This is a genomic window from Microbacterium aquilitoris (genome assembly GCF_031932285.1).
GTDB classification, from domain to species: Bacteria; Actinomycetota; Actinomycetes; order Actinomycetales; family Microbacteriaceae; genus Microbacterium; species Microbacterium aquilitoris.
The window spans coordinates 394,126-505,674 of the sequence record NZ_JAUZVT010000002.1 but is presented as its reverse complement, the minus strand read 5'-3'; the positions used below and the strand labels follow the sequence as shown (position 1 = coordinate 505,674).

Below are 111,549 nucleotides of genomic sequence, written 5' to 3'. Positions count from 1 at the left end.
GCGCCGTCGCGTCGGCGACCAGCCCGTCGTCGACGAGGGCGTGGACGGCGGCATGAGCCGACTGCACCGTGATGCGGGATCTGCGGGCGAGTTCCGAGAAGGAGATCCCGGGCTCCGCGCCGATGTGACCGAGCAGGCCGAACTTGCGCGTCGAGATCCCGAGATCACGCAGTTCGGCCGCCAATTGGGCCTCCCACGAGGCAGAAACGGCGAGGAGCGCGATGACGGGACTGAAGCGCGGTGCATCCTCTGCGGGGGTATCTGCCACGGCAGAAGTCTATGAGTCACGCCGCGCCGCGGTCAGCATCCGCGCCACCGCGATTCGGTAGCGATTTTCCGGCCACGACGGAAGAGATGAACGAGTTCTCATCTGCGAAACATGTGAGATCCCGCGCGCCCGTATCATCAGCGGTATGCTCCGCGCGATCCATCTGCCGACGGCTGCGCTCGCCGCAGCCGCGATGGTGTTCGCCCTCGGCTCGCACGCCCCCTCCGCCGACGACGAGCGATCGGTCCCGCAGGTCCGCGCCGCCCTGGCGAGCTCCGCCCATCAGCTCACGCTCGACGACATCGCCACCCTCTCGCATGCGCAGTTGACGGCGGAGGTCGCCCACTCCCCCGCCGCCCAGCAGAGCATCCTCGACTCCACCACGCCGACCGTCGCCTCAGCCTGGTGGGGCGGCCTCACCCTCGCCACGCGGGCACAGCTCGTGCACGACGTCCCGGATCTCATCGGTGCGCTCGACGGGCTGCCCGCCGAGGTCCGTGTCGCCGCCAACCGTGTCGGAGCCCGGGAACGCCTGGGACGACTCGACGTCCTCCTGACCGGACTCGTGACGCACGAGGATTCGCCCTCCGCCGGCGACCTCGAAGCGCTGGAACGCGAACGTGCGTATCTCACGAAAGTCGCCCTCGGCCTCGTCCAGCTCTACTTGTACAACCCGGTCCGGGGCTCGATCGTCGAGATGGCGGGGGATCCGGCGGCGGCCACCGGCATCCTCTTCGTCGTGCCGGGGACCAATGCGTCGATCGCGACGTTCATGAACGACGACCCCGTCACGTCCTTCGCGAACTGGCAGGTCCGGCACGCCGATCCTTCGGCGCCGATCCTCGCCTTCACCGTCCTCGCGGCACCCATGCCGCAGATCTCGGTCGATCTCGCCTCGGGCCCGCAGAACAACACGATCGCCACCGCGGCGGGGGCGGACTACGCTCGCATCGTGAAGGGAATCGACGCCGCTTTGCCCGGACTTCCGACGCTGAGCTACGAGCACAGCGCCGGGTCCCAGGTCGGAAGCGCCGCCGAGATGGCCGGGGCACGATTCACCGCCCGGTTCCTCGCCGCGGGAGTCGGCGCCACAGACGGGTACACGACGGTGCCCGGAACGGCTTATTACGCCACGCAGGCCAAGGACGACATCAACCGCTACTACGCCGGATTCCAGATGGGCGACATCGGCTACGGCATCGGCCCCGAGGAGTTCCCCGGCATCACGATCGTCGACCCGGGATTCTCCGAGAAGCCGACCGGCACCGTCGCCGCGATGCTCGCCGAGGGCCTCACGCTTCACAACCGCCTCTTCAGCGGCGACGGGTCGGCGAACGGGACGGTGTTGAAGGACGTGCGACTGCTCCTCACCTCCCTCGCCGACGAGAGCAGCGGCTGATGCCCGCCCGGTCCGTCGCAGCAACGGTGCTGGTCGGAACCTTGGCCCTCAGCCTCACGGCATGCGCCCCCGCCGCGGGCCCGACCTTCGACGCGGTGCGCGCGCAGTCCGAGGAGGCGGTGACCGAGGTCGTGGCGGTGATGCCGACGGGGTCGACGTACACGGCGTCGGGCGACCCGACCTCAACGCCCTGCGGAACGGGCACGGCCACGGTCGACGGCCCCCGCGGGACCGCATTCGCGACGATCCAGGGGCAGGTGACGCTGCCGGGCGCCGCTGACGCGGCATCCGTCATCGCGGACCTGCCGACCGCACTCGGCGACGGCTGGGCCGTCGAGCCCGTCGGGATCGACGTCGATCTCGCCACCGTGCGCCTCAACCGCGCGGGATCGGGCGTGTCCGTCGACATCACCGAACGCGCTGCCGACGCGCCGGTGGCGCTCGACATCCTCGCCGTGTCCTCCTGCGGCCGCGTCGAGCGCTGAGGCGCTCACGCCCTGGAGGGCGTCAGAGCGCGGGGCAGGAGGATGCGCCCTGTGCGCAGGCCTTCAGTTCGCGGGCGAGCCAGGGGCCGAGGGTGCGCGAGTACGTCCCGCTCAGGTGAAGCCCGTCGAAGTACACCGACACTCCGCCCACGGCGGAGTAGCAGCGCTCGTCATCGCAGAACCGGTCCGTCGGATCGATCGTGAGGAGGTCCGGTACGCGCCCCGCGACCTCGTCGGTGACGCTGCGGGCGACGAGCGCCTTGCTGACGGGGTTGGAGCACTGGCCGTTCAGCTCGAGGCAGTCGGGGCCGTCGCGCCGGGTGGTGATCCCGTCGGTCAACGGGACGTCGCCGAGCCAGACGACTGTGGCGCCCGCTTCCCGAACCCGCGTGATCGCCTCGACGAAACCGTCGACGCTGCGAGCACCGTCGGCGTAGCCGGCGCGGAGGTCGGACATGACGACGAGGTCGACCTTCGGGGCGAGGGTCGAGACGACCCACTCGTTGCGCTCGGCGCAGCCCTTCTGTTCTTCCTGGGACGTCTTGCGGATCTCGTTCGGCGGCGGGGTGCCCAGCGTCGCCGGGCATCCGGAGCGCGACGCCACGATGACGTTCCACTTGAGGCGCTTTCCCGCGGCGTCGATCGCGTCGCTCCACGCCGACGCATGGGAGTTGCCCCACAGCAGCACCGTGCGGGCTCCGTTCGGATCGCCGTAGTGGCAGATGACCTCGCTGAACGGGCCGGTGTCGTCAGAGCAGCGCGGCTTGCGTGAGGCGATCGGCAGGTCGTTGTTGCCGGCGAGTGCTGCGGCCTCGTCGACCGGGGCGAAGGGATCCCCGCATGTGTTGTCGAGCGCGGCGGCGCCGAAGCATTCGTCGGCGGAGGCGATGGTCTGCTCGAACTCCGCGGCCGCGGCCTCGATCCGAGCCTGCCCGCTGGCGTCGAACCTGACGGCGCCGGCGACGATGATGAGGACCGCGACGGTTCCGAGCGCGAGGCTTCGAGGAGATGTCCGCAGCAGCCATCCACGTCGGAACGGCTGCTCGATGAAGCGGTAACTCGCTTCCGACACAACGAGGATGATGGCGAGCAGACCGAAGGCCTCGAGGATGCTCAGCTCGTGTCCGAGCGCGATCGGGACGATGATCAGCAGCGGCCAGTGCCATAGGTACACCGAGTAGGAGATGTCGCCGAGGTGCTGGATCGGTCGGGCGCTCACGGCGCGGTCGAACGAGAATCGTCCGTCCGGCCCCCCGAGCAGCACGAGGCAGGCGCCGACCGTCGGGATCATCGCGGCGATGCCCGGGTAGGGCATGTCCACATTCAGGACGAAGAACCCGACCCCGATCAGGGCGACACCGACCCACGGAGCGAAGCGGATGCCCCGCACGGCGATCAGGGCGACGAGACCGCCGGCGGCGAGCTGCCACATCCGGGTCGGCGTGACGAAGTACGCGGCGCCGGGATCGACGTTCGTGAAGATGAACGAGAAGGAGAGGCTCGCCACCAGGACGAGACCCATGACGATTCCCACGACGCCCCGGCGTCCCAGGCGGCCGATCGGACCGAAGCGCCGTGCGAACAGGGTGGCGAGCAGGAGCAGCACCGGCCAGACGAGGTAGAACTGCTCCTCGACCGACAGCGACCAGAAGTGCTGGACGGGGCTCGGCGCGGCGCCTTCCGCGCCGTAGTCGACCGCGTCACCGGCGAGGACCCAGTTCTCGATCGAGAGCGCCGACGCGAGCACGTGCCGGCCGATCTCGGGCCACTGGGAGGCGGGAACGATGAACCACGAGGCAACGAGCACGAAGCCGAGCACGAGGAGCGCGGCCGGCATGATCCGTCGGACGCGGGCGGCCCAGAACCTGGCGGCGAAGCGGAGGGGACGGTGGCGGTCGACGTCGCGCAGGATCTGCCCGGTGATCAGGAACCCCGAGACGACGAAGAACACGTCGACACCGGTGAAGCCACCGGGGAGGAGGGAGGGCCAGAAGTGGTAGACCACGACGGACGCGACCGCGATGGCGCGGAGGCCTTGGATGTCCGCCCGGACGCGGTGGCGCGGTGCTTCCGGCGACGATGCGGGCGGTGCGTTACGGGGCCCACCCGGGGCGTCGACGAGCTGAGTCACCACGCGAGTCTAAGCGGAATGCGCCGCCCGGCCTCATCGGCGGCCGGCGTCGGTGGCGGCCGCTCGGCGTCGCGCCATGAGCAGGACGCCGGCCACGAGGAGGATCATGGCGACCCCGGCCGAGGCGATGACGGCGGCGCGCGCTCCCCAGAGCGTCACCACGGCGGCCGCGCCGAGCAGCACCGCGATGCGCAGCAGGCTCTCGACGGCCGTGTCGAGACCCTCGACCCGCCCGAGGAACTGGTCGTCGATAGACGTCTGGAACAGGGTCGTGACCGCGATGTTGTACGGCGCGTTGACGAGGGCACTCAGGGCGACGCCGACGAGGAGCACCGTCACGTTCGGCGCGGCCCCCATCACGACCTGGGCGACGGCGAACAGTGCCAGGCAGACCACAAAGACCAGCGGCATCCGCGACCGCCGGACGACGAACCCGACCGTCAGCGCTGCGATGACCGCCACGATGCCGTTCCACGAGAGGACGAGACCCAGGACCTCGCTCGGTAGCCGTAGGTCGTCCGACACGAGGAAGATGAGCGCGTACGCGTTCGTCCCCGCAGTGATCGTCACACCGTACGAGGCGAGCAGCAGTCCCAGCGCGAAGCGGTGGCCGGCGAGGTAACGGGCGGCGGGTGGGATGCCGCGGACGGTCGACGCCAGCGCATCGACGCCGAGCCGGATGCGGGCCCGCCGCCGTGCGGGCGTCGACGACTCGGCATCCGTCGTCTTCGGGAGGATGCGCGCGAACAGTGCTGCGGTGACGAGGAAGGAGACGCCGTCCACGGCGAACGACGGCGCCGGCCCCCACATGGCGTACGCACCGGCGCCGAGGGCTGGTCCGACGCTCGCCAGCGCCCACGTCGTCGATTCGAGGATGCCGTTGGCTCGGGGAAGCATGTCTCGTTGCACGAGCCGCGGGACGAAGACGAACGCCGACGAGGCGAAGAAGACCCCGGCGATCGCGGCGGCCGCGACCAGGACCGTCGAGTGGATGCCGGGTCCCCCGGCCGCAGCGGCGGCAGCCAGCCCGAAGCTCAGGATGCCGCGCAGTGCGGTGGTGACGATGAAGACGGTGCGCAGATCGAACCGGTCGGCCACCGCGCCCGCAACGGGAGCGAGGAACAGGGCCGGGAGTACCGTCGCGAGCAGAAGCGTCAGTCGGGCGCCCTCCCGACCCGCCGTGAGCTCGAAATACCAGAGGTCGAGGGCGAGGACTCGGAACGAGTCGCCAATGTCGGAGAACGCGAACGCCGCCACGAAGCCGAAGAACGTCGCAGGCAGACCGAAGAGGCCGGCGCGCGAGCGGGTGGGGATCACAATGCCCCACCGTAGAGGCGACGACGCTGCGGGACGATCGACTCGCCTCCGATCCGATCCGACGTCCGCTCCGAAGGACGAGATGGCGAGGTGCTCACTGCGGCTTGGGGGCCGCATCTCGCGTTGATCGTGAAGCTCACTGAGGGGATGAGCGAGCACCGTGCGTCCCCGACGTCCGCGCTCGCCCCGAGCCGGCATCGGGGTCCCGGAACGCTCCGCACGCAACGGGCAGCGTGCGCCGTCGACCGGGACAGCGAAAGACCCCCGGCGATCGTTCGCGAGAACGGGTCGGGGGTCTTTCAGCGTCGGTGCAGGTCCCAGGGCCGCGACCGCGAGTCGATGCAAGGGATCCGAGACGACACCCCGTCGTACGCTCCCCCGCTCCCGGCGTGTCGCGAGGAACCCCTTGCATCCGTCACCGGGCGCGTGCACGAACGAAGACCCCCGGCATCCGCTCGTACGAGCAGTGCCGGGGGTCTTCGTCAGGGGCTCAGAAGTCCCAGTCGTCATCCTCGGTCGCCACAGCCTTGCCGATGACGTACGACGAACCCGACCCGCTGAAGAAGTCGTGGTTCTCGTCCGCGTTCGGCGAGAGCGCCGACAGGATCGCCGGGTTCACGTTGGTGACGCTGGCCGGGAACATGGCCTCGTAGCCGAGGTTCATGAGCGCCTTGTTCGCGTTGTAGTGCAGGAACTTCTTGACGTCCTCGGTCTGACCGATGCCGTCGTAGAGGTCCTGCGTGTAGTGCACCTCGTTGTCGTAGAGCTCGTAGAGCAGCGAGAACGTGTAGTCCTTGAGCTCGTCGCGCTCGGCCTGGCCGAGCGTCTCGAGTCCGCGCTGGAACTTGTAGCCGATGTAGTAGCCGTGCACGGCCTCGTCACGGATGATGAGGCGGATGATGTCGGCCGTGTTCGTCAGCTTGGCCTTCGACGACCAGTACAGCGGCAGGTAGAACCCCGAGTAGAAGAGGAACGACTCGAGCAGCGTCGAGGCGACCTTGCGCTTGAGGGGCTCATCGCCGCGGTAGTAGTCCATGACAATGCGAGCCTTCTTCTGAAGGTTCTCGTTCTCGGTGGACCAGCGGAACGCGTCGTCGATCTCAGGCGTCGAGGCGAGCGTCGAGAAGATCGACGAGTAGCTCTTCGCGTGCACCGACTCCATGAACGCGATGTTCGTGTAGACGGCCTCCTCGTGCGGGGTGATCGCATCGGGGATGAGCGAGACGGCGCCGACGGTGCCCTGGATGGTGTCCAGGAGCGTCAGACCGGTGAAGACGCGCATCGTCGTCTGGCGTTCTTCGGGGGTGAGCGTCGCCCACGACTGGATGTCGTTGGACAGCGGCACCTTCTCGGGGAGCCAGAAGTTGTTGACGAGGCGGTTCCACACCTCGAGGTCCTTGTCGTCCTGGATGCGGTTCCAGTTGATCGCCTGGACCGAGCCGAGGAGCTTGAGGGGTTCGGGGGTCATATCTTTTCCTCTATCGAATCTCGGACCGGATCAGAGCATGCACGAGACGCACTCGGCCATGTCGGTGCCCTCGAGCGCCATCTGACGCAGACGGATGTAGTAGATCGTCTTGATGCCCTTGCGCCAGGCGTAGATCTGAGCCCGGTTGATGTCGCGGGTGGTGGCGGTGTCCTTGAAGAACAGCGTCAGCGACAGGCCCTGGTCGACGTGCTGGGTGGCGGCGGCGTAGGTGTCGATGACCTTCTCGTAGCCGATCTCGTACGCGTCTTCGTAGTACTCGAGGTTCTCGTTCGTCATGAACGGAGCCGGGTAGTACACGCGGCCGATCTTGCCTTCCTTGCGGATCTCGATCTTCGACGCGATCGGGTGGATCGAGCTCGTCGAGTTGTTGATGTACGAGATCGAGCCGGTCGGCGGGACGGCCTGGAGGTTCTGGTTGTAGATGCCGTGCTTCTGGACGGATGCCTTCAGCTCGAGCCAGTCCTCCTGCGTCGGGATGTGGATGCCCTCGAAGAGCTCCTCGACGCGGGCGGTCGCCGGCTTCCACTCCTGCTCGGTGTACTTGTCGAAGAACTCACCGGAGGCGTACTTCGAGTCCCAGAAGCCGTCGAAGACCTTGCCGCGCTCGATAGCGATCTTGTTCGAGGCCTGCAGTGCGTGGAACAGCACGGTGTAGAAGTAGATGTTCGTGAAGTCGACACCCTCCTCCGAGCCGTAGTGGACGTGCTCGCGGGCGAGGTATCCGTGCAGGTTCATCTGGCCGAGGCCGATGGCGTGCGACTTGTCGTTGCCGTCCTCGATGGAACGGACCGAGCGGATGTGGCTCTGGTCGCTGACCGCGCTGAGGGCGCGGATGCTGGTCTCGACCGTGCCGGCGAGGTTGCGGCCGTCCATCGCCAGGGCGATGTTCATCGAGCCCAGGTTGCAGGAGATGTCCTTACCGATCTGGTCGTACGAGAGGTCCTCGTTGAACGTCGTCGGCGTGTTGACCTGGAGGATCTCCGAGCACAGGTTGGACATGTTGATCCGACCCTTGATCGGGTTGGCCTTGTTCACCGTGTCCTCGAACATGATGTACGGGTAGCCCGACTCGAACTGGATCTCGGCGAGGGTCTGGAAGAACTCGCGCGCCTTGATCTTCGTCTTCTTGATGCGCGCGTCGTCGACCATCTCGCGGTACTTCTCGGTGACGGAGATGTCGCCGAAGGGCACGCCGTAGACCTTCTCGACGTCGTACGGCGAGAACAGGTACATGTCCTCGTCGTTCTTGGCGAGCTCGAACGTGATGTCGGGGACGACGACACCCAGCGACAGCGTCTTGATGCGGATCTTCTCGTCCGCGTTCTCGCGCTTGGTATCGAGGAACTTCATGATGTCGGGGTGGTGGGCCGAGAGGTACACGGCGCCGGCGCCCTGACGCGCTCCGAGCTGGTTCGCGTAGCTGAAGCTGTCTTCGAGCAGCTTCATGACGGGGATGATGCCCGACGACTGGTTCTCGATCTGCTTGATCGGGGCGCCCGCCTCGCGGATGTTCGAGAGGAGCAGGGCGACGCCGCCGCCGCGCTTGGAGAGCTGGAGGGCGGAGTTGATGCCGCGGGCGATCGACTCCATGTTGTCCTCGATGCGCAGGAGGAAGCACGAGACGAGCTCGCCGCGCTGAGCCTTGCCGGCGTTGAGGAAGGTGGGTGTGGCGGGCTGGAAGCGGCCCGAGAGGATCTCGTCGACGAGCTTGTTCGCGAGGTCCTGGTCACCCGCGGCGAGCGCCAGGGCGGTCATGACGACGCGGTCCTCGAAGCGCTCGAGGTAGCGCTTGCCGTCGAAGGTCTTCAGCGTGTAGCTCGTGTAGTACTTGAACGCGCCGAGGAACGTGTCGAAGCGGAACTTCGCCGCGTACGCACGGTCGTGGATCTGCTGGATGAACTCGAACGGGTACGCCTCGATGACGGCGCCCTCGTAGTACTCCTTCTCGACGAGGTAGTCGAGCTTCTCCTTGAGGGAGTGGAAGAACACCGTGTTCTGGTTGACGTGCTGCAGGAAGTACTCCCGCGCGGCACGCTTGTCGGCGTCGAACTGGATCTTCCCGTCCTCGCCGTACAGGTTCAGCATCGCGTTCAGGGCGTGGTAATCCATGCCCTCGAAGCGAACCTCCGTCTTGAAGGCCTTGTCGGTCACTGCAGCTTCCACCAGTCTTCCAATCCGCCGCTCACGCGGTCGACGTCCTCAGGCGTGCCGAATACTTCGATGCGATACAAGTGCGGCACACGACACTTGCGGCTGATGATCTCTCCGGCGAGACAGAAGGACTCGCCGAAATTGCTGTTACCCGCGGAGATGACTCCGCGCAGCAGGCTCCGATTGGCCTCGTCGTTGAGGAAGCGGATGACCTGCTTGGGGACCGCGCCCTTCTCCTCCCCCTTGCCCTGGCCTCCCCCGTAGGTGGGGGTGACCAGGACGTACGGCTCGTCGATACGAAGCGGGCCGTCGGAAGAGTGGATCGGGATGCGGCGGGCCGGCATCCCGAGCTTCTCGATGAAACGGGCGGTGTTACCCGACACGCTCGAGAAGTAGACGAGCAGCGGCACGTTCGTCATGACGGCCGCGCTCATCGGTCAGACCAGGCGAGACGCGAGCTCGTCGATCTTGTCGGGACGGAAGCCCGACCAGTGGTCCTCGTCGGTGACGACGACCGGAGCCTGCAGGTACCCGAGCGACTTGACGTGCTCGAGGGCCGCCGGGTCCTCGGAGAGGTCGAGGACCTCGTAGTCGATGCCCTTGGAGTCCAGCGCGCGGTACGTCGCGTTGCACTGCACGCAGGACGGCTTCGTGTACACGGTGATCGCCATCAGTCGACCCTCTCTTTGCCTCTGGATCCCGCCGGTGCGGGGTCCGTGTGATTCGGTGAAATCTGTCTGCAGGTCGCGGGTGTGAGGTACCCGTCCGCCTGGTTCCGAGGGGTTGGGGCCCGCCGGGAGCTCAATACTACATATGGGTACGGACACCCGGAAGCACCACAAGGGGTAGTAGTTACATCCGTGTAGTTTTTCCGCATCTCTTCACAGATACAACACAGGTTGTCCACCGATTCATCCCCAATTCGGGAACCTCCGAGCGGAGACGAAAAGGCCAGGAATCCGGCCGAAACACCGCGGAGCTCGGCAGGTTGTCCACAGGTCGGACGATACGAGGGGCCTCCGACATCGGATGGGGAGCGAATCCGGCGCCCCGGCGTGTCGTCGGCGTGTCGCCGCGAGACCTGACCCCCACATCTGGGATGTCGGTCGCCGACGGTAGATTGGAGGGGTGGCGGGATACTCGGAGCTCCTGCGCGCACCGGGTGTCGCGCGCATCATCGCGGCACAGCTGACGGCTCGGTTCCCCAGTGGGATGACGAGTCTCGCGGTGCTCCTCCACGTCGAACAGTCGACCGGGTCCTACGGCTATGCGGGCATCGTCCTCGCCGCCGTCTCGATCGGCCAAGCGATCTCCGGTCCCGTCACCAGCCGGTGGATGGGCATCTGGGGCATGCGCCGCGTCCTCACCCTGACCGCGGCCGTCTGCGCGGCCGCCGTCCTCGCGCTCGCTGTCAATCCGTTCGGGATGCCGGGGTTCATCGTCTTCGGCTTCCTCGCCGGCATCGCCAATCCCCCGGTGCAGCCCGCCGTCCGGACGATCTACCCCAAGATCGTGACGTCGCGTCAGCTGACGCCGCTCTTCTCGCTCGATGCGAGCCTGCAGGAGATCATCTGGATCTTCGCTCCCGTGCTGATCACGATCGTCGCGACCCAGGCGGGCACCGTGCCGGCACTCTTCTTGATCGTCGTCATCCTCATCGGCGGATGCGCGTGGTTCATCGCCTCCCCCGAAGTCGGACGCGTCCGCATCCCCCGCAGCCGTCGTGGTTTCGGGCGCGTGCTCGGCAAGCCCGTCGTGCTGCTGTCGACCGTCACCGGCTTCCTGCTCATCGGGGCGTGCGCGGCCGTCGAGGCCGGCGTGGTCGCCTCGTTCGGACACGAGGGCCTCGAGGCGGGGATCGTCCTGGCGGTCTTCGCGGTCGGCAGTCTCGCGGGCGGCCTGGGCTTCGGCCACATCCCGATCGGACGCTGGGCAATGGCCCGCCGGCTCGCGATCGTCGCCGTCGGCGTCTCGCTCGTCATGATCAGCCTCAACGCCTGGTGGATGGGCGCCTCGCTCTTCGTCGCCGGCCTCGGCATCGCCCCGGCCCTCGCGGTCATGTTCGCGATCACGAGCGCGAGCGTGCGCTTCAGTGAGACGGCGGAGGCCTACGGGTGGATCGGCACCGGTCAGCTCATCGGCGCCGCCGCCGGTTCCGCGGTCGCCGGCTTCCTCATCGACGGCGTCGGCTCGGTCGGCGCGTTCATCGCGGCATCCGGGTTCGCCGTCGCCGGCGCGCTCGTCGCCGCCGTGTTCGTCCGCGGGTTCCCCGACCTGCGCGGCCGCGACGCGAGTCCGATCCCCGACACCGAGCCCGTCCCGCTCATCACCTGAGCGAGCGCGTCACGCGGCGCGGCGGAGCAGGAACAGGACGGCCTGCGCGTACGCGTCGGCGGGTTGCGGGTGCCGGAAGAGGTGGGGGGCGGCATCCACTTCGATCTCGACCTCGTGGATGTCAGGAAGGCGACGGAGCGAACGGAACGTGCCGCGGAGCATCTCGCGCAGCTGCGCCTCGGACGGCAGCCACAGGGCGTCCTCGAGGGCGACCGAATCGAGCGCCCACTCGGTCGTCCCGTTGAAGGCGAGCAGATCGCCGGTGGGGTAGCTGCGAGCCTCGACGGTCATGTCGCTGACGGTGTAGACGTCGGCCTCGAACTCGGGTTCGTCGAGCTGGAACCGGTCGCCGGAACGCGGACGCCAGATCAGGCCGCTCGCGCGCAGCTCGCGTGCCAGGTCGGTGGAGATCATCCCCCCATCCTGGCCCGGCGCTGACCGGTGGGGCCCGTCCTAGGCTGAGAGCATGCCGTCACCCGTCACTCTCCCCCGGCTGAGCTGGGGCAATCCTCGCAGCGACCGCCGGGCACTCCTCGTCCACGGCGTCGGTTCGAGCGGAGCGCTCATGTGGCGCTACGCCGTCGCCCTCGCCGACGCCGGCTGGCGTGTCGACGCGGTCGACCTGCGCGGCCACGGCACCGCTCCGCGCGGCTTGGACTACACGATCGCCGCGTACGCGACCGACCTTGTCCACACGCAGCCCGGCGAAGACGCGCCGTGGGACCTCGTCCTCGGCCACTCGCTCGGCGGCGCGGCTGCGACCGTGGCCACATCGACGGATCCCGCCTGGACCCGTCACCTCGTCCTCGTCGATCCCGCGATCCACCTCGCCGACGCCGATCGCGACGCCGTCCGCGCGAGCCAGGAGCAGGCCTTCGCCGACACCTCGGTCGACGCCGTCCGGGCCGCGCACCCCGAATGGCTCGAGCTCGACATCGAGTTAAAGGCGGTCGCCGCCCAGCAGGCGAGCCGGTTCGCCGTCGAGCAGACGGGGCTGCAGAACACGCCGTGGGACGTGCGGGAGGCGGCATCCCGTCTCGCCGTCCCCACCCACGTCATCGCGGGAGACCCGGCGGTCTACTCGATCTTCACGGGCGACCTTGCCGCCGCGGTGCTGCAGAACCCCGTCGTCTCGATGTCCGTCGTACCGGGCACGGGGCATTCGCCGCACCGCGACGCTCCGGATGCCGCGGCCGGAGCCCTGCTCGACGCGGTCCGGACGTGGGGGCTGCCGTCATGACGTTCGATCCCGCCGCTCACCTGCCGGACGATCTGCTCGAGCGCATCCGCTCCCGCGCCGCCGCCGTCGACGCCGAGAACCGCTTCCCGGACGAGGACCTCGCCGAGCTCCGCGACGCGGGGTATCTCGCGATCCTCGTGCCGACCGAGCTCGGCGGGGCCGGGCTCGGGCTCCGAGAGGCATCCGTCCTGCAGCAGCGCCTCGCGGGCGCCGCTCCCGCGACGGCGCTGGCGATCAACATGCACCTCGTCTGGACCGGCGTCGCGAAGGTCATGGCAAACCGCGGCGACGACGCCCTCCGCTTCGTGCAAGAGGGCGCCGCGGCGGGAGAGGTCTTCGCGTTCGGCATCAGCGAGGCCGGGAACGACCTCGTCCTGTTCGGCAGTGACACGGATGCCGCGCCCCGCCCCGACGGCTCGTACGCCTTCACGGGCACCAAGATCTTCACGTCGCTCGCGCCCGTGTGGACGCACCTGGGGCTCCACGGCCTCGACACGTCCGACCCCGAGGACCCGCGACTCGTGTTCGCGTTCGTCCCCCGGAGCGACGCGGTCGTGACCCGCGACGACTGGGACACCCTCGGGATGCGGGGTACCCAATCCCGGACGACCGAACTGCACGGCGCCGTCGCCCCGGCGGACCGGATCGTCCGCCGGCTGCCGGTCGGTCCGAGTCCCGATCCACTGGTCTTCGGGATCTTCAGCGCCTTCGAGATCCTGCTGGCCTCGGTCTACACGGGCATCGCCCGCCGCGCCCTCGACCTAGCCGTCCAGACGGCACGCACGCGCACCTCGAAGAAAACGGGCCGCACCTACAGCCAGGACCCCGACATCCGGTGGCGCGTCGCCGACATGGCGCTCGCCTACGACGCCCTGCCCGTGCAGGTCGAGTCGCTCGCCGCCGACGTCGACCACCTCGCCGACCACGGCGCGATGTGGTTCCCGAAGCTGTCCGCGATCAAGCACCGCGCCGCGACGACGGCGAAGCAGGTCGTCGATGAGGCGATGCTCGTCGCGGGCGGGTCCTCCTTCTTCACCCGCAACGAGGTGAGCAGGCTCTACCGCGACGTGCTCGCCGGGATGTTCCATCCTTCCGACCCGGAGTCGGTGCACAGTGCGCTGGCGAACGCCTGGCTGGGGCCGATCGAACCGTGAGCCGCCGCGGCGCCTGAGGGCCTCCGTGGCAGGATGGCCGAATGGCCCGCATCCCGTACGACTCGCTGAGCGCCGCTGACCAGCAGCGGTACCGCGGGCTCCGCACCATGAAGGCGGTGGCCCTCGGCGCCCTGCTGTTCATGGCGATCGTCTTCGTCATCGCGTTCATCCTCGAGAAGGACCTCTCGGGCTGGGGCTACGTGCGCGCGGCGGCCGAAGGCGGCATGGTCGGCGCTCTCGCGGACTGGTTCGCCGTGACGGCGCTGTTCCGACACCCGCTCGGCATCCCGATCCCCCACACCGCGATCATCCCGAAGCGCAAGGACGAGATCGGTCGCACCCTCGGCGAATTCGTCGAGACGAACTTCCTCGAGGGCGGCGTCGTCCGCCAGAAGCTCGAGTCGACGAACATCGCGCAGACCGCGGGCGCCTGGCTGCAGGATCCCGCTCACGCGAAGACGGTGGCGGCCGAGGCGTCGACGATGGCCTCGGGCATCCTCACCGCCCTCAGCGACGACGAGGTGCAGGACCTCATCAGCGATCTCGCTCACGAGCACCTCCTCTCGCCCTCGTGGGGTCCCTCGCTCGGCACGTGGCTGTCGCGGGTGGTGGATGCCGACGCCCACCGCGGCGCGGTCGACCTGGGCGTCGACAGCATCGCCCGGTGGCTCGACGCGAACCGCGAAGCCTTCGACGGGCTCGTCTCGCGCCGTCTGCCGTCGTGGGTGCCGTCGGTCGCGATGCGCCTCGTCGACGACACGGTCTACCACGAGGCCACGAAGTTCGTCGCGGCCGTGCAGCGCGACCCGGAGCACCCGGCGCGGAAGGCCCTCGACCAGTACCTCGAACGCCTCGCAGACAACCTGCAGCACGACCCCGAGACGATCGGCCGTCTCGAGGGTGCGAAGAGCGCCGTGTTCGACAGCCCGCGCGTGCGCGCTCTCGCCGCCGACGCCTGGAATACCGCGAAAGCGGGTCTGCTGCGCTCGCTCGCCGACGAGGAGAGCCCTCTCCGCCGCCGCGTCACCGCCGCCCTCGGCGACCTGGGCGACCGTCTCGCGACCGACACCGCGCTGCAGGAGCGCGTCGACAAGCGCATCGCGGATGCCGCCGTCTTCCTCGTCGACCGTTACCGCCACGACATCGCGTCGATCATCACCGATACGGTGGAGCGCTGGGACGCCGACGAGACGAGCCAGAAGATCGAGCTGCAAGTCGGCCGCGACCTGCAGTACATCCGCCTGAACGGCACGGTCGTGGGTACCCTCGCGGGCCTCGTGATCTTCACCGTCGCCCACCTGCTGCTCCCCTGACATGGCGCTCTCCGCAGACTCCCCCCTCTCCGCAGACCCGCTTTGGCCGCGCGCCGGGGATTGGCCCGCGCCGGACGGACGAGTGGATGCCGCGATCCTCGGCCTGCCGGCTTTCCGCACCTCGCTGTCGCCCACCGGGGCGCACGCGACGCCGGCCGCCGTCCGCGAAGCGCTCCGACGGTTCAGCCCGACGCTGCTCGGGCCTCCCCCGGTCGACCTGAACGAGGCGCTCCGGATCGCGGATGCCGGCGACGTCGACGATCCGGACGGTCCCGAGGGCGAGGATCGTGTGCGCGAGCGCGTCCGCGCACTGCGGGCCGACGCCGACCTCGTGATCGCGCTCGGCGGCGACAACTCGGTGACCTACGCGACCGCGCAGGGCGCGGGCGTCACGGGCCTCATCACCCTCGACGCGCACTTCGACCTCCGCGACGGCGTCTCGAACGGATCCCCCGTGCGCCGTCTCGTCGAGGACGGACTCGACCCCCGTCGGATCGTGCAGATCGGGATCGCCGACTTCGCCAATTCGGTCGCCTACGCGTCACGCGCCGCCGACCTCGGCATCACCGTCATCACCCTCGATGAGGTGCGCCGCCGCGGCGCCGAGGACGTCATGATCCAAGCCCTGGCCATCGCCGGGGCCGGAGGCGACGTGCACCTCGACATCGACGTGGACGTCTGCGACCGCTCCGTCGCGCCGGGGTGCCCGGCATCCGTCCCCGGCGGACTCGAGGCGTGGGAGCTCCGCGCCCTGGTCCGCGCGGCGGCCGGCGACCGGCGCATCGTGAGCGCCGATGTCGTCGAGGTCGACGCGACCGCGGATGCCTCGGACGGCCGCACCGTCAGACTCGCCGCACTCTGCGTCCTCGAACTGCTCGCCGGAAGGGCACTCGCATGATCACCCTCATCCTCATCCGTCACGCCAAGAGCGACTGGGGCACCGGTCAGGACGACCACGAGCGCCCGCTCAACGACCGCGGTCGGCGGGATGCGCCGGCGATGGCGCGTCGACTCGCGGCGACGGGTGTGCGGCCCGCGCGCATCCTGTCGTCGACGGCGGTCCGCGCCCGCACGACCGCTCAGGTCTTCGCCGACGCGCTCGGAGTCCCCGTCGAGACCGACGAGGGGCTTTACGGCGCGCCGGGTGCGAAGCTCCTCGCCGCCGCGGCCGCGAGTGGCGTCACCGACGTCGTGGTCGTCGCGCACGACCCCGGCATGACGGTGCTCGCCGAGCAGCTCTCGGACGGGGGCATCGGTGCCATGCCGACGTGCGCCGTCGCGACGTTCGTGTGGGACACCGACGACTGGGACGTCGCGACGGCGACCCCGCCGGCGCGCTGGAACATCGACACCCCGCGGGACGTCAGCGCGGACTGATCTCCTCGCCGCCGCGGTAGACGCGGTGCACGAGCGGTACGCCGGGGCGATAGGCCAGGTGCCGTCTGCTCGGTGCATCGAGCACGACCAGATCGGCGTGCGCACCCGGGCCGAGGTGTCCGACGTCGTCGCGCCGGAGGGCACGCGCTCCCCCGGCGGTCGCCGCCCACACCGCCTCGCCGACGGTCATTCCCATCTCGCGCACCGCGAGCGCGATCATGAGCGGCATCGAGCTCGTGAAGCTCGACCCGGGGTTGCAGTCGCTCGCGAGCGCGACGGTCACACCGGCGTCGATCAGCCGCCGTGCATCGGGATACGGCTGCCGCGTCGAGAACTCCACACCCGGCAGGAGAGTCGCGACGGTGTCCGACCCCGCGAGCGCCGCGATGTCGGCATCCGTCAGATGGGTGCAGTGATCGACGGATGCCGCGCCCAGCCGCACCGCCAGGTGCACACCCGGTCCCTCGCCCAGCTGATTGCCGTGCACGCGGATGCCGAGCCCCGCCTCCGCGCCGGCACGGAGGATCCGCTCGCTCTCGGCGTCGGTGAACGCGCCGCGCTCACAGAACACGTCGACCCAGCGCACGTGCGACCGGACGGCAGCGAGCATCCCGTCGCAGACGAGGTCGACGTACGCCTCGCGCTCGGCCCCCTCGGGGATGACATGCGCGCCGAGGTACGTGACCTCATCGGTGACCTCGGCAGCCAGCCGGGCGAGACGCTCCTCGCCGTCGACCGTCAGTGCGTAGCCGGTCTTCACCTCGAACGTGGTCGTGCCCTGCGCGTGCAGTTCGGCGACGAGGGCCGCCAGCCGAGCACGCAGCTCGTCGTCGGTCGCCGCCCGCGTCGCCGCCACGGTCCGCCGGATGCCGCCCGCGGCATACGGGGTGCCCGTCATCCGTGCCTCGAACTCGTCGGCCCGGTCGCCGGCGAACACGAGGTGCGTGTGGCTGTCGACGAATCCCGGGATGACGGCGCGACCGCCGAGATCGACGCGCGTGACCTCGATCTCCGATCGCGAGACAGCAGCGGCGGCCCGAGACAGCGGCGAAAGACCGCTGTCTCGGCCTGCGATTGCTGTCTCGGCGCCGGCGGCCGCACCCGACCACGCGACGCGCCCCCCATCGACGAGGAGGGCGGCGTCGGCGATCGTCGCGGTCGGGGCCGCGGCATCCGCGTTCGTCGTCAGTTCGGAGATGCCGATGAACAGCGTCGCCATGTCAGGCGTCCAGCATCGGGACGGTCAGGCCGCGTTCCCGGGCGACCTCCTTCGCCCGGTCGTACCCCGCGTCGACGTGGCGCATGACGCCGGTGCCGGGGTCGTTGACGAGGACGCGGGCGAGCTTCTCGGCGGCCAGCGGCGTGCCGTCGGCGACCGTGACCTGGCCGGCGTGGATCGAACGCCCGATGCCGACACCGCCCCCGTGGTGGATCGACACCCACGCGGCTCCCGACGCCGTGTTGAGGAGGGCGTTCAGCAGCGGCCAGTCGGCGATCGCGTCGGACCCGTCGGCCATTGCCTCGGTCTCGCGGTAGGGGCTGGCAACCGAGCCGGCGTCGAGGTGGTCGCGCCCGATGACGATCGGACCGGACAGCTCACCCGACGCGACCATCTCGTTGAACTTCAGGCCCGCGAGGTGGCGCTCCTTGTACCCGAGCCAGCAGATGCGGGCGGGTAGGCCCTCGAAATGGACCTTCTCGGCCGCCTTCTCGAGCCAGCGGTGCAGGGCGGCGTCCTCGGGGAAGAGCTCGGCGACGGCGCGGTCGGTCTTCGCGATGTCCTCGGGGTCGCCCGAGAGCGCGACCCACCGGAACGGCCCCTTACCCTCCGCGAACAGCGGCCGGATGTAGGCGGGCACGAACCCCGGGAAGGCGAACGCACGATCGTAGCCGCCGAGCTCGGCCTCGCGGCGGATCGAGTTGCCGTAGTCGAAGACCGCGGCCCCGGCATCCTGGAATCCGACCATCGCCTCGACGTGCCGCGCCATCGAGGCGCGGGACCGCTCGGTGAAGCCGTCCGGGTCGGCCGACGCCTCGGCCTTCCAGTCCTCGAACGCGACGCCCGACGGCAGGTAGGCGAGCGGGTCGTGCGCGCTCGTCTGGTCGGTGACGATGTCGATCGGGATGCCGCGGCGCAGCAGCTCGGGAAAGACGTCAGCCGCGTTCCCCACGACGCCGATCGAGCGCGCCTCGCGGGCGTCCTTCGCGGCCAGTGCACGGTCGATCGCGGCGTCGAGGTCGGCGGTCTGCTCGTCGAGGTAGCCGTGCTCGACCCGGCGGCGCAGGCGCGACTCGTCGACGTCGACGACGAGCACGGCTCCCCCGTTCATCGTGACGGCGAGCGGCTGCGCGCCGCCCATGCCGCCGGCGCCGCCCGTCAGGGTGAGCGTGCCCGCGAGCGAGTCCCGGCCGAGCGAGCGGGCGACGGCCGCGAACGTCTCGTACGTCCCCTGCAGGATGCCCTGCGTGCCGATGTAGATCCACGATCCGGCCGTCATCTGGCCGTACATCGTGAGGCCGAGGTGCTCGAGGCGGCGGAACTCGGGCCACGTCGCCCAGTCCCCGACGAGGTTCGAGTTCGCGATGAGCACGCGGGGCGCCCACTCGTGCGTGCGGAAGACGCCGACCGGCTTACCCGACTGCACGAGCAGGGTCTCATCGGGCTCGAGCTCGTCGAGGGTGCGGACGATCGCGTCGTACGCCTCCCACGAGCGTGCCGCCTTGCCCGTGCCGCCGTAGACGACGAGGTCCTCGGGGTGCTCGGCGACCTCGGGGTCGAGGTTGTTCATCAGCATCCGCTTCGCCGCTTCGGCGCCCCAGCTCTTCGCCGTTCTCTTGGCGCCTCGCTCCGCGCGGACCGTGCGAGTCGTGGTCGTGTCGGTCATGCCTGTTCTCCTTCGAACGGTGCGGCGCCCGAGCGGGAATCTGCGCTCGAGCGGACGGATCCGGGGTCGTTCGTCCTCGCGGGGGCGGATGCCCGCTCGGCGGACGGCCCGAACGCCGTGCGGGCGACCTCGCCCGAGACGACGAGCTGCGTCGCGGCCTCGAGGTCGGGCGCGACGAAGCGGTCCGGCCCGGGCCCTTCGACGACCGTGCGGACGAGGTCGCGGACCGACCCGGTGACCGGCGCGGGCTGCAGCGGGGCGCGCAGGTCGAGGGCGCGGCATCCGGTCACCACCTCGATGGCGAGCACGCGGGCGAGGCCGTCGATCGCGCGGCGCAGCTTGCGGGCGGCAGCCCACCCCATCGAGACGTGGTCCTCCTGCATCGCCGACGACGGGATCGAGTCGACGGAGGCCGGCACCGCGAGACGCTTGAGCTCCGAGACGATCCCCGCCGCGGCGTACTGGGCGATCATGAGGCCGCTGTCGACGCCGACCTCGTCGGCGAGGAACGGCGGCAGCCCGTTGCTGCGCGTACGGTCGAGCGCCCGGTCGGTGCGGCGCTCCGAGATCGAGGCGACGTCTGCGACGGCGATCGCGAGGAAGTCGAGGACGTACGCGACCGGCGCGCCGTGGAAGTTGCCGTTCGACTCGACGCGGCCGTCGGGCGTGACGACGGGGTTGTCGACCGCCGAGGCCAGCTCACGCTCGGCGACCATCCGGGCGTGGTCGAGGGTGTCGCGCGCGGCACCGTGCACCTGCGGCGAACACCGGAGCGAGTAGGCGTCCTGCACGCGGGTGCAGACAGCCGGATCGCGGTGACTCGCGACGATCGGCGAGTCGGCGAGCGCGTGGCGCAGGTTCGCGGCCGAGACCGCCTGCCCGGACTGGGGGCGCAGAGCCATGAGGTCGGCGGCGAAGACGGCATCGGTCCCGAGCTGACTCTCGACAGACAGGGCGGCGGCCAGGTCGGCGGTCGCCAGGAGGGTGTCGAGGTCGGCGAGGGCGAGCGACAGCATCCCGAGCATGCCGTCGGTGCCGTTGATGAGGGCGAGACCCTCCTTCTCCTCGAGGACGAGGGGATGGATGCCGCTGGCCGCCAAGGCGTCCGCGGCATCCATCCGCGCGCCGTCCGCCGTGCGGACCGGACCCTCGCCGAGCGCGGCGAGCGCGATGTGCGAGAGTGGGGCGAGGTCGCCGGAGCAGCCGAGCGAGCCGTATTCGTGCACGATCGGGGTTATGCCCGCGTTCAGCATCGCGGCGTACGTCTCGACGACCACCGGGCGGACGCCGGTGCGACCCGTCGCCAGGGTCTGCAGGCGCAGCAGATGGAGCGCCCGGACCACCTCGCGCTCGACCTCCGGCCCCGTGCCCGCCGCATGAGAGCGGATGAGGCTCGCCTGCAGCTGGCGGCGCCGGTCGGGCGCGATGAACGTCGTCGCGAGGGCGCCGAACCCGGTCGAGATGCCGTAGTGCGGCTGCGGGTCGTCGGCGAGCCGCTCGATGAGCGCGCGGGTCTCGGCGGTGCGGGCGAGCGCCGCGTCCGAGACGACGACGTGCGCGTCGTGCCGGGCGACGGCGACGACCTCCGCGGGGGTGAGCGGGGCGTCGCCGAGGGTGACAGTGGTGGGGACGGGCATGAGTCGATTCCAGCGCGCGGCGACCGTGCGCGGGAGGCGGTCGTGGCATCCTTTGTCTGTGATCCCAGACAAGCTGCAGGCGCCGGTCCCAGACAAGCCGAAGGTCCCCGCGGCGGACCAGACGCTCCGCATCCTGAGCTTCCTCGCGCATCAGCGCGGGCCCGTCGCGGCGCAGACGATCGCGACGCACCTCGAGTTGCCCCGATCGACGGTGTACCACCTGCTCGCGGCGATGGCGGCGCACGGGTTCGTCGTCCACCTCGACGGCGACCGCCGCTGGGGTCTCGGCACCGCTGCGTTCGAGCTCGCCGGCGGGTACGCCCGCCAGGAGCCCCTCGCCCGGCTCGGCCGTCCCATCGTCGCTCAGCTCGCCGACCGCGCGGGCGAGAGTGCGCACCTCGCCGTCATGACCGGGCGCGACGTGCTGTACATCGTCGAGGAGCGCGCGCCGCGACGGCCGACGCTCATCACCGACGTCGGCGTACGCCTGCCCGCGCACCTGACCGCGACGGGCCGCGCGATGCTCGCCGCCCTCCCCCGTGAGCAGGTCCGCGCATTGTTCCCCGACGCGGCATCCCTCTCCGTCCAGCGCACCGGCCGCGGACCGGGTCGGCCCGGCGAGCTGCGGGAACTCCTCCGGCAGGCCCGAGCCGACGGCTACGCGACCGAGGACGGCGAGGTCACGCTGGGATTCCGTTCCGTCGGTGTCGCCGTCCGCGACCACGCCGACTGGCCCGCCGCCGCCATCGCCATCACCTGGCCCGACGGTGCCGACGTCGACCCCGACCGTCTCGCCGCGCTCGCGACGGACGCGGCGGCCGACCTCTCCCGCCGCATCGGCCGGCGGTAGCCACCCTCAGCCCGGCACCAACCTCGGAGATTCCGCCGTTCGCGGCGCGAGGAGGCCGGTTCCCGCCCGCAGCGACCGAGAACTCCGCGGTTGTCGCCCGGAGCCTCCGGTAGCCGGGCGTGCGCCAGCACCACTCCGGCTCCCGGCGGCGGCACCGATCCGATACCGCCCCCGGCGTCGAACGGCGGAGATCCCCGGCGACGCGCCCGGTGGGACGTCGCCAACCACGGCGTGTCGCCCGGATGTCCGCGGCTCGCACGGCGTTGCGGACCCGCCAGGCTCCGAACCGCCTCAGCGGACCACGAGACGCGGTTGCACGAGCACGTGCCCCTCGCCTGCCCCCGCCGCGCGCCGCTCGATGCGGGTCCCGCCCGCCATCAGCAGGTCGAGGGCGCCGGCGGCGACGAGTTCGGGCAGCTGCTCGACGCTCGCGAGCCCCAGAGCCTCGACCGCGGGGGTGTTGTCGAAGCCGATGATCGAGAGGTCCGCGCGCTGCGCGGCGACGGCCGCGACATGGGCTCCGACGGCGAGGGTGTCGCTCGCGCACACGACGGCGTCGACCTCGGTCGTCGCGAGCAGCTCGCGGACCTGCTCGCGCGCGTCGGCGACCCGCTCCTCCGCTGACAGGCGCAGGTCGGGGCGGGCACCGGCATCCGTCATCGCCTCGCGCCACCCGCGCTCGCGGTCATCGCCCGTGGGCGAGCCCGCGGGCCAGCCGAGGAACGCGACCCGCGGGCCGACGGTGAGCGCGTGCTGGGTGGCGGCGCGCGTGCCCGATGCGCCGTCGACGTCGACCCACAGGTGCGCGGACTCCTCGGGCGACGCCGCATCCCACGGGCGTCCGAACGAGACGAAGGGCACGCCGCGCTCGGTGAGCCAGGCGAGTCGACGGTCGTCGTACCGGGTGCCCGTGACGACGACCGCCTCGACGTCGCCGGCGTGGACGAGGTCCGACATCCGCCGGATCTCCTCGTCCTGATCGGATGCCGCGTACACGAGCACGCGCAGGCCCCGGTCGCCGGCGCTCTCGGTGAGGGCGTGGACGAACCTGTCGAGCACGACGCCCGAGATCCCTCCGGCGTACGGATCGAGGTGGATGCCGATGGTCGCGCTCCGCTGCGTACGGAGCCGCCTCGCGGAGGCGTGCGGCGAATAGCCGAGGCGGGAGATCGCCTCCTGCACCCGCTCGCGGGTCGCGGCCTTCACGATGGCGGGCGTGTTCAGCACGTTGCTGACCGTCTGGCGCGAGACGCCGGCAGCGACAGCGACGTCCTCGATCGTTATCGACTTCTCACTCATCGACGCCCCCGCCCCCTTGACAGTGATGGGACCACCCTCTTACCTTGGGCATCATTCCACAATTTGATCGTTCAAAGTCGACCGAGATCAGCACGGTCGGAACGATCGCAGCACCGGGATCGAAGGAGATACGGACATGCGACACAGCAGACGACTCATGGCGCTCGGCGGGGTCGGCCTCGCCGCCACACTCGCCCTCGCAGGATGCGGCGGCTCGGGCTTCGACGACGGCCCCGCCGCCTCGGGTGGGGCGAACGGCACCGACGGCGGCGGCCTCACCTCGTCGGACGACGCCCTCACGATCATGATCGGCTCGTCGGGCGACGCCGAGACGGCCGCGGTCAAGGAGGCCGTCGCAGCGTGGTCGAAGGACTCGGGCGTCGACGCCGAGGTCATCGCCGCCACCGACTTGACCCAGCAGCTCTCGCAGGGCTTCGCCGGCGGCAACCCGCCGGACCTCTTCTACCTCGCGACCGAACTGCTCGCCGGCTACGCCGACAACGGCTCGGTCATCGCCTACGGCGACCAGCTCGAGAACAAGGGCGACTTCTACCCGTCGCTCGTGCAGAACTTCACCTACGACGACAAGTTCTTCTGCGCGCCGAAGGACTTCTCGACGCTCCAGCTGATCATCAACAAGAACCTGTGGGACAAGGCGGGCCTCACCGAGGCCGACATCCCGACCGACTGGGACTCGCTGGCCGCAGCGGCGAAGAAGCTGACCTCGGGCAACACGACCGGTCTCGTCTTCAGCGGCGAATACCAGCGGGTGGGCGCCTTCATGGCCGAAGCCGGCGGGCGCCTGGTGTCGGAGGACGGCACGACGGCCGTCGCCGACAGCCAGGAGAACGCCGACGCCCTCGCCTACGTGAAGGAGCACCTCGCCGACGGCACGTTCGCCTACGCCGCCGACGTGGGTGCCGGCTGGGGCGGAGAGGCGCTCGGCAAGCAGCTGGGCGCGATGACCATCGAGGGCAACTGGATCACCGGCGCCCTCGGCGACTACCCCGACGTCGACCCGCTCGTCGTCGAACTGCCCGCCGGCCCCGCCGGCAAGGGCACGCTGCAGTTCACGAACTGCTGGGGTATGGCCGCCGACAGCCCCAACCAGGAGGCAGCCCTCAGCCTGGTCGAATACCTGACGACCGCCGAGCAGCAGCTCGCCTTCTCGAAGGCGTTCGGCCCCATGCCGTCGGTGCAGTCGGCCGCCGAGCAGTGGACGACCGACAACCCCGACCTCGAGGCGTTCCTCTCGGGTGCGGACTACGCCCAGGGCGTGCCGACCAACGACGGTGTGTCCGACGTCTTCACCGACTTCAACGCGCAGCTGGCGACCCTCAAGGACGGCGACCCCGCCACGATCTTGAAGAGCGTCCAGTCCAACCTCGAGGCGATCGTCGGCTGACATGGCCTCGCCCGTCATCACAGAGCGGGCACCCGAGAAGACCCCTCGCCGCGACCACCGCTCACGCGGTCTGCGTCGCGGCGAGGGTGTCGCCGGGTGGCTGTTCGTCTCTCCCGTCGTCGTGATCCTCGGGGTGTTCCTCTTCCTCCCCGTCCTCATGGCGCTGTGGGTGAGCGTCTCGGACTGGGGCGGCCGTGGCAGCCCTCTCTCGCCGAGCGTCAACTTCGTGGGGCTCGACAACTACGGCGAGCTGACCTCGGGACAGGGGCTCCGCAGCCGCGACTTCGGCACCGCTCTGCGGAACAACGCCTGGTACGTCTTCCTCGTCGTCCCTCTCCAGACGGCGCTGTCGCTGTTCCTCGCGGTGCTCGTCAGCCGCCGGATGATGAAGGCGCGCGGCTTCTTCCGCACCGCCTTCTACTTCCCGTCGGTGACGAGCTCGGTCGCCATCACCGTGCTGTGGATCTTCCTCTTCAGCGCCGCGGGCCCCGTCAACGCGCTCATCGCCGCGGTCACCGGCGGCAAGGGACCGAACTGGTTCAACGACCCCCGCGGCATCGTGCACTTGCTCTTCGGCGTGTTCGGGGTGGATGCCGCGCCCGCCGCGATCTCTCAGCCGGGCTTCCTGGGGCTGTCTGGCTGGGACTGGATCGCGGGCCCCTCCGTCGCGATGAGCGCCTTCATCATCATGGCGGTGTTCACGACGAGCGGCACCTTCATGCTCCTGTTCATCGCGGCGCTGCAGAACGTCGGCTACGAGTTGACCGAGGCGGGCATGATGGACGGCGCGAGCGCGTGGCAGCGCTTCTGGCGGATCACGCTCCCCCAGCTGCGCCCGACGCTCTTCACGGTCATCACGCTCGGCCTCATCGGCTGCTGGCAGGTCTTCGACCAGATCTACACCGGCACCAAGGGCCAACCGGGCAAGACCACCATCACCCCCGCCTACCTGTCGTATACGTCGGCGTTCAGCAATCAGGACTGGGGCATCGGCGCGGCCATCGCCTTCATCCTGTTCCTCATCATCATCGCGTTCACGCTGCTCCAGCGGTGGCTCCTGCGGGAGCGCCCCGTCTCGAAGCGCCGCATCCGCGCCTACACGCCGAAGGGGGCACGGTCGTGACCGACAGCAGGACCCTCGCTCGCACGAAGACGCTCACCGACGAGCCGATCGACCGCGCGCCGCAGCGGAGGCGCCGGATCACCCCGGCATCCCGTCTCGGACAGATCGCGCTGTACGGGGTCCTCGCCCTGCTCGCCCTCGTCTACATCTATCCGTTCCTCGTGCAGGTGGCGACCTCCGTCAAGAGCGAGCAGGAGGCGGCATCCAACCCCATCTCGTTGATCCCGCAGACCTTCACGACGGCCGCCTACGAGCGGCTGTTCCTGAACAGCGACTTCCCGCTGTGGTTCGCCAACTCGGCGGTGGTCACGATCCTCGTCACGCTCGGACGCGTGTTCTTCGTCTCCCTCGCCGGGTACGCGCTCGCCCGACTGCGATTCCGCGGGCGTGGTCTGATCTTCGCGCTCGTCGTCGGCGTCATGGCGGTGCCGTCGGTGGTGCTCCTGATCCCGCGCTTCCTCGTGCTCAACCAGCTCGGGATGTACGACTCGTACGCCGGTATGGTCCTGCCGCTGCTCGTCGACGCGGCGGGCGTGTTCATCATGAAGAACTTCTTCGAGTCCATCCCTCCCTCGGTCGAGGAGCAGGCGCGCATCGACGGCGCGGGCACCTTCCGGGTGTTCTGGTCGGTCGTCCTGCCGATGGCGCGACCGGCGCTGATCACGATCGTGATCCTCTCGTTCCAGGGGTCATGGAACGAGCTGACCCATTTCATCGTCTCTGTTCAGGACCCGGGCCTGTTCACCCTGACGCGCGGCGTCGCGAGCCTGTCGTCCGGGCAGCTGAGTCAGGGCACGCAGTATCCGCTGAAGCTCGCCGCCGCGGCGCTCATGACGATCCCCGTCGCCGTGGTCTTCTTCATCTTCCAGAAGCGCATCATGAACACCTCAGAAGGAGCAGTCAAGGGATGACCGCAGGCCTCCAGCCCTTCCTGTCCGACGCCGTCGCCGTCCTCCGCGCGCCCACCCAGGTGTGGTCCCGCGAGGACGGTGAGATCGGCCCGCACTCGCTCGACACCGCGTCGATCGACGGCGTCTTCCACGGCGACACGCGCTTCATCCGCGCGACCCGCGTCCGCTACGGGACGGATGCCGCGACCCTCGCGCCCGAGTGGATCTCCCGCTCGGCGGCGTCGGCATCCGATGCGCGCTTCGAGGCGTTGCTGCGACGCCTCGACGACCGCACGCCGGACCCGAAGATCCGACTGACGCGGCGTCGCGTCGTCGCCGACGGGCGGATGAGAGAGGAGTTCACCCTCGTCTCTCATCTGGAGGAGGCGGTGGAGCTCGTGCTCGAGGTCGCAGTGACTCCGGACGCGACGCCGATGCAGGACGTTAAATCCGGCACCGACGGCGCAGCTCCGGTCGAACGGACCTTCTCGGGCGACGCCGTCGAGGTGAGTTCGGGCGACGCGTCGATGCGCCTGCAGGCGCCGGGCGCCGAGGTGACCGCAGCCGGCGACGACCTCATCCTCACGTGGCGCGTGACCTGCCCGTCGCGGTCGACCGCGATGGTGTCCTGGCACGTGGACCTCGACGACCCGTCGCTCGTCGTCCGGGGCACGACGCGGCAGGTCGACTGGGCGCTCGAGCCCGTCGACGGCGTCGATCCGCGGCTGTTCCGCTGGCTCCGGCAGGCGCTCGACGACCTGGACGCCCTGCGCCTGACTCTGCCCGGCAACGCCGACGAGTTCTTCGCCGCCGGCGCACCGTGGTTCTTCACCCTCTTCGGGCGCGATTCGCTGTGGACGGCACGCCTGTTCCTCTCCGTCGACCCGGGGATGGCGGCATCCACTCTGCGCGTGCTCGGACGGCTCCAGGGTTCCACCGCCGACCCGGCGACCGCGGAGGAGCCGGGCAAGATCGTCCACGAGCTGCGCGCCGGCACGCTCACGATGCCGGGCGAGGGCATCTCGCTGCCGCCGCTCTACTACGGCACGGTCGACGCGACCCCGCTGTGGATCACGTTGCTCGCCGAGGCGCACGAGGCCGGGATGCCGGAGGCCGAGGTGCGCGATCTCCTGCCGACGATGCACGACGCCCTCGACTGGGTGATCGCGTCGGCGAACGCGGACGGCTTCCTCGATTACGTCGACGAGACCGGCCACGGCCTGTCGAATCAGGGGTGGAAGGACTCGGGCGACTCGATCCAGTGGCGCGACGGGTCGCTCGCGGACGGCCCCATCGCTCTCTCGGAGGTGCAGGGCTACGCCTACGAGGCCGCGGTCCGCGCCGCGGATCTCCTGGACGCTCTCGAAGAGGACGGCGCCGAGCGTCTGCGGTCGTGGGCGGCGGACCTTCGCACGCGCTTCCGCGAGCGCTTCTGGGTCGAGACGCCGGAGGGCCGGTACCCGGCGATCGCTCTCGACCGCGACGGTCGGGCGGTCGACACCCTGACCTCGAACGCGGGCCACCTGCTGGGCACCGGCATCCTCGATCCCGACGAGGAACGCGCCGTCGCCGATCTGCTCGTCGGCCCCTCCATGGCGTCCGGCTTCGGCCTCCGCACGATGTCGACGGATGCCGGTGGCTACTGGCCGCTCAGCTATCACGGCGGCAGCGTCTGGGCACATGACACGGCGATCGTCGCGCGGGGCATGGCGCGGGCGGGCCTCACCGACCAGGCACGCGTGCTGGTCGACGGAATGCTCGCCGCCGCCGAGGCGTTCGCCTACCGCATGCCGGAACTCCACGCCGGCGACGCCGCGAGCGACGTCACCGTGCCGGCTCCCTACCCCGCAGCCTGTCGGCCGCAGGCGTGGTCGGCGGCAGCCGCCGTCGTCTGTCACGAGATCGCCACGCGGACCGGCTGACAGAACCCCGCCGGCGGGTGGAGACTGACTTCCGACTCGACCCCTCCCGGAGGATGCATGCCGCAGAAACTCGCCTCGATCGCGGACCACGTGGGCAGGATGGGCCGCACCCGGATGGGCGCGCTCCTGCTGCTGCTCGCGACCGTTGCCGCCGTCGTGTGGGCGAACATCTCCTCCGAGACCTACGCCGGATTCTGGGACACCCACCTGATGATCGGGCTGGGCGACATCCACCTCGACTTCACGCTGCACGCGCTCGTCAACGACGCGCTGATGGCGATCTTCTTCTTCACCGTCGGGCTCGAGGTGAGGCGGGAGTTCGCGATCGGCGAGCTGACCAGCTGGTCGCGCGCCGTCGTCCCCGTGATCGCCGCCGTCGCCGGACTCGCCCTGCCCGCCCTCCTGTTCGTCCTCATCGCCGGCCCGAGCGGGAACGCGGATGCCTGGGGTGTCGTCATCTCCACCGACACGGCCTTCCTCGTGGGCGCCCTCGCGCTCATCGGGCCGCGCGGGTCGGGACGCCTGCGGGTGTTCCTCCTCGCCCTCGCCGTCGTCGACGACATCGGGGCGCTCAGCATCATCGCCCTCGTCTACACCGAGACGTTCACACCGATGCCGCTCCTGATCGCCGCGGTCGGCCTCGTCGGCATCTACCTCGTCCGCTACCTGCGCGGCGGACGCGGACCGATCTACGCCACCCTTGCCGTCATCGTGTGGCTCGCATTCCTGGCCTCGGGCGTGCACCCCACCCTGGCCGGCGTCGCGATCGCGCTGCTCGTGCCGGTCTACCGGCCCGACCGCCGCGACGTCGAGCATGCGCTCGAGCTCGCGCGCACGTTCCGGCAGTCGCCGAGCACCGAGTACGCCCGGGCCGCGGCGAACAGCCTGCGCGAGTCGATCTCGATCAACGAACGCCTGCAGACCGCGTACGCGCCGTACGTCGCATACGTCATCCTGCCGCTGTTCGCCCTCGCGAACGCGGGCGTCTCGCTCAGCCCCGACATCCTGGCCGCCGCCGCGACCTCACCTCTCACGTGGGGCGTCGTGGTCGGTCTCGTCGTCGGAAAGCTCGCGGGCATCTGGGGGTCGACCGCCGTCCTCAAAGCCCTCAAGATCGGCGACTTCGGTCCGGGACTCTCCCTCGACCGCATCGGCGGTGGCGCGGCCCTCGCCGGCATCGGCTTCACGATCTCTCTCTTCATCATCGACCTGGCGATCGAGGACCCCGACGCGCAGAACCAGGCGCGGGTGGGGGTGCTCGCGGCATCCGTCATCGCCCTGGGGCTCGGCGCGCTCCTGTTCCGGATCGCCGACGCCCGGAGCCCCGAGGAGGAGGTCGGACAGACGCTCGTGCGTCCCGTCGACCCGCGCCGGGACCACATCTTCGGGTCCGCCGACGCTCCCTTCGAGATCGTCGAGTACGGCGACTTCCAGTGCGGGTTCTGCCTGAAGGCGTCCGGGTCGATCCAAGAAGTGATGGACGAGCTCGGACCGAACCTCCGCTACGTGTGGCGGCACGCCCCCCTCACGGTGCAGCACCCCAACGCCCTCGCCGGGGCGGAGGCATCGGAGGCGGCGGCGAAGCAAGGCAAGTTCTTCGAGTTCGAGCGGGGGCTGTTCGCCGACCAGGACAACCAGCTGCCGTCCGACATCGTGCGTCTGGCCGCGCGTCTCGGACTCGACGTGCCGAGGTTCGAGCGCGATCTCACCGCGCCCGACGTGGCGAGTCGCGTCCGCGACGACATGTTCGACGCCGAGGCGATGAACATCCATTCGGTGCCGACCTTCTTCGTCAACGGCCGCCGTCACACCGGCCCGTACGACGCGCAGTCGCTCATCCGGGCACTGCAATCGGAATCCGACGCACCGGTCTCGCCCGCGGGTCGATAGGTTGGGCGCCATGGCGCAAGAAAACGCTCCCATGATCATGGACGCGATGATGTCGCCCGACCTCTCCGACGTGCATTGGCGCCGACTGGTGTCGGCCGCCGTCCCGCAGGACGTCGAGGTCGGCGACTACGTCTTCCGCACCGGCGAGGCGGGCTACGACCTGATCTTCGTCGAGTCGGGAGAGGTCGAGATCGTCCGCGACGCGCTCCGCTGGATCGGCGAAGCGGTCATCACGACGGTCGGTCCCGGGCGGTTCGCCGGCGAGCTCGGCATCCTGAACGGTCAGAGCGCGTTCCTGTCGGCCCGGGTGACGAAAGCCGGCCGCGTGCACCGCCTCTCGCGTGCGGCACTCCGCGAGATCATGAGCGAGGACGACGAGCTCTGCGACCTCATCCTGCACGCGCTGTGGGCGCGGCGCGAGTCGCTCCGCACCGGCCCCGCCGCGATGACGCTGAAATTCGTCGGCACGACAACCTCGAACGACTTCCTGTCGCTCCGGCGCTTCGCCGAACGACTCGACCTCGTCCACAAGGCCGTGGCCCTCGCACCCAGCGACCTCGACACGCTCGACGTGCACGAGGTCGCCGCCGAAGACCTGCCGGTCGCCTACGTCCAGGGCGAGCCGATCCCCCGCGCCACCCCGGGGCTCGTCGCGGAACGCCTCGGTCTCAGCTACCGGGCCGAGTCCGATGAGATCGTCGACCTCGTCGTGGTCGGCGGCGGACCGGCCGGACTCGCGGCCGCCATCTACGGCGCCTCCGAGGGGCTGAGCACCGTGCTGCTCGACGCCGTCGCGCCGGGCGGGCAGGCGGCATCCACCTCGCGCATCGAGAACTTCCTCGGGTTCCCCTTCGGCGTGAGCGGCGGCGATCTCATCGGCCAGGCCGTCCTGCAGGCGCTGAAGTTCGGCGTCCGCGTGTACGCACCGTGCGAGGCGGTCGCGCTCGCACAGGTCGGCCCGGACCTGCTCGACGTCACTCTCTCCGACGACCGCGTCATCCGCGCGCGCAGCGCCATCGTCACCTCGGGGGCGGCCTACCGTCGTCTCGCCCTCGACCGGTGGGAGGACTTCGAGCGCTCCGGCGTCTACTACGCCGCGACCCCGCTCGAGCTCCGCCAGGTGCAGAACAAGCCGGTCGTCGTGGTCGGCGGCGCGAACTCCGCCGGGCAGGCCGCGCTCTACCTCGCGGCCCACGGCTCCCCCGTGCACCTCGTCATCCGCGGCACGGACCTCCGCACCCGGATGTCCAGCTACCTCGCCGACCGGCTCGCCGAGGATCCGCGCGTGCGGGTGCACACGGCATCCCAGGTCACCGCCCTCGACGGGAACGGCACCCTGGAGTCCGTCACGATCGACTCCGCCGGGGCCGTCGACGCGCGCGGGCTGTTCTGCTTCATCGGGGCGGACCCGGCGACGTCGTGGCTGCCCGCCATCGACCGCGACACCGACGGCTTCATCCGCACCGGCACCGACGTGGCCGTGCAGTCCATCGCGCAGTGGCGCGACCTCGGGCGCGAGCCGTTCCCGTTCGAGACGTCAGCGCCGCGCGTGTTCGCTGCGGGCGACGTGCGTCGCGGATCGATGAAGCGCGTCGCCGCGGCCGTCGGCGAAGGATCGAGCGCTGTCGCCTCGGTGCACCGCGCCCTGGCCTACTGACCCATCGAGAGGATGAGATGAGCTCCGACATCGACACCAACGTCGCCCCCTCGGGCGCGGGCTGCGCCGAGTGCGATCAGCAGGACGGGTTCTGGGTGCACCTGCGCCGCTGCGCGGCGTGCGGACACGTCGGATGCTGCGACACGTCACCCGGCCAGCACGCCACAGCGCACTTCCGCGAGACCGGGCACCGCCTCGTGCAGAGCTTCGAGCCCGGCGAGGACTGGTTCTGGGACTACGTCGACGAGACCATGTTCACCGGCCCCGAACTGGCCGAGCCCACCAGCCACCCCGCCGATCAGCCCGCTCCCGGCCCGCGCGGCCGGGTGCCCCTGAACTGGCGTGAGCTCATCCACACCTGAGCACGCGTCAGACGACCGAGACGACCCGTCCGCCGGTGAGCCGCACGAGCTCATCGAACGTCATCGGGAAGACGGTGTGCGGGGTGCCACCGGCCGCCCAGATCTCGGGGTAGCCGGCGAGGTCCTCGTCGACGAGCGTCTCGAGGGGAGCCGGATGGCCGGTGGGGGCGACCCCGCCGATGACCTGGCCCGTCGCCTCGCGCACCTGCTCCGGGGTCGCGCGGCTGATCTTGCCTCGCCCGATCCGTGCGGCGAGGGCTGCGGTGTCGATGCGGTGGGCACCGCTGGTCATCACCAGCAGCGGCCGCCCGTCGCACTGGAACACGAGGCTGTTCGCGATCGCGCCGACCTCGACGCCCAGGGCGTCGGCCGCGAGCACCGCGGTCGAGGCCGCGTCGGGCAGCACGACGATCTCGCCCGGGATGCCGGCTGCGCGCAGCGCGTCGTGGACGAGGCGGCTGCGTGCGCTGAGGTTCTCCGTCACCGGTCAGCCCCGCGCGAGGATCTCGCCGTGCGGCATGAGCAGCCAGCCGTCGGGAGCCGCGGCCCACTCGCGCCACCCCGCCGAGATCCGCTCGAGGTCGGCCCGGTCGGCGAGGCCCTGCTCGACGGCGTGTTCGGCGTACGAGGAGTGCAGGGCGCGATCGGCCCACGACCCGCCCCACCACGCGCGCTGCTCGTCGGTCTCGAACAGCCACGTCGACGCGCTCACGGCGACGTCGGTGAACCCCGCCTGGCGGGCCCACGCCTTGAGGCGCCGCCCCGCAGCCGGCTCGCCCCCATTGTTACGACCGATGCGCAGCAGCAGGTCGAGCCACTCGTCGAGCGCGGGGACGTGCGGGTGGATGATGATGCCCGCGTAGTCCACGTCGCGCGCTGCGACGAGGCCGCCCTGCCCGGCGAGGCGACGGAATTCGCGCAGGGCATCGACGGGCCGGCCGAGGTGCTGCAGGAGCTGGTGCGTGTGGACGATGTCGAAGGAGCCGTCCGGGGCGTCGACGGCGTAGGCGTCCGCCGTCTCGAAGCAGACGTTCGTGACGCCTTCGGCGGCGGCGTGGGCCTGCGCCTGTGCGACGACCTCCGCCGAGGAGTCGAGGCCGACGACCCGACCGGGATCGAGCCGGCGCGCGAGGTCGACCGTGATCGTGCCCGGGCCCGATCCGACGTCGAGGAGAGACGCGCCGGTGCGAAGATGCGGCAACAGGTACCCGACCGAATTCTCCGCCGTCCGCCAGCTGTGCGCCCGCAGGACGCTCTCGTGATGGCCGTGGGAATAGCGTTCGGTCTGCATAGGCCACAGCCTAGGCGGCGGCCGATATGCGAGGCAGAATGATGACGGATGCCGCAGATCGGCGGCATCCGCACCGCAGTGCCCACAAGGCCCGTCGACAAGGATCGCGATGACGCATTCTCTGCCCCTGCCCGATTTCACCCACGAGCGCGTGGAGGTGATCACGGGCCGGCGGAGCGGCCTCGTCGTCACCGTCGCCCTGCACTCGTCGACGCTCGGCCCCGCTCTCGGCGGTGCGCGCCTGTGGCGTTACCCGCACTGGTCCGACGCGATGGGCGACGCTCTGCGCCTGTCGGCGGCGATGACGCTGAAGAACGCGACGGCGGGATTGGATGCCGGGGGCGGCAAGTCCGTCATCGCCCTGAGCGAGGCGGACACCCTCGACGACGATCGGCGCCGGGCGGCGTTCCTGGACCTCGGCGACGCCGTCGAGTCGTTCGGCGGCCAGTACCGGACGGCGGAGGACGTGGGATCGACGACCGACGACATGCTCGTCGTCAGCGAGCGCACTGCGCACGTCGTGGGTCTCCCGGATTCGGTGGGCGGATCGGGGGAGCCCGCCGGCCCCACGAGCCGCGGTGTCTACGCGGCGCTCCGCGCGACCCTCGAGCGCGTCGCGGGTTCGCCCGATGTCGCCGGTCGCCGCATCACGATCTCGGGACTCGGCCAGGTCGGCAGCCGCCTCGCCGTCCGGCTGTCGGGTGAGGGCGCGATCCTCACCGTCACCGACGTGAACCCCGCGAAGATGTCGCTCGCCGCCGAGCTCGGCGCGACGTGGGTCGAGCCGGGCACCGAGCACCTCGTGCCCGCCGACGTGTTCGTGCCCGCCGGCATCGGCGGCGTCCTCACTGACGAGGTCATCGACGCCCTCGCGGCGACCGCGGTCTGCGGTCCCGCGAACAACCCGCTCGCCGAACGCTCCGGCGCCGTGCGACTCGCGGATCGCGGCATCCTGTACGCACCCGACTTCGTCGCGAACGCGGGCGGTGTCATCTACCTCGACGTCGAGGCGCGCACGCCCGGGCACCGCGAGGAAATCGCGACCCGCATCGACGGCATCGGCGACACGCTGCGGCGCCTCTTCGACGATGCCGCCGCCCGCGGGGTCACCCCGCTCGACGCGGCCGAGGCCTACGCGGCCGAGCGCCTGTCGACGGGAGCGCGCGTTCCCGCGAGCGTCTGACCCGCCGCCCGGGTCCGCGTCGCTACGGCGGGCGGCCCCGGGCAATGCCGGCCTTCCCGGCGTTACGGGGCCGTGACGTTATTACGAAAGCTCTTTACCTGCCCGGCGTCGACCTCCATACTGAGTGCACTTGTTCATCTGTACAACTCAGTGGAGGCCCCATGCCCGGCGTGATCGTCATCACGGGAGCGAGCTCGGGGATCGGTGCCGGCTTCGCCCGGCGCTACGCCGCGCGCGGCCACGACGTCGTCCTGGTCGCCCGCCGCGCCGAGCGCCTCGAATCCCTCGCCGAGGAGCTCCGCGGGCTGCACCGCGTCGAGGCGACCGTGCTCGCCGCCGACCTCGCCGACCCGGCCGCACCGGCCGCGATCGCCGCCGAACTCGCCGAGCGCGGCATCCGTCCCGCAGGTCTCGTCAACAGCGCGGGTTTCGGGACGGCATCCGCTTTCGTCGACGAGGATGCTGCGCGCGTCGCCGCCGAGGTGCAGGTCAACGTCGCAGCCCTCACCCTGCTGACCCGCGAACTGCTCCCGCAGCTGATCGAGGCACGCGGGGTGCTCGTGAACGTGTCGAGCAATGCCGGCCACCAGCCGCTGCCGGGACTCGCGGTGTACGCCGCCACGAAGGCCTACGTCACCTCGCTCACCGAGGCGATCTGGCAGGAGACGCGCGGTACCGGTCTGACCGTCCTCGCCCTCTGCCCCGGTCCGACCGAGACGGAGTTCTTCGCCGCAGCGGGGTCCGAGACGTTCAAGGTCGGCGCGACGAAGACCGTCGACGACGTCCTCGACGAAGCGTTCGACGCGCTGGACTCGTCCCGCCCCTCCCCCGTCCGCACCGTCGGCGCCGCCAATCGCGTGCAGGGCTGGGTGGCGCGCGTCTCGCCGCGGCGCCTCCGCCTGCACGTCGCCGCACGCGCGGTGGGAGGCTCCTGATGCGACGGATGCCTCCCGAAGAGCGCCGCGGCGAACTCATCGCCGCCGCCATCCGCGTCATCGCCCGGCAGGGCGTGGCTGCGGCGACGACCCGAGCCATCACCGCCGAGGCGGGCATGCCCCTCGGAGCCTTCACCTACATCTTCGGCACGCAGGACGAGCTGATGACGGCCGTCATCGACACCGTCATCGAACAGGAGCGCTTCGCCGCCGAGTCCCGCGCGATCGACCCGACGTCCCTGGCATCGGCGATCCGCTCAGGCCTCGAGGGCTACATCGACATGCTCGAGCACGACCCGGCCGACGAGATCGCCCTGCTCGAGCTGGCCCTCGTCGCCCGCCGGCGCGACCCGCAGGGGCAGATGCGCGCGCAGTGGCAGACGTACTTCCGGGCCGCCGAGCAGATGCTGACCTACGCGGCCGAGATCACCGGCAACCGGTGGACCGAGCCGGTCGCCGACCTCGCCCGCCACCTCGTCGTCGTCGTCGACGGGATCACGACGACGTGGCTGGCGGACGGTGATTCGGATGCCGCGCGTCGCACGGCATCGTTCGCCGCCGCCGCGTTCGCCGCGGCATCCGCCCCGCTCGGGGCACCGACCGAAGGGAGTCCCCGTGCTGACGGAGATCGATGAGCGCGTCCTCGCGGCCGTGAACCTGCGCGCCGTCCTCGGCGCTCTGCCGAAGCTGTCCGAGGTCGCGCCCGACGCGTCGCGCCTGCTCGCAGGGCTCGCGCAGCCTGTGCGTCTGACCGCTCGGGTGATCGGCGGCGAGTCCATGAGCCTCGTCTTCGCTCGGGACGGCATCCGCGCGGCGGAGGGCGACCGTGGCGGCATGACGCGAGCGACCCTCGTGTTCCGCTCCCCCGCGCACCTGAACGCCGTGCTCGACGGCACGGGGTCGCCGCTGCCGATCGCCGGGCCTGCCGGCATCCGCTTCCTCACGCAGGTGTTCACCCCGATCAGCGACCTGCTCGGCCGATACCTTCGCCCGAGCGACGCCGACCTCGCCGACCCGGCCTTCAGCGATGCGCACCGGGTGCTCCTCCTCGAGGTCGCCGTGGGAGCCATCGCGATCGTCGCGAACCGCGACCGCTCCGGCCGCTTCAGTGCAGGCCAGATGACCGACGGCGACCTCGACATCGCCGTCGGCGACGCGCTCCGCCACCGCCTGCGGGTGCAGGAGCACCGGCTGTCTCGCGTTCCGGTGACGGATGCCGCGCCCCGCGCCGTCTTCCGGTTCGCAGACCTGCAGACCGCCGGCGACGTCCTCGCGGGCCGGGAGAGCGCGCTCGCGTGCGTCGGTGACGGGCGCATCGCCATCCGCGGCTACATCCCCCTCGTCGACAACACGAGCCGCATCCTCGACCGCGTCGGCCACTACCTCGGAAAGTGAGCTCCCCGTGTACACCTTCGACAAGAGCCTCGCCGCCTTCCGCCGCGCGCAGCGGGTGATCCCCGGCGGCATCCCGGGGCACCTCGGTCCCACCGAGGGACTGCACCTTCCGAACGACGGCTTCCCGAAGTTCGCCGCCCGCGCCGAGGGCACCCGGTTCTGGGACCTCGACGGAAACGAGTTCATCGACTGGATGTGCGCCTACGGGCCGAACGTCCTCGGCTACAACGATCCCGACGTCGCCGCCGCCGCTCAGGCGCAGGCGAAGAAGGAGGACGTCGTCTCGCTGCCGTCGACCGTCATGATCGACTTCGCCGAGCAGCTGGTCGACCAGGTCGCCAGCGCGGACTGGGCGATGTTCGCCAAGAACGGCGGCGACACGACGACGCTCGCGATCATGACCGCCCGCGCCGCGACGCTGCGCAAGAAGGTGGTGTTCGTGAAGGGGTTCTACCACGGGGTCGCGCCGTGGACGCAGAAGCTCGACTACCCCGGCGTCCTCGAGGAGGACGTCGCGAACAACCTCTACGTGCCGTGGAACGACCTCGACGCGCTCCGGGCGCTGCTCTCCGAGAACCGCGGGCAGGTCGCCGCCCTCATCTCGACGCCGTACATGCACGGCAACTTCGTCGACAACCAGCTGCCCGCCGACGGGTACTGGCAGGCCGTGCGGAAGCTCTGCGACGAGCACGGCGTCGTCCTGATCATCGACGACGTGCGCGCAGGCTTCCGCCTCGACCTCGCCGGCAGCGACCACTACTTCGGCTTCGAGGCCGACCTGATCTGCTTCTGCAAGGCGCTCGCTAACGGCTACAACGTCTCGGCGCTCCTCGGCCGCGAGTCCTTGAAGGAGGCGGTGAGCTCGATCACCTACACGGGCAGCTACTGGATGAGCGCCGTGCCGTTCGCGGCCGGCATCGCGACGCAGAAGAAGCTCCGCGAGCTCGACGCCCCCGCGCTGTTCGAGCGCCTGGGCCGACGGCTGACCGACGGCCTCACCGAGGCGGCCTCCGACGCGGGTTACACGCTCGTGGCCTCGGGCGCACCCGCCCTCTTCTACCTGCGGGTGGCCGATCCGGCGGACTCGCTCATGCTGCATCAGGACTGGATCGCCGAGTGCGTGCGCCGCGGCGCGTACCTCACCTCGCACCACAATCACTTCCTCAACGCCGCGGTCACCGAGGCCGACGTCGACCGCACGATCGAGATCGCCGCCGACGCCTTCGCCGCCCTCCGGATGCGCCACCCCGCGGTGGTGTGAGGTGACCGCCACGACGGCACCATCCGCGACGACACCCCGCACCGTCGCCGCGACAGCCGCGGTGTACGGCCTGCAGGGTCTCGGATACTCCGTCATCGTGACGGCGCTCCCCGCCTTCCAGGAACGCACCGGGCTGGATGCCACGGGCATCGCCGCGATCCTGCTGGGAGTCTGCGTGACCGCGGCGCTCGGCTCGCTCGTCGCCGACGCGATCGCCCGGCGTGCCAGCAGCCGTCGGGGTGTCGTCGTGGGCCTGTCGCTGCAGGCGGTGGGACTGGTCGCGACGGCGTTCTCGCCGGGAACCGCGATGCTCGCGGCATCCGTGCTGCTCTACGGCCTGGGGCTGGGGCTGATCGACGCGTCCTCGAACATGCAGGGCGTCCTCGCCCAGCGCGGGCGCGCGACCCCGCTGCTCGGACGCTTCTTCGCGACGCTCACGGCAGGGTCGATCGTCGGGGCGCTCGGCATGGCGGGGATCCTCGCCGCCGGGGCGCCCGCGGTCGCCGCGCTGGTCGCCGCCGCGGTCCTGCAGATCGCGTTCGTCGCCTTCGGGGCGCGTCTGCTCAGCCGCGAGCGGGCGGCGCGGAGCGCGGAGTGGAGCGGACCCCGAGGTCCGAGGCTCGACGGACGCGCGATCACCGTCGTCGGACTCGTCATCCTCGCCGCGTACACGGTCGACTCGGCGGTGAGCTCGTGGGGCTCGATCCACCTCGAGTCGATCGGCGCCGCCGTCGCGCTCGCCCCCGTCGGCCTCGCGGCCTATCAGGGCGGCGTGCTCATCGCGAGGATGGTGACGGATGCCGTCGTCCGCCGCATCGGTCGCGCGCGTCTGCTCGCCGTCGGCCTCGTCCTCGGCGTCGCCGGTGCGGTCGTCGTGGCCGCGGTCCCCTCGCCCGTCGTCACGATCGTCGCCTTCGCGGTGAGCGGTCTCGCCGTCGGAGCGCTGGTCCCCATCGCGTTCGGGCTCGCCGGCTCCATCGATCCAGCGCGCAGCGACGAGGTCATCGCACGGGTCAACCTCTTCAACTACGCCGGCGCCGTCCTCGGGGCCGTCGGGGTCGGGGTGCTCACCGACGTCACCGGCTCGGGGATCGCATTCCTCCTGCCCGCACTCCTCCTCGTCGCGGCCGTCCCGGCGTGGCGTCGGACCGCCGGCTGAGCCGCTGGGGTGCCCGGCGCTTCACGCACCCCGCTCTTCAGGTACCCAGCGAGGCGCGGAGCGCGCGTTCGAGCTCGGCGAGCAGCACGGCCCGCTCCGGCTCGGGCGCGGCGAAGGCGTCGTGCAGCACGGCGTCGGCCGACGCGAACGCGACCCGGGCGACGGCCGCGCCGCGCTCGTCGTCCACTCCGTCGAGCACACCCGCTTCGCGCAGCAGCGTGTGGACGCGATCGGCCATCGCCCGCTTGTGGCGGCGACGCGCGGCATCGGCCTCGGCCGAGATCGCGACCGTACCGAGCGACCTGGCGGACTGCTCGTCCTGGTAGACGGCGACGACGGCACGGAGCACGCCACCGACGGGGTCCTCGCCGCGCGGGTCGCTGCGGAGACGCTCGATCGCGTCGTCGAGCAGGCGCTCGAGGCGGTCGTGGTACCGAGAGACGATGGCGGCGAGGATCGCCTCACGGTCGGGCAGGTACTGGTACAGCGCCCCCACGCTGACCCCGGCCTCGGCGGCGACGCGCGGCAGCGTGATGACGTCGACGCCCTCTCGCAGCACGATGTCCTCGGCGGCGGCGATCGCCTGCGCGAGCTTCTGGCGCGACCGCTGCTGCGTCGGGGTCCGGCGCAGGCCGAGGGCGGCCCAGTCCTGAGGGGTGTCGTCCGTGGTGTCCATGGAATCAAACTTGACTTTGGTTAGGGGTGGCGGCAACGTTAGCAGCATGACGATGAAGTCGCACCATCACGATCTCCGCGCGTCTGTGGCCGCGGCATCCCGCGCTCTCGCCGGTCACGGCCTGCTCATCGGCACCGCCGGCAACGTCAGCGCCCGGGCGGGCGACGTTGTCGCCGTCACGGCGACCGGCGTCGTCCTGGGTGAGGCGACCGCCGACGATGTGACCGTCGTCGATCTGGGCGGTGCCGTGGTCGAGGGAACGCTCGCCCCGACGTCCGAGCTCGCCCTCCATCTCGGGGTCCTGCGCTCCGCGCCGGCCGAGAAGGTGTCGGCGGTCGTCCACACGCACGCGCCCAACGCCACCGCACTCTCGCTCGTCCTGGACGAGCTGCCCGTCGTGCACTATCAGCAACTCGTCCTGGGAGGATCCCTCCGCGTCGCCCCGTTCCACGCGTTCGGGACGCCCGACCTGGCCGCCGCCGTCGGCGCGGCCCTCGACGGCCGTCTCGCAGCCCTCATGGCGAACCACGGCACGGTCGCGCTCGGCGCCGATCTGACGACCGCCGTCGAGCACGCGCTGCTGGTCGAGTGGCTCGCGGAGCTCTACCTGCGCGCCGCGAGCGTCGGCACGCCGCGGGCACTCGACCCCGCACAGCAGCAGGAGGTCGTCTCGCACGCGATGCGCCTCGGGTACGGAACGACGAAGCCGGTGTCGGCGTGACCGCGGTCGGCGAGCTCGTGGCGCATGGGCGTTCCGCAGACGTCCACTCCCTGACGACGGCAACCGTCGTGAAGGTCTTCCACGACGACTGGCCCGATGAGGCGATCGGCCGCGAGGTCGAGGACGCCACGGCCGCGTTCGACCTCGGCCTCACGCCCATCCGCTGCCGCGGCAGAGCGGATGCCGACGGCCGGCGCGCGGTCGTCTTCGACCGCATCGAGGGGGTCGCCCTGACCACCGTCGCCGAGAAGAACCCGCTGCGAATGGGGCGCGTCGCCCGCGCGCTGGCGCAGGAGCACGCGCGCATCCACCGGGTCGCGAGCGACCGCTTCCCCGACGTGCGCGACGTCGCGGCGGACCTCGTCGGCACTGCGCCCTTCGCCGGTCTCGCCGCGCGCGAGCGCGCAGAGCTCCTCGATCACCTCGCGTCGCTCCCCGGTGGCGAGAGCGTCCTGCACCTCGACTTCCACCCGATGAACGTGTTCCGGCACGGCGGCGGCATCGCGACGATCGACTGGCAGTCCACCGCCTGCGGTGATCCCGCGGCCGACGTCGCGATGACCCGGCTGCTGTTCACCGAGGCCGAGCTGTTCCCGGGGGCGACCAGGGCGCAGCTGCTCGTCTACGGGGCGGCGCGCGGGGCGATGGGACGCATGTATCTGAAGGAGTACCTCGACGTGACGGGAATGACGACGGCCCGCCTCGACCGGTGGGCGACGGCCGCGCGGGTGCTGCGGCTGGGGATGCTCGACATCCCGAGCGAGCGCGAGCGTCTGCTGCGCGGCATCCGGTCGGTGATCGCCCGATGACGACGACGGTCCGGCGTTCCCTGCCCGCCGAGGGTGAGGTCGTCGACGTCCTCGTCGTCGGCGGCGGCATCACCGGAGCGGCGATCGCCTACGAGGCCGCGAGTCGCGGGCTGTCGGTCGCGCTCGTCGAGAAGGGCGACTTCGGCGCCGCGACCTCGGCCGCGACGGGCAAGCTCATCCACGGCGGTCTCCGCTACCTGAAGAACCTCGAAGTGGGTCTCGTCCGTGAGTCCCTCGCCGAGCGGCGGACCCTGTCGCGCATCGCTCCGGGGCTCGTCTCCCCCATCGCGATGGTCCTCCCCGACCCGGGGCTCATCGAGCACGTCGGCCTCACGGCGTACGACGTGCTGTCGTTCGATCGCAACCGCGTGCCGGCGAGCCACCGCATCCCCCGTCATCGGAGCCTGAGCCGCGAAGAGCTGCGGCTGCGCGGGCTGGGGCATCTCGAGCACGGGATCCTCTTCCACGACGCGATGATGCTCTCGCCCGAACGGTTGACGTTCGCATTCGTGCGGTCCGCCGTCGCGCAGGGCGCAAGGGTCGCGAACCACGTGCGGGCCGATGGCCTGATCTCCGCGGCCGGACGCGTTCGCGGGGCCCGCGTGACCGACCTCGTGACCGGCACGGCACACGAGGTGCGGGCCCGCGTGACGGTGAACGCGAGCGGACCGTGGGCGTACGAAGTGCTCGCCGCCGAGGGCCTGCTGCAGCGCGCTGCCGGCCCCCGCCCCGAGGTGCGGTCGGAGGGCATCTACCTGATCACGAGGCCGATCACCGAGACGATGGTGCTGACCGTGTCGTCGGGCGGTCACTTCAGCTTCGCGCCGTGGCGCGGGCGGACGCTCATCGGTCCGACCGAGACGCCCTACACCGGTGATGTCTCGGACTGGCGGTTGACGCGGGAATCGATCGAACGTTTCCTCAGCGAGATCAACGCCGCAGGTCGCCTGCCGGTGGAACTGTCGATGTCGGACGTCGTCGCCGCGTACGGCGGCCTCCGGCCACTCACCGAGACGAGCGGGACCGACACCTACCGCGCCTCGCGTGCGTCAGAGCTCGTCGACCACGCCAAGGACGGCGTCCCCGGCATCGTCACCGCGACCGGCGGCAAGTACACGACGGCGCGCGCGTTCGCCGAGAAGGTCGTCCCCGCGCTCGCACGATCGATCGGCCGCGTCGCCGCGCCGAGCCGCACCGCCGACGTGCCGCTCGACGGCGCGGACCTCGCCGACACGGGGACGGCCGACCTGATCGACCGGCTGTACGGATCGGATGCCGGTGCCCTCCGGGCCGTGGCATCCGAGTCCGACGTCCTCTCACGCGAGGCGACGGATGATGGTGAACTGCTCGCCGGTGTCGCGTTCGCGGCCCGACACGAGGCCGCCGTGCACCTCACCGACATCCTGCTGAACCGCACCGGCATCGGCCGCCGCGGCGACCCCGGCGACGAGGTCCTGTCGGCGGCGGCGGATGTCGCGGGCACCGAGCTCGATTGGTCGCCGGAGCGCCGTGCGACCGAGCTTGACGCCGCGCGCGCCGCGGTCGCACTCCCCCGATAACGGCGAAAGACCCCCGCGAACGGGGGTCTTTCCGGTGGTGGACCTGAGGGGATTCGAACCCCTGACCTCTTCATTGCGAACGAAGCGCGCTACCAACTGCGCCACAGGCCCGGAAGCCTCAACATTACCACGACCGATCGGGCCGCTCGAACGCGAGGCGGGCTCCTACTGGCCCGATGCGCGGCGTGCGAGGAGGTCGCGCACGTGCGCTTCGATGCGCTCGTCATCAGCCGGTCCGGCGAAGGCGACCTCGGCGGCACGGGTGCGACGGGCGGTGTCGATCGACGGCGGCGCGGCCTGTGCCACCCGCTCGCGGAGAGCCTCTTCGACGGCTGCCTGGCGGAGCGCATCGCGGGCGTCCGAGGCGTCGAGCACGGCCGCTGCGCGCGACCCGGCCGACGCGGTGAGCGGACGCGGCAGCGTGCGCGGCGTCCATTCGACACGGTCCGACTCGAGCACGACGTCCTGGAGTGCGCTCGCCTCGCGGACGACCTCGATCTCGACCGAACGGGATGCCGCGCGTCTCGCGACCGTGTTCATCCGGCCGAGTACGAGCAGGCTCGAGAGGGCGACGGCTCCGCCCGCAACGAGCAGAGTCCAGCCGGCGCCGATGGCGCCGAGGTAGCCACCGAAACCGGTGACGCCGAGAGCCAGCACACCGACGACGGAAGCGGTGAGGCGCACCCGGCGACGCGTCCGCGCACGGCGGACGGCGGGAGTGGCGCGGGCGGCGGCGGCCTCGGCGATCGCGCGCTCGCGCGCGAGTGCGGCATCCGCTCGCGCCTTTTCGCGCCGGGCCGCGGCGTCGGCGGCAGCCTGACGCCGCTCGGCCTTGGCGAGTTCGCGGTCGACGGCGGCCTGCGCCTTCGCGGCGGCGAGTTCGGCGCGCGCGGCTTCGAGGCCGACGCTCTCCTTCTCGGCCTGCACGCGACGCGCGAGCTTCTGCTGGGCGAGGGCGGTGCGCGCGTTCAGCTCGAGGCGGACCTCACCGGGGGTCTCGCTCGTCTCGGCGAGGACGCGCAACGCCTGGTTGAGCCGGACCGCGTTCCGCTCGGCGGCCTGGTATTGATGACGGCTGTGCCACGACGGCAGAAGGTACAACAGCCACAAGAGGACAGCGACGAGGACGATCACCCCGCCACCCATCACCTGCTCACCCATGTCGCTCACCGTATGTTCCCGAAGCGGTGCGGCCCGGCATCCGCTGGGCGTGTCTGAACCTTTGGTTGAGGGTTAACGGTCGGAGGGCGGGATGGATGCCGCATCCGCCGGCGCCCGCCCGGCCAGCCACCGGTTCAGGACGCCCTCGCGGACCTCTTCACGGACGAGCGCGAACGCGTAATGGTCGCGCCAGTCGCCGTCGATGTGGATGTACCGACGACGCAGTCCCTCGTACCGGAAACCGAGCTTCTCGACGACTCGGAGGCTCTTCGTGTTCTCGGGTCGGATGCAGATCTCCATGCGGTGGAGGCGCAGATCCTCGAAACACACGTCGGTGGCGAGGGCGACCGACGTCGGGGTGATCCCCCGGCCGGCGAAGCGCTCGCTCACCCAGTAGCCGATGGTGGCCGACGACAGCGAACCGCGAGCGATCCCCCAGACGTTCAGCTGACCGGTCACCTCGCCGTCGTACTCCATGACGAACGGCACGCCCGAGCCGTCACGGTACTGCTGCAGCAGTCGCCGCACCCCGGATCGCATGTCGAGCGAGACCGGACCGTCGGGGCTCGTCGCCTCCCACTGCCGCAGCCACGACCTGTTCTGTTCGAGCTCGGTCTGCAGCGGCTTCGCATCGCGGGGACGCACGAGCCGGATCGAGATCGGACCGTGCGCGCGCACGACCGGGCCCTCCATGCCCATCAGCGACCCGCCGGGCTCAGAGGCCCGAGGCGAAGTCCTTCAGCCACGGGCGAAGCTCCGCCCCCAGGTCGTCGCGGTCGACGGCGAGCTGCACGATGGCCTTGATGTAATCGGCGCGGTCACCGGTGTCGTAGCGACGACCGCGGAAGACGACGCCGAGGACGCCCTCGGTCGAAGCGAGCTCCTGCAGCGCATCGGTCAGCTGGATCTCGCCGCCCTTGCCCGGCTCGGTGCGCTCGAGGATGTCGAAGACGCCGGGCGTCAGCACGTATCGGCCGATGATCGCGTAGTTGGAGGGAGCATCCTCCTTCTTCGGCTTCTCGACGAGGCCCGTGACCTTGACCACGTCGGTCTCACCGGTTTCCTCGACGGCTGCCGCGCCGTACATGTGGATCTGGTCGGGCGAGACCTCCATCAGCGCGATCACGGTCAGGCCGGTCTTCTTGTTCTGCTCGAGCATCTTCTCGAGCAGGACGTCGCGCGCGTCGATGAGGTCGTCACCCAGGAGCACGGCGAAAGTGCTGTCGCCGACGTGCGAGCGTGCCCGGAGGACGGCGTGCCCGAGCCCCTTCGGCTCGCCCTGGCGGACGAAGTGGATGTCTGCCATGTCGGACGAGTCCTGCACCCGCTTGAGCTTCTCGTGGTCGCCCTTCTTGGAGAGGTTGGACTCGAGCTCGGGGACCGAGTCGAAGTGGTTCGAGATGTTGTTCTTGTTGCGCCCGAGAATGATCAGGACATCGTCGATCCCTGCCGAGACGGCCTCTTCGACCACGTACTGGATCGCCGGCTTGTCGACGACGGGCAGCATCTCCTTGGGCATGGCTTTCGTGGCGGGCAGGAAGCGAGTCCCCAGGCCGGCGGCGGGGATGACGGCCTTGATGCGCTCAGCAGACATGCCCCTCACCCTACAGATGCCGCACGTCTCGCGGAGGACACGTCGGGGCGCGGGCGTGTCCCTTTAGAATCGGACCATGACCGGCCCGTTGGACACCGAGAAGCGCGCCCTGCGCGCCGAGCTCCGCGAACGCCGACAGCAGCGCTCCGCCGCCTCCCTCGAGGAGGCCGCAGCCGGGATCCGGGCCCAGCTCGACGCCCTCGTGACCGAGCACGGCGTCCGGTCCATGTCCTGCTTCCTCTCCACCCCGACCGAACCGGGCACGCGTGAGTTCATCGCCGCGGCGGTGGCGCGCGGCATCCGGGTCCTCCTTCCCGTCACCCGCGCGGACGGTCTGCTGGACTGGGCCGTCGCCGAAGAGGAGGGCGACACCGCCGAGGGCATGTTCGGGCTCCCCGAACCCGTCGGCGAACTCCTCAGCCCCGTCGCCGTCAACGACGTCGACCTGCTCGTCATCCCCGCGGCCGCCGTCGACACGACCGGGATGCGGCTCGGCTGGGGACGCGGCTACTTCGACAAGACCATCGGCTCGATGGAGAAGTGCCCGCCCGTCTACGCCGTCATCTTCGACTCGGAGCTCATCGACTCCGTCCCCCGCGAGGTGCACGACCAGCCCGTCTCGGGTGTCGTGACACCGACCCGCACCGTCCTCCTTCCCACCCGCTGATCCACCGAGGTCTCATGCCCACCTATGCCTATGCCTGCACGTCGTGCGGCCACCGCTTCGACGCCGTCCAGTCGTTCTCCGACGCCGCCCTCACCGAATGCCCCGAGTGCGGCGGCGCACTCCGCAAGCAGTACGGCTCGATCGGCGTCACCTTCAACGGCTCGGGCTTCTACCGCACGGACTCGCGTTCGTCGAGCGGGTCGAAGCCCTCTGGCGAGAGCTCGTCTTCTTCGACATCATCGACATCATCCGGAGCGTCCGCTTCGCCCGCCCCCGCGGGTTCGTAACACCCGGCCGCAAGCCGGCATCGGAAGGAGTAGCCGTGATCAAAGGCTTCAAAGACTTCATCATGCGCGGCAACGTCATCGACCTGGCAGTCGCTGTCGTCATCGGCGGTGCCTTCACGGCGCTCGTGACGGCGATCGTGACCAGCATCATCAATCCGCTCATCGCCCTCGTCTACAAGCCCGACGAGAAGACGGGAGCGATCGGCCCGACTTTCGTCGGTCTCCATGGCGATGAAGTGACCTTTCCTCTCGGCGGCCTGCTCACTGCTGTCATCAGCTTCTTCGCCGTCGCGCTTGTCGTGTACCTCGTGTTCGTCGTCCCAATGAACAAGTGGAAGGAACGCCAGGCCGCGAAGGCGGGCGTTGTCGAGGAGGCGGCGAAGCTCCCCACGGAAGCCGAGCTGCTGATCCAGATCCGCGACCTGCTCGAACAGCAGGGCAGTGCACCCGCGCCGGCGACCCGCCGGTCGGCCGAGCCGCCGTCGCCGTCGATCTGACGCGTCAGTAGTGCGGCGGGACGTCGTTCCGCAGGCGATCATCGTTCGGGCCGGATGCCGGGGGTTCCCCCGCGTCCGGCCCGTTCGTCGTCTCGGGGGTCGTGTCCGTCCCGGGCGCAGGCGTCAGCTTCGCGCGCCGGGAGCCCGCGACCCTCTCGACGCGCTGGCGCTCAGTCGACATCGATCGGCTGGGTCGAACCGGGGGCCGACGGCGTCTCGGGCTGCACGCCGATGACACCGGCGATGCGCAGAGCGACGGCGGCGGGGTCGTTGTAGACCTCGAAGGCGTGCACGCGAACGTAGTGCCACCCGAGGCGACGCAGTAGCTGGGGACGACGACGGAGTGTCTCGCGGAGGCTGTCGTGCGTGCTCTCGGGGTCGAGGTCTGCCACGACGGCCTTGCCCTTGTACTGGGCGACGAGAGGCAGCTGACCACCGCGGTAGTGCACGTCGACCGAGACCCCGAGGCTTCGCAGGTGCTGGGCGAGCGTCAGCGTGAGGGGGTCGGCGAGGTCCTCCAGGCGAGCGTCGCGGCCGCGCGCGGCGATGCGCCCGAGGATCGACATGAGCGTCGCGGCGCCGTGCGTGAGGCGTCCTTCGTCGAACGCGGAGGGACGGATCGACGAGACGATGACCATGGACCGGCGGGCGCGCGTCATCCCGACCGTCAGCAGCCGCTCACCGTCGGGGGTCGACAGGTCGCCGAAGTCGCTGAGGACACGCCCGTGCTTCGTGAGCCCGAAGCCGAGCGAGAAGATGACGCGGTCGCGGCTCTCGGCGACGGACTCCTCGAGGCCGAGCACGGCGAACGGTTCGGCCGTCTCGCGACCCACGAAGTCTGTGACGTCGGAGCGTCCCGCGAAGGCACTCGCGACGGCGGCGCGGATGCGATCGGCGTGGCGCGCCGACGCGGTCACCACCATGAGCGACTCGGCCGGGCGGTTGATCGCATGTTCGACGACGAGGGTCACGACGCGGGCGACCTCGGCATCCGGACTCTCCACCGCTCCCGTATCGGGATCCGGCGCGCCCGTGCCGCCCTCGACGTAGTCGACGCTCAGGCTGCCGCGGCCGAGGTACGAACCGGCCCACGGCAGCGAGCTGATAGCTCCCCCGTAGAAGGCGTCGTTGACGAGCTCGGCGAGATCCTCTCCACCCGCGCGGTAGCTGCGGGTGAGTGTCTCGACGGGGAGGAGCTCGCTCAGTCGGTCGAACACGCTCCGGTCGTCGAAGGGCACCTCGGGCTCCTCGAACTCCTCGCCGCGACCCGACCAGAGTCGGAACGGGGTCGGCTTCTGCGTGACCGGATCGCCGAAGACGACGATCTGGCGTGCGCGTCGCAGCGCGGGCGTCGCCTCGGCGAGGCAGAGAGCCGCGGCATCCGCGATGATGACGACGTCGAAGTCGGGATGGTCGGGCACGTGCGGCACTTCGTACGGCGAGGCGAGCCACACCGGAGCGAGCACCCGCATGAGGGTCGGGGCCGCCGCGACCAGCTCGTCCGCCGACGCGGTCCCGCCGCGCAGCGCCGCCTTCAGTGATGCGGCCTCGCGCGGTTCGTCGACGATCGCGATGCGCCAGCGCTTGGCGAGCTCCGACGACAGGAGCGGTCCGGACGACGACGCGTGGGCTTCGTCGACGAGACGGAAGTCGCGCTCGAGTCTGTCCAGCACCTGCGTGTTCGCGCCGAGGAGGGCGCGGTCCGACCGCAGCATCGCCTCGAGGGCGGAGCGCCACCAGGCGTACTCGAATTCGCTCGCGACCTCGGATTCGGGCACGTGACGCGTCGAGAGCTCCATGAGCAGCGGCTCGAGCCCCAGCTGGGCGAGTTCGCTCCGCAGGGCCGCACGTTCGACGAGGTTGTCGAAGACGTCGGATGCCGCGGCGAGCCCGGCGAGCGTCCGGAGCAGCTGCGGGACGGGCAGCGACGCGAGCCCCTCCGTCCGCCCGAGCGCGCGGTCGAGGTCGGCGAGATCGGCGTTCACGCGCTGCCAGGCGGAGGCGACGTCGTCGAGCCCGATCGGGATCTCGGGCGTCACGCCCGCGTCGACGAGCTGCTGCCACTGCGCACGCTGATTCTGAACCCGCATCAGCGCCTCGTGCATGTCGGTGACGTGCATGCCGGGACGCACGTACTCCTTCGACAGGCGACGCAGCCGGCGCCGGTTCGCGGGGGTCATCTGTGCCGAGTCGCGACGCGACGAGTGGGCGGCGATGAGGTCGGTGAGGGGCCGCTCGAAGACCGTGGGGCTGAAGCGGTCGAGAGACGCGCGGATGCCCTGCAGCAGCTGGACGTACGTGCCCATCTCGGCGATCGTCGTGAACGGCCGCATCCGGGTCTGCCCGATGAGTTCGTACCCGCGCTCCAGGAGCCCGGGCACCTCGGTCCGGTGCAGTCGACCGGCGAGGGCGTGCGCGGCGCGCGCCTCTTCCGTGGTCGAGAACGCGACCCCGTACCAGGGTGAGTCGTCGGGTCCGATGCGGAACTCGCCGAGCCGAGCGGATGCCGCGAGAGCCTCGGCCGCCTCGACGCGACGGGTGGCGAGCCGCTGGACGGTGGCGAGGTCGAAACGGGTCGTCGCGGAGGGCTGCGGCTCGTGCTCGCCGATGCGCGTCAGTTCACGGAGTGCTTCGAGCGGCGAGACGCCGACCGAGGCGTGACGCTGCGTCAGCGCGGCGCGGTAGTCGCGGAGGACCGAGCGCAGGCGCACGAGCGCGTCGTCGACTTCGGCGACCTTGGGCTGCTCGGCCTTCTCGTTGCGACCGATCGCGCGAACGAGGTCGCGGTGAAGACGCGTGGGTGAGACGGCGAGACCCTGCAGTCCGATACCGGTCAGGCGGTGCCGCACCCCGTCGAGGGTCGAGCGGCGCGCGCTGACGACGAGGACGCGCTTGCCCGAGCGGACGAGTTCGCCGACGGCGTTGATGACCGTCTGCGTACCGCCCGTGCCGGGGAGCGTGTGGACGGCGAGCGACTGCCCCTCCGTGATCCGAGCGAGGACTGCCTCCTGCTCGGCATCCGCGTCGAGGAGCAGCCGGTCGGCGGCGGGCGTGCGGTCGTCGAGACCGATCGACGTGGGCTGCGGCCGGACGAACGACAGGCGCTCGCGGTCGGCGGGGTGGCCGGCGAGTGCGTTGAGGACGGGATGATCGAGGTCGACGGCATCCCGTTCCATGTCGGAGGCGACGTCGGCGAAGGTCGAGACGATCAGTCGCGGCTGAACCGTGAAGGTGGGGACCTGCGCCGTGAGGGCGCGGAGGCGATCGATGACCGGCTGCGGCTGGAACACCCCGCCGTCGTACGCGAGGGCCGCCAGTGCGTCGCCGTCGAGGTCGACACCGAAGTGGAGGCGCGCGGCGGTGACGAGTTCGGGGTTCACGCGGAACAAGCCGTGGAGGCGCAGGTCGAAATCGGTGTGGTGCCGGCGGATCGTCAGGGGGCGCAGCAGCACGGGGGCCATGCAGCTCGTGCTGCCGATGCGCCACGACGCCATGCCGATGGCCAGGTGCACGGTGTCGAGCCCGCGCGCGGTGCGCAGCTCGACGTCCTTCGAGGTGATGCGTTCGGCGGCCAACCGCGCGGTGCGCAGGGCGACCTCGTCGCGGAACATGTTGGACAGGAGCGTCGGCCGCCCCGTGATGAACTGGGGCAGGCTGCCCGGGTGCGCCTTGGTGATGTCGATGCCGGCATCGCCGTCGTCGCGGTAGTGCAGCAGCGTCGACGCACCGCCGAGCTGCGCCGCTTCTTCGCGCAGACGCTTCCGCTCGGGCACCGCCGCGTGCATGACCAGCACCTCCGGGTCGGACAGCGTCACGTCCGCCGGGGTCACCGAGGGCATCTGCTCGGCCGTCTCGCCGCGCACAGCACCGCTCTCTGCTCGCCACACACGAGAAACACTAGGCGCGTCGCGCTGGGAAAGCGGGATCGACGGCCGAGTTTCGCGGATCAGCTGCCGTCTGTGCCCCGTTTCCTCCACATCCGGTTCGGGATGCCGCTCCTCCCCACCCGGCCGCTCCCCCGACGTGCGCCGGGTGACCCCGCGCCATGATGAGGGCATGACGAACGCAACCTACTCGGTGCACCCGACACCGATCGGCGAGGCCCTCCTGGTGACGACCGGCGAGGGCCTCGCCGCGCTGTCCGTCCTGGACGGCCCGGCCTACGTCGAGGTGGCCCGGCTCAGCTTGCTGCTGCATGCCGTGCCCACCGAGGACGACGGTCCGTCCGCCGCCGCCGCGGCCGAACTCGACGAGTACTTCGCGGGCGAGCGTCGGGAGTTCACCGTTCCGCTGGATTGGGGACTCACCGCGGGCTTCACCCGACGCGCGCTCGAGGCGATCGCCGAGGTGCCGTACGGCGAAACGGCGTCCTACGCCGAGGTGGCGATCTCGGCCGGGGCGCCGCGGGCGCATCGCGCGGTGGGGACCGCGTGCGCCCGCACCCCGTGGTCGATCGTGCTTCCCGCGCATCGGGTGATCCGCAGCGACGGGTCGATCGGCGAGTACGGGGGTCGGCCCGAGCACAAGCGGTTCCTCCTCGATCTCGAGGAGCGGGTCGCCTCGGGGACGGGCCGAGCATGACGGAGGCGGGCAGGGACGTGTAGGCCGTCCCTGCCCGCCTCGTCGCGGCATCCGCTCGGTTAGTGGTCGACCGCCTTCTCGGCGCCGTACCCGGTCAGCGAGCGGACTTCCATCTCGGCGGCTTTGGTGGCGTCCTCCGCCTTGCGCGAGGTCACCGACCCCAGCCAGCCGAGGAGGAAGCCCACCGGGATCGAGATGATGCCCGGATTGTTGAGCGGCCAGATCGCCGTGCCGACGTTCTTGAACACGCTCGTCTCGGTCCCCCAGAACACCGGCGACAGGACGATGAGCACGATCGCGGTGGCGAGACCGCCGTACATGCTCCACACCGCGCCGCGGGTGGTGAACTTGCGCCAGAACAGGGAGTACAGGATCGTCGGGAGGTTCGCCGAGGCGGCGACCGCGAAGGCCAGCGCCACGAGGAACGCGACGTTCTGGCCCTGCACACCGATGCCGCCGAGGATCGCGAGCACACCGATCACGATGACCGTGCGTCGGGCGACCTTCACCTCGCCGTCCGGGGGGACGTTCCCCTTCTTCACGACGTTCGCGTAGATGTCGTGGGCGAAGGATGCCGCCGCCGTGATCGTCAGTCCGGCCACGACCGCGAGGATCGTCGCGAAGGCGACCGCAGAGATGAAGCCCAGCAGGACCGGTCCGCCCAGAGCCGCCGCGAGCAGCGGGGCCGCGGAGTTGACGCCACCGGGTGCCGCCTTGATCGTCTCCGACCCGACGATCGCACCGGCGCCGTAGCCGAGGACCAGCGTCAGCAGGTAGAAGAGGCCGATCAGCCAGATCGCCCAGACGACGGAGCGACGAGCCTCCTTGGCGGTCGGCACCGTGTAGAAGCGCATCAGGACGTGCGGCAGGCCCGCGGTGCCGAGCACCAGGGCGATCGCGAGCGAGATGAAGTCCCACGGGTTCGCGCCGTACTGCAGGCCCGGACCGAGGATCGCCTCCTGCGGGTCGGTGGTCGACTTCTGGACGGCCGACTCGAGGAGCGTGTCGAGGCTGAACCCGTTGATCGCGAGCACCCAGATCGTCATGACGATGGCGCCGCCGATGAGCAGGAACGCCTTGACGATCTGCACCCAGGTCGTGCCCTTCATGCCGCCGATGAGGACGTAGACGATCATCAGGACGCCGACGACGGCGACGACGATCGACTGCCCGATCTGCTCGGTGATGCCGAGCAGCAGCGACACGAGTCCACCGGCACCGGCCATCTGCGCCAGCAGGTAGAAGAAGCAGACCGCGAGCGTCGTGATCGCGGCCGCGAGGCGCACGGGGCGCTGCTTCAGACGGAACGACAGCACGTCGGCCATCGTGAACTTTCCGGTGTTGCGCATGAGCTCGGCGACCAGCAGCAGCGCGACGAGCCACGCCACGAGGAAGCCGATGGAGTAGAGGAAGCCGTCGTAGCCGTTGATCGCGATGGCGCCGACGATGCCGAGGAAGGATGCCGCCGACAGGTAGTCACCGGCGATGGCGAAACCGTTCTGAGGGCCGGTGAACGAGCGACCGGCGGCGTAGTAGTCGGCCGCCGTCTTGTTGTTGCGGCTCGCCCGGATGACGATGAACAGCGTCACCGCGACGAACGCGCCGAAGATCGAGATGTTGAGGACGGGGTTGTTCTCCGCAGCGGTGGCGGGTGCGGCAGCGAGCAGGACGGAGGTCATCGCGCCTCCTGACGCTCGAGGTCGGAGCGGATCTCGGACGAGATCGGGTCGAGCGTGCGGTTCGCGAACGCGACGTAGCCCATCGTGATCGCGAACGTCGTGACGAACTGGCCGAGGCCCAGGAGCAGGCCGATGGTGATGTGGCCGAAGACCTCCTGCGCCATGAAGTCGGGCGCGAAGGACGAGAGCAGGACGTAGACGAAGTACCAGACGAGGAAGAGCAGGGCGAGCGGGAAGACGACGCTGCGATGCTTCTTCTTCAGTTCGACGAAACGCGGCGATCCTTCGATCGCGACGTAGTCGATGGCACTCCCTTCCACGCCTCCGTGGGGGGACTGGGACGACATGTGGCCTCCTTGCCTCATGGGGTGAGCGACAGTGCTCTCACGGGCCGTTCCTGGGAATCAGCCGCGTGGTAGGTTCGACCGTACGAAGGCGGCAGAGGTGCCGTCACCCCCGGAAGTAGGTACGCGTGGGATCGTCGGCAGAGAGCGACGCGGACACGCGGCTCGTCTCCCGAGCCGTGTCGGATCTGGCTCGTCAGACCCGGTTTCCCGTCGTCTTCGGCGGACTCGAGCGCGGTGGCGCCGTCCATGTCACCGCAATCGCCGGGACCCGCACGCGCAGCATCGAGGGTCTCGTCGTCGAAGCGGGCCGAGGCCTCGGCGGAGCGGCGATGCTCGAGAGGCGTCCGCGCCTGGCGCTCGACTACCGCACCGCTCGCACCATCACGCACGACTACGACCGCGCGATCCTCGGCGAGGGCATCTCCACTCTCCTCGCCGTCCCCGTCGTGGTGACAGGCCGTCCGCGCGGCATCGTCTACTGCGGTTCGTGGACCCCGGGGCCGGTCGGCGACCTCGTCAGTCGCCCCGCCTTCCGTGCCGCCGACATGCTGGCGACCGAACTCCGCGTGCGCGACGAGGTCGACCGCCGCGTGGCAGCCCTCCTCCCCGCCGAGCCGGCTCTCCCGGCAGCCGCGCAGGAGGACCTCCGCGAAAGCTATGCGGAGCTGCGGAGCATCGCGGCATCCGTCGGCGATCCCGACCTGCGCGAGCGGATCGCCGCCGTCGAGCGACGACTCGCCGGAATCGCCCGGCCCGCCGCGGCCGACGCTCCGCTCGACGTCGCCCTTTCGCCTCGCGAGCTCGACGTGCTCGCCTGCTGCGCCCTCGGCGCCACCAACGCCGAGATCGCCGCCTCACTGTCTCTGCGGGAGGGGACGGTCAAGTCGTACCTGCAGGCGGCGATGGCGAAGCTGGATGCCTCGACCCGCCACGCGGCCGTCGCCAAGGCGCGCCGGGCCGGCTTGCTGCCGTAGCCGCCACCGGCGCCACTATGCTCAGCGCATGGCCCGCAAAATCGTGCATCAGCTCGTCGACGACCTGGACGGCACCGTCCTCGAAGTCGGCGACGGCGAGACCGTCCTCTTCTCCGTCGACGGCACCGCCTACGAGATCGACCTCACCCACGACAACGCGAACGCGCTCCGCGAGACGCTGGCACCGTACATCGACGCTGCCCGGCGCGTGTCGAACCGCACGTCCGCCGGTCGCCCGGCCGGCTCGTCCGGCGGCGGCCGCGTGCAGAAGCGCTCCGGCCAGCGCGATTACGCGCCGATCCGCGAGTGGGCCGCGAAGAACGGCTACCAGGTGTCGGAGCGCGGCCGCGTTCCCGCGCAGGTGCTCGACGCGTACGACGCCGCGCACTGACGCTCCTCCGCTCCCCTGACTCACCCGAGGACGAGGGTCACGGCGATGATGAGCATGATCACGGCGATCCCGCCGTCGAGGATGCGCCACGCGCGTTCGGTGCGCAGTAGCGGCGCCAAGTAGCGCGCACCGTAGCCGAAGAGGACGAACCACAGCGTGCTGGCGGTGATGCCGCCGGCGAGGAAGAACCAGCGCGCTTCGCCGTGCGTCGCCGCGACGGACCCCAGGACGACGGTGGTCTCGACGAGCGCGTGCGGGTTCAGCCAGGTCACGGCCAGGATCGTCAGGAGCGTCGCCGTCCGGGTGGCCGTGCGCGGCCGGGTCAGGACGGTGCCGCCAGCCGCGGCATCCGTTGCCTGGTCGTCGGGGGCGGCGTCGAGGCTGCCTCCGCCGCGCCAGGCGCGACGTGCGCTGACGATCGCGAAGCCCGCGATGAAGACGGCTCCCGCCCACCGGGCCAGTGTCTCGAGCCACGGGTGAGCGGTCACGAGGGTCGCGACACCTGCGACGCCGAGCGTCTGGAGGATCGCGTCGCTGACGACGCAGACCAGGACGACGATGCCCACGTGTTCCCGGCGCAGCCCCTGTCGGAGGACGATCGCGTTCTGCGCGCCGATCGAGACGATCAGACCCAGACAGAGGCCCAGGGCGGACAGGAAGGCGGCGAGATCGGGAGACACGTCGTCCACGTTAGGGATCCGTGAGTGTGCAGTACAGCGAAAGATTCTTCAGGATCTGAAGCGTTCCTTCAGTAGAGTGACGGGCGTGGACATCCCGTTCGAGCACCTGCGCACCCTCGTGGCGGCCATCGACGCGGGCACGCTCGACCGCGCGGCGTCACGCCTCGGCATCACGCCGAGCGCCGTGAGTCAGCGCATCCGTGTCATCGAGCAGCGCGTCGGCCGGCCGGTGCTGCGCCGGACCAAGCCGATCGCCGCCACCGAGGCGGGCGAGCCACTGGTGCGCTTGGCGCGCCAGCTCGACCTTCTCGAGCACGACGCGCGGCGGGCGCTCGGCGACGACACCGACGCTCCTCTCGTGTCGCTCGCCGTCAATGCGGACTCGCTGATCACCTGGTTCCTGCCGGCCCTCGCCGCCGCCACCACGGTGAGGCCGGTCACGTTCGAACTGCACCGCGAGGACCAGGAACGGACCGCGCAGCTGCTGGCCGCCGGTACCGTCATGGCCGCCGTGACGTCGCAGCGGGAGCCCGTGGCCGGGTGCGTCGCCTCCCCGCTCGGACGGATGCGGTACACCGCCGTCGCGACGCAAGACTTCGCCGAACGATGGTTCCCGCGGGGGCTCGACCGCGCGGCGCTCGAGAGCGCTCCCCGGGTCGACTTCGACCGCCACGACACCCTGCAGAGTTCCTTCGCACATCGCCACGGCGCACGGCGGGAGCCGCCACGCCACGTCATCAGCGCGTCGGCCGAGTTCGCGCAGGCGATCGTCCTGGGACTCGGCTGGGGGATGCTGCTCCCCGGCCAGTTCGAGGCGGGGATCGCCGACGGATCCCTCGTCGTCCTCGCCGACGACACGATCGAGGTCCCGCTGTACTGGCAGCGGTGGAACCTGTCGTCCGAGCTTCTGGACACGGTGACGGATGCCGTGCGTCAGACGGCAGCCGACTCCCCCGTCCTCGCGTAGCGACCTCGCGGCATCCCGTCAATCCCCTCTGCACCGACCGCAGCCCGGGCGATGGTAGTCCCCTGGGACAAGTGTCGGCCGGGTGCGAGGGACGAGGTGCGGAAGATGTATGTGGATCCTGAAACGCTGCGCGCGCTACCGGCCCGTCGACCGGCGGATGCCGCGACCCGGGCCTCGCGGATCCAGTGGGATCTGATCGGCGACGCTCATTACGAAGTGCGGATCGGCGGCCAGGTGGCCGGCTTCATCGACGTCGTCGGCGCCGTGTACGTCGTGCTGTCCGGCGCCCGCTACGACCGCGCCGAAGAGGTCGTGCAGACCCTGGTCTGGTCGACCGCGACCGCCGCGCTCGATCAGCACCGCTCGCGCAGCTGATCATGTGGACGCCGCCTCAGCGGCCTTCTTCGCCCGGCGTGCAGCATCGCGCGCGGCAGTGCGTTCCTCGGTGAGCTGGGCCGCCTCTTCCTGAACGGCGTCGAGGTCGTTTGCCGTCCGGGCACGCTCGCGGTCGATCTCGGCGAGGCGCTCTTCGAGCGACGCGACCCGCGCCCGGGCGGCCGCCAGCCGATCCTCCGCGCGGGCGAGTTGTTTCTCCGTGGTCTCGGCGTGGCGGCGGGCCTCTGCCGCTGCTCGAGCGGCGTCGCGGGCGGCGCGTCGATCGGCGAGCTCGTCCCCTCCGCCCGGCTCAGCAGAGCCCGCGTCGAACGGACCCGACACCGCGTCGGTCAGATCGGGCCGGTCCATGCCGGTCGCCTCGATGGGACGCAGCAACCGCGCACTCGCGACGGCGGCCGCGGCATCCGGATCCCGCAGCGCTGCATCCAGGGTCTGCTCGACCGCGGCGCGGGCGGTGGCACCGACGTCCACGCCGTTGTCGGCCGCGAGGGCGAGGGCACGGTCGACGAGGTCGTGGAGGATGCCGCGGCGCCGCGTCGTGAGCTCGGCGAGCGCGCGTGCGTCGCCGGCATCCGCGGCGTCACGGAACGCCTCAGCGAGCTCGACGGCGGGCGCCAGCGCCTGCGGGTCTTCTGCGGCGAGGAGGTTGACCACCCACGCGGCGAGGACGGGCTTCCGCAGGCCACGGATGGCCGCGGCGAGATCTCGATCCTCGGCATCCTTCGCGGCGGCGGTCCGCTGCGCGACGAAAACACCGGCCGGGGCGACACTGAGCCGCGCGGCGACCTCGATCAGCCGGGTGTCGTGATCGGGACCGGTCATTCGCCCATCCTCCCGCATGCCCGACGCCTCGGATCGGCAGGATTCCTTCGACCTCCGGCATCCGTTCCCCTTCGGCGGCGATGTCGGCACTCGTATCGTCGGAGGATGCTCGAGATGCGACCCACCTGCGAATCGTGCGACCGCGCCCTGCCCGCGGCCGCCGAGGCCTTCATCTGCTCGTACGAGTGCACGTGGTGCGCGTCCTGTGTCGTCGGGTTCACGGATGCCGCGTGCCCGAACTGCGGCGGTGATCTCCAGCGCCGTCCCACTCGAGCGGTCCGCGCCTGATCAGTTCGCCCAGAAGGCGGCGGCTCCGAGAGCGAGGACGCAGACGACCAGCGGGGCGACAGCGCCGGCGCGCCGCCGTATCGCACCGACGACCGCCAGGCCCGCCGAGACCACCGTCACGGCGAGGAAGCCGATCGTCCTCGGCCACCCCGTCTGCGTGACGATGGCGTCGCCGCCCGACGCCGCCGCCCAGGTGCACTGGCGGCCCACGGGCACCAGGGTCGCCTCCGCGGAAAGGAGGGCCGTTTCGGACACCGCGACACCCGCCGGGTGATCGTCCAACCAGCACCGCGCGTCCGCGCTCTCCCGGGTGTCGAGGAAGAGGCCGCCGACGAGGATCAGTCCGGCCAGCACGGCAAGGACGAACATCACCCCCGTGGCGATGCGCACACCGGACCTACAGTCCTTGAGCCACCGCGGCCGCGGCGCGCATCCATGCGTCCTTCGTTCGGGGCTGGAGCGCGTCGTAGCGGATGCGGCCCGCCTTCAGGGAGTCGTCGAAGGGGATGATCTCGACCGCGCGGACGTGGCCCTCGAAGCCCGCCGCGATGCGCTGCGCCGCGCTGATCCCGGCCCGCTCGGACTGCCCGACCACGACGACCGCTCCGTCGGCGAGGCGACGGGAGTGCTCGTCGCGCTTGCGGAGGGCGTCGAGAAGGAGCGCCGCCGACTCCGCCGACTCGGGAGCGGCGAGCGTCGGGACGACGAGCTGGTGGGCGGAGTCGATCATCCGCAACCAGCGATCGGCCGACTCGTCGTTGCCGGAGTCGAAGATCACCATGCGGTAGTAGCGGGCCGCGACCTGAGCGAGCAGATCGAAGTCCGCCGTCGTGATGCGCTGGTCCGCTGCGAGCAGCTCGGGGTTGGAGCGCAGCACGTCGTAACGGTCGACGGACTGGTGATGGACGAAGCGGGCGATGTCCGAGACGGATGCCGTCGCTTCGAGCAGTCTCGCCGCTTCGGGCAGCAGGTCGCGGATCGTCGTGTCGTAGTCGCCCTGCTCGGTGCGCCAGCCGAGCGTCCCGCGGGTGTCGTTGTTGTCCCACGCGAGGACGTTGCCTCCGCCGTGGCGTGCGAAGACCGCGGACAGGACAGCGGTGGTCATCGTCTTGCCGACGCCGCCCTTGCCGTTGGCGACCGCGATGGCGCGGCATCCGGCCCACTGGCGGGAGACGGCCCGCTCACGCTCGGCGCGCTCGAGCTCGGCCTTCGACGGGCGGATCGGGATGCCGAGGCGCACGAAGAACGAGCGCCACCCGGAGACGGTGGCGGGGTGTTCGCCGGCAGGTTCGATGAACGACGGACGCGGCCCCTGGGAAGCGGATGCCTCGAAGGGCGTGTCGGCGGCGGGAGCGGCGTCGGTCGTCGGCGGCGCATCGATGGGGGGCTGCTCGTCCGACTCGAACGATGCGCGCGCGACGTCGACCGGGTCGGTGCCGCTGTTGGCGTCGGCGTCATCGGTGCCGTTGTCGGCGCTGGCGGCGTCGGTGCCGTTGTCGGCGCTGGCGGCGTCGGCCTCGATGGGGGCGGCCGGTGCTGCGGCGGGGATCTCGGCCACGCGGGCGGGGACCCACTCCGCGGGGGTGTCGACGACGTCGTCGTCCAGGTCGTCGTCGTCGCCGTCGTCGTACGCGGCGGGCGCCTCGGAGATCGCGGCGGCGTCGGAGCGGGCCGGCGGGAAGAACGCGGGCACCTCGGCGACGAGGGCGGGCTCGGCCGCGGATTCCGGCTCGACCTCGACCTCTGCCTCAGGCTCCACCTCCACCTCGGCCTCGACCTCAGGTTCAGCCTCGGCCTCCGGCTCCGTGGTCCACCAGGCCTGCTGTCGCAGTTCGGCACGCGTCACGGTGCGGTCGTCGACCTCGACGTCGATGTCGCCCGTCGGGTCTACGAGCAGGTGGTGCTCGCCGCGGTCGCCGCTCGTGACGAGCTCGATGGGCGCACCGGAAGCGACGGCATCCGCTCGCACCCGGTCGATGAGGAGGCGACGGACGGCGTCGACGTCGGCGGCTTCGAGGGTCTCTTCGGCACCGTCGACCGTCGTGAACCGTGCGGTTCCGCCGGTGACGTGCGCGTACGCGCGTGCCGGTTCACTGCCAGTGCTCATGGGTTCCTTTCGGTGGACCGGCTGCGTGAGCGGACCGATCCGGGGGCCGGCGGCGCGAGCGACGAACTCAGACAGTCTCCGTGCGCCGACGGAGTGCGCCTTCCCACGCTATCGCGCGCGGCCCCGAAATCCCCGCTGGACGGGCATGAACGGCTCTCAGGGAGTCGGATCCGGCCGTGGCTCGGACAGCGCGGCGACGAGGACGGCGTTTCGGGCGCGGATGAGCCGCTGCAGATACGGGCGCAGCATGAGGGGTTCGACGATCGGGCCGAACAGCGGCGAGCGCAGCGTCACGACATCCGTCATCACGGTGACGTCCCCGTCGCGCTCGAAGCGGTGCTCGTGGCGGAACGATCGGAACGGCCCCCGCACCTGCTCGTCGACGAACCGACGCGGGTGCTCGAGCGCGGTGATCCGGGACGTCATCGTCCACACGACACCGAAGTGCCGCGCCCGCCAGGTGACCGTCTCTCCCAGCCCTATGGTCCCGCTCGTGACCCCGGCGACAGCGCGCTCACCGGAGCGTGCCATCGACGCGAGATGCACGTCGATCGACAGCGAGAGGGTGAAGAGCTCCTCCGGCGCGCAGGCCGCGCGCGTGACCTCGGTGAACGTGGCTGTCATGAGGCTCACGCTAACCCCACGCGGCATCCGACCTGCCGCTACCGTAAGACCGTGCGGACGATGCTCGGGATGACGTGGCGCCTCCTCGTGCGCCACTGGCCCGCGCTCGTCGCGTGGTATCTCGCGGGAGTCCTCGGCCGATACATCGGGCTGGAGGCGGCCGGATACGTCGGCGGTTACACGGCGCTCGGCGGCATGCTGGTCATCCCCCTCGCGATCCTCGCGAAGCTCGTGAGCCTCGTCGGGATGTTCCTCGTCTTGCGGGACGGGATGACGCGCCTCGGCGCGATCGCGCCGCCTCCGACCGATGGACCCGGCAGACGAGTCGCTTTCCGTGACGCGATGCTGTCGTCTGTCCTCCCCTTCCTGGCGGTGTATACCGCCCTCGGCTTCCTCAACGAGGACGTCGCGACCTATCTCGACACCGCGCTTCAGGTCACGAACGGGAGAATCGCCGAAGGCATCGTCACCGGAGTGGACGCCGACGTCTCCGGCGCCATTGACAAGCTCCCGTGGGATGCGATGACGATCACGGTGGTCGTGCTCGCCTTCGTCGGACGGTGGGTGTGGAGCCGGTGGCGCGGTCGACTGCCCCGCTGGAGCTCGCTCGTCGCCACCTACCTCGACGGCCTCTGGATCTTCCTCGCCGCCTACTTCATCGGCGACGCGACCGGACAGCTGACCGCGTGGGTGCAGTCCCGCCGCGCGATCGCGTGGGTGGGCCAGCTGCGGGAGTCGATCGGCGACTGGTTCGCCCCGTTGGGATGGGTGTGGGATGCCGTCGCCACGGTCGCTGGCGAAGCCGTGGGACTCGTCGCCGTCCCGCTCGCCTGGCTCACCGTCGCCGGCGTCATCTACGGCCAGGCCGTGGCACCGCAGGGGGTCCAGTGGCGCGGCCGGATCGCCGAGCGGGCCCGGCAGCGGTACGGCAGCATCCCGCAGCGGCTGCGTCGCCGCCTCGGTGACATCGGCGCGAGCCTCGGCTCGCGCTTCCAGCCGATCTGGCGAGCGGTCGTCCTGATGTGGCGCGGTGGACCGGTGCTGATCGGCTGCTACGTCCTCGCCTACGTCCTCATCGTGCTCGGGCAGGACCTCATCGATTTCGGGGTCACCCGCCTGGTCGGACCGCAGAGCCCCGACGAGTTCTGGCGCGCGGGAGGAGCACTGTTCCTCCTCATCGCCCCGGTCGTCATCGAGCCGATACGCACCGTGGTGATCGCCGGGGCCTACGACGCGACGGTGGGCGCGCTCATCGGGGCGCCCGTCGTCGCGTCAGGGCACGACGACGAGTCGGACGTAGCCCGGCAGCTCGTCCGGGATCACGAACTCGACACCGAGCGGGCCCTCGAGGTCGTCGGGGACGATGAACGGCACATCGATCTGGAACGCCCCGCGCGGGAATAGTTCGCTCTCCCGGTCCACCGGGCAGGTCGTGTACCGGCGGTAGTCCCATTCGATCGTCTTGGACTCGTCCCTCCAGAACCGGCCCTGTCCGCCCAGCTCGCGCAACCCCGTGAGCGTGCAGCCGGTCGCCGCGCCGTGACGATCGACGGGGACGCGGACCCAGAGGATCTTCGTCCCCTCGGGAGCCGTCACGCCCAGCAGCGAGACCTCCGTCGCGGTGGCGGGGCCGAACGTGATGCCGGCGAAGTCCGCGCCGCGTCCCTGCTCGGCCACCGTCGGGAAGTTGGGCTCGTACCGCGCGACCTTCCACCATTCCCACCCGAGGAACACTCCCGAGGTGAGCGGAACGAGGATGACCAGCGCGAGCAGGGCCCGCCGATTGCTGCGCCACCAGGCACTCACACGCCACCCCCCGCGAGCGGGGCGAGCTCGCGTTCGTCGTCCCAGCGTAGGCTGCCCAGATCGACGGTGAACTCGACGACGGAATCGAGACGCCAGTCGCGATCGCTCACGGTGAAGCGGATGACGGCGGTGCCGTCCCGCATCCCCGCCGGGAGCTCGAACGCGACACTCCCCGTCTTCGGCACCCCCACCTGCAGCGCCTTGCCGAGCAGCGACACGGGTCGTTCGCTGGCGCGGTAGGTGTCGCCGTCGATGAGGAGGGTGGCCAGGCCGAGGACGGCGCCCTCCTCCGTGTTCACGGCCTCGACGCTGAGGTCCACGACGACCCACGCCCCGTCGGCAGCCCAGCCGACCTCATCCGAGATCCGCTCGGCTGCGGCGACGTCCGTGACGGTGACGGCCATCTGCCGTCCGACGGCGCGGTCTGTGACGTCGACGGACTGGACGAAGGACGACTCTGTCAACGCTTGGCCTGCGGGGATTTGCGTGACTCCCCACGCCGCGACCAGCAGGACGATGCCCCCGGCCCACACCGTGACGCTTTTCACCGGGATGCCCCTTGGCTCGGCTGGTTCGCGCCCGCGCCGACATCGGTGAGCGGGACGTCCATCTTCGCGACGACCACCGGGCTGTCCCACCATTCCCCGTTCACGACCAACTTCCCCGTGACGAGGGAGAAGTCGCGGATCTCGAGCGACAGCTCATCGGCATCCGTCAGCTCGTCCTTCGTGATGATCCACCCCACGACCAGTTCGACGGGGACCCCCGGCTGCAACCACGGGCCCGTGTTCCCGTCGTCGAGTCGAGCCACCGCGTCGGGATGCCGCCCACCGAGATCACTGGCGATGATCGACCCCGACAGCCCCTTCCCCTGGGCCGCCGCCGGCAGAGCGGTGTCCCAGACGTTCTCCGCCCGCACCACGGCCGCCACGACACGCTCCCCCTTGTCCGGGTCCGCGGACAGACCCGCGTCCCTCAGCGTGTCGATCAGCACGGCACGTTCGACCGTGATCGACAGCATGTCGTTCACGTGCGTCTCCCCCGGTTGCAGGGTCGCAACGGGCGGGGCGGCGACCGCCTCGAGCCCGCCGAACGCCGCGGCCGCACCGAGGAACACCGCGGTGAGGATGCCGGGGATCCACGCCGTCGGGACGCGATCAGTCGCCTCGCGCAGCCACCGCGCGTCCCGCGCCCGGTGAGGGCTGCGGCGCTCGTCTCCGGGGCCTGTCACGGCGACAGCATAGCGACGGAGCCGTCGTCACGCCGAGAGCGCGAAATCCTCCGCCGGCGCGACGGGCTCGCGCATCCGCGGAAGGCACAGCGTGATCGTCGTCCCCTCGCCGGGCTCACTCTCGATGCCCACATCGCCGGCATGGGCGGACACGATCGACTTGACGATCGACAGGCCGACCCCGATGCCCTGGACGGCGTTCTTCCGCACGGCGGTCGCCCGGTAATAACGGTCGAACACACGGCGCGCGTCGTCGGCCGTCATGCCCATGCCGGTGTCGCTGATCGCGATGCGCACCTGGTCGCCGTCCGCCACGTGCGTGACCCTCACGGACACCGAGCCCCCGGACGGCGTGAACTTGACGGCGTTCGTCAGGAGGTTCTCGACCGCCTGCTCGATCCGCCGGGCGTCGAGCTCGGCGATGACGTTCTCGTCGCATTCCAGCGACAGCGCGACGCCGGCCTGCCGCGCGAGGGGCACCATGACGGCGACCGTCTCCTCGACGAGCTCCGCGACGTCCACGACCGTCGGCGCGAGGACCATCTTCTTGTTGCCGGCCGTGAGCAGCTGCGACACGCGTTCGAGCAGCACCTCGCTGTTGCGCGAGATCGCGCCCAGCGCCGTGCCGATGCCGAGGCGTTCGGCGTCCTCGCCCAGGATGTCGATCACCTGCTCGGCGTACCCCACGACGGAGGTCAGGGGCGTCCGCAGTTCGTGCGAGACGGTCGTCAGGAACTCCTCGCGCGCCTCGATGGCGTCGGCGAGGTCGGTGACGTCGTAGGCCGCGACCACCGTGCCGAGCAGTTCGCCGTTCGAGCGATGCACGCGACCCGAGGACGAGAGGATCGCGACCTGGTCGCCGGGCTGGCCGAACCATTCCAGGTGGTTACGGATGGCGTCGCCACGGAGGGCGCGCGGGATGATCTGCTCGGCGCACGGAACCGGGGTCTTCCGGTCGGCTTTGAACACGTGCGGCCCGGCGTACGGCGCCTCGTCGAAACGGAAGCCGACCACACCGGTCAGCTTGTGCGCGGCGCGATTGGCCAGAACGGGTCGGCCCTCCGCGTTGTAGAACGCGACGGCTCCGTTCACCGTGTCGAGGACGGTTCGCAGGACCATCTCGTCGTCGCGCGACTGTTCGAGGTTCGCCTGCAGGCGGCGCGCGGCATCCTCCACCTCCTGCCGGCTTCTGCGGAAGCTCCTCACAGCGAGGTGGATGCCGACCGAGATGCCCGTGGTCAGGAACGGCAGCGTGAGGAGGTTGAGGACCATCAGCGGGGTCGACACGGACTCGACCTGCAGGAGCAGCGGAAGTGCCGAGATGAGCAGCCCGCCCAGGAAGACGAGGGCGAGGGCCTGCCAGCGGTACCGCAGAGCGATCCACGCGAAGGGCATGAGGCAGAGGACGCCGACGGTCGGGATGTACGGGAAGAGCGAGGCGCGCAGCAGGGCGAGCGCGACGATGTCCACGAGCGGTACGACGATCCCCCAGGGCGTCAGCAGCCAGGCGCGCTGCGGCAGGAGGAAGAAGGCGGATGCCGCATACGGGAGACCCACGCCGGCGAGGACGGGTCCGGCGGACCACAGGCTCGGGACGGCGAGACCCGCCGCGATGACGACGAACGTCACCCCGGCGACGAACGGGAGCTGGAGCCGCGAGAACAGCTCCTCGGGTCGCATCGGCTTCCACATCGGACGTTCACTCATGCTCGGGTCCCCCTCCCGTGCCGGGGACAGCCCCCGACGAGCCGGCGGCGGGGTTCGGATTACCCGCACCGCAGGATCGGTGTCAGAGTACGGGGGTGGCGATTTCGGTTCTTGTGGTTGACGACGACGACGACATCGCTATGCTCCTCGTCTCGAGTCTCGAGCGCGCCGGGATCTCGACCGCACGCGCGGGCAACGGTCGCGAGGGCGTCGAGCGGGTCCGCGCGGACCGGCCGCGGGTCGTCCTCATGGACTGGATGATGCCCGGGACGGACGGGATCCAGGCGGCCCGCGAGATCCGGCGGAGCACCGACATCCCGCAGCCGCACATCATCATGCTGACCGCGCGCGTCCACAGCTCCGACCAGGAGGACGCGATCCGCGCCGGCGTCGACGAGGTGGTGGCCAAGCCGTTCCGACCCCGCGAGGTCGTCGGCCACGTCAAGGAGCTCCTCGAACTCGCGAGCTGACGCCTACGCTCTGAGCGGACATCCGCCCGCAGGGGGACGCGGATGTCGGCGGGTGGTGGCACTCTGACAATATGCTCGGAACCCTTCTGGTCCGGTACCTCCGGACCTACCGCTGGCTGCTGATCGGCGTGCTGCTCTTCCAGTTCGCCTCCGCCATGGCTGCGCTGTACCTTCCCCGCCTGAACGCCGACATCATCGACAAGGGCGTCACGCAGGGCGACGTCGGCTACATCTGGTCGCACGGCGTGCTCATGCTCGTCATCGCCCTCGGCCAGATCGTGGCCTCGATCGTCGCCACCTTCTTCGCCGCGCGGGCCGCCATGGCGGTCGGGCGCGACATCCGCCGCGACATCTTCGACCGCGTCAGCGGCTTCTCGGAGCGCGAGGTCACCCAGTTCGGCGCCGGGTCGCTGATCACCCGCAACACGAACGACGTACAGCAGGTCCAGATGCTCGCGATGATGGGCGCGACCATGCTCGTGACCGCTCCGCTGCTCGCCATCGGCGGCATCGTCATGGCGCTGCAGCAGGACGTCGGGCTCAGTTGGCTCATCGGGGTCTCGGTGCCGGCGCTGCTGGTCATCGGCATCCTCATCATCAGCCGGATGGTGCCGCTGTTCCGCAGCTACCAGAAGAAGCTCGACGCCGTGAACCGCATCCTCCGCGAGCAGCTCACCGGCGTCCGCGTCGTCCGCGCCTTCGTGCGCGAACCGATCGAGGAGGAGCGCTTCCGCGGCGCCAACACCGACATCCTCGTCGTCGGCCGCAAGGTCGGGTCGCTGTTCGTGCTGATGTTCCCGCTCGCGATGCTCGTGCTGAACATCACGGTCGTCGGCGTGATCTGGTTCGGCGGCATCGAGGTCAACGAGGGCAGCGTGCAGATCGGCACCCTCTTCGCCTTCATGCAGTACATCGGGCAGATCCTCACGGGCGTCCTGATGGCCACCTTCATGACGATCATGATCCCGCGCGCCGCCGTCTCGGCCGACCGCATCGGCGAGGTCCTCGCGGTCGAGGGCGGGCTGGCACGTCCCGAGAAGCCGGTGCGGGAGTTCCCGCGCCCCGGTGCGGTCGAGTTCGACGACGTCGCCTTCACCTATCCGGGCGCGGATGCGCCCGTGCTCGAGGGCCTCACCTTCGCGGCCGCGCCCGGCGAGACGGTCGCCGTCGTCGGGTCGACCGGCGCCGGCAAGACGACGCTCGTCTCGCTTATCCCCCGCCTGTTCGACGTCACCGGGGGGTCGGTCCGGGTCGCCGGTGTCGACGTCCGCGAAGCCGACCTCGACGAGCTCTGGAAGGGCATCGGCCTCGTGCCGCAGCGACCGTTCCTGTTCACCGGGACCATCGCGTCGAACCTCCGCTTCGGGCGCGAGGACGCGACCGACGAGGAACTCTGGCACGCTCTCGAGATCGCACAGGGCCGCGACTTCGTCGAGGAGATGGACGGCGGGCTCGACGCCCGCATCTCGCAGGGCGGGACGAACGTCTCCGGCGGGCAGCGTCAACGGCTCTCGATCGCCCGCGCGATCGTGCACCGGCCCGACGTCCTCGTCTTCGACGACTCGTTCTCGGCCCTCGACCTCTCCACCGATGCCCGGCTGCGTCAGGCGCTCTGGCGCGAGCTGCCCGAGGTGACGAAGATCGTCGTCGCGCAGCGCGTGTCGACGATCACCGACGCCGACCGCATCGTCGTCCTGGACGCCGGCCGCATGGTCGGTGTCGGAACGCACGAGGAGCTCCTGGCCACCAACGAGACCTACCGAGAGATCGTCGAATCGCAGCTGGGAGTGGACGCATGAGCGCGCCGGACACGCAGATGACCGACGAGGAGAAGCTCGAAGCCGAGCTCGCCGAGCAGGCGCGCCTGAACAGCGGATCGTGGGACTCGGTCGCGCCGGGCAAGGCGTCGCAGTTCGGGCCCAGCTTCATCCGCATGATCGGCCTGCTAGCGCCGTTCAAGTGGATGTTCGGCCTCGTGACGCTCGCCGGAGCGATCGGTGTCGTCCTCGCGGTGATCGCTCCGAAGGTGCTCGGCGAGGCGACGAACATCGTCTTCGAAGGGTTCCTGTCGAACATGCTCGGTGACAACCCCGCGTTCGCCGGGCTGAGCCAGGCTGAGACGGTCGCCGCGCTGCGCGGTCAGGGCCAGGACGACTTCGCCAACATCGTCGCCGCGATGCAGAACTATACCCCCGGCTCGGGCGTCGATTTCGACGCCCTCAAGGTGATCATCACGTGGGTGCTCGTCATCTACGTCGTGTCGGCGATCCTGACGTGGGCGCAGGGCTACGTCATCAACGTGATCATGGTCCGTACGATGTGGCGCCTGCGCGAAGACGTCGAGGCGAAGCTCAACCGTCTGCCGCTGTCGCACTTCGACCGTGTGCAGCGCGGCGAGCTCATCTCCCGTGTCACGAACGACATCGACAACATCACCCAGACGATGCAGCAGTCGCTGTCGGGTGCGCTGACGGCGGTGCTCACCGTGGTGGGCGTGCTCGTCATGATGTTCTCGATCTCGTGGCAGCTCGCGATCGTGGCCCTCATCGCCCTGCCGCTCATGGCGATCATCTTCGGCGTCATCGGCCCGAAGTCGCAGAAGGCGTTCGGGGTGCAGTGGCGCAAGGTCGGCCGCCTCAACGCCCGCGTCGAGGAGTCGTTCTCGGGGCACTCGCTGGTGCGCGTGTTCGGCCGCGAGGCCGATGCCCGTGCGAAGTTCCAGGAGGAGAACGAGGAGCTCTACCAGGCCGCGTTCAAGGCGCAGTTCCTCTCGGGCATGATCATGCCCTCGATGACCTTCGTCGGCAGCCTCACCTATGTCGGCATCGCCGTGCTCGGCGGGCTGCAGGTCGCGAGCGGTCAGCTGCGTCTCGGTGACGTGCAGGCGTTCATCCAGTACTCGCAGCAGTTCACGCAGCCGCTGTCCGAGCTCGGCGGCATGGCCGCAGTCGTCCAGTCGGGCACCGCGTCGGCGGAGCGCGTGTTCGAGCTCCTCGACGCCGACGAGCAGGAACCGGATGCCGCTGACGCGCCGGCCCGCGGCGAAGGGCGCGGCGTGATCGAGTTCGAGCACGTGAAGTTCGCCTACGCACCCGAGCACCCGCTCATCACGGATCTGTCGTTCCGCGTCGAGCCGGGGCAGACTGTCGCGATCGTGGGCCCGACGGGTGCGGGCAAGACGACGCTCGTCAACCTGCTGATGCGCTTCTACGAGCTCGACGGCGGCCGCATCCTGCTCGACGGGCAGGACATCGCGCAGCTCTCGCGCGACGACGTCCGCTCGCGGACGGGCATGGTCCTGCAGGACCCGTGGCTGTTCGCCGGCACCATCCGCGAGAACATCCGCTACGGCCGCGCCTCGGCGACCGATGACGAGATCGTGGATGCCGCGGTCGCGACGCGCGTGGACCGGTTCGTCCGCTCGCTGCCCGATGGCTACGAGACGCTCCTCGACGAGGACGCCTCGAACGTGTCGGCCGGCGAGAAGCAGCTCATCACGATCGCGCGTGCCTTCGTGGCACAGCCGGCGGTGCTGATCCTCGACGAGGCGACGTCATCCGTGGACACGCGCACCGAGCTCCTGCTGCAGCACGCGATGGCGGCGCTGCGCGAGGGACGCACCTCGTTCGTCATCGCGCACCGCCTGTCGACGATCCGCGACGCCGACCTCATCCTCGTGATGGAGCACGGCGACATCGTCGAGAAGGGCACGCACGAAGAGCTCATCGGTCAGCAGGGCGCCTACTACCGCCTCTACCGCTCGCAGTTCGAGCAGGCGCACGACGACCTGGTCGACGCGGCACCGGCCGAGGAGGGTGCTCCCCCGGCCGAGTGAGAGTGGAGGGGAATACGACCGTGCTGACGTGTCGTTGCCCCTCGACATGAGCCTGTACGAATCCGCCGTCTTCGGCGCCCTCGATCTGTCCAACCGTGTCGTCATGGCACCCCTCACCCGCACGCGGGCTGCGGAGGACGGTGTGCCGAACGATGTGATGGTCGAGTACTACCGCCAGCGCGCCGGTGTCGGCCTCATCGTCACCGAGGGCACCTGGCCCGTGGTCGCCGGCAAGTCCTACCCCGGCCAGCCGGGCATCGAGACCGATGAGCAGATCGCCGGCTGGCGTCGCGTCGCCGACGCGGTGCATGCCGAGGGCGGCACGATCGTCATGCAGCTGATGCACGGCGGGCGCGTCTCGCACCCCGAGATCTCGGGCGTCGACCTGGTCGTGGGCCCGAGCGCCATCGCCTCCCCCGGCCAGGGGCGCACGATGACGGGCGAGAAGGTCGACCTCCCCGTCCCGCACGCCCTCACGACGGCGGAGGTCGCAGAGACCGTCGCGCAGTTCGTGCAGGCGGCGCGCAACGCGATCGCCGCGGGCATGGACGGTGTCGAGGTCCACGGCGCGAACAGCTACCTCGTCCACCAGTTCCTCTCCCCCGAGTCGAACGTCCGCGACGACGTGTACGGCGGATCTCCCGAGAACCGCGCGCGCTTCGGCATCGAGGTGACCCGCGCGGTCGCCGAGGCGGTCGGGGCGGAGCGCACCGGCATCCGTCTCTCGCCGCAGCACCAGATCCCCGGTGTCCTCGAGAGCGATGACGCCGACGCGCGTGCGACCTACACGGCCCTCGCCGAGGGCCTCGCCCCGCTGGGTCTGGCGTTCGTCGACATCCTGCACGCCGACCCGAAGAGCGACATCGTGCAGCACATCCGCCACGCGGCGGGCGCACCCACCATCCTCAACTCGGGCTTCGGGGTCGTCACGACGCGTGAAGAGGCCGAGGAGCTCGTGCTCGAGGGATGGGCGGATGCCGTCGCCGTCGGCCGCCCGGTCATCGCCAACCCGGATCTGCCGACCCGGTGGGAGCAGCGCGCCGAGCTGAACGAGCCGCGTCCGGAGTACTTCTACACCGGCGGAGCAGAGGGCTACACCGACTACCCGTCGCTCGCGGACGTGCGTTCGGAGCGCTGAGCGCCCCGCCCGCCCCGATCAGTCGCCGGCGACGAAGTCGAACTCTTGGAAGTCGCGGACCTCGTGACTCCAGCGGCTCTCGACGAAGGCGACATGGTCGGGGTGGGCGCTGTACGCGTCGTAGGCGGCCTGGTCATCGAACAGCATCGTGAACTGCCACCGCAGGTCGCTGCGCGGGCTGATCTGACGGTTGACGCGGAACTGCTGGACGCCGGGGATGGCCGAGAGGGACCGCTGCGCGTCCGTCAGGAACGTCTTCTCTTCGGAGGAATCCTCCGCGTGGTGCAGGGCGAAGATGACGGTGTGCTGGATGGTCATGGTGATCAAGGCTAACCCCGGGCCACCAGCACGTGCTCAACCAGCGGCGATCTGACGGCGGACCTCGTCGATCGTGGCGAGCACCGACACGACCTCGTCGTGCGGGTGCAGCGGGGACTCGACGAGCCCGGCTCCCACGAACGAGGCGACCGCGGTCGCCTGATAGCCGAGCCCGTCGTGCACCTGCGGCAGGGTGTCGTCGCGCCACTCCTCGACCTGCCCATCGACGCTGAGGCGCAGCCCCGTCGGCCCGTAGAACGGGCTGAGGACATCGAGTCGGCCGCGGGAGCCGAAGACGGATGCCTCGATCGGCGTGACCGCGCCGAAGGTCGTCGTGAGGGCGGCTTGGGCCCCGGCATCCGTCTTCAGGGCGATCGTGGCGCTGTCGTCGACACCGGTCGGCGCGAGGGTGCCGACGGCGCGGATCGTCGTGGGCGGTCCGATGATCGACGAGGCGAACGCGACGATGTAGACGCCGAGGTCGAGCATGGCGCCGCCTCCGAGCGCCGGGGCGAACATCCGACTCGCGGGGTCGAAGGGGACGAGCGACCCGAAGTCGGCGCGGACGAGGTCGATCTCGCCGAGGGTCCCCGCCTCGAGCAGCTGGCGGACCACGTCGGCCTGCGGCAGGTAACGGGTCCACATCGCCTCGGCGACGAGCACGCCTGCCGCGCGTCCGGCATCGAGGATCTCGCGCGCGTCCGCCGCGGTCATCGCGATCGGCTTCTCGATGAGCACGTGCTTTCCCGCGGCGATGGCGGCGAGCGCCTGCTCGCGGTGGAGCGGATGCGGCGTGGCGACGTAAACGACGTCGACCTTGGGGTCGGCGACCAGCTCATCGACGGAGTCGTGCGTGCGCGCGATGCCGTGCCGCTCTGCGAAGGCGTGGGTCTTCGTCGTGTCGCGTGCCGTCACGGCCACCGCGCGCTGCGTCGTATGGGTGTGGATCGCGTGCACGAACTGGTCGGCGATCCCGGTACCGATGACACCCCAGCGCAGGGCGGGGACGGCGGCGGGGTCGATGAGGCGCGGGGCGGGGAGGAAAGGCATCCCGCCATCTTGGCGCAGGTCGTCAGCGCGTGGTCAGCAGACCCGCGGTGTCGAGCGCCTGCCGCAGCGCCGGCGCGATGTGCTCGGCGTATTCGACGGTCAGGTGGGTCTGGTCGTACTTCGTCGGGATCGACCCCGCGAAGGGCGGGCAGACCTCGTCGGCGCATGTGAACGCGAGCGACGACATCGCGTGGTCGCCGGCGTCCGCGGCGGCGCGCTCCGAGAGGGCCTCCATCGTGCGCCACGTCCCGTCGACCGCGCTGTCGCACGCCCGGGGCGACGACGTCGGCGTGTAGCAGGCGGCGAGGCTCACACCCTGGGGCGGCGGGGCGAGGTGCAGCATCCGCTCGCCCATCCCGTAGGAGTCGGCCTCGCGTCGCTGTGCGGCGATGAGCGCGTCCGCCGACAGGTCGGTGCCGTCGGCTGTGCGGCCGAGCGTGAAGGCGTTCGATATCACGACGAGGTCGGGCTTGTCGGCGAGGATCGCTGCGCGCACAGCGGCCTTCCGCTCCTGACATCTCGCCATCACCTGCGGGTCGTCGTTCTCGACCAGGACGTCGGTGAAGCGGCATCCGTACATGCCCATGGCCGAGACGCGGATGCCGCCGCCGCTGTCGTCTGCGATTCGGCGGAATGCGGGCGCGTACGCCATGGCGGTCGAGTCGCCGACGAGCCAGATGTGCACGGGCGCATCGCCGCTCCCCCACCCGCAGGCCGTCGCCGCGCCGGGCGAGAAGCAGTCGTGCGCGGGATTGGCTCCCGACGATGCCGCCATCACGCGATCGAGCGACGGGGTGAGGTCGGGCCACGCGTCCGCGGTGACGGCGGCGGCCAGCTCCGCCTGCAGATCGGCGGTGGGGTCGCCCGAGACCGTGGGCGCCGACGCTGCGGGGGCGAGTTCGGGCAGACCGAACCGGGGACCATGACCGGATGCTGTCACCGCGAGCGCGCCCGCGAGTACGACGACCACGAGTCCGGCCGTCGCGAGGAAGACCTGCGCGGCGAAGCGCTCGCGCCATGCGGCCAGCGCACTCCCGCGCGGCTCGGTGGCCGGTTCGGCGACGACCGGCTCGGCGACGGGGGCGGGCGCCGCGGCGATCGCGGCGGGCTCGATGCGCGGAGCCGGCGGCCGGGATGATCCCGGGAAGTATCGCGTCCCCGGCGTCCATCCCGCGGGGCGCGTCGTTGCGACCGCAACGACCGGCACGGGGACGGGCTCCGGCTCCGGTTCGGGTTCACGGGCCTCGGCGCGCGGCATCCCGCCGAGGAACGGCGCGTAGCGCAGGGGCTGCTCGACGATCAGGTACGACGCGAGGCCGAGGACGACGCTCGCGCCGAGGACGATCCAGACGTGCCACTCGGATGCGGGGAGCAGCGCTGCCGCGAAGACCACCACCGGGAAGTGCCACAGGTACAGCGAGTACGAGGCGTCGCCGATGAAGACGGACGCCGGGTTGGTGAGCGGGAAGAGGTGACGGTGCCGCGGGTCTCCCCCGACCCCGCCCGCGATCGCGAGCGCCGTGGCGGCCACGGGCGCCGCCGCCCACGGGGCGGGGAAGCCTCCCCCGGTCGGATCGATGATCAGCAGCGACGCGACGATCCCCGCGACGCCCGTCCACTGCATCACGCCTCCGAGCGCGCGCGGGATGCGGCGCAGCAGGGGGACGAGAACGGCGACGAGCGCGCCGAGGCCGAGCTCCCACGCACGGGTCAGCGTGGAGAAGTACGCGACGGTCGCCTGCGAATCGGACTGGACGAGCGCCCAGCCGAACGACCCCGCCACGACCGCTGTCGCGAGGACACCCGCGACGATCCTGACCCGCGTGCGACCGACGAGGGAGACGACGATCACGAGCAGCAGCGGCCAGACGAGGTAGAACTGCTCTTCGACCGACAGCGACCAGAAGTGCTGCAGCGGCGAGACGGCTCCGGTGTCGGCGAAGTAGTCGGTGCCTTGCGCAGCGAAGTTCCAGTTCGAGGCGAAGACGGCGGCCCAGGCGGCATCCCACAGCGTCTGCTCGCCGCGGGTGCGGTTGAAGAGGAACCAGCCGGCGACAGTCACGGCGATCAGCACGGTCAGCGCCGCGGGCAGCAGGCGGCGCGCTCGGCGCGCGTAGAACGAGCCGAGCGCGAGTCGGCCGGTGTCACGCGCTTCGCGCAGCAGCATCCCGGTGATGAGGAATCCCGAGATGACGAAGAAGACGTCGACCCCCATGACCCCGCCCGCCGGCCATCCGGCGGCGTGTGCGCCGATGACCGCGAGGACGGCAAGGGCGCGAAGGCCTTGGATGTCGCGGCGCGGTGGAGCGGGGGTGTGGATCGGAGAGTGCATGGGGAATGCCGACGAAGAGTCTATGGGATCGCTCCCAGGCGGTCAGTTCCGGTCGGCGACGATCTCGTCCCCCACGTGCACCGTGCCGCCGTCGCCGACCGGCAGCAGCAGGATGCCGAGGGTCGCCTCACTCTGACCGAACTCGGTCGTGAGCACGCGCAGCAGTCGTGCATCGCGCTCGCCCGTGTCGGGATTCGCGGTGATCGCGGCGCATCGACCGATGGGGCGTTGGACCTCGAACTCGACGTCGCCGATGCGGACGCGGCCCGACCAGTCGAGCTCCTCCCAGGGCGCAGTGCCCGACACCACGATGTTGGAGCGGAAGCGGCGGTCATCGACGGATGCCGGGACCGCGGCATCCACCTGCGCGACCGTCGACTCGCCGTGGAGCGAGACGTAGCCGCGCGCGCGATCCTGGAACCGTGACGTGACACCGTCGCCGATGAGCCGGAGGGGCAGGACGCCCTCGCGCTGCAGGAGTCTCGCCTCGGAGGAGCGCGCGACGAAGGCGGTGGCGGCGTCCTCGAGTTCACGGCGACCCGTGTCGTCGAGCCCCGCCTCGACCAGCAGCGTGCCGTCGTCGCTCATGCGCACGATGCCGTCGTCGACCTCGACGTGCAGGCGGGCGATGGAGGGGAAGTCCATGAGCGCGAGGCCGCGGCTCTTCGGCCAGGAGTCGAGGCCGTCATCGTCCTCGGGAGCCGTGGCGTCGGCGAAGCGGAACGCCAGCACGCGGTCGCCGGCGATACGCCCATCGGCCTGCACGACGAGTTCGGTGCGGGGTTCGGGCGTGAAGCCCTTGATCGGATACCGGTAGAGCGACGAGACAGCAGCCATGGCTCTAGCGTGCACCACCGGCAGGCGTAGCCCCGGTCAGACCTTCTTCTTGGCGGCGCTCCGTCGGATGAAGCCGAACACGAGGGTGCCGACGAAGAGCACGATGCCGATGAGGCCGAGCCAGAAGAGACCCTCGAACGCGAAACCGACGATCGACAGCACCACCCAGATGATCAACAAGATGATGAGAACTGTCCACATAGTGCTCACCGTACGCGGGATCAGGTGAAGAAGATACGGTCACGCCTGCCGATAGTGACGGACCCGCTCGTCGCGCTCGATGAGGAATTCGTCGTCCTCCGGGTAGAACACCGCGCGTTCGATGTCGTCGCCGGCGAAGGCAGCGATCACGGCGAGGTTCTCCCACCGCGACAGGGTCGTGATCTCCGTGCGGCCGTCGCCGAGATCGCGCGTCAGCAGCCACGCTCCGAGGTTGCCGGGGGTGGCGCGATACGCATCCATGCCGGTGCGCTCCACGTACCGGATGTAGCGGTCGGCGTCTTCAGCGCGCACCACACCGGTCCACATCCGGACGACGGGTTGACCACTGAAATGCGTCACGCGCCCACCCTTGCAGAGGTGGACGCGTGACGCCAGGGATGCCGGGGCTCAGCTGCCGAGCTTCGAGAGCTCCGCGAACTCCTCGTCGGTCAGCTCGATGACAGCGCCCTGGAGGTTGTCCTCGAGGTGGGCGACGCTCGACGTGCCCGGGATCGGGAGCATGACGGGCGAGCGCTTGAGCAGCCACGCGAGAGCCACCTGGGCGGGGGTCGCGTTCTTGCGCTCGGCGATGTCGGTCAGCGGAGAGTCGGGGCCGGTGAGGCCGCCGGTCGCGAGCGGGAACCACGGGATGAAGCCGATGCCCTGCTCCTCCGACCAGTCGAGGAGGTCCTCGGCGTCGCGGTGCTGCAGGTTGTAGAGGTTCTGGACCGTGACGATCTCGGCGATCTCCTGAGCGGCCTTGACCTCGTCGATCGAAACCTCGGAGAGGCCGATGTGGCGGATCTTGCCCTCGTCCTGCAGCGCCTTCAGCTCGCCGACCTGGTCCGCGAGGGGGACCTTCGGGTCGATGCGGTGCAGTTGGAACAGGTCGATGCGCTCGAGGCCGAGGCGCCGGAGGCTCATCTCCGCGCCCTGACGCAGGAACTCGGGGCGCCCGAGCGGCGGCCAGACGTTCGGGCCGGTGCGGGTGAGGCCGGACTTCGTCGCGATGACGACGTCGTCGGCGTAGGGGTGGAGGGCTTCCTTGAGGAGCTCCTCGGCGACGTACGGGCCGTAGGACTCGGCGGTGTCGAAGAAGTTCACGCCGAGTTCGACGCTGCGGCGGAGGACCCGGATGGCCTCATCGTGGTCCTTCGGCGGACCCCAGACGCCGGGGCCGGTGAGCTGCATGGTTCCGTAGCCGAGGCGGGTGACCTCGAGGTCTCCGCCGATGCGGAACGTGCCGGACGACTGTGCAGGCTTCGTGTTGTTCGTCATGGGGTGTTCCAGCGCAGGAGCGCTCCGGAACATTCCCGTTGGTCAGCTTTTCGCGCCGGTGAGCGCAAGTGCCCCGCCGAGCCCGATCATGAGGAATCCGCCCGCGCCCGACAGCGTGGCCAGGCGTCCCGGCGACCGGCCGAACCAGACACGTGCGGTGCCTGCGGCGACCGCCCACGTGCTGTCGCAGACGAGAGCGATCACTTGGAAGATGAGGCCGAGCAGCAGCAGCTGCGCCCAGACCGGACCGGCATCCCGTGCGACGAACTGCGGCAGGACGGCGACGAAGAACGCGATGGTCTTCGGGTTAGTGAGGCCGACGACGAACCCCTGTCGCAGCAGGGTGAGGACGGATGCGGATGCTCGCCCGTCCCGCTCGGCTCGGTGCTTCCGGTGCCGGATCGCCTGGACGCCCAGGTAGACGAGATAGATCGCGCCGACGACCTTGATCGCCGTGAAGGCGATGACCGACGACGCGACGATCGCTCCCACGCCGAATGCGACGAGGAGGATCGCGGGGATGTTGCCGAGCGAGTTCCCGAGCACGCTGAGAACGCCCGCGCGACGGCCGAGTGCGATGGATCGGCCGATGACGAACAGGACCCCGGGACCCGGGATGACGATGATCACCATCGACGCCAGGGCGAAGGCGAGGAGGTTCTCGATCGGGATCACGGAGGAACGCTATCGCGACTGGCGGCCGGCTTATTTAGCACAGCCGTGCTACTTTGATCTGACTCGTTCGGACGTAAGGAATCCTCGTGATCCTGGTGGCGATCATCGCCTGCGAAATCGGCTTCTGGCTCGCGATCATCGCGGGTCTCGTCGCCCGCTACGTCTTCCGTCGCCCGCGTCTGGGAGCGATGCTCCTGCTCGCGGCTCCGGTCATCGACTTGATCCTGCTCGTCCTGGTCGGTGTCGACCTGCTGGGCGGCCGCACGGCCTCGTGGCACCACGGCCTGGCCGCGCTCTACATCGGCATCTCGGTCGCGTACGGGCACCGGATGGTCGCCTGGGCCGATGCGAAGTTCGCCGAGTGGTTCCGCGGCGCGGAACCCCGCCCCGCGCGCTACGGGTGGGACTACGCACGCGCCTGCTGGAAGGACGTCCCCCGCACGCTGCTCGCCGTCGCCATCGCGGCGGCCGTGCTGGGCGGGCTGATCCTGCTTGTCGGGGCTCCCGAACGCACGTCGGAGCTGCTGCGGTTCTTCCCGATCCTCGGGGTCGTCATCGGCATCGACGTCCTATGGGCGCTGGGCTACACCGTCTGGCCGAAGAAGGCACCCGCCGTCGCGGCATGATGGAAATATGCCGCGACTGATCGACCACGACGAGCGCGACCGTGCGATCGGGGACGCCGCGATGCGCGTCCTCGCCCGTGACGGACTCGCCGCACTCTCGGTGCGGAAAATCGCGGATGAGGCAGGGCTGGCGACGGCATCCCTCCGCCGCGCGTTCCCGACCCAGCTCGCGCTCCGCCGGTACTGCGTCGACCGGATCCACGACGCCGTCGCCGCACGCGTGACGGGGTTGACGGGTGAGGGGATGCCGCTGGCGATCGCCGTCCTGCTCGAGCTGCTGCCGCTCGACACGACTCGCCGGGTCGAGCTGATCGCGCAGCTGCAGCTGGGGAGTCTCGCACTGACGGACGCGACCCTGACCGAGAGTGTGCGCGACCTGCACGACGGTGTCGGGTTGATCTGCGGCGTCGCACTGGGTCAGCTCGACCTGCCCGACGAGATCGACATCGCGCTCGAGATACTCCGTCTGCAGGCGCTCCTCGACGGGCTCGCGCTGCACCTGCTGTGGGCCGATCCGGCGGATCCCGAGACGCACGCGCGCCGTCTGCTGGAGCACCATCTGACGAGCCTGACCGCCCGGCATCCGCTCTGATCTGCGACGATCGAGGTATGCACTCCATCACGACGGCGCAGCTGGCCGAGGCCTCCCCCGCGAACATCATCGACGTCCGCGAACCCGACGAGTTCGCGGCGGGTCACGTGCCCGGCGCGCGCAACATCCCCCTCGCCACGGTGCCCGACCACGTGGACGAGCTGCGCGAGCTCGACGACCTGCACCTCATCTGCCAGGCCGGCGGACGCAGCGCACGCGCGGCCGCGTTCCTCGAGCATCACGGTCTCGAGACGACGAACGTCGAAGGCGGCACGGGTTCTTGGATCGCGGAGGGCCGCGAGGTCGCGAAGTGATCGGGGCTTAGGTCAGCCGCGCTGCATGAGGCGCTCCGGCGTCGGGTACGGCTCGAACCCGAACTGCTCGTAGAGTCCGTGCGCGTCGGCGGTGACGAGGAGCGTGCGCTTCAGGCCCATCGGCTCGAGCGTGGCGACGACGGCTCCGACGAGCGCCTTGCCGACGGCCTGCCCGCGCGCGGCCGGGTCGACGTAGACGTCGCAGAGCCACGCGAACGTCGCGGAATCGGTGACGACGCGGGCATAGCCGAGGGGCGTCCCGTCGTCGTCCCGGGCGAAGAAGTTCAGGGAGTTCTGCGCGGCGCGCTCGACGACGTCACGGCTGCGGCCAAGCGCCCAGTACGCGCCCTCGGACAGCCAACGGTGCACGACGTCGAGCTCGATCTCGGCGAGGTCGGTCGCGATCCTCATGCGCGCGCCCCGCTGGCCGGCCAGGTGACGGATGCCGCGGGCCACGACGACCTGCGAAGGTCGGCGAGCGCGTCGCGCTGACTCTGCACGGCCTGCAGCGAGTCGGTGCGGAATGCGGTGGCGATGATGACCTCGCGCCAGTACTCGTCCCAGCTGCGGTAGGTGGCGAACGCCTTCTCGGCGAGCGGCTCGAGCAGCGTCCAGGTCTCTTGCGCGGTCAAGTAGCCGGCGACGTAGGCGTAGCGGATGCCGCCGATGCCGCGTTCGATGTCGGCGGCGAGCAGGAGCCGGGCGGGGTGCTCCTCGGTGCCGCGGGCGAGGTCCTGGATGTCGAAGACCGCCAGGTCGGTGAGCCCGGCGACGCGCGTCATCATGTGCTCGCCGCCGTCACTGTGGACGACCTCGGCGAAGCGCTGCGAGTTGAGGCCCATGGTGAGCGTGTCGGCGACGAGCAGCTCGGCATCGGCTTTGGTGACGATCTTGAACTGCTCGTCGAGGGCGCCGCGCAGCTGCTTGAGCGACGCGACGGGCAGCGAGAACCACGGCGACCCCTTCTCGCCGTCCTGGTGCTTCATGCGCAGCTCCTGCGGGAGTTCGGCGTACGTGGGCGTGAACGCGAGCGACCCGTTCCAGCCGCGGGCGGCGAAGTCGCTGGCGCAGTCGAGCGCGAGGATCTGCTGCTGCCGCGTCGTGAGCGGCTGTCGACCGGATGCCGCGATGTAGGCGAGCTGGGCTCGGCGGGGGGCTCCGGCATCCCGGCGCGCCAGGATGATCGAGGCGACGAGGAGACCGACCGCCATGCCGACAGCGAAGGCGAAGAAGTTGACGATGACGTCGTCGACCTGCCACACGAACGAAAGGACGAAGCCCGTGATGCCGAACGGGGCGGCGATGAGGGTGACGGGCAGAGCGCGTCGGCGCATCTCGGCGGGGTCGGCCTTGCGCTTGGCTTCGAGCACGCGGGCGTACCGGCGACGGGACCGGACCGGGTACTCGACGTCACCGGGATGGTTCTGGAGCGCGTTCACGTCAGGGGCCACCGCACCATCCTGGCACCGCAGCGGAGCCGGTCGTGTCAGGGTGTGTCGGCGACGATCTCGGCTTTGACTCCGGCTGAGTTCTCGAGCCACCCCGCGTAGTGATCGGGGCCGCCGGCGTGCGGGTACCGCTCCTGGTAGAGCGGGCGCCAGCCGTGGTCAGGCGCGGCGGCGATGATCGCGTCAACGCCGGCGCGCGATCCGCCGGAGAAGGCGATGTGGTTCACCCCGGGAGCGCGCCGGTCGTGCACGCTCGTCGACAGGTTCGGCGACGTCGTGAAGGTCAGGTAGGCGTCGCCCGCTGCCCACGACTCCCCCTCGGTCCACACGCTCTCGCGGGCGAACCCGAGCTCGGCGAGCAGCCATCCCCATTCGGCCTGCGCAGCGGAGAGGTCGGCGACCCAGAGTTCGATGTGATGGAAACCGGCCATGTCGACAGTCTCGGGCATTTCAGGCAGGAGCGAACGCGACGGCCGGTGTCGGTGCGTCTTCGCGATACGTTCTGCCGAGGGGTGAGGTCCATTCGAGGACGCCACCCCCGAGTTGTCGCACCCGCCATTTGGTGAACTGCTTCATCGAGTGGTGCCGTTGGCAGAGGTGACCGAGGTTGGTGACCTCGGTCTGGCCGCCGAGGGCGTGATCGTGGGTGTGATCGACCTCGCAGCGGATGGCGGCCATGCGGCATCCGGGGAATCGGCAGTGCTGGTCGCGGGCCTGCAGGTAGCGCCGCATGGCGAGCGACACACGGTACGTGTCGACGGCGAGGACGGTGCCCGAGACCGGGTCGGTGACGAGGCGTTCCCACGATGGGGTGCCGCCGGCGAGGCGCCGGGCGGTGTCGGCGTCGATGGGCGAACGTCCGACGAGGTCGCACGCGGGGTCTTCGCCGGCGAGGGCGGTCGCGGGGACGACGACCTGCACGCGTGCGCGGATGGCGCCGAGCGGACCGGCGGTCGTGTCGCGGGTGTCGTCGAGCGCGGGCGTTCCCGCGAGCAGCAGGTCGGCGAACACGTCGGCGCGCACCTGGTCGGTGCTCCGCTCGTCTGTCGCGACGGCTTCGATGCCGCCGCGCTCCTTGCGGGTGTCGATGATCGCGCGGGTTTGCTGGGTGAGCCGGTCGTGGATACCTTCGGCGAGCACCGTGGGCAGGTTCGCGATCAGCTCGGACATGCCGTTCTGGCCGGGCACGATGCGCACGGACCGGCGGGCCGCGGCATCCTGGTGCCGTTCGGTGAAGGAGCGCGGGTGCATCCGGTGCGCGAGGATCTCGATCTCGGCGCGCACCCGGTTGGGGGTGTCATGGCGGCACCGCTCGACGGCGATCGCCTCGAACATGGGGCGGACGTCGCCCGGGAGGTTCGCCCCGGCATCCGTGATCACGCGGACGTGACCGCGAGTGATGCGACCCAGTTCCCACGCCTTCAGGGCCGCCGGGTAGTCCTCCACGATGGTGCGGGCTTCGTCGATGCGACGTTGCATGACCCGATCGGATGCCGCGACTGCTCCCCCGAGCTCGGCGGCGATCTCGCGCAGGGCCATGTCGCGCTCGTTCGCACTGCCCGCGGCGTTCGCCTCGGCGAGCGCGCTGGCCCGGGCGAGGACCTTCACCTTCACGACCTCGAGGTGCGACAGCAGCCGCTCGACGCTGACCGCGTCGTGCACGACACCGGCGAGCAGCGTCACGTGCTCGTCGATGCTGATGCGGGGCCGTTCGGTCATACCTCCATTGTGGTGAGGGCCTCCGACATCGCCTTCGACATCGCTCCGGCGCAGCCGCCCGGTAGCGTGAGGGGGCAGTCGATGAGAGAGGGAGCGATGTCCGAGCTACCAAGTCGGTTCGAACCGGACCGCCGGGCGTCGCCGCCCCTCCCCACGAACGCGCAACCGAAGAAGGGCCTCGCCGTCGCGACCCTGGTCGTCGGGATCGTCGCGTTCCTCACCGGACTCGTCCCGTGGGCCGGGCTTCTCCTCGGTCTGACGGCGTTCGGCCTCGGAATCTACGCGCTGACGCGCGGCCAGTCGAAGGTGATGGCGCTGGTGGGCGGTTCGCTCGGATCGATTGCCGCCATCACCGGCTTGATCTCGACGAGCGCCTTCATGATGTTGGTCATGGGCGGCAACGCCTGACGCGCTGACCCCCACACGAAACACACCTCGGGCAGAATGCCTGGCGTGACATCTGATCGACCGGGCTCGGAGAAGAGCGCGCTGGCGAGCTTCCTCCGCGCGCGCCGCGCTGCGCTGACGCCGGATGCCGTCGGCATCCCTCCCGAACCCCGTCGCCGTGTGCGTGGGCTGCGGCGGGAGGAGGTCGCGCGGCTGGCCGGCATCAGCGCCGAGTACTACCGGCGGCTCGAGCAGGGCAGCGGACACCAGATGTCGCTGCAGGTGTGCAACTCGCTCGCGCGCGCACTGCACCTCGACCGAGCGGGGACGGCGTACCTGCAGCGCCTCGCCCTGCCGGATTCCGAGGCGCCGTACGAGGTGCATCAGGGCGAGGAGCCGCCGCCGGACCTCGTCGAGATGATCACGCACTGGGAGCACACGGCGGCGTACATCATCGACCGCAACCAGGACATCGTGGTCGTCAACGACCTCATCCGAGCGGTCGCCCCGGGGTACGTCGAGGTGGGGAACAACCTCGCGCTGATGCAGTTCGAAGCGCCGCCCGAGGTGCGTGCGCTCGACTCGTGGCAGGACGGCGCGCGCACGACCGTATCGCGGGTGCGGTACTACGGCAATCCGTCCGATCCGCGCTGGCAGGAGATCATCGGGTTGCTTCTCGACGATGCCGATTTCGCCGAGATGTGGGACCAGCACGAGGCGCTCCCCCTCACCTCGGGCACGGCGCCGAACCACTTCCCCGAGCACGGCTGGGTCGACATGAAATGGCAGATCCTCGAGGCGCACCCTGGGCTCTACACGGTGATCTGCTACGGGATCCCGGGGACGGTCGGGGAGCGCGCGCTGGTCGATCTCCGGGCGAATCTCATCGCCGGCACGGTGACGATTCCGGCCTCTGACACGGATACGCCCACCTCGGGCAGTCGGCTGGCGAAGCACCGGGGTGCGACGCGCTGAGACGTGTACTGCGAGGGCCACGACAGTGCCGGTGAGCCGGCTCTAGCGTGACGAGCATCCCCCTTCCGAAAGGATGCCCGCCATGTCGTCACCCACCGTCGTTCTCGTTCACGGGGCGTTCGCGGATGCCGCGAGTTTCGCCCCCGTCACGCGGTTGCTCCTCGACCGCGGCTTCCGGGTGCACGTGCCCGCCGTGCCGAACCGGAGCCTCCTCGGCGACTCGGCGTACATCCGCTCCGTCGTCGAGGAGATCGACGGTCCGGTGCTGCTCGTCGGGCACAGTTACGGCGGCGCGGTGATCACGGTCGCCGGAGTCGCCGAGAACGTCGTCGGTCTCGTCTACTTCTCGGGCTACGCGCTGGACGAAGGCGAGAGCCTCGGGCAGCTGCAGGGCGGCTTCCCCGACTCGGATCTCGCCGCGAACCTCATCTACACGCCGTTCCCCGTCGACGGCGGCGAGCCCGGCACCGACGTCTCGGTGAACATCGACGCGTTCCCCGAGATCTTCGCCGCCGGGGTCGATCGGGAGGTCGCGGAGGTGCTGGCGGTGTCGCAGCGTCCGCTGGCGGCTCTCGCGTTCGGCGAGCCGGCTCCAGTCGCGGCGTGGAAGGTGAAGCCCGCGTGGGGTGTCGTCTCGGCGGCCGACCGCACGATCAATCCGGACGTGGAGCGGTTCGGGTACGAGCGCGCCGGCTTCCGCTCGGTCATCGAACTCGACGCACCGCACCTCGTGATGCGTTCCCACCCCGACGAGGTCGTGACGGTCATCACCGACGCGATCGCCGACCTCGGCTGAACCGCCCCACCCACACAAAGGAGACAAGCCCATGCCCTTCATCACCACCGACGACGGCGCCGAGATCTACTTCAAGGACTGGGGCGACAAGAGCGCCCAGCCGATCGTGTTCCACCACGGGTGGCCGCTGTCGTCCGATGACTGGGACGCGCAGATGCTGTACTTCCTCGGCAAGGGGTTCCGCGTGATCGCGAGCGATCGTCGCGGTCACGGCCGGTCGTCGCAGATCGCGACCGGACACGACATGGATCATTACGCGAGCGATGTGAGCGCGGTCGTCGAGCACCTCGATCTGCAGAATGCGGTGCACATCGGTCACTCGACGGGTGGCGGTCAGGTCGCACGGTACGTCGCGAAGTACGGCGAGCCGCAGGGCCGCGTGGCGAAGGCGGTGCTGGTCGCGGCCGTGCCGCCGCTGATGCTGCAGACCGACTGGAACACCGAGGGCACTCCCCTGTCGGTGTTCGACGGGTTCCGTGAGGCGCTCGCGGCGAACCGTGCCGAGTTCTTCGAGGCCGTCGCATCCGGTCCGTTCTACGGGTTCAACCGCGACGGCGTCGAGCCGTCGCAGCCGGTGATCGACAACTGGTGGCGGCAGGGCATGACGGGCAGCGCGCTCGCTCACTACGAGGGCATCAAGGCGTTCAGTGAGACGGATCAGCGCGAGGACCTGGCGGCGATCACGGTACCGGTGTTCGTGATCCAGGGCGACGACGATCAGGTGGTGCCGTACAAGGCGGCGGCGCTGCAGCAGGCGGAGATGCTGCAGAACTCGACGCTGAAGATCTACGAGGGCTACCCGCACGGCATGCTGACGACGCATGCGGACGTGCTGAACCCCGACATCCTGGCGTTCATCCAGAGCTGACGGATGCCGCGCGGCGTGGCCCTGGGGTGGGTCACGCCGCGCTCGCCTACGGTTTCAGGTGCCGCTGTGGATGAGCCTGACCTCGACACCGCCGGCGCCGCGGATGGCGGGGTTCGTCGCCGCGATCGCGAGTGCTGCGTCCTCGTCGTCCGCCTCGATCACGTAGACACCGGCGACGACCTGCGCGGAGTCGACGAACGGCCCGTCGGTCACCCCGTCGACACGGACGGAACGGGCGAGCTCACGCGGCGTGAACGCGTAGGCCGCGCGCAGCGCCCCCGACTGGGCGAGCTCGTCACCGTGTGCGTTGGGCTCGGCGAGTTGCTCGTTCGACGCGTCGAGCGCGTGTGCGGAGTCGTCGGTGTAGATCAGGACGGCGTACTGCGGCATGGCGGCATCCTTTCCGTGGCTTCTCTCAGCCGAGCTTCACCATCTCGACGCTGCGGTCCCAGAGCTCGCGCGCGAGCTGCTCGTCGGTGGCGAGCTTGTGCGTCTTCGTGACCCGGTCGTTCTCGTAGTAGGCGCCGGGCAGCCAGTCGGTGCCGGGGGTTCCGTCGGCGAGGAACACAAGGCGCTTGCCGCCCTCGTCGGTCGTCGTCAGCAGTCGCTTGGCGAGGGGGCTGTGGTACATGAACCGGAACGGTCCGGTCAGGTTGCCCGCGAAGCCGGTCGCGACGACGCCGGGGTGGAACGCTCCGGCCGAGATGCCCTCGCTCCCCCACCGGCGCTGAAGTTCGCGGGTGAAGAGGATGTTCGACAGCTTCGCGTTGCCGTAGGCGACGCGTCCCGAGTAGCGGCGCGCACCGTTCAGGTCGGCGATGTCGAACCGCGAGAAGATGCGGGCGGCGGCGCTGGCGGTCTGGATGATGGATGCCTCACTCTCGACCAGCCGCTCGCGCAGCAGGTTCGTCAGCAGGAACGGTCCGAGGTGGTTCACCTGGAACGTCTGCTCGAACCCGTCGGTGGTGAGCTTGCGGGGACCGAAGATGCCGCCGGCGTTGTTCGCGAGCACGTCGATGCGCGGGTAGGCGGCGAGCAGTTCGCCCGCGAGCCGGCGCACCTGCGCCAGGTCGGAGAAGTCGGCGAGATGGTGCGGCATCCCGACCTCGTCGGCAACGGCACGGGTCTTCTCGGGCGAGCGTCCGACGAGGACGACCTGGTGGCCGCGGGCGACGAGCTGACGGGATGCCGCGGCTCCGATCCCGTCGCTGGCGCCGGTGATGACGATTGTTCGCATGAGGCGAGTGTCACACCCTTCGCTATGTCCGGGGCCGCTCTTGACGATGTCGGCATGGTGTGGCCCGGGCGCGCGTTAGCCCTGCAGCCGCCGCAGTCGCAGCCGCGCCATGTCCTGCGCGCGCGGTCCGGACCCCAGCGCCCGCTCGGTCGCGCGCAGGATGAGGCGGGTCGCGGTCTTCACCGGCAGCCACGAGCGGCGAAGGCCCAGCATGCGCCTGATCCGCGGCGGGAAGGTCGCGACCGCCGCGGCGAAGAGCACGCGGTAGGCGACGCCCATCATCCCGGTGAACGGCGGCTTCTTCAGGAACCGGACGACTTCGTCCACGCGCTCATCGCGGCGCAGCTCGCCGCGGTCGAGGAAGCCGTCGATCTCGGCGCGTAGCGCGGCCTCGGTGAGGGGCGGGTCGGGCACGCGCATGAGGCGCCCGGCGGTCGCCCAGTCGGCGACGTAGGCGTCGGGGCCGCCGGGGATCGAGCCGCCGTACGCCTCGTGGCTGCGAAGGAACGCGTCGGTGAAGGCGAGGTGCACCCAGCGCACGAGGTCGGTCTGCTCGGCGGTGTAGGTGCGGGCGGAACCGTCGCCGGCGACGTACTCGCCCTGCACGCGCTGGTGGAAGCGGCCGACACGGGCCGTCTCGGCATCCGCTTGTGTCGTCGACCCGTAGGTGAGCGTGATGACCCAGCGGACGGTGCCGGTGAGGCGCCCGATCGGATCGTCGCGGTAGCGCGACCAGTCGTGCACGCCGGCGAGGGCGCCCGGGTGCAGGGCCTGCAGGAGCAGGGCGCGGATGCCGGCGACCAGGGTGCCCATGCCGGCGTGAACCGTCCACGCGGGACCGTTCTCGACGAAGTATCCGGCGTCGTCGCCGTCGGCGAGCGCGCGGACGTAGGGCGCCATCCCGGTCGGGTCACCGGCGAGCGCGGTGAGCAGGCGGGCGCGAAGCCGCGCCACACGCGGAGGGGCGGAGGTGGTCACGGTTTAAGCGTGCCACCGCCCGGTGGCTAAAGGGCCGCGTTCGTCTGCAAGCATCGATAGACGTCGCGGCGTCACGGCGGACGTGACGGCGGCCCAGGGTGCGGAGGCGCTGGTGGATGCCTCGGGTGCCGTCGACGTGCTCGTCAACAATCTCGGCATCTTCGGTTCGACGCCGGCGCTCGAGATCGACGACGACGAGTGGCGTCGGCTCTTCGCGGTGAACGTGCTGAATGCGGCGCGGCTGACGCGGCTGGTGTTGCCCGGGATGACGGGGCGCGGCTGGGGTCGCGTGCCGAACATCGCGAGCGACTCGGCGATCGTCATCCCCAAGGACATGATCCATTACGGCGCATTGAAGAGCGCGCTGCTCGCGATGTCGCGCAGGTACGCGAAGGCGGCATCCGGAACCGGCGTGACGGTCAACTCTGTGATCGCTGGTCTGACGGACACGGAGGGCGTGGAGGACTTCGTCTACGAGTTGGTGGACCGGCCCCTCGATTGCGACGCCGCGCAGCGCGAGTTCATGCGCACCGCGCGTCCGCAGTCGCCGATCGGTCGGCTGATCGAGCCCGCGGAAATAGCGAACATGGTCGTGTATCTCGCGTCGCCGTTGGCGTCGACGACGGCCGGTGGTGCGCTGCGCGTCGACGGGGGTTACGTGGACAGCATCTTGCCGTGAGGTCGTAATCCTGGCCCTGGCTCGCGAATAAGGGGCTCCCTCGGATCTCGCCGCTCTGACGGAAGGTCGTATGCCGTGCGAGGATGTCCAGGTGCGTGCGCTGATCGGCCGATTTTCTCAGTTGACGTCTCTTCGTCAGGGCAATTCAGTTCTGGTCGCGTTGGGCATTGGTGCGGGATGGGCAATTGCGATTGCCCTCCTTCTGGCCACCGATTCGCTGCTTCCGCTAGAGAACTATCGATCGGGAATCGCCGGGGTCTCGCCCGGTCCTCTCCAGTTCGCAATTCTCGCTCGCGAGGAGTTCCTCCAATCGACCGCCGAGGCGAACCGCACCGCCACGACCCTAGGGACAGTCGTGCTAGTCAGCGGTCTGATCGGTCTTGTGGGTGGCATGCTCAGGGCCGTAGCCCACGGACGAGAGTTCTGGGCGAAGAAGGCAGACCACTTCGGCAAGCTGATGGCGGTGAGCGCACTCACCGCCGCCTTTGTTGTCGCCGGGCTTAGATTGGGCGTGACCCTAGATTTGATGCTCGCCTCTTGGATCACCCTCGCGGCGATAACACTCGCACTGCCTTTGATGCTTTGGTTGTTCGTCAGCGGTAAAGACCAGGACCGGACCCGCAACCAGTGCGAAGGTTGCGCACACGTTTAGCGCCCTCACCCATACACCCGTCTAAGCACCAACCGCTGCCCCAGCGTCCACGTCACCGTCGTCAGCAGGTAGATCCCCGCCGCGAGCGGCACGAACACCGCGACGACCGCGGTCATGAACTGCAGCGCCCCGAGCATCGCCACCGGAACACCCGGCACCCCCTCCACTGGCGTGATCCGAAACGCCCGCCGCGTGATCTCCCCCACCGCCGCGATCGCCAGGACGAGGCATCCGATGACCAGCCAGGTCGCGAGGTCTGCAGTTCCGGTCGACACGGCGTGGAGCAGGCTCGTGCCGAGCGGGACGACGAGCAGGGTCTGCGACAGCAGCTCGTTGGCGTGCCCGGCGAGGCTCGGATGGATGAACACTGAGTACAGCAGGCCGACGATCGGCGCCTGAATGAGGACCGGCAGGCAGCTGGCGAACGGCGACACGTTCTCGGAGCGGTAGAGCTCCATGGTTTCGCGTTGCAGGCGTTCCCGGTTGCCGCGGTAGCGGGTCTGGAGTTCCCGCAGGCGCGGAGCGAGCCGGATGCGCGCCTGGTCGGCTTTGGCTTGGGCGATGCCAGCCGGTATGAGCGCCGCCCGCACCACGAGAGTTACGAGCACGATGGCGAGCGCGCCCGCGAACGCTCCCGTCCACGGGGTGAGGAGCGAGGTCAGGCCGATGAGGCCGCGGGAGGTGAGGTCGAGCAGGGTGGAGATGACAGGCAGGGTGGTAATGTCCACGGGGTTCCGTTCGTCGGAGCGATCAGGGTCGGCTGATCGGCCGCGAACGGATGCCGGGGCACCAGGTGCCCGGACGGTTCGACGCTACGCGGCCGCAGTCACCTGATCGGGCCCGCGACGGCGGACGTGTCCTGCCGCGTCGGGATCGCTCTGCGTGAGCGGCGCCGTGAGCTCGATGCGACGGGTGGGATGCGGCACCGCTCCGCGCGTGCTCGCATGCACGGCGGTCGCGAGGAGCGCGAGCGTCAGGACGGCGAGTGCGAGCAGCGCGACGGTGAGCGCGGAGCCGCTCAGCGACAGATCGACGGCGACGAGCAGCCCGAGAACCTTGAGGACCATACGCAAGAAGTCGTGGATCATGCTCGCCTCTCCTGGTCGTCGCGCCGCGTGGACGTCAGGCTAACGGATGTCGCATCTCAGGCAAGCTTGCCACCGCAAAGGCGCGTCGGAGCAGACCTCGGCTACAGGTCTGGATCGCGACGCGCGGGCAGCCGGGCATGATGACATCCTCCCGCCAGCGCCTCCCAGCACTAACGATCCGTTGTCACCGATACGTTCCTCCCGCTCCTGCCGCTGTCACGGTTCGTTCACGCACCTATGCTGGATCGCGTAGGCGCGAAGATCGGACGGGTATGAGTGAGAGCACTGGCGACGAAGCGACCAGCGACGACCACAGCGACGAGCTCTCGCCGCGTAAGTTCGAATCTTTGAAGAAGCTCGCGTCGAAGAACTACGGCGAGTTCGCGATGCAGGTGCAGCACATGAGTGAAGACGTGCAGAAGAAGCTCATCGAGCAGCTGCCCGAGTTTCGACAGCTCGCTGGTAGCGCACTGGACTCGCTCGATAAGAGCTTCAAGGTCTTTCTGAAGTCCGCCGACGAGGGCGACCGTCAGGTTCACGATGCTTACAGAGAGCAGAGAGCGATTCTTGATCAGATGCTCAAGGAGCCTGACTTTTCGCTTGACGAGAAGCTCCGCATCAATGCCGAAATCGCTAAGACGGTCGCGGGCCAGCACCGGCTTAATGCGGAAGCAAAGGCTGCGAAAGCCGGCGCGCACGCCAAGACGATCCTCGGCGGGGTCGCCGTCATCGGCCTTATCGCAGTAGCTGTTACCGGTGGGAAGTTTGGGCTCGATCAGGGCAATTCTGATACCTGACTTGATCCACTCGCCAGCGGACGGCATTCGTGCCTACGCTCCCTCGGCTCAGCTGAAGCGAAACGTACGATATGAACTTCGCACGTTGAAGCGCCGCCCTTCTTTGCGTCGCTGGAGGTAGCCCGCGATGGTATCGACGTCCTCGGGGCGCATCCCGAGGGCGCGACACTTGGCACGTACTTGCTCAACAGTGATCGGCGCCCACGCTCCGGCCGATTCATCATGTCGGCTTTGAGTTTGACTTCTTCGTTCCATTTCAGGCCAGACGAATACCCTGCAGTCATTCCGGCGATGTGCTCGAGGATCCCGTCCACGCCGTTTGGAAGGGGCTCCGTTACAACTGCCTGAGACGTGAGTACCTCGGGCTCGATGTCGTGGTCCGCATACAACTGGATGGGTCGAGCATCTTTGATCCACTCCTCAGTTTCGTTCTCGTTCCACTCGATCACGGCGAGGGCATCGACATCTGCACCCCAGAGCTCATTGAGGTGCTTGCGATCCGGCCAGGCGAACAGCACACGTCCGGAAAGCGCACTGGTTGAAAGCCCACGCCAACTGAGGTGGAGAACGCCTGGGTGTTCGATGAGCCGGTTGAGGCTGACTCCGTTAGTTCGCTTCTGTGGCGTTACTACGACAAGAGATCCTCCCGGTTGATCGAGTAGCCATCGGGTCGCGCGCAGGTTCTGCGGTTCACGTGAGGTCTCGCCTTCGCTCAGCCGCGCAATGGCAACCGGATAGGAGTGCGGCTCGAATATCATGAACAAACACCTCTCGTCGCGTAACGCCGGTCACGATAGCGACGAGCGACGACATCGATTGCGAGCATCGCCAGACGGTGCCATCCGATGACCAGCTGCGTCGAGTTGAAGGCGAGGAGCTTAGAAGCCATAGAGATGCTGCCTCGCGTTGAACGCCGCCGGTCCGCCCTCAAGAACGTTCTCCACGTGAGATCGAATAGCTACGTCGTCTAGCGAGCCGATGCCATCAGCAGCGGCGCGGCCGTTCCGCCCGTTCCCCTCAAGAGCCACGATCAGTTCCGCGTCACCCAGAACCGGAACGTTGGCGTTGTGCGTGCTCGCGATGATCTGACGCTTGCCCTTCAGGTTGCGAAGGTTGGTCACTATCCCGTCATAGACGAATCGGTTGTCGAGGTCGTCTTCCGGCTGATCGATCACCAGGGGCGCGTTGGATGCTCCGAGCAACAGCAAGAGCAAAGCGGTTGCTCGCTGGCCTTTGGAGAGATCGTCCATCTTCTTGAACTCGCGAGTCCCTGTTCCGGCCTGGACATCCAGTTGAACCTCAACCGCCTGCCCGACGGAAAGCTCCTCGAGTTCCCGGAAGAGTGGTTCACCAGCTTCGATCAGCACTCGAGCCTGAGCACCGTTTACGGAGAACTGAGAGGCCAGTTCCGTCTCACCGCTCCGAGCCGCTTCCACGAATGCGCGGGTAGAAAAGTCGTCGCGGTCAATCGCGGCCATGATTCTGTTTCGTTGTCCAGAGATCGAGCGCTCGATGAGTGACTTGATGCTCTGGCGATCCGACGCAGGTACAGGCTTCACGATGACGACACCGCCAGTGGCGCTGTTGGCTGCCCGAACAGCCTCAGTCAACTCGCGGGCTCGATCGTTCTCATGTGCATCCAGCGTCCGAAGAAGGGTGGCTCGTTCGGACTGGAGAGTCCGGATGCTTGTTGCCAAGCCGGTTCGTCGCGACTCTTTTGCTTTGAGCGCCTCGAGTGCCTTGTTTGTGTCGAGGTATTTGTTCGGCTCAAGGCCTTCCTCTACGAGCTTCCGGAGAACCTCATCGTGCTCTTCGCGCTGTTCTCGGACGTTGCTCGTCCATTCCGTCCTTGCCGCTGCAATTTCGGACGTTGCGCCATCGATTGCGTCGCGAGCCTGCGTCGCGAGTTCGGTCAGCTTCGCAGCTAGCGAAGTGGATGCGGCCTGCGCGCGGATAAGCAGGTCGGCCTCGGGTGAATCCTCGATGCCCTCGAAGCGGGCCTCGAGCTTGGTCACGAGCTGTGGATCGGTCAGGGCGGTAAGGGAGGTCTGCGCTGCGGTCACTCGATTACTCGCCTCGGTGAAAACGGCTTCGTCATGAGTAAGGCGTGTCACCTCCGCGAGTCGCGTCGGCACGTCCGTGTCGGTGTAGTGCCGGACCTGTTCCTCAAGGCGCGGAATGTCTGCGAGCTCTTCTTCCAGGTCTGCGCGATCTCTCTCTGCGCGCGCGAGGCTATCACGGTTGGCCTCTAGCTGTGCCAGGGTGCCCAGGTGCGCCTCACTGAGGTGGCCATTACCTTGGAATCGCTGGAGCATGCTCGCCACCTTCGAGCTGTCGTTGGTCAGCTCGGCTAGTTCATGCTGACCGAAGATCTCAACGTTCTGGATGACGTCCATCGGTTGCAGATTGGTAACAGAGTCGCTTTCATCTTTGACGACCGGGAGGTTGTTCACGGATCGCTCGATCGTGAATCTGCGCAGCGTCGGAGCGGTTGTTTCGACGACCAGTCGAACGACCGTGCCTGCCTTGAGAACGCCCCTGATAATCGCTTCGTGATCCTTCTTCGCCTCCGCCCCGATTGGCGTTAGCCCGAGCACAAACCGCAAACTCTCGATAGCTGTTGACTTACCCGTCCCTCGGCCTCCGATCAGCGCCGTCAAGTCCGAAGAGAGAGGAATCGTCACGCCGTCGAGGAATCCGCCCGTCCACGAAATCTCTTTGAGTGTCGGACGGGCGTCAGATGCCGGGTCCACCAGCGATACGCGAGTCGTCGGTGTTCTGACGGCAAGCTTCAGGCTGTCCACCGCCAAGCGACTGACCTTGAACCAGCTGCTCGCGCCAACACCCGCGAACGCCGCCGGTTTAGTGACATCGTCGGAGTAGATCACTGCGAGAGGATGGGGTCGATCGTAGGGCCTTGTGCCCGCGATGATAGCTGCCTGGTCTAGGCCGTCTGGCTGGCTGGGGGTCACAGCGATAGCGTGCAGGTCAGGATGCTTGATCTTCGTGACGAGCGGCTGCCCACCACGCCCCGTGAGTAGACCACTGTTCGCGATGTTCACATGTGCCGGGATGACGAGCGCCCCCTGAGCAGTCATCTTCTCCAGGATCGTGGCGAAGGGCGCTCCGGTCGTGCCATTCGCGCAACCAGGGGAAACGCCGCACGCTCCGATTGCAGCATTGATGGTCGCAGCGTCCGTTCCCGCGTCGAAGATGACGAGAATGTGGATACCTTCGTCGGAGTTGGCCTCAAAGCCGGGCAACGCGACTATGCCGCGCCCTGCAGCGTCGGCTATGAGTCGAAGCGCTGAGTCGACCTTCCAGTGGTCGGTGATCGCAATCAATTCGATGCCCTGCGCGACGCAAGCGTCGAGCATGGCGGTGTTGTATTCCGACTCCGTGTCGAAAGTCGCTGAGGGCGCGTTCTTCCCCTCGTACATGTACGGGTTTACTTGTAGCGCCGTTCGCACCCATCGCGCCCCCGGGGCGTTCGGATCTGTCATACCTTCCAACTCCCTGGAACAGACACCTTGTAATCGCCGACCCCGATGGCTTCGAAGTGACGCTTCGCGGACCTGATCTTGGCGTTCTCAGTCGGGCGCCGCTTCACCTCGTCCTCGGTGCTCTTCGTCTCGCGAATCATGTACACGCGCTCCTCGCCGTCCTCGTGCTTCACAATGGCCCAGTCCGGGTTGTACGGGCCCACCGGGGTGTCGATCTTGAACTTGTCTGGCAGCTTCATGAAGAGCTTGATGTCTTCGCGCCCATCAAGGAGCTCGGCGAACTGGCGCTCCGGATCAGAGTCGTAGATTACGTAGTCAAAGTTCGATTTATCGGCGTTCTCGAGCTTGTACATCTGGTCGAGGAAACGCTCCTTCTCCTCCTCGCCGTCCTTGCGCAATTCGCGCAGTTCATAGACGGAACCAGCGATCCGCTCGTACTGCACGCCGTCGACGACGAGCTCTGCGAGCGTGTTGCGCAGGATGCGCTTCGCCATCGCGATGAAGTCGTTGGGGTTCGCAATGAATTCCTCGAGCCGCCCGCTCCCAACGAGGATGTCGACGATGGTCCTACGGGTGAGGGAAGTCACTTCCTGGAGTTCGCCAACAATGTCGGGGAGGTCGTAGCTGCCCTTGAGTTCCTGCTGGCGCGAGCCGAGCTCTTGGCCCTTGGCACCGCCGCGAAGCACCTTTACACCCGCGCGCGTGATCTGAATGCGCAGCGGTTCGATGTCGGGTGCGGCCTTGATGGCGTCAATCGACTTCTCGACGATCGTGTCGCGTTCGACTTTGACGCGGTAAGTCGTCCGGCGGCTGATCGTCTCCCAGAACTGTTCGAACTCAGGGTTCGCGAATAGCTGCTTGTTGAGCGTTCGCGCCTGCCGCTTGCTCTTGGGCTTTATGTACTTGCCGATATTGGCGCGTCCGACAAGCTCAATCACAAAGGGCTCTGCCCAGGCGAAGTCGACTGGCATGTTCAAGCTGAACCCGAGTGTGTTCGGCTGGAACTTCGGCTGGACGACCCCGTCCTGGTCGATGAAGCGCTGAGACAGTAGATGCTCCCAGATCGACACAGAACCGGCGTAGCCGAGGTTCTCGTCCGTGAGTGACCCGTCCGTCGCTTGCAGCGGGATCTTGGAGAACTCCGCCTTGCGTACTCGCCCGATCTCGACTCCCGCGTCCTTATATTCCTTCTGCAGTGCGTCCGCGAACTGTTTGTACGACTCGTTCGCAACGACAGTTAGCGTCGCGATGCCGCGATCCGCAACACGTTCGTAGCCGCCTTCGCGCTGCGCGACCGGCAACCGTAGGCCTCGGCCCAGCGTCTGTCGCCGTTCCGTCTCCGCACCCATCTCACGCAACGTGCAGATCTGGAACACGTTCGGGTTGTCCCAGCCTTCCCGGAGCGCCGAGTGGCTGAAGATGAAGCGCACCGACTCGTTCTCGTCGAGCAGGCGTTCCTTCTGCTGCATGATCAGTTCGTATGCGTCGTCGTCAGCCTTCGTTGCGCCAGTGGTGTCCTGGAACGTGTCGGCGGCGCCCTTCTTTCCCTTGAGCACGGAGAAGTACCCGCGTCGTAGGTCGGCCGGATCTTGGGGCAGGAGTTCCTGCCACTGCTGGGACTTCGCCCGCTCCTCTCGGAACAGCTCGTCGAACCACTGAACGAATTGGCCGTTCGCATCGACGTTGTTAGCGCCCTCGCCTAGGAAGCTCTCGACCTTGTCGATGAAGAACAGGCTGAGCACCTTGATGCCCTTGGAGCGCAGCTGCGTTTCCTTGCGCAGGTGTTCCTTGATCGTCTCGCGGATCATCTCTTTGTAGATCGCACCCGAAGCTCCGCCGATGGCCTCGCCCTGATGCAGGTAGCCGGAGTGGAGCGTCAAGTCGACGAATGAAGGCTCCAGGCTCATCTCGTTGATGCGCCATCCCTCGTAGCGAGCGTTGCCCGTCAGGCGTGGATCTGACAGTTCCTGGTTCTGCTTGACGGTGACAACTCGCCGCTCGAGCGAGCCATCTGCTTTGCGGCACGACAGCTCGAGACGCGCAACCCAGCCCTTGTCGTTTCGGACATCGACGAGCTTTATGTAGGGGGTGGCATCAGCGCCCTGCTGCTGGACGTCGGCGACGACGATCTGCTTAACCAGACCGAGGTCGTGAGCATCGACGGGGTCGAGCCGGTAGACGACGTTGCGGAGTTTCTTGTGCGTAGCGCTGTATCGGAGCGTGAACACTGGATCGAGCTCGCCGACAGCCGACTGCGACAGCAACGACTCCATGTTTTGCGGCTCGTCCATGATGACGACTGGATGCGTCGCCTTGAGGTAGTCGATCGGCCGGAGGCCATTCAGCTTGTCACGGGTCTGATGCATGACGCGCGTGTTCTTATCGCCGCGTAGGGAGGCGATCGTCATCACCATGATCTGCACGTTGGTCGATGTCGCGAATGACTGCACCTCCTCTGCGTTCTGACCGCTATAAACGGACGGATCGAAGGTGATGTTGCGCTTCTTGTAAAGGTCTTCGAAGTGAGAGCGCATGAGCCGGATACTCGTGTTGACACCCTCGCGGATCGCCACACTTGGTACGAGGATGACGAACTTCGTGAAGTTGTACCGTTCGGCGAGCTCGAAGATCGTGCGGAGATACACGTAGGTCTTGCCGGTGCCCGTCTCCATCTCGATATCAAAGTCGAGCGCACGGTCGAACAGCTTCAAGGACACCTCAAGACCATTCTTGTCCTGCACACGCTGAAGATTTGCGAGGACCGTGTTGCGGTCGAGCACCAGGCGATTGCCAACAGCGCCAACTTCCTGAGACAGGTCAAGATCGAGCGCCGCGTTGCTCGACTCGTCGATTGCAGCGACCTGCCCGCGCAATGTGGTTTCTAGCTTCTCGGCGTCCTTCGGCTGGCCGTCGAAGAGGTCGACGACAGACTCGATCGCATCGAGCTGATACTGCTGGCTTGAATCGAACTCAAATCCGCTGCTCATCACGCAGTCCAGAGCTCGATGCCCTTGCTCTTGCAGAGCTGAGCCAGGTTGGTTTTGAGCTGGTCATCGCCCTGGAACGCGTCTTCCAGGACGATCAGTCGGGAAGGGTCTTCATCAACGATCGCGCGAAGCTGTTCGAGGGTCGGCTTGACATGTTCGTCGAGGTAGGCGAGGACGATGCCATCGCCGACCGATCGGAGGTCGAGGCCCGCCACGTCGAGATCGGCGATCGATTCGGTCAGCGAATAGCCCTGCTTGAGCAAAATCTCCGAAAGAAGATCATCCGCAGATGCCTCATTAGCGCTGCTCGATTCACGCAGATCGAACAGATGCTGCTCGAGCTCATTACGGTCGATATCGCTCGAGACCCGCCACTTCGAAAAATTAGTATCTGTGAGAACGTAGGCGCGGAAACCAGTGTCCTGAAGATCGTTGACTCCGCCCAGTCGATCTGCACGACCAGCGTCGAGCAACAACGCTGCGGTTTTGATTCGAGCACGCGAGATTGCGCTGATCGTGCGATAGCCGGCAGCATAAGCGTCAGTTCCGCTGACGACCGGCTCAGGCAATTGGACAAGGATTGAGCGCCTCGTTCCACCATCCTCAGCATTAAGCGCCATCACCGCGTGCGCAGTGGTCCCAGAGCCCGCAAAGAAGTCCAAAACGATTGCATCCGGATCGTCGTAGGTGACTGCGCGAACCAGCACACGAAGGAGACTCGACGGCTTCGGATTATCGAAATAGTCGCCGCCGAGCAACTTGATAACTTCTTCAGTGCCGTCCTCGTTCGTCCCTGCGCCATATGAGTCGGGAGTAAGAAGATTGTGCATCTTCTTGACCTCTCCACCGACTTTCACATGGTTCGGACGGAACGGGATCTTTGAAATTGTGATTTCCTCGCCGGCCGCGAGAATCTCGTCTACGCGACTCTGGCTATAGCGCCATTCTCCCTCAAGAGTAAAAGCATCTTTATTGAAACCATCCTCAATGGTGAGTTCATCTAGGAGCCGAGTCACGATTTTACCTTCGCTCATGTCCTGCGGCGCCACAACACCATCGGCCATTACGAATCGAACAGATCCAGCCGGGAACGTCAATTTCCCAAGCGAATTGCCGGCGTTATTCAGCGGATACTTTTTGCCTGCCGTCGTTGTGTCTACTGAGAAGGGAAAGGTGAACCTGCGATTGCGCGTAACACAGACGACATACTCCGTCATCGAACCGACATTACTGTGCAAGAACGATGGCTTTTTCTTCTTCTGTCGAATGAACGTGGTCGAGAAATTATCCTCGCCGAAAACTTCCTTGCACAGCCGTGAAAGGTTATCGATCTCATTGTCATCGATTGAGATGAAGATAACTCCATCAGCGGTCATAAGATTACGCGCGAGCTTGAGTCGCGGGTACATCATGTTCAGCCAGTTGGAATGGTAGCGCCCTTCGGTTTCAGCGTTGGACGAGAGCTTTTTACCTTCCTCGTTCACCTGGCGAGTCCAGTCGAGATAGGTCTCGAGGCCCTCCCTGAAGTTGTCCGGGTAGACGAAGTCGTTACCGGTGTTATAGGGCGGATCGATATAAATCATCTTGATCTTGGCGTGATAGTGCTTCTGAAGGACCTTCAGGACTTCGAGGTTGTCGCCCTCGATGAACACGTTCTTCGTCGTGTCCCAGTCTTTCGAGTTCTCGATATCAGGACGAAGTGTTGCCGTGGTGGGCTCCTGAGCAGCGCGCAGCGCACGCTTCTTGCCAGGCCAGAACAGACCGAAGCGTTCGCTACCGTCGGCCGCGTCGCCATCGAGCAGTTCCTTGAGCTTCTCCACGTCCACCTTGCCATCGGCGATGGCCTCGGGAATCAGATCGGCAAGCTGCGCTGCGAGCTCGGTCTGGAAGTTTGGGGTAGTAGGCGGTGTTTCGTGAATTTCGTCGCTCATCGGGTATTTCTCTTTCTCAGTTTGACAATGTCAGGATCTTTTGTGAATGCTCGGCGCTCGCGCGCGCTGCGGGTCAAGGGACGATCCGCCAGCGGATAGCGAAGAGATGCTCCGTACTCTGCGTTCCTTGGAGCGACTGCTCGATCATGTCGAGCTTTTCGTCGATCTCCGATTGAAGCTTCTTGCGGGCATCACGGAAGTCATCGTCGGCTTCGTCGGCGCGACGCTCCCATTTGCGCGCCTCGCGCTTGAGCTTGAGTTGATCCATCGGGTCATCGGCCTGGCGCGCAGCCTTGCGTGCGTCCTTCTCCTTGGCGCGGTACTCGCGGATCTTGCCCTCGTGCTCGGCCTTGCGGTCCTGCTGATTCCTGTAAAGCAGCTCTTCTTGCTGGTCGTAGTAGCGGGAGTTCCGCCCCTGAACCTCTTTCTCCAGCTCCGAAACACGGGCGTTGAGATGAGGTTCGAGCTGGTCAGCGGCGACCGAGGCCGGCTCTGCGCCGACCTGAAGGCAAGCGAGGTCGAGAATGTCGGCGACGTACTCCTCATCGAGGTAAACGCCGTGGTCAGTCATACCGCCGGCAAGCATGTACGACTCTGAGATGTCCTCGTCGCGTGCTCGCATGGTGAAGGTGAGGAGATCGACGTTTAGCTCGCCGCTCTGTCCCTGGAGCTTCTTGACAGCGTTCGTGGCGCGGGAGGATTGGCTGATAGAGAACGTAAGCTCGCGGGGCGGAGTCTGATGCGACTTGGCGGTCTCCGCGACGTGCTGTGCGAGCGGACTGGCGTACCGATACTGATGCGCGTTCGGTAGGGGCTTCGACTTGAAGAAGTACCGGCCCGGCTTTGCATCACTCGTTGGCGCTTCATTCAGGACGAAGGTGCGGCCGTCCTCGTCAAACGAAGCAACATCGCGGAGCTCGTACTGCGTGATCGCCAGCAAAAGACGCTCGAACTTGTTGAGCACATCGCCCGACTGCTCGTCGTATGCCTTTAACCGGTCCTGTACGTGCGGGTCGAGGTTGTCGAAGACTTTCGCCTTGGCGCTTGCCATCTCCTGCGAGATCTCACCCGCAAACTGATCCTCGAGTTCCTTGAACGCGGCATCAATCTCGCCAGCAGTCCTGCAGCGGGTGAGTATGTCACTGATCCGCTTCTCGAAGTCGAGTCCGTCTTCGACGGCGCCAAGCACCTCGTCACTTGCACCGAACACGCTTGAGAACAGTTGGAATTTGTTTGTCAGCAGCTCAAGGATGCGCTGCTCGGCGAGGTTGCCTTTATTGCTGAAGTTCACGACAACGACGTTGTGCTGTTGACCGTAACGATGCACGCGCCCGATGCGCTGTTCGACGCGTTGCGGGTTCCAGGGCAGGTCGTAGTTCACAAGCATCGAGCAGAACTGCAGGTTGATACCTTCGGCTGCGGCCTCGGTGGCGATCATGATCGTGCCGTGCTCGCGGAAGTATTCAACGAGCGCCTTGCGCCGGTCGACTGCCGGGATGCCAGTGATCAGGTCGCTGTCCTGGTTGGCCTTGAGCCAGGCGTTGTAAATGGCAGTTTGCTCAGGCGCGTTGTTGGAGCCGTTGAACAGTACGACACCCTCGCCGCGGCCAGTATCAGCGAGCGTTCGTGCGATGTACTGCTGCGTCTTCGTCGAGTCGGTGAAGATGATTGCCTTCTCGGCGGCGCCCAACTCTCTGAGTCGGTCGAATCCGAGATCGAGCGCCTCGTTCAGCTTCACGGCCTTCTGGTTGGCCGTGATCGAACGAGCCAAGGCGGCATACTCACGCAGCTCGTCGACCTCAGCACGCATCAGTTTGAGCGTCTCTTCGTTGAGCCTCGCGGAGCTTGGCTGAGCCGCAGTTGCTTCGGCTTCCTCGACGATCTCCTCGTCGACTTCATCATCGGCTTCGAAGTCCGCCAGGAAGAGGCCGCCTCGGTTGTCACGGCGCATTCCAGACGCCACCTCGTCGGCGAGGCGGTTGGCGATGTTCTCAAGGGTGCTCGCGACTGCGAAGGTCGACGAACCCAGACGTTTGCGAATGATGAGCGCCGAGAGGTGCCTCTGGCTCCCGGCGAACGCGAAGAGCTCGTCGCGTTGCAGGTAGTCGTTCACGAGATCGTAAAGCCGGACCTCTTCAGGCGAAGGCGTGAACTCGACCGTCAACGGCATGCGCTGCGTGAATCGAATGTACTTGTTGGCGTCCTTGCGAAGCGTGCGCTTCGAGATCGCCGCGACACGCTCGACCAGATCGTCGTCACCAGTCAGGTCACGGTTCTTGATATACCGCTCGCGGAAGGCATCAAGGGAGTAGAAGTAGTCCGGGTCGAAGATTGAGACCAGTCCGTAGAGCTCCTCGAGCTTGTTCTGGAGAGGCGTCGCGGTGAGCAGCACGGTCTTATGCGCACTCCGAGCTACATGCGAGACAGCCTCGGCCATTTTGGCTTTGCCGTTCCAGTAGCTTCGCAAGCGGTGTGCCTCATCGGCGACGACGAGATCCCAAGATTTGAGAAGCGATGTCTCGTGACGCAGTGCGAACTCGTAAGAGCAGATCAATACCTCAGCCGAGCGCGTCTCGGACTTGGCGAGCAGCGTGTCCTTCGTCTTCGCATCGATGATCGTCGAGGGAATCAGGAACTTCTCGAAGAGTTCCTGCTTCCACTGCTGACGCAGGCTCGACGGCGCGATGATGAGGATGCGCCGCTTTCGCTCGGCCCAGTACTGCGAGATGACGATTCCCGCTTCGATCGTCTTACCGAGTCCAACCTCATCCGCCAGGATCACGCCGGGCAGGAACGGCGTCTGCAAGGCAAACAGGGCAGCATCAATCTGATGTGGTTTTGGCTCTACCTGCGCGTCGAAGAGCAATCCGGCCAACTTGCCGACGTGATCGTTCGCGTAGCTGCGCTGCAGCTCGTGCGCAAAGTACTTCGACTGGTAGTCGCTGAGCATCACGAGTCGTGCCTAAGCGAGGCTGCCAATGACTCGTCGTCGAGCATGGTGAGTCTCCTACTCGGCGACACCCCCTGCGTCGCACATAACGACACTATCGGCGATCCAGCACCTTCCCGAGCAATCCTTCGTGAGGCGAGCGGCGCCCCTGGAGGGACTCGAACCCCCAACCGTTTCCTTAGGACGGAACTGCTCTTCCATTGAGCTACAGAGGCTGGCCCGTCGAGTCTACCGATCCCCCGGCGTCCGGTAGGTTCGCGACATGACCGTTCGGCGCGCAATCCCCGTGCTCGCCGCGACCGTGCTGCTGCTCGCCGGATGCGCCGGCCAGTCACCTCCGCCGCACGACAGGCCCGCTGGACCGCAGCTGCCGCCCGCCGGAGCCCAGCTCGATTACCAGCTCGGCGGCGCGTACGACCCACCCAGCGGCGTCGACATCGTGGTGCGCGACCGGACTGCGGCATCCGTCGACGACCTCTACTCCGTCTGTTACGTCAACGGCTTCCAGACGCAGCCGGGTGAGCTCGACGCCTGGCCCGACGAGCTCCTGCTCCGCGATGACGAGGGCGAGCCGGTCATCGACCCGGACTGGCCGGACGAGGTCATCCTCGACACCCGCAAGGCGGACGAGATCGCGGAGATCGTCGGGCCGTGGATCCGCGACTGCGCGTCCGACGGGTTCGACGCCGTCGAGTTCGACAATCTCGACACCTACACCCGCACCGACGGCGCGCTGCGCCGCGACGACGCGCTCGGCCTCGCGACCATGCTCGTCGACACCGCGCACGACGTCGGACTCGCAGCCGGGCAGAAGAACGCCGCCGAGGATGCTTCGCTCCTCCACTTGCGCGCCGGCTTCGACTTCGCCGTCGTCGAGGAGTGCGCGGCCTACGAGGAGTGCTCCGCCTACACCGAGGTCTACGGCGATCACGTCCTCGCCATCGAGTACACCGACAACCTCCCCCGCCCGTGGGACGAGGTGTGCGCCGACCCGGAGACACCGGCATCCGTCGTTCTGCGGGATCGGGATCTCGTCACGCCGGATGATCCGGGGTACGTGTTCGAGACGTGCGGCTGAGCGCCGAGGCTACTCGTCCGCGAACTCCGACCGACCGATGTACAGCGTCGTCAGCTTCAGCGCCTTAGCAACGGTGTCGAGGAAGTCCTCGTTCGTGAGGAACCATTCCTTCCCGACCTCACTGCGATTGAGGCCACGACGCCGCGGATTGCCATGCCCCGCGGTGTCGAGAAGCTGATGGAACATTCGCTCCGTGTGACCGAGCTCCGGCGTCTCGACGGAGTAGACGCGGAGGAGCGCGAGCGGCTCCGGCATGTGGGCTCGGGCTCCACTCGAGTGTTGCTTGATACGAGCGCTGACATCCTCGGCCCGCCCGACCTTGATGAGCGTGTTGCCCCGGGCCTGGTCGACGGGGCTCTCGAGGTACCACCCGTATGAGAACGCGTAGATCCCGGGAACCCCTCGAAGCCGCTCCAAAGTCGAGAGAGCGTCGCGTTCTTGCTGCTCGTTATCTTCAACCTCCTGGACGGTGGGCTCAGCGTCCGACTCGGCTGCCTCGACGGCTGATCGATGCGCCAAGAGAAGCTGCATGGCGTCGCGAGAGAGCACGTCACGCCCAGCCTTGACCAGAGAGTTCAGCGAACTGAGTGTCGCCTTTCGAAGCGTGGACCCACCTGGCACCTTTCCATGAAGCGCGGCGTTCGCGTACGTCCGATAGGAGTACACAAAACCAACGGTTGCGACATTGAGCTGCTGAGCGATCTCATCAGGCGCAAAGCCCTGCTCGTCTAGCCGGAACACCTCGCCGAGCCGTCCGTCGTTGTCTCGAATGAGGTTCGCAATCTCTTCCGTCGGACTCGGCGTCGACATTGCTTCGGCAGGTTCGTAGGGCATATCTGTCACAAGGCGAGGTTACGTCGTAGCTCTCATGGGGGACGGCCTACCCTCCGAACCGGTCACCCCGGCGGCTACAAACGTCACTGCACCCACGACAAGGAACCTGTCGCTGTCGAGCTCTCACCATTGCTCGCCCTCATCGACGGTTCTCGGAGAGCCAACCATTCCCGCCAGCAGCTACTCTGCGCGCAACTCAGCGCCTCGAGAGCGTCCCTGCGACGGCCCTCAGGTCTGCGACGAGAGCGTCGCGTTTCCCGGGCTGCGCCATCGACTGCGGTCCGGGATGCCAAGTGTCGACGACGCTCACCGGTAACCGACCCGACGGGTCGACGAACTTTCGCCATCCGCGCTGCGCGAATCGTCCCGATAGAACCACGACCTCCAACACCGGAAGTAACTGCATCAGCTCGCGCAGTGCAGCCGACCCTTCAGCGAGCTCGGCCGCGTTCGGCTTGACGGACGCGGGGCCGAGGTACCAGGGGACGATGTTCCAGGCGAGAAAATGATCGTGGAGCGCAGCAGCATCCCGCGCCAACCAGAGATTGGCGGCCGTCGCATCGTTGTTGTCGACCGAGATGAAGCCCGAACCGGGACGAACATTGCCACTGAGAGCGTTGGCCATTGGCCCCGGGGCCTCGAGAACGAAGAGCACGCGGGCATCGACGCCCGCCTCCGCGGGATCGAAGCGAGGAACGACGCGGCCGTCGGCGCGCTGCTCCAGATCCGACGCCCACTCGCGTAGGGGCTGGACACTCGGGATCGTCGTGAGCATCTCGAGACGCTCGTCGAGGATTTTCGCGGACCGAAGGCCTTTCGGTGCGGGGAGGAACATCGCCTCAGGCTAGTAGGCGCTCCCTCAGTCCCAGGCCCCCATGAGACCTCAAGGGTGCAGATCGACTCCTCGGGCCGCGCGCGAACCTCTCCCCCGACGCCCTCATCCGCGCGGCGCTCGACCCCATGGACGCCGACGGACCTGACGCGCTCTCGCTTCCTCCGCTCGCGCGCCGGGTTCGACTTCGCCGTCGTCGAGGAATGCGCGGCCTACGAAGAGTGCTTCGCCTACACCGAGGTCTACGGCGATCACGTCCTCGCGATTGAGTACACCGACAACCTCCCCCGCCCGTGGGATGAGGTCTGCGCTGACCCAGAGACGCCGGCATCCGTCGTTCTGCGGGATCGGATCTCGTCACGCCGGACGATCCGGGGTACGTGTTCGAGACCTGCGAGTAGCGCGACCTCTCGTTAGGTTTGAACGGAGAGAGCGAGGTCGTCGGACTTCCTGGCGCCGCTCGCCCATCGACCACACCGGCGGAAGCACCTCGCCACCAGGAGGCCACCCCACCATGACCACGGACCCCGCACCCGCGGCATCCACTCCCCTCACTCCGGAAACGCGCGGAACCACCACCGTCCCGTGGATCGCCGTCATCGCGTTCACGTTCATCGCGTGCGGGCTCGCGTGGCTCGTCACGCTCCCCCTCTGGCTGGGCGACGGCCTCGCCACCCCGGTCGCACCGTTGCTCCTGCCGGTGATGATGTTCACGCCGGCCCTCGCCGCGCTCATCATCACCCTGTTCCTGCGCCGCACCGCCGGACGGCGCGCTTGGCGCATGCTCGCCGTCGTCCCGATCAAGCCGCTCGGCCGCTTCTTCGGCCTGCTTGGCATCGGCCTCGCCATCGCCGTGCTCGTGCCGGTGCTCGCCACGTTCATCGCCGCCGCGACCGGAGCGTTGCAGCTCGACCTCGTGAACTTCTCGGGCTTCGCCGCAGCTCTTCAGGCGCAGCTCGACGCTGCCGGAACGCCGGACCTTCCGATCCCCGTCGCCACGCTCGTCATCACCCAGCTCGCCTTCATCCCGGTCGGCGCGGTGATCAACTCGTTCCTCGCGTTCGGCGAAGAGCTCGGCTGGCGCGGCTGGCTGCTCTCCGCCCTCCGCCCCCTCGGCACCTGGCCGGCCCTGCTCATCAGCGGCGCCATCTGGGGCCTCTGGCATGCGCCGATCATCCTGCTCGGCTACAACTTCGCCGAGCCCAACCTGTTCGGGCTCGCCCTCATGGTGATGGGATGCCTCAGCTTCGGCATCCTGCTCGGCTGGCTGCGCCTGCGGTCCGGCAACGTGTGGCCCGCTGTCCTCGGCCACGGTGCGTTCAACGCCGCCGCCGGGTTCGCGTTCCTCGTGTCTACGCCCGATCTGCAGCCGCTCGCCGCGTCACCGCTCAGCTGGCCGGGCTGGCTCGCGTGCGCCGCGGTCATTCTCCTGCTGCTGGCGCTCGGCCAGTTCAAGAAGTCCCGACTGCCGCAGACCGGCGCCTGACGCGCTCAGGCGTCGGGCGACGATCCCGACGGCGGCTCGTCGCTCTCGCGCTTCTTCCCCCAGCCGGTTTCGCGCCGCAATTGCACGAACCCGGCGGAGATGAGCACCAGCGCCACGACGATGAACAGCACCCGCACCCAGGCATTCAGGCCCGGGAACAGCAGGTTCGGCAGGGTGCCGGCGAAGGTCGCGCCGATGAAGTACCAGACCGCGACCGGAGTCTCGTTCTTCGGTTCAGCCATCGCGTGCTCCTTCCGTCCTCAACGACGGTAGGCGGCGGGCACCGCGGCACGCCTCCCCCGCGCGGCGGAGATCGCTACTCGGCGAGCTTCTGCTCGGTGTGGGCGATGCGCTCGCGGCGCCACTCCGCCGACGACACGTGCAGATCGCTGAGGGATGCCCGGCGGAACACGGCCTTCGCGACGCTCGCACCGACTCCGAGCAGCGACTCGACCGCCGCGACCGCGGCCTCCTCCGTCGTCGTGCCCGCGATCGCCGAAGCGATCTCGGGGAGGCGAGGGCCGGCATCCAGAATTGCCCGCTGCTCGAGGAGATCCGCCGCCAGAGCCGCCCGGTTCTGGTCCGATCCCTCCCAACGCTCGTTCGCCTGGGCATTCTTGACGGACTCCGCAGTCACCTGAATCTGCAGCGGCTCGGCCACCACCCGAAGCGGAACCAGCCAGGCATGCAACGTGTTCTCGCCCGGCACGACCGCCGCCCACGCATCCTCGTGGATATCGACCGGCACGCGCGCGTACTCGCCCGGGTCGAGCGGCACCGCCGGCATCCCGCCCGACGCCGCCCAGGTCATGAGCACCCTCGACTCGTGCGCACCGGTCACGGAGCCGACCACCTGGAACGAGTCACCGTCGGGTTCCCAGCGCTGACTGCCGGTGTTGACGACATCGATCACGAAACCATCCGGACCGGCATCCGGCCGGGCCACCGACGGCCACCGCAGAGCGAGGCCGCGACGGCGCTCGGCGTGACTGGCCCGCAGCCGCTCAGGACTGTCGACGAACCACACCTCCTCCCCCGGCCGCAGGTACGCAACCCACCACGATGTCCGCTCGGCGTCCAGCGGAGCTCCGACGACCGCCTCGTCGCCACGTTGCCGCAGCACCCGCCACCCGTCCGACACCTGCGCCTCGATGGGCTCCACTCCAAGCCGGGCGGCGAGATCGGCGAAGGGTTCACCCTCGCCGGACACAGCAGCAGGATCTACAGCGGAATGGCCGATACGCGGGAGCTCGTCGTCCGGGTTCATGCGGCCATGCTCGCACGACACTCAAAACCTAAAGGGTGTAGGTTAACTCCTCGTGCCCCGCGCGAACCTCTCCCCCGACGCCCTCACCCGGGCGGCGCTCGACCTCATCGACACCGACGGACCCGACGCACTCTCCATGTCGGCGCTCGCCCGCCGCGTCGGCGTGCAGACCGCCAGCCTCTACGCGCACGTCCGCGACCTCGCCGCGCTCCGAAGCGCCGTCCAGGCCGCCGTGTTCGACGAGCTCGCCGACGCGATCGGCGACGCACCCACGCTCCGCGACCTCGCGAACACGCAACGCGCCTACGCCTTCGCGCACCCGGCGCGCTGGGCGATGATCTCGCGGCCCGTCGAGCACAACGAGATCACCGGGCCGGCGGCATCCCGCATCTCGGCGCTCGTCGTCGGCTCGCTGGGCGACTACGCCCTTCCCGCGAGCGAGACCGTGCACGCGGTCCGCTTCGCGAGCGCCACCATCGCCGGCTATCTCGCCCTCGAAGCCGCCGACTCGTTCGCCCACCGCGACGAGACCACCGACGCCTCGTGGAACCGCGCCCTCGACGCCCTCGACCGCGCCCTCCGCACCTGGACCCCCAAGGACCCCGCATGATCGACATCACCCTCGACACCACGACCGTCCGCGGACTCGCCGAGCTCGACCCCACGAGCCGCGGCCTGCGGCTGCACCGCCTGCCCGCATGGGTGCGCACCCAGTACCCCGAGCCGCAACTGCTCGGCGTCGAGGCGCAGCCCGCCGGCGCGCGCATCGCGGTGCGGACCGCGGCATCCCGCCTCGAACTCGACCTTCACTCGACGCGCGCCACCCTGCGCGGACTCTCCCGTCGACGCGGACGCGTCGACGTCCGCGTCGACGGCGCCCTGCACGACAGCGTCGAGCTCGACGGCGGCGACACCCTCGACACCGACCCGGCCACCGGCATCCGTCAGCTCGTCGACGGACCCACGCAGCGCATCATCGTTGACGGACTCGACCCGCGCGACAAGCTCGTCGAGCTCTGGCTGCCGCACAACGAGACGATCGAGCTCATCGCGCTGCGCGCCGACGCACCCGCCTCCGCCGACCCGACCGACCGCGCGCGCTGGGTGCACCATGGCAGCTCGATCAGCCAGGGCTCCAACGCGACGCAGCCGAGCTCCACCTGGGTGTCGCTCGCCGCTCGCCGCGCCGGACTCGACCTGCGCAACCTCGGCGTCGGCGGCAGCGCGCAGGTCGACCCGTTCATGGCGCGCGTCATCCGCGACACCCCCGCCGACGTCATCAGCGTCGCGCTCGGCATCAACGTCGTGAACGCCGACGCGATGCGACTGCGCGCGTTCGTGCCCGCGGTGCACGGCTTCCTCGACACGATCCGCGACGGCCACCCCGACACGCCGCTGCATCTCATCACGCCGATCTGGTGCGGCATCCACGAGAACACCCCCGGCCCCGGCACCATCGACCCCGAGTCCTTCGCCACCGGCACGCTGCTCTTCGGCGCGGCCGGCACCCCCGGCGACACCGCCGGCGGACGCCTCACCCTCGAAGTCATCCGCGACGCCCTCGCCGATGTGTTCGCGCACCGCGACGACCCGAACCTGCACCTCATCGACGGCCTCGCCCTCTACGGCGAAGCGGATGCCGCCACCCACCCGCTCCCCGACCGGCTGCACCCGAGCCCCGAGGCGCATCGCCTCATCGGCGAGCGCTTCGCGGCGATCGCGTTCTGACTCAGGCGAAGGCCGCGATCTGCAGCAGGTTCCCGACCGTGTCGCTCAGCACCGCGGTCGTCACCGGCCCGTGGTCGATCGGCGGCTGCGTGAACTCGACACCGAGCCCTTGCAGCCGCTCGTACTCGGCCTGCACGTCGTCGACGCCGAGGACGAAGAACGGGATGCCGTCCTCGAGCAGCGCGTCGGTGAACGGCGGCACGGCGGGGTGGGCCTTGGGCTCGAGCGACAGCTGGGTGCCCTCGGGCGCCGCGGGGTCGACGACCGTCAGCCACCGGAACTCCCCCATCGGGACGTCGGCGGCCAGGGCGAAGCCGAGCTTCTCGGTGTAGAACTCGAGCGCGCGCTGCTGATCGTCGACGAACACGCTCACGGTCTGGATCTTCATGACTCTCCTGCGGGAAGGGGCCAGCGCTCCGAGATCTGAGCGAGCGTCCGGGTGTCGATGGTGTGGAACTTGAACTTTCCGCGACGCTCACTGTGCACAAGGCCCGCCTCTTCGAGAACCGCCAGATGCTGCGACACCGCCTGCCGCGAGTGCGTCACGCCGCGATCGGCCAGCCGCACGCACAGCTCGAACAGGGTCTGACCGTCACGCTCGGCGAGGTCGTCGAGGATCGTCCGACGCGTCTCGTCAGCGAGAGCCTTGTAGACGTCGCCCATGCGGGAAGTATAGGCAAGCACCCACTTGCCTATCAAGACTGCGACTGGCGAGCGGCGTCCCTCGTCGATAGCGTGCGGGGATGAGCGCTTTCCCGCCCCCGTCCGGACGGCGCCCCGCATCGGCGAGAAGCACGACCGCCCTCCTCCCGGCTCTTCTCGGAGCGGCATCGCTCGCCGGCTGCACCGTGAACATCGCGGAGCCCTCTCCGCCGCCGCCCGCGCCGACGGTGGAGACGGCACCAGTCGAGGAGACCGATCCTGCGCCGGCGCCGGCCCGTCTACCCGAGGCCTGCGCGTCCTCCCCCGCACGCGCTGATCTGGGCTCGCGCGACGGTGCGAACGGCGAGGTCTATGAAGAGGACGCGAACGGCCTGGCCACCGTCTACGCCGTCGCGTACAACGACACGTTCCAGGACATCGCAGGCCGCTTCTGCCTCGACAAGGATGAGTTGCGCCTGACCTACAACCACGGCGACGAGCTCATCGCCGACGAATACATCGCCCTCCAGCCGGAGTCGCGCGCCGACGCGCGCCGCGCCTCGGGATACAACTTCCCCGCGTGCCCGGTCTCCACGAACGACAATCCGCTCGTCGCTTCGATCAGCTGGTGGGCCGACGACGAGTCGG

113 protein-coding genes and 2 tRNA genes (2 of these 115 cut by a window edge) are annotated in these 111,549 nt (G+C 69.0%); 55 read left to right on the top strand and 60 right to left on the bottom strand.

Translation table 11 applies throughout. The features are described from left to right. Positions 1–268: the 5' portion of a MarR family winged helix-turn-helix transcriptional regulator gene (locus Q9S78_RS09265; RefSeq protein WP_026303000.1), read on the bottom strand. 158 nt of this gene lie to the left of the window's left edge; the window shows 268 of its 426 coding nt (coding positions 1–268); the start codon lies at positions 266–268; the stop codon falls past the left edge of the window. 145 nt (positions 269–413) lie between these two features. Here Q9S78_RS09265 and Q9S78_RS09260 point away from each other — a divergent pair, with 145 nt between their 5' ends. Together Q9S78_RS09260 and Q9S78_RS09255 are read left to right on the top strand one after the other, a co-directional pair. Next, positions 414–1,667: a hypothetical protein gene (locus Q9S78_RS09260; protein ID WP_116228837.1), complete on the top strand. Its 1,254-nt coding sequence runs from the start codon at positions 414–416 to the stop codon at positions 1,665–1,667. Then, a complete protein-coding gene (locus tag Q9S78_RS09255; protein WP_311870063.1) occupies positions 1,667–2,152 on the top strand; it encodes a hypothetical protein in 486 nt (161 codons plus the stop codon). The genes Q9S78_RS09260 and Q9S78_RS09255 overlap by 1 nt, the downstream gene beginning before the upstream one ends. Positions 2,153–2,174: 22 nt before the next feature. Here Q9S78_RS09255 and Q9S78_RS09250 read toward each other — a convergent pair whose 3' ends face one another. The 6 genes from Q9S78_RS09250 to nrdH form a co-directional block, all read right to left on the bottom strand. After that, positions 2,175–4,283 carry an acyltransferase family protein gene (locus Q9S78_RS09250; RefSeq protein WP_311870062.1) on the bottom strand — a complete coding sequence of 703 codons (2,109 nt, stop codon included), beginning with the start codon at positions 4,281–4,283 and terminating at the stop codon, positions 2,175–2,177. A 33-nt stretch (positions 4,284–4,316) separates the two neighbouring features. Next, the gene (locus Q9S78_RS09245) at positions 4,317–5,600 is read right to left on the bottom strand and encodes an MFS transporter (RefSeq protein WP_311870061.1); all 1,284 of its coding nucleotides are present in this window, start codon (positions 5,598–5,600) and stop codon (positions 4,317–4,319) included. Between the two features lie 490 nt (positions 5,601–6,090). Next, positions 6,091–7,068, bottom strand: coding sequence for a class 1b ribonucleoside-diphosphate reductase subunit beta (nrdF, locus tag Q9S78_RS09240; protein ID WP_018188436.1), 978 nt, complete (start codon positions 7,066–7,068; stop codon positions 6,091–6,093). 30 nt (positions 7,069–7,098) lie between these two features. Then, complete coding sequence (gene nrdE, locus Q9S78_RS09235) at positions 7,099–9,198, bottom strand: class 1b ribonucleoside-diphosphate reductase subunit alpha (RefSeq protein ID WP_311870698.1); 2,100 nt, start codon at positions 9,196–9,198, stop codon at positions 7,099–7,101. Positions 9,199–9,236: 38 nt separating this feature from the next. Then, positions 9,237–9,674, bottom strand: coding sequence for a class Ib ribonucleoside-diphosphate reductase assembly flavoprotein NrdI (nrdI, locus tag Q9S78_RS09230; RefSeq protein WP_018188438.1), 438 nt, complete (start codon positions 9,672–9,674; stop codon positions 9,237–9,239). Positions 9,675–9,677: 3 nt separating this feature from the next. Next, positions 9,678–9,911, bottom strand: a complete 234-nt coding sequence (nrdH, locus tag Q9S78_RS09225) for a glutaredoxin-like protein NrdH (RefSeq protein WP_018188439.1) — start codon at positions 9,909–9,911, stop codon at positions 9,678–9,680. Between the two features lie 457 nt (positions 9,912–10,368). Here nrdH and Q9S78_RS09220 point away from each other — a divergent pair, with 457 nt between their 5' ends. Then, entirely contained in the window at positions 10,369–11,574 is a 1,206-nt protein-coding gene (locus Q9S78_RS09220; RefSeq protein ID WP_020096988.1) for an MFS transporter, read from the top strand. A 9-nt stretch (positions 11,575–11,583) separates the two neighbouring features. Here the strand turns inward: Q9S78_RS09220 and Q9S78_RS09215 are convergent, their stop codons facing one another. Next, positions 11,584–11,988, bottom strand: coding sequence for a hypothetical protein (locus Q9S78_RS09215; RefSeq protein ID WP_018188441.1), 405 nt, complete (start codon positions 11,986–11,988; stop codon positions 11,584–11,586). Between the two features lie 52 nt (positions 11,989–12,040). On the opposite strand from Q9S78_RS09215, the gene Q9S78_RS09210 reads away from it, so the two are divergent. Genes Q9S78_RS09210 through Q9S78_RS09190 form a run of 5 tightly spaced genes read left to right on the top strand, consistent with a single transcriptional unit; the run spans position 12,041 to position 16,658 of the window. Then, positions 12,041–12,814, top strand: coding sequence for an alpha/beta fold hydrolase (locus Q9S78_RS09210; RefSeq protein WP_311870060.1), 774 nt, complete (start codon positions 12,041–12,043; stop codon positions 12,812–12,814). Continuing rightward, positions 12,811–13,968, top strand: coding sequence for an acyl-CoA dehydrogenase family protein (locus Q9S78_RS09205; RefSeq protein WP_311870059.1), 1,158 nt, complete (start codon positions 12,811–12,813; stop codon positions 13,966–13,968). Before Q9S78_RS09210 ends, Q9S78_RS09205 begins: the two co-directional genes overlap by 4 nt. Positions 13,969–14,009: 41 nt before the next feature. Beyond that, positions 14,010–15,281: a DUF445 domain-containing protein gene (locus tag Q9S78_RS09200; RefSeq protein WP_311870058.1), complete on the top strand. Its 1,272-nt coding sequence runs from the start codon at positions 14,010–14,012 to the stop codon at positions 15,279–15,281. 1 nt (position 15,282) lies between these two features. Further along, positions 15,283–16,179, top strand: a complete 897-nt coding sequence (locus Q9S78_RS09195; protein ID WP_311870057.1) for an agmatinase family protein — start codon at positions 15,283–15,285, stop codon at positions 16,177–16,179. Beyond that, positions 16,176–16,658, top strand: coding sequence for a SixA phosphatase family protein (locus Q9S78_RS09190; RefSeq protein WP_311870056.1), 483 nt, complete (start codon positions 16,176–16,178; stop codon positions 16,656–16,658). Before Q9S78_RS09195 ends, Q9S78_RS09190 begins: the two co-directional genes overlap by 4 nt. Here Q9S78_RS09190 and hutI read toward each other — a convergent pair. Genes hutI through hutH form a run of 3 tightly spaced genes read right to left on the bottom strand, consistent with a single transcriptional unit; the run spans position 16,645 to position 21,180 of the window. Beyond that, the gene (gene hutI, locus Q9S78_RS09185; protein WP_311870055.1) at positions 16,645–17,877 is read right to left on the bottom strand and encodes an imidazolonepropionase; all 1,233 of its coding nucleotides are present in this window, start codon (positions 17,875–17,877) and stop codon (positions 16,645–16,647) included. The genes Q9S78_RS09190 and hutI overlap by 14 nt on opposite strands. A gap of 1 nt (position 17,878) precedes the next feature. After that, positions 17,879–19,543 (bottom strand): urocanate hydratase, encoded by a 1,665-nt coding sequence (hutU, locus tag Q9S78_RS09180; protein WP_311870054.1) that lies wholly within the window; start codon positions 19,541–19,543, stop codon positions 17,879–17,881. After that, positions 19,540–21,180 carry a histidine ammonia-lyase gene (hutH, locus tag Q9S78_RS09175; protein WP_311870053.1) on the bottom strand — a complete coding sequence of 547 codons (1,641 nt, stop codon included), beginning with the start codon at positions 21,178–21,180 and terminating at the stop codon, positions 19,540–19,542. The genes hutU and hutH overlap by 4 nt, the downstream gene beginning before the upstream one ends. 58 nt (positions 21,181–21,238) lie before the next feature. Between hutH and Q9S78_RS09170 the strand changes: the two genes are divergently transcribed. Beyond that, a complete protein-coding gene (locus tag Q9S78_RS09170) occupies positions 21,239–22,030 on the top strand; it encodes an IclR family transcriptional regulator (protein ID WP_311870052.1) in 792 nt (263 codons plus the stop codon). A 291-nt stretch (positions 22,031–22,321) separates the two neighbouring features. Here the strand turns inward: Q9S78_RS09170 and Q9S78_RS09165 are convergent, their stop codons facing one another. Next, positions 22,322–23,329 carry a LacI family DNA-binding transcriptional regulator gene (locus tag Q9S78_RS09165; RefSeq protein WP_311870051.1) on the bottom strand — a complete coding sequence of 336 codons (1,008 nt, stop codon included), beginning with the start codon at positions 23,327–23,329 and terminating at the stop codon, positions 22,322–22,324. Positions 23,330–23,465: 136 nt separating this feature from the next. On the opposite strand from Q9S78_RS09165, the gene Q9S78_RS09160 reads away from it, so the two are divergent. Genes Q9S78_RS09160 through Q9S78_RS09130 form a run of 7 tightly spaced genes read left to right on the top strand, consistent with a single transcriptional unit; the run spans position 23,466 to position 32,578 of the window. Next, positions 23,466–24,734 (top strand): sugar ABC transporter substrate-binding protein, encoded by a 1,269-nt coding sequence (locus Q9S78_RS09160; RefSeq protein WP_311870050.1) that lies wholly within the window; start codon positions 23,466–23,468, stop codon positions 24,732–24,734. A gap of 1 nt (position 24,735) precedes the next feature. After that, on the top strand, positions 24,736–25,857 hold the full coding sequence (locus tag Q9S78_RS09155; RefSeq protein WP_311870049.1) for a carbohydrate ABC transporter permease: 1,122 nt from the start codon (positions 24,736–24,738) through the stop codon (positions 25,855–25,857). Continuing rightward, positions 25,854–26,768, top strand: a complete 915-nt coding sequence (locus tag Q9S78_RS09150; RefSeq protein ID WP_116228820.1) for a carbohydrate ABC transporter permease — start codon at positions 25,854–25,856, stop codon at positions 26,766–26,768. The genes Q9S78_RS09155 and Q9S78_RS09150 overlap by 4 nt, the downstream gene beginning before the upstream one ends. After that, entirely contained in the window at positions 26,765–28,669 is a 1,905-nt protein-coding gene (locus tag Q9S78_RS09145) for a glycogen debranching N-terminal domain-containing protein (protein ID WP_311870048.1), read from the top strand. The genes Q9S78_RS09150 and Q9S78_RS09145 overlap by 4 nt, the downstream gene beginning before the upstream one ends. A 57-nt stretch (positions 28,670–28,726) precedes the next feature. Continuing rightward, on the top strand, positions 28,727–30,559 hold the full coding sequence (nhaA, locus tag Q9S78_RS09140) for a Na+/H+ antiporter NhaA (protein ID WP_311857234.1): 1,833 nt from the start codon (positions 28,727–28,729) through the stop codon (positions 30,557–30,559). A gap of 10 nt (positions 30,560–30,569) precedes the next feature. Next, positions 30,570–32,216 carry an FAD-dependent oxidoreductase gene (locus tag Q9S78_RS09135; RefSeq protein WP_311857237.1) on the top strand — a complete coding sequence of 549 codons (1,647 nt, stop codon included), beginning with the start codon at positions 30,570–30,572 and terminating at the stop codon, positions 32,214–32,216. Positions 32,217–32,233: 17 nt separating this feature from the next. Then, positions 32,234–32,578, top strand: coding sequence for a UBP-type zinc finger domain-containing protein (locus Q9S78_RS09130; protein WP_018188459.1), 345 nt, complete (start codon positions 32,234–32,236; stop codon positions 32,576–32,578). A gap of 7 nt (positions 32,579–32,585) precedes the next feature. Here the strand turns inward: Q9S78_RS09130 and Q9S78_RS09125 are convergent, their stop codons facing one another. Together Q9S78_RS09125 and Q9S78_RS09120 are read right to left on the bottom strand one after the other, a co-directional pair. Further along, positions 32,586–33,062 (bottom strand): YbaK/EbsC family protein, encoded by a 477-nt coding sequence (locus Q9S78_RS09125; RefSeq protein WP_311857242.1) that lies wholly within the window; start codon positions 33,060–33,062, stop codon positions 32,586–32,588. Positions 33,063–33,065: 3 nt separating this feature from the next. Further along, entirely contained in the window at positions 33,066–33,869 is an 804-nt protein-coding gene (locus Q9S78_RS09120; RefSeq protein WP_311857244.1) for a methyltransferase domain-containing protein, read from the bottom strand. Between the two features lie 109 nt (positions 33,870–33,978). On the opposite strand from Q9S78_RS09120, the gene Q9S78_RS09115 reads away from it, so the two are divergent. From Q9S78_RS09115 to Q9S78_RS09090, 6 genes are all read left to right on the top strand, one after another. Next, complete coding sequence (locus Q9S78_RS09115) at positions 33,979–35,052, top strand: Glu/Leu/Phe/Val dehydrogenase family protein (RefSeq protein ID WP_311870047.1); 1,074 nt, start codon at positions 33,979–33,981, stop codon at positions 35,050–35,052. Between the two features lie 161 nt (positions 35,053–35,213). After that, a complete protein-coding gene (locus tag Q9S78_RS09110) occupies positions 35,214–35,987 on the top strand; it encodes an SDR family NAD(P)-dependent oxidoreductase (RefSeq protein ID WP_020096966.1) in 774 nt (257 codons plus the stop codon). Then, positions 35,987–36,622: a TetR/AcrR family transcriptional regulator gene (locus tag Q9S78_RS09105; protein ID WP_256335299.1), complete on the top strand. Its 636-nt coding sequence runs from the start codon at positions 35,987–35,989 to the stop codon at positions 36,620–36,622. The genes Q9S78_RS09110 and Q9S78_RS09105 overlap by 1 nt, the downstream gene beginning before the upstream one ends. Next, complete coding sequence (locus Q9S78_RS09100; RefSeq protein WP_311857250.1) at positions 36,603–37,382, top strand: hypothetical protein; 780 nt, start codon at positions 36,603–36,605, stop codon at positions 37,380–37,382. Before Q9S78_RS09105 ends, Q9S78_RS09100 begins: the two co-directional genes overlap by 20 nt. Before the next feature lie 7 nt (positions 37,383–37,389). Further along, positions 37,390–38,643, top strand: coding sequence for an aminotransferase class III-fold pyridoxal phosphate-dependent enzyme (locus Q9S78_RS09095; RefSeq protein ID WP_311870046.1), 1,254 nt, complete (start codon positions 37,390–37,392; stop codon positions 38,641–38,643). Between the two features lies 1 nt (position 38,644). After that, positions 38,645–39,802: an MFS transporter gene (locus Q9S78_RS09090; RefSeq protein WP_311870045.1), complete on the top strand. Its 1,158-nt coding sequence runs from the start codon at positions 38,645–38,647 to the stop codon at positions 39,800–39,802. A 37-nt stretch (positions 39,803–39,839) separates the two neighbouring features. Here the strand turns inward: Q9S78_RS09090 and Q9S78_RS09085 are convergent, their stop codons facing one another. Further along, the gene (locus Q9S78_RS09085) at positions 39,840–40,478 is read right to left on the bottom strand and encodes a TetR/AcrR family transcriptional regulator (RefSeq protein ID WP_311857258.1); all 639 of its coding nucleotides are present in this window, start codon (positions 40,476–40,478) and stop codon (positions 39,840–39,842) included. A 46-nt stretch (positions 40,479–40,524) separates the two neighbouring features. Between Q9S78_RS09085 and Q9S78_RS09080 the strand changes: the two genes are divergently transcribed. The 3 genes from Q9S78_RS09080 to Q9S78_RS09070 are packed head-to-tail and all read left to right on the top strand — an operon-like array spanning position 40,525 to position 43,567. Beyond that, the gene (locus Q9S78_RS09080; RefSeq protein ID WP_311870044.1) at positions 40,525–41,199 is read left to right on the top strand and encodes a class II aldolase/adducin family protein; all 675 of its coding nucleotides are present in this window, start codon (positions 40,525–40,527) and stop codon (positions 41,197–41,199) included. Further along, complete coding sequence (locus Q9S78_RS09075; RefSeq protein ID WP_311870043.1) at positions 41,196–42,008, top strand: aminoglycoside phosphotransferase family protein; 813 nt, start codon at positions 41,196–41,198, stop codon at positions 42,006–42,008. Before Q9S78_RS09080 ends, Q9S78_RS09075 begins: the two co-directional genes overlap by 4 nt. After that, positions 42,005–43,567 carry a glycerol-3-phosphate dehydrogenase/oxidase gene (locus Q9S78_RS09070; protein ID WP_311870042.1) on the top strand — a complete coding sequence of 521 codons (1,563 nt, stop codon included), beginning with the start codon at positions 42,005–42,007 and terminating at the stop codon, positions 43,565–43,567. Before Q9S78_RS09075 ends, Q9S78_RS09070 begins: the two co-directional genes overlap by 4 nt. Positions 43,568–43,602: 35 nt before the next feature. Here Q9S78_RS09070 and Q9S78_RS09065 read toward each other — a convergent pair. The 4 genes from Q9S78_RS09065 to galU all read right to left on the bottom strand — a co-directional run bounded on the left by Q9S78_RS09065 (position 43,603) and on the right by galU (position 46,322). Continuing rightward, positions 43,603–43,678 (bottom strand) — tRNA-Ala (locus tag Q9S78_RS09065). Between the two features lie 54 nt (positions 43,679–43,732). After that, the gene (locus Q9S78_RS09060) at positions 43,733–44,728 is read right to left on the bottom strand and encodes a large exoprotein (protein ID WP_311870041.1); all 996 of its coding nucleotides are present in this window, start codon (positions 44,726–44,728) and stop codon (positions 43,733–43,735) included. A gap of 72 nt (positions 44,729–44,800) precedes the next feature. Next, complete coding sequence (locus tag Q9S78_RS09055) at positions 44,801–45,421, bottom strand: GNAT family N-acetyltransferase (RefSeq protein WP_081630844.1); 621 nt, start codon at positions 45,419–45,421, stop codon at positions 44,801–44,803. A gap of 22 nt (positions 45,422–45,443) precedes the next feature. Then, positions 45,444–46,322: a UTP--glucose-1-phosphate uridylyltransferase GalU gene (gene galU / locus Q9S78_RS09050; protein ID WP_311857271.1), complete on the bottom strand. Its 879-nt coding sequence runs from the start codon at positions 46,320–46,322 to the stop codon at positions 45,444–45,446. 76 nt (positions 46,323–46,398) lie between these two features. Between galU and Q9S78_RS09045 the strand changes: the two genes are divergently transcribed. The 3 genes from Q9S78_RS09045 to mscL are packed head-to-tail and all read left to right on the top strand — an operon-like array spanning position 46,399 to position 47,773. Beyond that, on the top strand, positions 46,399–46,989 hold the full coding sequence (locus Q9S78_RS09045; RefSeq protein ID WP_020096955.1) for a 5-formyltetrahydrofolate cyclo-ligase: 591 nt from the start codon (positions 46,399–46,401) through the stop codon (positions 46,987–46,989). Between the two features lie 14 nt (positions 46,990–47,003). After that, positions 47,004–47,276 carry an FmdB family zinc ribbon protein gene (locus Q9S78_RS09040; protein WP_018188479.1) on the top strand — a complete coding sequence of 91 codons (273 nt, stop codon included), beginning with the start codon at positions 47,004–47,006 and terminating at the stop codon, positions 47,274–47,276. 35 nt (positions 47,277–47,311) lie between these two features. Further along, a complete protein-coding gene (gene mscL / locus Q9S78_RS09035) occupies positions 47,312–47,773 on the top strand; it encodes a large conductance mechanosensitive channel protein MscL (RefSeq protein ID WP_018188480.1) in 462 nt (153 codons plus the stop codon). A 4-nt stretch (positions 47,774–47,777) separates the two neighbouring features. Here mscL and Q9S78_RS09030 read toward each other — a convergent pair whose 3' ends face one another. Both Q9S78_RS09030 and Q9S78_RS09025 read right to left on the bottom strand, forming a co-directional pair. Beyond that, entirely contained in the window at positions 47,778–47,954 is a 177-nt protein-coding gene (locus Q9S78_RS09030) for a hypothetical protein (RefSeq protein WP_311870040.1), read from the bottom strand. Continuing rightward, a complete protein-coding gene (locus Q9S78_RS09025) occupies positions 47,944–51,612 on the bottom strand; it encodes a DEAD/DEAH box helicase (RefSeq protein WP_311870691.1) in 3,669 nt (1,222 codons plus the stop codon). The genes Q9S78_RS09030 and Q9S78_RS09025 overlap by 11 nt, the downstream gene beginning before the upstream one ends. Before the next feature lie 217 nt (positions 51,613–51,829). Between Q9S78_RS09025 and Q9S78_RS09020 the strand changes: the two genes are divergently transcribed. Further along, positions 51,830–52,354 (top strand): methylated-DNA--[protein]-cysteine S-methyltransferase, encoded by a 525-nt coding sequence (locus tag Q9S78_RS09020; protein ID WP_311870039.1) that lies wholly within the window; start codon positions 51,830–51,832, stop codon positions 52,352–52,354. Between the two features lie 59 nt (positions 52,355–52,413). Here the strand turns inward: Q9S78_RS09020 and Q9S78_RS09015 are convergent, their stop codons facing one another. Continuing rightward, entirely contained in the window at positions 52,414–54,033 is a 1,620-nt protein-coding gene (locus Q9S78_RS09015) for a monocarboxylic acid transporter (protein WP_018188484.1), read from the bottom strand. Next, on the bottom strand, positions 54,030–54,380 hold the full coding sequence (locus Q9S78_RS09010) for a DUF485 domain-containing protein (RefSeq protein WP_311857283.1): 351 nt from the start codon (positions 54,378–54,380) through the stop codon (positions 54,030–54,032). Before Q9S78_RS09010 ends, Q9S78_RS09015 begins: the two co-directional genes overlap by 4 nt. Positions 54,381–54,505: 125 nt before the next feature. Here Q9S78_RS09010 and Q9S78_RS09005 point away from each other — a divergent pair, with 125 nt between their 5' ends. Both Q9S78_RS09005 and Q9S78_RS09000 read left to right on the top strand, forming a co-directional pair. Further along, complete coding sequence (locus Q9S78_RS09005) at positions 54,506–55,354, top strand: helix-turn-helix transcriptional regulator (protein WP_311857284.1); 849 nt, start codon at positions 54,506–54,508, stop codon at positions 55,352–55,354. A gap of 28 nt (positions 55,355–55,382) precedes the next feature. Beyond that, positions 55,383–55,745 (top strand): histone-like nucleoid-structuring protein Lsr2, encoded by a 363-nt coding sequence (locus Q9S78_RS09000; protein ID WP_018188487.1) that lies wholly within the window; start codon positions 55,383–55,385, stop codon positions 55,743–55,745. A 20-nt stretch (positions 55,746–55,765) separates the two neighbouring features. Here the strand turns inward: Q9S78_RS09000 and Q9S78_RS08995 are convergent, their stop codons facing one another. Continuing rightward, positions 55,766–56,434 carry a LysE/ArgO family amino acid transporter gene (locus tag Q9S78_RS08995; protein ID WP_311870038.1) on the bottom strand — a complete coding sequence of 223 codons (669 nt, stop codon included), beginning with the start codon at positions 56,432–56,434 and terminating at the stop codon, positions 55,766–55,768. A gap of 67 nt (positions 56,435–56,501) precedes the next feature. On the opposite strand from Q9S78_RS08995, the gene Q9S78_RS08990 reads away from it, so the two are divergent. Together Q9S78_RS08990 and Q9S78_RS08985 are read left to right on the top strand one after the other, a co-directional pair. After that, a complete protein-coding gene (locus Q9S78_RS08990; RefSeq protein WP_311870037.1) occupies positions 56,502–57,392 on the top strand; it encodes a LysR family transcriptional regulator ArgP in 891 nt (296 codons plus the stop codon). Between the two features lie 105 nt (positions 57,393–57,497). Continuing rightward, entirely contained in the window at positions 57,498–57,767 is a 270-nt protein-coding gene (locus Q9S78_RS08985) for a hypothetical protein (RefSeq protein ID WP_311870036.1), read from the top strand. Here Q9S78_RS08985 and Q9S78_RS08980 read toward each other — a convergent pair whose 3' ends face one another. Further along, complete coding sequence (locus tag Q9S78_RS08980) at positions 57,768–58,610, bottom strand: hypothetical protein (RefSeq protein ID WP_311857291.1); 843 nt, start codon at positions 58,608–58,610, stop codon at positions 57,768–57,770. Positions 58,611–58,715: 105 nt separating this feature from the next. On the opposite strand from Q9S78_RS08980, the gene Q9S78_RS08975 reads away from it, so the two are divergent. Continuing rightward, the gene (locus Q9S78_RS08975; RefSeq protein ID WP_311857292.1) at positions 58,716–58,898 is read left to right on the top strand and encodes a DUF1272 domain-containing protein; all 183 of its coding nucleotides are present in this window, start codon (positions 58,716–58,718) and stop codon (positions 58,896–58,898) included. Here the strand turns inward: Q9S78_RS08975 and Q9S78_RS08970 are convergent, their stop codons facing one another. The 3 genes from Q9S78_RS08970 to Q9S78_RS08960 all read right to left on the bottom strand — a co-directional run bounded on the left by Q9S78_RS08970 (position 58,899) and on the right by Q9S78_RS08960 (position 61,629). Beyond that, a complete protein-coding gene (locus Q9S78_RS08970; RefSeq protein ID WP_311857295.1) occupies positions 58,899–59,288 on the bottom strand; it encodes a hypothetical protein in 390 nt (129 codons plus the stop codon). Between the two features lie 7 nt (positions 59,289–59,295). Next, the gene (locus Q9S78_RS08965) at positions 59,296–61,005 is read right to left on the bottom strand and encodes an AAA family ATPase (RefSeq protein ID WP_311857297.1); all 1,710 of its coding nucleotides are present in this window, start codon (positions 61,003–61,005) and stop codon (positions 59,296–59,298) included. A gap of 156 nt (positions 61,006–61,161) precedes the next feature. Then, entirely contained in the window at positions 61,162–61,629 is a 468-nt protein-coding gene (locus tag Q9S78_RS08960; RefSeq protein ID WP_311870035.1) for an SRPBCC family protein, read from the bottom strand. Positions 61,630–61,689: 60 nt separating this feature from the next. Here Q9S78_RS08960 and Q9S78_RS08955 point away from each other — a divergent pair, with 60 nt between their 5' ends. Continuing rightward, complete coding sequence (locus Q9S78_RS08955) at positions 61,690–63,033, top strand: hypothetical protein (RefSeq protein WP_311870689.1); 1,344 nt, start codon at positions 61,690–61,692, stop codon at positions 63,031–63,033. A gap of 398 nt (positions 63,034–63,431) precedes the next feature. Here Q9S78_RS08955 and Q9S78_RS08950 read toward each other — a convergent pair whose 3' ends face one another. Genes Q9S78_RS08950 through Q9S78_RS08940 form a run of 3 tightly spaced genes read right to left on the bottom strand, consistent with a single transcriptional unit; the run spans position 63,432 to position 66,373 of the window. Further along, positions 63,432–63,983 (bottom strand): DUF4352 domain-containing protein, encoded by a 552-nt coding sequence (locus tag Q9S78_RS08950; protein WP_311870034.1) that lies wholly within the window; start codon positions 63,981–63,983, stop codon positions 63,432–63,434. Further along, positions 63,980–64,666: a hypothetical protein gene (locus Q9S78_RS08945; RefSeq protein WP_020096936.1), complete on the bottom strand. Its 687-nt coding sequence runs from the start codon at positions 64,664–64,666 to the stop codon at positions 63,980–63,982. Before Q9S78_RS08945 ends, Q9S78_RS08950 begins: the two co-directional genes overlap by 4 nt. Positions 64,667–64,693: 27 nt before the next feature. Then, positions 64,694–66,373, bottom strand: coding sequence for a PAS domain-containing sensor histidine kinase (locus Q9S78_RS08940; protein WP_311870033.1), 1,680 nt, complete (start codon positions 66,371–66,373; stop codon positions 64,694–64,696). A gap of 95 nt (positions 66,374–66,468) precedes the next feature. Between Q9S78_RS08940 and Q9S78_RS08935 the strand changes: the two genes are divergently transcribed. From Q9S78_RS08935 to Q9S78_RS08920, 4 genes are all read left to right on the top strand, one after another. Next, positions 66,469–66,843, top strand: a complete 375-nt coding sequence (locus Q9S78_RS08935; protein WP_256335300.1) for a response regulator — start codon at positions 66,469–66,471, stop codon at positions 66,841–66,843. 71 nt (positions 66,844–66,914) lie between these two features. Beyond that, complete coding sequence (locus Q9S78_RS08930; RefSeq protein WP_311870032.1) at positions 66,915–68,642, top strand: ABC transporter ATP-binding protein; 1,728 nt, start codon at positions 66,915–66,917, stop codon at positions 68,640–68,642. Next, complete coding sequence (locus Q9S78_RS08925; protein WP_116228783.1) at positions 68,639–70,678, top strand: ABC transporter ATP-binding protein; 2,040 nt, start codon at positions 68,639–68,641, stop codon at positions 70,676–70,678. The genes Q9S78_RS08930 and Q9S78_RS08925 overlap by 4 nt, the downstream gene beginning before the upstream one ends. A 46-nt stretch (positions 70,679–70,724) precedes the next feature. Beyond that, complete coding sequence (locus Q9S78_RS08920) at positions 70,725–71,816, top strand: alkene reductase (protein ID WP_311870687.1); 1,092 nt, start codon at positions 70,725–70,727, stop codon at positions 71,814–71,816. Positions 71,817–71,834: 18 nt separating this feature from the next. Here Q9S78_RS08920 and Q9S78_RS08915 read toward each other — a convergent pair whose 3' ends face one another. From Q9S78_RS08915 to Q9S78_RS08880, 8 genes are read right to left on the bottom strand one after another with little or no spacing between them, the layout of a single operon-like run. Further along, positions 71,835–72,134, bottom strand: coding sequence for a Dabb family protein (locus Q9S78_RS08915; protein ID WP_018188504.1), 300 nt, complete (start codon positions 72,132–72,134; stop codon positions 71,835–71,837). 36 nt (positions 72,135–72,170) lie between these two features. Beyond that, entirely contained in the window at positions 72,171–73,184 is a 1,014-nt protein-coding gene (locus Q9S78_RS08910; RefSeq protein ID WP_311870031.1) for a Gfo/Idh/MocA family protein, read from the bottom strand. 22 nt (positions 73,185–73,206) lie between these two features. Continuing rightward, a complete protein-coding gene (locus tag Q9S78_RS08905) occupies positions 73,207–75,516 on the bottom strand; it encodes an acyltransferase family protein (protein WP_311870030.1) in 2,310 nt (769 codons plus the stop codon). A gap of 42 nt (positions 75,517–75,558) precedes the next feature. After that, the gene (locus tag Q9S78_RS08900; RefSeq protein WP_311857320.1) at positions 75,559–76,353 is read right to left on the bottom strand and encodes an MOSC domain-containing protein; all 795 of its coding nucleotides are present in this window, start codon (positions 76,351–76,353) and stop codon (positions 75,559–75,561) included. Positions 76,354–76,389: 36 nt separating this feature from the next. Beyond that, positions 76,390–76,554 (bottom strand): hypothetical protein, encoded by a 165-nt coding sequence (locus Q9S78_RS08895; protein ID WP_018188508.1) that lies wholly within the window; start codon positions 76,552–76,554, stop codon positions 76,390–76,392. A 39-nt stretch (positions 76,555–76,593) separates the two neighbouring features. After that, positions 76,594–76,914, bottom strand: a complete 321-nt coding sequence (locus Q9S78_RS08890; RefSeq protein WP_231370869.1) for a hypothetical protein — start codon at positions 76,912–76,914, stop codon at positions 76,594–76,596. A gap of 48 nt (positions 76,915–76,962) precedes the next feature. Further along, positions 76,963–77,832, bottom strand: a complete 870-nt coding sequence (locus Q9S78_RS08885) for an aldo/keto reductase (RefSeq protein WP_020096925.1) — start codon at positions 77,830–77,832, stop codon at positions 76,963–76,965. A gap of 42 nt (positions 77,833–77,874) precedes the next feature. After that, positions 77,875–78,507: a LysE family translocator gene (locus Q9S78_RS08880; protein ID WP_311870029.1), complete on the bottom strand. Its 633-nt coding sequence runs from the start codon at positions 78,505–78,507 to the stop codon at positions 77,875–77,877. A gap of 86 nt (positions 78,508–78,593) precedes the next feature. Here Q9S78_RS08880 and Q9S78_RS08875 point away from each other — a divergent pair, with 86 nt between their 5' ends. Genes Q9S78_RS08875 through Q9S78_RS08865 form a run of 3 tightly spaced genes read left to right on the top strand, consistent with a single transcriptional unit; the run spans position 78,594 to position 80,039 of the window. Continuing rightward, positions 78,594–79,133, top strand: a complete 540-nt coding sequence (locus Q9S78_RS08875; RefSeq protein ID WP_116228776.1) for a hypothetical protein — start codon at positions 78,594–78,596, stop codon at positions 79,131–79,133. A gap of 7 nt (positions 79,134–79,140) precedes the next feature. Further along, positions 79,141–79,725, top strand: a complete 585-nt coding sequence (locus tag Q9S78_RS08870; RefSeq protein WP_116228775.1) for a TetR/AcrR family transcriptional regulator — start codon at positions 79,141–79,143, stop codon at positions 79,723–79,725. Positions 79,726–79,742: 17 nt separating this feature from the next. Next, on the top strand, positions 79,743–80,039 hold the full coding sequence (locus tag Q9S78_RS08865; protein WP_311870028.1) for a rhodanese-like domain-containing protein: 297 nt from the start codon (positions 79,743–79,745) through the stop codon (positions 80,037–80,039). 12 nt (positions 80,040–80,051) lie between these two features. On the opposite strand, the gene Q9S78_RS08860 is transcribed toward Q9S78_RS08865, so the two are convergent. Genes Q9S78_RS08860 through Q9S78_RS08845 form a run of 4 tightly spaced genes read right to left on the bottom strand, consistent with a single transcriptional unit; the run spans position 80,052 to position 83,206 of the window. Next, positions 80,052–80,450, bottom strand: a complete 399-nt coding sequence (locus tag Q9S78_RS08860; RefSeq protein ID WP_311870027.1) for a GNAT family N-acetyltransferase — start codon at positions 80,448–80,450, stop codon at positions 80,052–80,054. Beyond that, positions 80,447–81,490, bottom strand: a complete 1,044-nt coding sequence (locus tag Q9S78_RS08855; protein WP_116228771.1) for a DUF1266 domain-containing protein — start codon at positions 81,488–81,490, stop codon at positions 80,447–80,449. Before Q9S78_RS08855 ends, Q9S78_RS08860 begins: the two co-directional genes overlap by 4 nt. A gap of 35 nt (positions 81,491–81,525) precedes the next feature. Further along, positions 81,526–81,918 (bottom strand): VOC family protein, encoded by a 393-nt coding sequence (locus Q9S78_RS08850; protein WP_116229316.1) that lies wholly within the window; start codon positions 81,916–81,918, stop codon positions 81,526–81,528. Positions 81,919–81,937: 19 nt separating this feature from the next. Next, positions 81,938–83,206 (bottom strand): HNH endonuclease signature motif containing protein, encoded by a 1,269-nt coding sequence (locus Q9S78_RS08845; RefSeq protein WP_116228770.1) that lies wholly within the window; start codon positions 83,204–83,206, stop codon positions 81,938–81,940. Between the two features lie 96 nt (positions 83,207–83,302). Between Q9S78_RS08845 and Q9S78_RS08840 the strand changes: the two genes are divergently transcribed. From Q9S78_RS08840 to Q9S78_RS08825, 4 genes are all read left to right on the top strand, one after another. After that, a complete protein-coding gene (locus Q9S78_RS08840) occupies positions 83,303–83,614 on the top strand; it encodes a hypothetical protein (protein WP_116228769.1) in 312 nt (103 codons plus the stop codon). A gap of 45 nt (positions 83,615–83,659) precedes the next feature. After that, a complete protein-coding gene (locus Q9S78_RS08835) occupies positions 83,660–84,568 on the top strand; it encodes a helix-turn-helix transcriptional regulator (protein ID WP_220321064.1) in 909 nt (302 codons plus the stop codon). An 82-nt stretch (positions 84,569–84,650) separates the two neighbouring features. Next, complete coding sequence (locus Q9S78_RS08830; protein WP_311870026.1) at positions 84,651–85,364, top strand: alpha/beta hydrolase; 714 nt, start codon at positions 84,651–84,653, stop codon at positions 85,362–85,364. 31 nt (positions 85,365–85,395) lie between these two features. After that, positions 85,396–86,232 carry an alpha/beta fold hydrolase gene (locus Q9S78_RS08825; RefSeq protein WP_116228766.1) on the top strand — a complete coding sequence of 279 codons (837 nt, stop codon included), beginning with the start codon at positions 85,396–85,398 and terminating at the stop codon, positions 86,230–86,232. A gap of 54 nt (positions 86,233–86,286) precedes the next feature. Here Q9S78_RS08825 and Q9S78_RS08820 read toward each other — a convergent pair whose 3' ends face one another. From Q9S78_RS08820 to Q9S78_RS08810, 3 genes are all read right to left on the bottom strand, one after another. Next, positions 86,287–86,622, bottom strand: coding sequence for a YciI family protein (locus Q9S78_RS08820; RefSeq protein WP_311870025.1), 336 nt, complete (start codon positions 86,620–86,622; stop codon positions 86,287–86,289). Between the two features lie 25 nt (positions 86,623–86,647). Beyond that, positions 86,648–87,469 carry an SDR family NAD(P)-dependent oxidoreductase gene (locus Q9S78_RS08815; RefSeq protein WP_311870024.1) on the bottom strand — a complete coding sequence of 274 codons (822 nt, stop codon included), beginning with the start codon at positions 87,467–87,469 and terminating at the stop codon, positions 86,648–86,650. 75 nt (positions 87,470–87,544) lie between these two features. Further along, entirely contained in the window at positions 87,545–88,447 is a 903-nt protein-coding gene (locus tag Q9S78_RS08810) for an oxygenase MpaB family protein (protein ID WP_311870023.1), read from the bottom strand. 22 nt (positions 88,448–88,469) lie between these two features. Here Q9S78_RS08810 and Q9S78_RS08805 point away from each other — a divergent pair, with 22 nt between their 5' ends. Both Q9S78_RS08805 and Q9S78_RS08800 read left to right on the top strand, forming a co-directional pair. Next, positions 88,470–89,126, top strand: coding sequence for an SDR family NAD(P)-dependent oxidoreductase (locus tag Q9S78_RS08805; protein WP_311870022.1), 657 nt, complete (start codon positions 88,470–88,472; stop codon positions 89,124–89,126). A 91-nt stretch (positions 89,127–89,217) separates the two neighbouring features. Then, positions 89,218–89,778, top strand: coding sequence for a hypothetical protein (locus Q9S78_RS08800; protein WP_311870021.1), 561 nt, complete (start codon positions 89,218–89,220; stop codon positions 89,776–89,778). Between the two features lie 5 nt (positions 89,779–89,783). Here Q9S78_RS08800 and Q9S78_RS08795 read toward each other — a convergent pair whose 3' ends face one another. Beyond that, on the bottom strand, positions 89,784–90,506 hold the full coding sequence (locus Q9S78_RS08795; RefSeq protein ID WP_311870020.1) for a YidC/Oxa1 family membrane protein insertase: 723 nt from the start codon (positions 90,504–90,506) through the stop codon (positions 89,784–89,786). 84 nt (positions 90,507–90,590) lie between these two features. Continuing rightward, entirely contained in the window at positions 90,591–90,866 is a 276-nt protein-coding gene (locus Q9S78_RS08790; protein ID WP_311870019.1) for a DUF6412 domain-containing protein, read from the bottom strand. Positions 90,867–91,138: 272 nt separating this feature from the next. On the opposite strand from Q9S78_RS08790, the gene Q9S78_RS08785 reads away from it, so the two are divergent. Next, on the top strand, positions 91,139–91,663 hold the full coding sequence (locus tag Q9S78_RS08785) for a hypothetical protein (RefSeq protein WP_311870018.1): 525 nt from the start codon (positions 91,139–91,141) through the stop codon (positions 91,661–91,663). Here the strand turns inward: Q9S78_RS08785 and Q9S78_RS08780 are convergent. The 6 genes from Q9S78_RS08780 to Q9S78_RS08755 form a co-directional block, all read right to left on the bottom strand. Next, positions 91,642–92,421, bottom strand: coding sequence for a hypothetical protein (locus Q9S78_RS08780; RefSeq protein ID WP_311870017.1), 780 nt, complete (start codon positions 92,419–92,421; stop codon positions 91,642–91,644). The two genes, Q9S78_RS08785 and Q9S78_RS08780, sit on opposite strands and share 22 nt — an antisense overlap. A gap of 120 nt (positions 92,422–92,541) precedes the next feature. Beyond that, positions 92,542–95,166 carry a TrlF family AAA-like ATPase gene (locus Q9S78_RS08775; protein WP_376716540.1) on the bottom strand — a complete coding sequence of 875 codons (2,625 nt, stop codon included), beginning with the start codon at positions 95,164–95,166 and terminating at the stop codon, positions 92,542–92,544. Next, the gene (locus Q9S78_RS08770) at positions 95,163–98,153 is read right to left on the bottom strand and encodes a restriction endonuclease (protein ID WP_311870015.1); all 2,991 of its coding nucleotides are present in this window, start codon (positions 98,151–98,153) and stop codon (positions 95,163–95,165) included. The genes Q9S78_RS08775 and Q9S78_RS08770 overlap by 4 nt, the downstream gene beginning before the upstream one ends. After that, positions 98,153–100,084: a site-specific DNA-methyltransferase gene (locus tag Q9S78_RS08765; protein ID WP_311870014.1), complete on the bottom strand. Its 1,932-nt coding sequence runs from the start codon at positions 100,082–100,084 to the stop codon at positions 98,153–98,155. The genes Q9S78_RS08770 and Q9S78_RS08765 overlap by 1 nt, the downstream gene beginning before the upstream one ends. Before the next feature lie 73 nt (positions 100,085–100,157). Then, positions 100,158–103,034 carry an SNF2-related protein gene (locus Q9S78_RS08760; protein WP_311870685.1) on the bottom strand — a complete coding sequence of 959 codons (2,877 nt, stop codon included), beginning with the start codon at positions 103,032–103,034 and terminating at the stop codon, positions 100,158–100,160. 143 nt (positions 103,035–103,177) lie between these two features. Then, positions 103,178–103,249: transfer RNA gene (locus Q9S78_RS08755), tRNA-Arg, on the bottom strand. 47 nt (positions 103,250–103,296) lie between these two features. Between Q9S78_RS08755 and Q9S78_RS08750 the strand changes: the two genes are divergently transcribed. Beyond that, a complete protein-coding gene (locus Q9S78_RS08750) occupies positions 103,297–104,112 on the top strand; it encodes an endo alpha-1,4 polygalactosaminidase (RefSeq protein ID WP_311870013.1) in 816 nt (271 codons plus the stop codon). 9 nt (positions 104,113–104,121) lie between these two features. Here Q9S78_RS08750 and Q9S78_RS08745 read toward each other — a convergent pair whose 3' ends face one another. Together Q9S78_RS08745 and Q9S78_RS08740 are read right to left on the bottom strand one after the other, a co-directional pair. Continuing rightward, complete coding sequence (locus tag Q9S78_RS08745) at positions 104,122–104,946, bottom strand: GIY-YIG nuclease family protein (protein ID WP_311870683.1); 825 nt, start codon at positions 104,944–104,946, stop codon at positions 104,122–104,124. Between the two features lie 196 nt (positions 104,947–105,142). Continuing rightward, entirely contained in the window at positions 105,143–105,781 is a 639-nt protein-coding gene (locus Q9S78_RS08740) for a uracil-DNA glycosylase (protein WP_311870012.1), read from the bottom strand. 54 nt (positions 105,782–105,835) lie between these two features. On the opposite strand from Q9S78_RS08740, the gene Q9S78_RS14315 reads away from it, so the two are divergent. Next, positions 105,836–106,195 carry an endo alpha-1,4 polygalactosaminidase gene (locus tag Q9S78_RS14315; protein ID WP_376716539.1) on the top strand — a complete coding sequence of 120 codons (360 nt, stop codon included), beginning with the start codon at positions 105,836–105,838 and terminating at the stop codon, positions 106,193–106,195. Positions 106,196–106,292: 97 nt separating this feature from the next. After that, positions 106,293–107,264 carry a CPBP family intramembrane glutamic endopeptidase gene (locus Q9S78_RS08730; RefSeq protein WP_311870011.1) on the top strand — a complete coding sequence of 324 codons (972 nt, stop codon included), beginning with the start codon at positions 106,293–106,295 and terminating at the stop codon, positions 107,262–107,264. A 5-nt stretch (positions 107,265–107,269) separates the two neighbouring features. On the opposite strand, the gene Q9S78_RS08725 is transcribed toward Q9S78_RS08730, so the two are convergent. After that, the gene (locus tag Q9S78_RS08725; RefSeq protein ID WP_311870010.1) at positions 107,270–107,506 is read right to left on the bottom strand and encodes a hypothetical protein; all 237 of its coding nucleotides are present in this window, start codon (positions 107,504–107,506) and stop codon (positions 107,270–107,272) included. A 74-nt stretch (positions 107,507–107,580) separates the two neighbouring features. Next, positions 107,581–108,531: a hypothetical protein gene (locus Q9S78_RS08720; RefSeq protein ID WP_311870009.1), complete on the bottom strand. Its 951-nt coding sequence runs from the start codon at positions 108,529–108,531 to the stop codon at positions 107,581–107,583. Between the two features lie 52 nt (positions 108,532–108,583). On the opposite strand from Q9S78_RS08720, the gene Q9S78_RS08715 reads away from it, so the two are divergent. Next, positions 108,584–109,141 carry a TetR/AcrR family transcriptional regulator gene (locus tag Q9S78_RS08715; RefSeq protein WP_311870008.1) on the top strand — a complete coding sequence of 186 codons (558 nt, stop codon included), beginning with the start codon at positions 108,584–108,586 and terminating at the stop codon, positions 109,139–109,141. Next, positions 109,138–110,259 carry a GDSL-type esterase/lipase family protein gene (locus Q9S78_RS08710; protein ID WP_311870007.1) on the top strand — a complete coding sequence of 374 codons (1,122 nt, stop codon included), beginning with the start codon at positions 109,138–109,140 and terminating at the stop codon, positions 110,257–110,259. The genes Q9S78_RS08715 and Q9S78_RS08710 overlap by 4 nt, the downstream gene beginning before the upstream one ends. Position 110,260: 1 nt before the next feature. On the opposite strand, the gene Q9S78_RS08705 is transcribed toward Q9S78_RS08710, so the two are convergent. Then, positions 110,261–110,647 carry a VOC family protein gene (locus Q9S78_RS08705; RefSeq protein WP_311870006.1) on the bottom strand — a complete coding sequence of 129 codons (387 nt, stop codon included), beginning with the start codon at positions 110,645–110,647 and terminating at the stop codon, positions 110,261–110,263. Beyond that, positions 110,644–110,922, bottom strand: coding sequence for an ArsR/SmtB family transcription factor (locus Q9S78_RS08700; RefSeq protein ID WP_311870005.1), 279 nt, complete (start codon positions 110,920–110,922; stop codon positions 110,644–110,646). The genes Q9S78_RS08705 and Q9S78_RS08700 overlap by 4 nt, the downstream gene beginning before the upstream one ends. A gap of 80 nt (positions 110,923–111,002) precedes the next feature. Between Q9S78_RS08700 and Q9S78_RS08695 the strand changes: the two genes are divergently transcribed. After that, positions 111,003–111,549: the 5' portion of a hypothetical protein gene (locus tag Q9S78_RS08695; protein ID WP_311870004.1), read on the top strand. 266 nt of this gene lie beyond the right edge of the window; only the first 547 of its 813 coding nucleotides appear in the window; its start codon is at positions 111,003–111,005; its stop codon lies beyond the right edge, outside the window.

Bases quoted from the DNA above. Each gene is read 5' to 3' on its own strand.
- Q9S78_RS09260 (WP_116228837.1), top strand. From the start codon at position 414: ATGCTCCGCGCGATCCATCTGCCGACGGCTGCGCTCGCCGCAGCCGCG.
- Q9S78_RS09255 (WP_311870063.1), top strand. From the start codon at position 1,667: ATGCCCGCCCGGTCCGTCGCAGCAACGGTGCTGGTCGGAACCTTGGCC.
- nrdF (WP_018188436.1), bottom strand. From the start codon at position 7,068: ATGACCCCCGAACCCCTCAAGCTCCTCGGCTCGGTCCAGGCGATCAAC.
- nrdE (WP_311870698.1), bottom strand. From the start codon at position 9,198: ATGGATTACCACGCCCTGAACGCGATGCTGAACCTGTACGGCGAGGAC.
- nrdI (WP_018188438.1), bottom strand. From the start codon at position 9,674: ATGAGCGCGGCCGTCATGACGAACGTGCCGCTGCTCGTCTACTTCTCG.
- nrdH (WP_018188439.1), bottom strand. From the start codon at position 9,911: ATGGCGATCACCGTGTACACGAAGCCGTCCTGCGTGCAGTGCAACGCG.
- Q9S78_RS09215 (WP_018188441.1), bottom strand. From the start codon at position 11,988: ATGATCTCCACCGACCTGGCACGCGAGCTGCGCGCGAGCGGCCTGATC.
- Q9S78_RS09210 (WP_311870060.1), top strand. From the start codon at position 12,041: ATGCCGTCACCCGTCACTCTCCCCCGGCTGAGCTGGGGCAATCCTCGC.
- Q9S78_RS09205 (WP_311870059.1), top strand. From the start codon at position 12,811: ATGACGTTCGATCCCGCCGCTCACCTGCCGGACGATCTGCTCGAGCGC.
- Q9S78_RS09200 (WP_311870058.1), top strand. From the start codon at position 14,010: ATGGCCCGCATCCCGTACGACTCGCTGAGCGCCGCTGACCAGCAGCGG.
- Q9S78_RS09195 (WP_311870057.1), top strand. From the start codon at position 15,283: ATGGCGCTCTCCGCAGACTCCCCCCTCTCCGCAGACCCGCTTTGGCCG.
- Q9S78_RS09190 (WP_311870056.1), top strand. From the start codon at position 16,176: ATGATCACCCTCATCCTCATCCGTCACGCCAAGAGCGACTGGGGCACC.
- hutI (WP_311870055.1), bottom strand. From the start codon at position 17,877: ATGGCGACGCTGTTCATCGGCATCTCCGAACTGACGACGAACGCGGAT.
- hutU (WP_311870054.1), bottom strand. From the start codon at position 19,543: ATGACCGACACGACCACGACTCGCACGGTCCGCGCGGAGCGAGGCGCC.
- hutH (WP_311870053.1), bottom strand. From the start codon at position 21,180: ATGCCCGTCCCCACCACTGTCACCCTCGGCGACGCCCCGCTCACCCCC.
- Q9S78_RS09165 (WP_311870051.1), bottom strand. From the start codon at position 23,329: ATGAGTGAGAAGTCGATAACGATCGAGGACGTCGCTGTCGCTGCCGGC.
- Q9S78_RS09160 (WP_311870050.1), top strand. From the start codon at position 23,466: ATGCGACACAGCAGACGACTCATGGCGCTCGGCGGGGTCGGCCTCGCC.
- Q9S78_RS09155 (WP_311870049.1), top strand. From the start codon at position 24,736: ATGGCCTCGCCCGTCATCACAGAGCGGGCACCCGAGAAGACCCCTCGC.
- Q9S78_RS09145 (WP_311870048.1), top strand. From the start codon at position 26,765: ATGACCGCAGGCCTCCAGCCCTTCCTGTCCGACGCCGTCGCCGTCCTC.
- nhaA (WP_311857234.1), top strand. From the start codon at position 28,727: ATGCCGCAGAAACTCGCCTCGATCGCGGACCACGTGGGCAGGATGGGC.
- Q9S78_RS09135 (WP_311857237.1), top strand. From the start codon at position 30,570: ATGGCGCAAGAAAACGCTCCCATGATCATGGACGCGATGATGTCGCCC.
- Q9S78_RS09130 (WP_018188459.1), top strand. From the start codon at position 32,234: ATGAGCTCCGACATCGACACCAACGTCGCCCCCTCGGGCGCGGGCTGC.
- Q9S78_RS09120 (WP_311857244.1), bottom strand. From the start codon at position 33,869: ATGCAGACCGAACGCTATTCCCACGGCCATCACGAGAGCGTCCTGCGG.
- Q9S78_RS09115 (WP_311870047.1), top strand. From the start codon at position 33,979: ATGACGCATTCTCTGCCCCTGCCCGATTTCACCCACGAGCGCGTGGAG.
- Q9S78_RS09110 (WP_020096966.1), top strand. From the start codon at position 35,214: ATGCCCGGCGTGATCGTCATCACGGGAGCGAGCTCGGGGATCGGTGCC.
- Q9S78_RS09105 (WP_256335299.1), top strand. From the start codon at position 35,987: ATGCGACGGATGCCTCCCGAAGAGCGCCGCGGCGAACTCATCGCCGCC.
- Q9S78_RS09085 (WP_311857258.1), bottom strand. From the start codon at position 40,478: ATGGACACCACGGACGACACCCCTCAGGACTGGGCCGCCCTCGGCCTG.
- Q9S78_RS09080 (WP_311870044.1), top strand. From the start codon at position 40,525: ATGACGATGAAGTCGCACCATCACGATCTCCGCGCGTCTGTGGCCGCG.
- Q9S78_RS09070 (WP_311870042.1), top strand. From the start codon at position 42,005: ATGACGACGACGGTCCGGCGTTCCCTGCCCGCCGAGGGTGAGGTCGTC.
- Q9S78_RS09060 (WP_311870041.1), bottom strand. From the start codon at position 44,728: ATGGGTGAGCAGGTGATGGGTGGCGGGGTGATCGTCCTCGTCGCTGTC.
- Q9S78_RS09055 (WP_081630844.1), bottom strand. From the start codon at position 45,421: ATGGAGGGCCCGGTCGTGCGCGCGCACGGTCCGATCTCGATCCGGCTC.
- galU (WP_311857271.1), bottom strand. From the start codon at position 46,322: ATGTCTGCTGAGCGCATCAAGGCCGTCATCCCCGCCGCCGGCCTGGGG.
- Q9S78_RS09045 (WP_020096955.1), top strand. From the start codon at position 46,399: ATGACCGGCCCGTTGGACACCGAGAAGCGCGCCCTGCGCGCCGAGCTC.
- Q9S78_RS09040 (WP_018188479.1), top strand. From the start codon at position 47,004: ATGCCCACCTATGCCTATGCCTGCACGTCGTGCGGCCACCGCTTCGAC.
- Q9S78_RS09030 (WP_311870040.1), bottom strand. From the start codon at position 47,954: ATGTCGACTGAGCGCCAGCGCGTCGAGAGGGTCGCGGGCTCCCGGCGC.
- Q9S78_RS09025 (WP_311870691.1), bottom strand. From the start codon at position 51,612: ATGCCCTCGGTGACCCCGGCGGACGTGACGCTGTCCGACCCGGAGGTG.
- Q9S78_RS09020 (WP_311870039.1), top strand. From the start codon at position 51,830: ATGACGAACGCAACCTACTCGGTGCACCCGACACCGATCGGCGAGGCC.
- Q9S78_RS09015 (WP_018188484.1), bottom strand. From the start codon at position 54,033: ATGACCTCCGTCCTGCTCGCTGCCGCACCCGCCACCGCTGCGGAGAAC.
- Q9S78_RS09010 (WP_311857283.1), bottom strand. From the start codon at position 54,380: ATGTCGTCCCAGTCCCCCCACGGAGGCGTGGAAGGGAGTGCCATCGAC.
- Q9S78_RS09000 (WP_018188487.1), top strand. From the start codon at position 55,383: ATGGCCCGCAAAATCGTGCATCAGCTCGTCGACGACCTGGACGGCACC.
- Q9S78_RS08985 (WP_311870036.1), top strand. From the start codon at position 57,498: ATGTATGTGGATCCTGAAACGCTGCGCGCGCTACCGGCCCGTCGACCG.
- Q9S78_RS08980 (WP_311857291.1), bottom strand. From the start codon at position 58,610: ATGACCGGTCCCGATCACGACACCCGGCTGATCGAGGTCGCCGCGCGG.
- Q9S78_RS08975 (WP_311857292.1), top strand. From the start codon at position 58,716: ATGCTCGAGATGCGACCCACCTGCGAATCGTGCGACCGCGCCCTGCCC.
- Q9S78_RS08965 (WP_311857297.1), bottom strand. From the start codon at position 61,005: ATGAGCACTGGCAGTGAACCGGCACGCGCGTACGCGCACGTCACCGGC.
- Q9S78_RS08960 (WP_311870035.1), bottom strand. From the start codon at position 61,629: ATGACAGCCACGTTCACCGAGGTCACGCGCGCGGCCTGCGCGCCGGAG.
- Q9S78_RS08955 (WP_311870689.1), top strand. From the start codon at position 61,690: ATGCTCGGGATGACGTGGCGCCTCCTCGTGCGCCACTGGCCCGCGCTC.
- Q9S78_RS08940 (WP_311870033.1), bottom strand. From the start codon at position 66,373: ATGAGTGAACGTCCGATGTGGAAGCCGATGCGACCCGAGGAGCTGTTC.
- Q9S78_RS08930 (WP_311870032.1), top strand. From the start codon at position 66,915: ATGCTCGGAACCCTTCTGGTCCGGTACCTCCGGACCTACCGCTGGCTG.
- Q9S78_RS08925 (WP_116228783.1), top strand. From the start codon at position 68,639: ATGAGCGCGCCGGACACGCAGATGACCGACGAGGAGAAGCTCGAAGCC.
- Q9S78_RS08920 (WP_311870687.1), top strand. From the start codon at position 70,725: ATGAGCCTGTACGAATCCGCCGTCTTCGGCGCCCTCGATCTGTCCAAC.
- Q9S78_RS08915 (WP_018188504.1), bottom strand. From the start codon at position 72,134: ATGACCATCCAGCACACCGTCATCTTCGCCCTGCACCACGCGGAGGAT.
- Q9S78_RS08910 (WP_311870031.1), bottom strand. From the start codon at position 73,184: ATGCCTTTCCTCCCCGCCCCGCGCCTCATCGACCCCGCCGCCGTCCCC.
- Q9S78_RS08905 (WP_311870030.1), bottom strand. From the start codon at position 75,516: ATGCACTCTCCGATCCACACCCCCGCTCCACCGCGCCGCGACATCCAA.
- Q9S78_RS08900 (WP_311857320.1), bottom strand. From the start codon at position 76,353: ATGGCTGCTGTCTCGTCGCTCTACCGGTATCCGATCAAGGGCTTCACG.
- Q9S78_RS08895 (WP_018188508.1), bottom strand. From the start codon at position 76,554: ATGTGGACAGTTCTCATCATCTTGTTGATCATCTGGGTGGTGCTGTCG.
- Q9S78_RS08885 (WP_020096925.1), bottom strand. From the start codon at position 77,832: ATGACGAACAACACGAAGCCTGCACAGTCGTCCGGCACGTTCCGCATC.
- Q9S78_RS08870 (WP_116228775.1), top strand. From the start codon at position 79,141: ATGCCGCGACTGATCGACCACGACGAGCGCGACCGTGCGATCGGGGAC.
- Q9S78_RS08865 (WP_311870028.1), top strand. From the start codon at position 79,743: ATGCACTCCATCACGACGGCGCAGCTGGCCGAGGCCTCCCCCGCGAAC.
- Q9S78_RS08860 (WP_311870027.1), bottom strand. From the start codon at position 80,450: ATGAGGATCGCGACCGACCTCGCCGAGATCGAGCTCGACGTCGTGCAC.
- Q9S78_RS08850 (WP_116229316.1), bottom strand. From the start codon at position 81,918: ATGGCCGGTTTCCATCACATCGAACTCTGGGTCGCCGACCTCTCCGCT.
- Q9S78_RS08845 (WP_116228770.1), bottom strand. From the start codon at position 83,206: ATGACCGAACGGCCCCGCATCAGCATCGACGAGCACGTGACGCTGCTC.
- Q9S78_RS08840 (WP_116228769.1), top strand. From the start codon at position 83,303: ATGTCCGAGCTACCAAGTCGGTTCGAACCGGACCGCCGGGCGTCGCCG.
- Q9S78_RS08830 (WP_311870026.1), top strand. From the start codon at position 84,651: ATGTCGTCACCCACCGTCGTTCTCGTTCACGGGGCGTTCGCGGATGCC.
- Q9S78_RS08825 (WP_116228766.1), top strand. From the start codon at position 85,396: ATGCCCTTCATCACCACCGACGACGGCGCCGAGATCTACTTCAAGGAC.
- Q9S78_RS08820 (WP_311870025.1), bottom strand. From the start codon at position 86,622: ATGCCGCAGTACGCCGTCCTGATCTACACCGACGACTCCGCACACGCG.
- Q9S78_RS08815 (WP_311870024.1), bottom strand. From the start codon at position 87,469: ATGCGAACAATCGTCATCACCGGCGCCAGCGACGGGATCGGAGCCGCG.
- Q9S78_RS08790 (WP_311870019.1), bottom strand. From the start codon at position 90,866: ATGATCCACGACTTCTTGCGTATGGTCCTCAAGGTTCTCGGGCTGCTC.
- Q9S78_RS08785 (WP_311870018.1), top strand. From the start codon at position 91,139: ATGAGTGAGAGCACTGGCGACGAAGCGACCAGCGACGACCACAGCGAC.
- Q9S78_RS08780 (WP_311870017.1), bottom strand. From the start codon at position 92,421: ATGATATTCGAGCCGCACTCCTATCCGGTTGCCATTGCGCGGCTGAGC.
- Q9S78_RS08775 (WP_376716540.1), bottom strand. From the start codon at position 95,166: ATGACAGATCCGAACGCCCCGGGGGCGCGATGGGTGCGAACGGCGCTA.
- Q9S78_RS08770 (WP_311870015.1), bottom strand. From the start codon at position 98,153: ATGAGCAGCGGATTTGAGTTCGATTCAAGCCAGCAGTATCAGCTCGAT.
- Q9S78_RS08765 (WP_311870014.1), bottom strand. From the start codon at position 100,084: ATGAGCGACGAAATTCACGAAACACCGCCTACTACCCCAAACTTCCAG.
- Q9S78_RS08760 (WP_311870685.1), bottom strand. From the start codon at position 103,034: ATGCTCAGCGACTACCAGTCGAAGTACTTTGCGCACGAGCTGCAGCGC.
- Q9S78_RS08750 (WP_311870013.1), top strand. From the start codon at position 103,297: ATGACCGTTCGGCGCGCAATCCCCGTGCTCGCCGCGACCGTGCTGCTG.
- Q9S78_RS08745 (WP_311870683.1), bottom strand. From the start codon at position 104,946: ATGCCCTACGAACCTGCCGAAGCAATGTCGACGCCGAGTCCGACGGAA.
- Q9S78_RS08740 (WP_311870012.1), bottom strand. From the start codon at position 105,781: ATGTTCCTCCCCGCACCGAAAGGCCTTCGGTCCGCGAAAATCCTCGAC.
- Q9S78_RS08730 (WP_311870011.1), top strand. From the start codon at position 106,293: ATGACCACGGACCCCGCACCCGCGGCATCCACTCCCCTCACTCCGGAA.
- Q9S78_RS08725 (WP_311870010.1), bottom strand. From the start codon at position 107,506: ATGGCTGAACCGAAGAACGAGACTCCGGTCGCGGTCTGGTACTTCATC.
- Q9S78_RS08720 (WP_311870009.1), bottom strand. From the start codon at position 108,531: ATGAACCCGGACGACGAGCTCCCGCGTATCGGCCATTCCGCTGTAGAT.
- Q9S78_RS08710 (WP_311870007.1), top strand. From the start codon at position 109,138: ATGATCGACATCACCCTCGACACCACGACCGTCCGCGGACTCGCCGAG.
- Q9S78_RS08705 (WP_311870006.1), bottom strand. From the start codon at position 110,647: ATGAAGATCCAGACCGTGAGCGTGTTCGTCGACGATCAGCAGCGCGCG.
- Q9S78_RS08700 (WP_311870005.1), bottom strand. From the start codon at position 110,922: ATGGGCGACGTCTACAAGGCTCTCGCTGACGAGACGCGTCGGACGATC.